Here is a 112,824-nt window from a genome sequence, read left to right on the forward strand (position 1 = left end):
CTCGTCGCGGCGCGTCCCGATGGCCGCACCGCACTGCTTGGCTATGCGCTGCTCGCCTTCCATCTCATCCTCGGGCTCGCCACCATCGCCGCTTATCCGCACAGCCGTAACGGCGAAGCCGCCGCCGCGCGCTGGATCGCCGAGCATGGCGAGCAAGTCGAACTCTTTCCCGGCGCGGTGACCTATCTCACCTTCCTCGACGGCGTCGCCGACCTGCCGCTCCAGGGCAGTGGCCAGCCCATGCTGATCGCGCTTACCGGCGGCCCGTGCGAAACCGCCATCGTCGACCAACCCGGCTACGGCCCCACCGCGCGCGTCATCGACCGCGCCGACCAGGGGCCGGCGACCTCGGCGGAACTGTGCCTGTTCGAATATGCGCCCGACTATTGGGAACGCCCCGACCAGCGTACGCGCTAGCCGGAAACGGCGAGTGGCCTAGCCCTTCGTGCCGACGTGCAGGAAGTCGGGCAGGGGCCCGTTCCAGTCATTATTATAGGTCGGCACCACGCTGTTCGAAGGCGAGAGCGATGCATCGTCCGCATCGTCATTTGCGTCGCGCTTGGCCTTGCCGCGCCCCTTGGGCTTCTCCGCGCGGGGCGCATCCTTCTCGGCCTTCTTGCGGCGCGACCGCTTGGGCGCATCATCTTCGACCTGCGCATCGTGCTGCTCAGGCTCCGGCTCAGGCTTGCGCTTCGGCTTCTTGTCGGCTTGAGCCTTGACCTTCGCCGCCGCAGCCGAACCGCCGACACGCTTGATCTTATGCTTGGTCAGCTTCTCGATCGTCTCGATCAATTCCTCGTCCGCCGGCGTCACTAGCGAGTAGGCCACGCCCGTCGCGCCCGCGCGCCCGGTGCGCCCGATGCGGTGGACATAATCGTCGGGATGGAAGGGGACGTCGAAATTGACGACCGTGGACACGCCCTTCACGTCGAGCCCGCGCGCCGCTACGTCGCTCGCCACCAGCACGTTGATCTCGCCATTCTTGAAACGGTCGAGTTCGGCGATGCGATTGGCCTGGTCCATGTCGCCTTGGATCTGGCCGACATTGAAGCCCGAGCGCTGCAAATCGGTCGCCAAGTCGCGCACGGTTGTCTTGCGATTGGAAAAGACGATGGCCGTTTCGGTTTGGGGTAGACGCAGGATCTCGCGCAGCGCCGCGCGCTTGTCGCGCGGCGTCACCGGCACGACGATCTGTTCAATATTCTTGTTGGTGGTCGCCGCGCGCGCCACCTCGACCGTCTTGGGATCGGTCAGGAAGCGATCGGCCAGCTTCTTGATCGGCGGTGGCATGGTCGCCGAAAACAGGAGCGTCTGACGCTCCTTGGGCAGCTTGAGGCAGATGCTCTCGATATCGGGTATGAACCCCATGTCGAGCATGCGGTCGGCCTCGTCGATGACGAGCAGGTCGCAGGCGGTCAGCAGGATCTTGCCGCGCTCGAAAAGGTCGAGCAGGCGGCCTGGCGTCGCGATCAGCACGTCGACGCCGCCGTCGAGCGCCTTGACCTGGTCGCCCATCTGCACCCCGCCGATGAGCAGCACCATCGAGAGATTGTGATACTTGCCGTATTTTTCGAAATTCTCGCTGACCTGCTGCGCCAGTTCGCGGGTCGGGCAGAGGATCAGGCTGCGCGGCATGCGCGCGCGGCTGCGTCCCTGCGCCAAAACATCGATCATGGGGAGAACGAAGCTCGCCGTCTTGCCCGTCCCGGTCTGCGCAATGCCGATGAGGTCCTTGCCCATAAGAGTGGGCGGGATCGCCTTGGCCTGGATCGGGGTCGGGTCGGTATAGCCGCTGTCCTCGACCGCGCGCAAAAGTTCGTCAGAAAGGCCGAGTTCGGCAAAACCCATGAAAATATCCGGAAAAAATCAAAGCAAGAAGCAGGCGAGAACCTGCCCGCGCGCCTTGCCCGCAAATAGGGCAAAGGTCAAGATTTGACCTCGGTTCAGTCGTTCTGGGAGGCGGTTTGCCCTGCGACGGGGCGCAACCGCTGGAACCGCTCGATCCGGCACGAGCCGCCCATCCGCGTGCGAATGACGTCGCGCCGCGCGCACAAACGCTCGTCGTCGGGCTGGACGTAGAAACCGCCGTAAAAATCGAGGCTCGGGCAGCGCGCATCCATCGTTACCCGCATGCGGCTGTTGTCCTCGAGCAGGAAATCGATGCTGCGCGGTCCGACGAGCCGGGCCCCGGCGATCCGTGCGCTATCGAAACAACGCGGCCCGCGCTCGACCGAAAATTGCAGCGGCTCCGACCTTTTGGGGCGGATCGGCACGCGAATAACCAGCTGGTTGCGGATGACCACGCGGCGCACCCGCGGCGCCGTTTCGGGCGCGCGGCGCAGCATTCGCTCGGGCTGGTCGGCGGTGCCGAGCAGCAGCGCTGCCATCGCGCTTAGGATCATTGGCTCGCTCTCATTGGCTCGTGCGATTGCCACTTGGCAATTGAACCGTAAATGAATTTTTGATTTTTCCCTGTGCATGGCGCTGCTTGCACCCTGTCGCAAGAGTCTCTAGATGGCACTCGCGACATTTACCCCAACGGCGGGCCGGGGGCGTTCAACCGTGGCTTGCCGAACAACACTTCCAGGAGATTTTGGAAATGGCGACTGAAGCGCCCAAGTCGGTTCTGCCGGTCATGTACAACGACCTCGAGCCGATTACCAAGGACAAGCATGGCAAGATGAAGGTCAAGACCTTCGACAAGATGCCGTTCGCTGCGAAGATGCACGCGGTTCCGGTGACCGTCGAGGAAATCCCGCTGCTCCAGCGCCATTTCCCGATCGTCTTCACCACCGGCGAGAACATGCTGCCGATCGCGCTGATGGGCCTCAACGAAGGCGCCAACGCCTTCTTCGACGACGAAGGCAATCTCGTCGACAACAAGGTATACCTGCCGGCCTACCTGCGCCGCTATCCCTTCATGCTCGCCCGCCTGCGCAAGGATTCGGAAGAGCTCTCGCTGTGCATCGACCCGACCTCGGGCGTGCTCGACGAGAAGGAAGGCGATGCCCTGTTCGACGGCGATGCGCCCTCGCAGCGCACCCAGGACATCCTCAAGTTCTGCGAGCAGTTCGAAACCTCGGCGCAGCGCACCGGCGCCTTCGTCGAAGAACTCAAGAAGCTCGACATCCTCATGGACGGCGAAGTGGCGATCCAGCCCGATGGCATGGACAAGCCCTATCTCTATCGCGGTTTCAAGATGATCGACGAAGCCAAGTTCCGTGAACTGAAGGGCGACCAGCTGCGCAAGATGAACCAGAACGGCATGCTGCCGATCGTCATCGCGCACCTCTTCTCGCTCGGCCAGATCCGCGACATCTTCGCGCGTCAGGTTCGCGCCGGCAAGGGCCCGGTGTCGGTCGAGGAACTCGAAGGCACCAAGGGTGACAAGCCTGCCAAGGGCAAGAAGGAAAAGGCGTAAGCCCGACCTCGCCGCGGCGGTGTGAAAGCCTCGCCGCGGTGCGCTGAAAAATGGCCCCGCTTCCCATGGGAGGCGGGGCCTTTTTCATTCGGCCGCCTGTCGCTCGCCTGATGGAAGCGCCGCCTCGATTCTGGCGGCAATGGCCGTGACCAGCCGCGTGATCCGTCCCATCCCGCTCCCCGGCACGCGCAGGGCCCTGCCGAGATAAAGCGACCGATCGATCTCCAGCTGCAGGACATGGACGCCGCGCGTCGGGGCGCCGTGACGCCGCGCGATCTCGCCGCCCGCATAAGGGTGGTTCAATCCCGCCTCGAGCCCCGCTGCTTCGATTGCCGCGACGGCCGCCGCGCCAACCCACGGCGCTGCACTGCTGCCATGCCGATCCCCAAGCACCAAGCGCGGCAACCCCCGTTTCCTGGGCGGCATCGAATGACAATCCAGCAGAATCGCCGCGCCCTGGCGCTCGACCGTCTCGTCGATCATCCGCTCGAGCGCTGCATGATAGGGCGTCCAGGCATCGGCGATGCGCTGCTCGAGGGCGGGCAGGGGGACAGGTTCCTTCCACAGTGACTTCCCCGCACCCTTGGCGATCACGATGCCGAGCCCATGCGCGGCCTTGCTACCTGGCGGCGCGGGGGGTGTGCCGGGATGAAGGGCGGCAACCCGCTCGTCGGGCGCCCGATTGGGGTCGAGCGCGGCGCGCGGTGTCCGCGCTACCACGGCGCCATGCCCCGCCTCGATGAGCGGCGCGACCAATCTGTCCACATAAGGGTCGGCCAGCGCCGCCAGCGCCCGCGCACCTCCATGCACCTGCCGCGCCAGAGCCGGAGGGCAATCGCGCCCTGAATGCGGCACCGACAGGAGCAGCGGACTGTTACTGCGGGGGGCGATCACGATCGGGGCGGGGAGGGCGGCGTCGGGCAGCATCGTGGCCCGGACGTACCACTTTGTGACAGTCGCGTCCTCATCATCCTTAACGACTGGAAAATTGTCCGCGACAGGCGCATAGGGAAAATATGTCGAGGATACTGCTAGCCGAAGACGATCAGTCGATGCGCGAATATCTGGCGCGCGCGCTCGAACGCGTCGGCTATGAGGTCGTCGCGGTCGATTGCGGCACCAAGGCGCTGCCGCTGCTCGAGGAGGGGAAGTACGACCTGCTCCTCACCGATATCGTCATGCCCGAAATGGACGGGATCGAACTGGCGCAAAAGGCGAGCGCGCTCGATCCCGCCATCCGCGTGATGTTCATCACGGGCTTTGCCGCCGTCGCGCTCCAGGCCGGTCGCACCGCGCCCGAGGCCAAGCTCCTGTCCAAGCCCTTCCATTTGAAGGACCTTGTCGCCGAGGTGGATCGGATGTTCCAGACCGAGGACCAGCACGGCCGCTTGTAAGGCTTTTTCGCGAAAGCGGAAAAAAGGGGTTGGCAAGGCGGCGATCCTTTCCTAAATGCCGCCTCCGTCATGGGCGTGTAGCTCAGTGGTAGAGCACTATGTTGACATCGTAGGGGTCGCAAGTTCAATCCTTGCCACGCCCACCATGACCTCCCGATCACGGGACAATCAAAAGGCGGCTCCGACCTCGCGTCGGGCCGCCTTTTTGCTTATCCGCCCCTGCTCATGGTCGGCAGCCGACCGATGGCGGGAATGTCGGATAAACGACTGATGTGGCTTTCAAGCACGCATTAATCGTTAATTAAATTTAATGGGTTGAACGCGGTCAACATTCCAGTCTATCGGGCATCGTACTCGGGGAGGGGGGGGGCTGCGTCCGTGGCCCGGCTTTTCCGGAAAATTTGTGGAAACGATCGTCGCTCCTGCACGTGCGGGGCGCGTGTTTGTGGAGTTGTATCTATGTCCCGTCAGGCCAATCGCCTTCGCTCGCTCAAATGGTCCGCATCGGTCGTCGCGCTGGCGGGTTCGGCCGCAGTGCTCCCGCAGCAGGCAGCTGCCGAAGACTATTGCTACGTGTACGCCGGGATCACAAATCACTACGACTGCGAAGACAATGGTGCTCCGAAGTCGACCGCCATCAACTTCAACGGGTCGGGCAGCTCCTCGCCGCTCATTCTCCACCTCATCTCGCCGTTCGAGATGTCGACGTCCATTCCCGGCAACTTGATCACGCTGACCCAGACCTCGGGCGCGGTAGAGGTCACGCAATATAGCGCCGGTTATGGCTTCGGCACGGGTGCAGGCACGTATACGGCGACCAGCGGTTCGGCGCTTACCGTGACCGCTTCGAACGGTATCGACATCAACATGCGCAACGTCAGTCTTTCTGGCTCCGCTTACGGGATGAACCTCTCCAATGGCGCGAGCGGTCAGATCGATGTGGAGATCGGATCGGTCAGCGGCAATGCGGGCGCCATCCGGATGCAGAATTCTGGACCTGGAGGGATCAACGCGGATATTTTCGGGAGTGTAAATTCGCTGTCGGGAACTGGTGTCTTTATCAACGATTATGGCACGGGTTCGGTCGTCATGACGATTGTCGGTCATGTGACGGGGGCGAACGGATCGGGCATTGAGGTGCGCGATTCCTCGACCGGCGACTTGCGTCTCGATCTCATCGGTGACGTGTTTGCGGGCGTCAATACCGGCATCTGGATGGTCCGCACGTCCTCGGGCCAAGGTAACGTGGTCGTCGACATCGCGGGCGATGTCACCGCTACCAATCTCTACGGCATCGTCGCCGCGGCCGCAGCAGCAGGCGCGACCGGCAACATCGACGTCGATGTCGTCGGCAACGTCACTGCGCGTCGCGTCGGCATCACCGGCGAGGCGAATGTCGGCAACGTTGACATTAATGTCACCGGCAACGTCTCGGTGACCGAGGATCTTGCGATCAACGCCAGCACCAACGATGGCGACATTTTCGTCGACGTGAACGGCAATCTGGAAGCGTTCTACAGCACGCTGCGGGCGACGGGCACCGGCGGCTATGTCGACGTCGAGGTCGACAATGTCACCGCGACCAACGGCGAGGCCGTTACCTTGTCGAGCAACGGTACCGGCCTGGAATTTGATTCGAGTGGGCTCGTCACCGGCGAGATCGGCATCGACGCCGGCAATCTCGGCGCGGGCAACCTCACGCTCACCGTCAACAACGTCACTGGCACGGCGGGTGACGCGATCGAAGCGACCAACGCGGGCGGCGACCTTCTGATCACGGCGGCTGGTACCGTCACGGGTGCGGTTCGCGGTATCGAAGCAGTCCAGAACGGCACCGGCGTCACCACCATCAACGTCGGCGACGTCACCGGTCAATCGAGCGGCGCGATCTACGTCCAGAGCGCTGGCGGCACCGTTTCGGTCACCTCGACCGGTCAGCTGACCGGCGCGGTCAACGGCATTCGCGTCGATCAGAATGGCACTGGCGACACGATCCTCGCGCTCAACAATGTCGCAGCGCAGAGCGGCGACGGCGTAGCTGTTTTCCAGAACGGCGCAGGCGCGGTCGATATCACGACCGACGGCCTCGTCACCGGCACCAACCGCGGCATTTACGTTGACGCCGCCCCTGCCGCGACCGACGTGACCGTGCTTGCCAATGCCGTCTCGAGCGGAAATTACGGCATCTATGTCGATCACGATGGCACCGGCGCGACGACGGTCACTGCCGATGGCAGCATTACCACGACGCTGGCTGGCACCTCGGACGGCATTTACGTCAACACCGCTGCGACCACGACGGGCGATGTCAACGTGACCGCCAACGGCAAGATCACCGTGGCCGGTGACGGCGACGGCATCGATGCGCAGCATTACGGCAGCGGCGATCTCATCATCACTACCGCTGAAATGGACGTGAACCGCACCGGCATCTTCGCCAACGTCTACAACGCCGGTGACATCTTCATCACCTCGAACGGCCTCATCGAGGCCGACATCATCGGTATTCACGTCAACAATTTCGGGACCGGTGACACCAACATCACCGTCAACGAAGCCATCAACGCGACTGGCACCGGCATCTACGTCGATAACGACGGCGGTGCGGTCAATATCCTCGCGACCGAGACGATCTCCGGCGGCTTCTATTCGGTTGGGCTCGACGGCGGCATCAAAATCGACCAGTCGGGCGATGGTGTGGTGGACATTGATGCGACCAGCATCGTCACCACCGCGGGTGCTGGCATCAGCATCGTGAATTCGGGCACTGGCGCGGTCGACATCGACCTCTCCGGTTCGATCGACGCGGTCGGCAACGGTGTCTATGTCTACAACTCAAATACGGCGCAGGGTGGCACCGACGTCACCGTCGCCGGCACGATCGACAGCACCAACGGCTGGGGCGTGTACGTCCGCTCGGTCTCGCCGAGCGACATCGACATCGACGTGCTTGGCACCATCACCGCAGCAAGCGGCGTCTACGCCTACAACAGCGTCGGCGATTCGTCGGTGACCACCTTCATCGACACGGCGGCCGTGGATGCAATCGGCAACGGCATCTACGCCATTCAGGGCTACAGCGGGAATATCGATATTCACGCGACGGGCGACGTGACGTCCAGCGGCGGCGCCGGCGTGACCGCCTGGGCGGCCTATCATGGCGCCGGCCAGGGCAATATCGACATCCAGGCCGACGGCGACGTTTCGACGTTCGGCAATGGCATCTGGGCGTCGGCCTTCGACGGCTACATCGACATCGACGCCAACGGGGCGGTCACGTCGACGAACGGCCTCGGCATCCAGGCCTACACCGCGAACGGTTCGGTCACGGTGGATGCCGATGGCGCGGTCAGCGGCACCGGGGGCATCAGCGCCTCGGCGGCGTCGGGCGGCAATGTGGTCGTCTTCGCCCGCGACACCGTCAGCGGCACCAACGGTGCCGGCATCGCGACCTACAACAACGGCCTTGGCATCGACATCGATGCAGCGACAGCCGTGTCGGGCACGACGGTGGGCATCTATGCCGACCAGGATGGTGCTGGCGGCATCGACATCGATGCGCTCGGCACCGTCTCGGGAGGAACCTACGGGATCCAGACCGACAATGCCGGTGTCGGGATCACCGACATCCTGACGACGCAGCTCGTCAACGGCGGCTTCATCGGTATCCAGGCCACCAGCTCGGGGGGCGGTGACATCCTCCTCAACACCGGGGCGGTCACGGGTGGCAGCGATGCGATCCAGCTGGTGAACAACAATGGCACGAGCGGCGATATCACGGCGACGATCAACGGCGCACTGTCCGGCGGCTACGATGCCGGTCTCTATGCCGAAAACCATGGTGGCGCGTCCACGATCCACGCGCGGTCGACCGTGAGCGGTCGCAACGGCATCGTCGGCTGGTCTGGTTCTTCGGCCGTCGGCGATATCCAGATCACGGCCGACGGCGCCGTGACGGCCACCGATTACGGTCTCGGCGGAGTTCACAACGGGTTGGGTGATATCGCCATTACCGCCCACGACCTCGTGAGCGCCACCAGTTACGGCATTGCGGCTTATCATTACGGCACGGGTGACATTCGTATCGCCACCGACGCGGTCGTGGCCACCACCTCCGCCACGGGCATCCAGGCCTCGTCCTATGGCCTTGGCGATATCACGATCATTGCCGGCGGCACGGTGACGGGGAACTCGGGCATCGACGCCGTCCAGGGCACTGCTGGTGGTGACATTACCATCACCGCGGGCGACGTGTTCGGCCTCAACTACACCGGCATCGCGGCCTACCATTTCCCGAGCACTGCCGGAGGTGACATCACGATCACGGCGACCGGCGACGTCGTCGGGGGCGGCACCACGGGTCGCGGGATCGTGGCGGCCGGCTGGGATGCCGGCACGTTCTTCGCCATCAACGGGTCGGTCGACGTGACCGCGCTCGGCACCGTCTACGGCGCCGAGTACGGGATGGTCGTGGGCGGCCTCGACGGCGTCACCGTCACGCTCGGCAGCGACGCCAATCTTGGCGCGTCGAGCGACGCGGCGTTCCTGTCCGCCGGCGGCGACACCACCGTCTACAACGACGGCACGGTCACCGGCTACATGACCTTCGGGGCTGGCAACGACACCTTCTATAATGGCTCGGCGCTGAGCGTGAACCTGCGCAACTTCGCGGACACTGACTTCAACGGCGTGCGCGACACCGAAGGCGTTGCCATCAACGACTTCGGCGCGGGCACCGACCTGTTCGTCAACGAAGCCGGCATGGTCGTGCGTCTCCTCACCGTCGAGGACATGGCTGGCTTCTCGGCCGGCACCGACGACGACACCGCGCCGACCACGATCGACGACACCGGCGCGCTCGCCAGCACCTCGGTCGCGGCGGCGGGCGTCGAACAGGCGCAGTTCCTGGGTCTCGAAACCTTCGAGAACGCCGGTGCCATCGTCATGGCCGACGCGCTGACGGGCGGCACGGGTCCGGTCGCGGGCGACATCATCGTCATCACCGGCAGCGACACCGCCGGCACCGATGGCGAGGGCGTCTACCTGTCGAACGGCGGCGAGCTCTACAGCGACGTCGACCTCGCCACGCTCGAAGCCGACATGCTGATGATCGACACCGCCGTCCTTGGCACCGGTGCCACGACCATCTTCCTCGACTTCGTCGGCGGTGCCAGCGCGGTTGCGCTCGATGCCGATGACGATGGCCTGTTCACCGACGGCGAAGGCCTGCTCCTCGTCAACGTGCTCGACATGGCGGGCTCGGACACGGGCGTGTTCGACCTTGCGGCACCGATCATCAGCGATGGCGTGCTCTACAGCCTGTTCGAGGGCTCGGACGGCTATTATCTGTCGAATATCGTCGGCGCGACCGACCTCGGCGTCTGCGGCGCTGGCACCGTCACCATCGACGGCACCGACAGCTACACCGATGTCCTTGGCTGCTCGTTCAACGAAGCGGTCACGGTCGAAGGCGATGCCACCGTCGAGCTTATCGAGCTGGCCGGCGGCAGCGACAGCGTCACCGTGGGCGGCAATGCCTCGGTCGGCATGATCAACACCTCGGGTGCGGGTCAGGACGACAGCGCCGATCTCGATGGTGCGGACATCGTCATCGTCGACACCACCGGCACGGTGGGCGCGATCACGACCGACCTCGGCGACGACGGCGTTTCGATCGCCAACGTCACCGGCCTGATCTCGGTCGACCTCGGGGCAGGCGACGACGTGCTCGTCTTCACCGGTGGCTTTACCGGCACCGAAGCGCTCGAGGGCGGTGAGGGCGACGACAGCCTCGCCCTCGTCGAGATCGAAGCGAGCGCCGATGGCGACCTGATCACCGGCTTCGAGACGGTCCAGATCAGCGATGAAAGCGTCATCGACATGGGAGGAACGCTGGCCGCGGAACTCTATGTCCTCACTGGCTCGACGCTGACCGCCATGACCGGCTTCGGCGTGGACGGCGACTTCTACCTCGACGCCGACTCGCTGCTCGATGCCAGCGCGGGCGCCTTCGTCACCGGCGATGCCTTCATCGACGGCACGGTCACCATGATCGACGGTGCGACCGACGGCCTCTTCGCCGTCGACGGCACGCTCAACGCAGGCGGGACCTCGGTGTTCGGCTTCGATATCGAGCTCGGCACGGCGAGCGCCGATCTCGTCACCGCCGATGCCTTCGTCGGCGGCGCGACCATCGAGCTCGATCTCATCGGCACCGCCACCAATGGCGAAGACGTGCTCCTCATCGACACCGACAGCGATTTGGCCACCGGCCAATTCGTGCTCGACGGCGGCGCCTTCCGCGTCGGTGCCTACGACTATGATCTCGAAGCGATCGAGGGCGACCTCTTCCTTGCCTCGCAGATCGTCGCGCAGGCCTCGCTCTATGAAGCGCTGCCGCACCTCATGGGCCTCCATGCCGAACTGCCCAGCTACGCCGAACGTCATGGCGGGCAGGCGCGCATGGGCGACACCGGCCTGTGGATGCGTGTCGACCAGCAGAACGACCATTTCGAACCGCGGGCTTCGCTGACGGGCTTCGCGCTCGACACCGCGCAGCTTGGCGGCGAGATCGGTTTCGACGCCGCGATGAGCGAAAACCTCGCCGTTTCGGTCTGGGGCGAGCTCGGCCGCACCAGCGGTGAAGTGTCGGCGGTCAGCGGGAACGGGGAAATCGACAGCAGCCACTTCGGCGTGGGCGCGGCGATGACCTTCGCCTCGGCCTCGGGGCTCTACCTCGATGTTCAGGGCCGCTATCGCAACGTCGATGTCGATGTCGACAGCGCCCTCCTCGGCGAGGTTGCCGACGATCTTGGCCGCGACCTGCTCGTCGGCTCGATCGAAGTCGGGCAGCGCATCGCACTGTCGGGCAACTGGTCGCTCGTCCCGCAAGCGCAGCTGACCTATGGCGGCCAGCAGCTCGGGACGATCGTCGGCCCGGATGGCGAAACTGTTGCCTTCACCGGTGACGAGCAGCGCCTCATCGGCCGCTTCGGTCTCGCCACTGAGCTGCGCCAGCCCGTCGCGGGCGGCGATGCGAGCATGTATCTCGCCGCCGACGTCATCCGCGACTTCAACACCGACCGGTCGATCTCGCTCGACGTGACCGACCTTGGCAGCGAGGCGGTGGGCACGATGGGCGAACTGTCGATCGGCGCCGCCTTCGCCTTCGGTGAAGGCCAGCGCTATCGCCTGTGGACGCAGGGTGGCCTGCGTACCGGCCTCGACGACAGCCATGCCGAACGCCTCGGCACCGGCCTGACCGTGGGCTTCGGCGCTCGCTTCTAAGCGAGGCTGCTTCGGTACGAAGAAAGGCCGTCCCACCTCAAGCGGGTGGGGCGGCCTTCTTCGTTTGAGGCCTCCGATTCAGTCAATCATTCCAAACCCTTGACGCCTGCTCGGATGTAACTATGTATCATGAACTAAGCGGCGAGGGGCCGCGTTAGGAGGGACATGGTCAGCAATAGCGACACCGCGCTCGACGGCGCGCGCGACATCATCCGCGCCGCGCTCGAGGACGAAACGAAGCGCCCCACCATCGCCGGCTTCTTCGATGAAGCCACCAATACCGTCAGCTACGTCGTCCACGACGCGGCGACGGGCCAAGCCGCCATCATCGATAGCGTCCTCGACTATGATGCCGCTTCGGGCCGCACCGCGACCCGCTCGGCCGGGCTGATCGAGGATTATGTCGATAAGAAAGGGCTCGAGACCCAGTGGGTCATGGAGACCCACGCCCATGCCGACCACATCTCCGCTGCGCCCTATCTACAGGGAAAGCTCGGCGGCCAGCTCGCCATCGGCAAGGACATCATTCGCGTGCAGGACGTGTTCGGCAAGATCTTCAACGCTGGTACCGACTTCGAACGCGACGGCTCGCAATTCGACCGTCTGTTCGTCGACGGCGACCGCTTCAAGATCGGCAATCTCGACGCCATCGCGCTCCACGTGCCGGGCCATACGCCCGCCGACATGGCCTATGTCATTGGCGATACCGCCTTTGTCGGCGACACGATCTTCATGCCCGACTTCGGCACCGCGCGGACCGATTTTCCGGGCGGCAGTGCGCATGAACTCTACCGCTCGATTCGCCGCCTCCTCGACCTTCCGCGCGAGACGCGCATCTTCCTGTGCCATGACTACAAAGCTCCCGGTCGCGACAATTATGCGTGGGAGACCACCGTCGGCCAGCAGCGCGACGAGAATGTCCATGTCCGTGACGGCGTTACCGAGGAGGAGTTCGTCGAGCTGCGCACCAGCCGCGACCGGAACCTTGCCATGCCCGAACTGATCATGCCCTCGGTCCAGGTCAACATCCGCGGCGGGCGCCTGCCCGAACCCGAGGACAATGGCGTCTCCTATATCAAGATCCCCATCAACACGCTCTGAAAAGGCCACTCATGACCATGCCAGGTTTCGAACATGCCCAGCCCCTCGAGGGGCTGATCGGCGGGCTTATGATCGGGCTTGCCGCGGCCATCATGCTGCTCGGTATCGGCCGGATCGCCGGTGTCAGCGGGCTCACCGCGCGCGCCACCGGCATCGCCGATAGCGGCCCGCCGCGCAGTCTCGCGCTGACCTTCATCGTCGCTCTCGTGCTGGGCGCAGTGATCGTCCAGCTCCTTACCGGCACGATCGAGGCGCGCTTTCCGCCCAAGGCGTGGATGCCGATTGCCGCCGGCCTGTTCGTGGGCTTTGGCACCCGCATAGGCTCGGGCTGCACCTCGGGCCACGGCGTGTGCGGCATGAGCCGCCTGTCGCAGCGCTCGATCAGCGCCACGCTGACCTTCATGGGCGCAGGGATTGCCACCGTCGCCATTCTCAACGCCATCGGAAAGGGCTGGTAATGCGCCAACATCTGCTCACCCTTCTCGCCGGCAGCCTGTTCGGCGGCGGCCTCGCCATCTCGGGCATGATGGACCCCGCGCGCGTGCGCGGCTTCCTCGACCTGTTCGGCAATTGGGATCCGACGCTCGCCTTCGTTATGGGCGGCGCGCTCGCCGTCATGGCGGTGGCATGGATCATTCAGAAAGGCATGACCCATCCCTTCGCCGATGCCGAGTGGCACCTGCCCGGGACAAAGAGGCTTGATGGAAAGCTGCTCGGCGGCAGCGCCCTGTTCGGCATCGGCTGGGGTCTCGGTGGACTCTGCCCCGGCCCGGCCATCGCTTCCTTGGGGGTCAATTTCGGTCAGGTCGCGGGCTTCGTCATCGCCATGCTTGTCGGCATGGTGGGCCACCGTCTCATCCTCGAGCGCAGCTAGCGCGCCAATGGACCTCCTCTACCTCTTCACCGGGCTCTTCTCGGGCGCGCTCGTCGGCTTCAGCCTCGGCCTGATCGGCGGCGGGGGGTCGATCCTCGCGGTGCCGCTGATGGTCTATCTCGTCGGCGTCTCCGAGCCGCATGTCGCGATCGGCACCAGCGCGCTCGCGGTCGCTGCCAATGCCGCATTGGGGCTCGGCGGGCACGCCCGCGCGGGCACGGTAAAGTGGAGGATCGGTCTGCTCTACGCCTGTGCCGGCATCATCGGCGCCTTCCTGGGCTCGACCGCAGGCAAGGCTTTCGACGGGCAGAAACTCCTGTTCCTGTTCGCCATCGTCATGATCCTCGTTGGCATACTGATGCTAAGGGGCTGCAAGGCGGTCGGCGATGCGCAAGCGCGCCTCCACCGCGGCAACGCCCCCAAGGTCGGTGCCTTCGGCCTCGGCACGGGCGCCTTCTCGGGCTTTTTCGGCATCGGCGGCGGCTTTCTCATCGTCCCGGGCCTTGTCGCCTCGACCCGCATGGCGATGCTCAACGCGGTCGGCACCAGCCTTGTCGCAGTGACTGCCTTCGGGCTCACGACCGCACTCAACTACGCCTGGAGCGGGCTCGTGGACTGGGGACTCGCCGCGATCTTCGTCGCCGGTGGCTTCCTCGGCAGCCTCGCAGGCACGCGCGCCGCCAAGGCACTGTCCAGCAAGGGACAGCTCACCACCGTCTTCGCCGGACTTATCTTCGTGGTTGCCGCCTACATGCTCTACCAGTCGGGCAGCGCGGTCTTCTGATCAGCCGGCCTTTTCGCCGACCAGACGCCCGATCTTCTTGATCAGCGCCTCCTCCTCATAGGGTTTCTGGAGGCGAGGCCGCTCCATCCATTCTTCAGGCATCGTCCAGTCGGCATAGCCCGAGGTGATGACGAAGGGGACATTGCGGCCATTCAGGATTTCCAGCACCGGAAAGCTCTTTTCGCCGCGGATATTGAGGTCGACGATCGCCGCGTCGATCTGCTCGCGTCCGGCAAGATCCAGCGCGGCGGGCATGTCATAGGCCGGACCCACGACGAAATAGCCGCTCTCGCGCAAGGCATCCTCGGTTTTCAGCGACATGACCGGGCTATCCTCCACCAGAAGGATGCGCGCGCCATTGGTCGCCTTGTCGTCACTCATTCGATTACCCCTGTCAGAACCGGGCACGGCCCATCGGGGGGCAGTGCCATTTGTCTCTTAATGTCGCAATGGAGCCGCTGGTTCCTTGTCATGCGGCGCATTTGATGCAGTGCGTCACGCTGGGATCATGCGCGAGGCGAGGGGGTGCGATCGCCTCCCCGCATATTACGCACCACCCCCAGTCGCCCTCGTCGAGCCGCTTCAAGGCCGCATCGATGCGGGCCCGCTCGGCGGCGCGGCGTTGTTCGAGCGCCCGCGCCATCGCCTGTACCTGCATCGCGTCCATCCGCGACAGCCGCCCGACGCTCTCTTGGTCGAGCACGACGGGCTTGCGGCCCTCCTCGTCGAGCCGATCCTCGGCGCGAAGCGCGTCGCGACGCTCGATCAGCGCGGCGCGCGCTTCCGCCTCGGTCATCGCCCTACATCGGCTTCCTGAACTTCAGCGTCATGCGATCGCTCTCGCCGATGGCGAGATAGCGGTCGCGATCCTCGTCGCCCAAGGTCAGCACCGGGGGCAGGGTCCACACGCCTTTTTCCCAATCGGCGGTGTCTTTGGGATTGGCATTGATTTCGCTCGCGCCGACATATTCGAAGCCTGCGGCCTGCGCCAGCGCGATCACGGTCGAGGTCTTCATATAGCCCGACCCGCCTTCGCGTTCGGCAGGCGCACTCTCGGGCAGGCGATGTTCGACCACGCCGAGCACGCCACCGGGTTTGAGCATCTCGTACATTTCTGCAAAGGCCGTTGCGCCGGTGATCGTGTCGCTCGTCATCCAATTGTGCACGTTGCGGAACGTCAGCACCTTGTCAGCCGATCCGGCGGGCACTCTCACCTGGCCCTCTTGCCACGGATAAGCGGCATAATTGACGCTTGCGGCATAGGTGGGATTGGCGTCGACGAAGCCGCGCACGCCACCCAAACCGCGCTCGCTCGCCACCGCATAATAGGTGCCGCCATTCGACAGGTAGGGCGCGAGGATCTGCGTATAGTATCCACCGCCCGGCCAGATTTCGACGACCGTGTCGGTCGGGCGCACCTCGAAGAAGCTCAGCGTCTCGACCGGGTGGCGATATTGATCGCGCGCCACGAAATTGTCGTCGCGAAGGCCCAAGCCGACGGCATCGCGAATGAGGTCGGCGAGCACCGCCTGCCCGATCGTCTGGCCAAGCCCGCCGCTGTTCGCGCAGGCGCCAAGCCCCATGGCGGCCAATCCCGCCGCTCCTGCAATCATCAAACGCATCATCGTCTCCCTGTTGCTGTCCGTCCTTCCTGACCCAATGAACGGGGCCTCGTCAAAGTTTCGTTTCGATCCCGTTCGGATCGGTGGCCTGCTTCATCCCGATCACTGTCTTTAAGTCGTTATCGAGGTGAAACAGCGCCCTCACCGCGCCGACAAGAGCCTGTCGCCTGTCATGTGTAAGGCAGAGGTGACGCAACGGCTTATGGGGAGACACCCAATGCGCGACCATGACCGCGAGAAGCGCTCACAGGACAGGCAGGACATGTGCGCCGACTGGCTCAAGGAGCCGATCGCTCCCGAACATTTTTGCCCGCGTCTCGCCTATCGCACCATCTTCATCTCCGACACCCATCTCGGCACGCCGGGCTGCAACGCCGACCTGCTCTACGATTTCCTGCGCTCGGTCGATTGCGACACGCTCTATCTCGTCGGCGACATCATCGATGGCTGGCGGTTGAAGAAGGGCTGGTACTGGCCGCCGCGTCATAATGATGTCGTGCGCACCGTCCTCAAACTCGCGCAAAAAGGCACCCGCGTGGTCTTCGTGCCGGGCAACCACGACGAACTGTTCCGCGACTATGTCGGCCTGTCGCTCGGCGGGATCGAGATCGTCGGCGAGGAGGTGCATCACACTGCCGACGGGCGCCGCCTGCTGGTTCTCCACGGCGACCAGTTCGACGGGGTAGTGGTCTATCACAAGTGGCTCGCGGTGCTGGGCGATCATGCCTATACGGCGCTGCTCAAGCTCAACCGCTGGGTCAATCTCGCCCGCAAGCTCTTCGGCAAGCCCTATTGGTCGCTTTCCGCCTATCTCAAGCTCAAGGTCAAGAATGCGGTCAGCTATATCGGCGAGTTCGAGCGGGTGGTCGCCGACGAGGCCGCGCGGCGCGGGGTCGACGGCGTCGTGTGCGGCCATATCCATCACGCAGAAATCCGCCGGATCGGCGACATCACCTATTACAACGACGGTGACTGGGTCGAAAGCTGCACCGCGCTGATCGAACATTTCGACGGCAGCATGCAGATCCTCAACTGGGCCGAGCGCAAGGCAGGACAGGCCGCCTCCGACACGGCGCGCGAGACAGGCCCTGCGAGCACCGTGCCTGCCGGAGCGCGGGCATGACCGTCCTCATCGTCACCGACGCCTGGCACCCGCAGGTCAATGGCGTCGTGCGCGCGCTGGAAAAAACGATTGAGCAATTGCGTGCCTCGGGCACCCATGTCGAGCTCGTCTCGCCCGATCAATATCGCACCATCCCTTGCCCGACCTATCCCGAAATCCGCCTCGCGATGGTGCGCTATGCCACGATCGCAGCGCGCCTCGACGCGCTCGGCGACAGGGTCACCCACGTCCATATCGCCACCGAGGGGCCGCTCGGCCAGAAGGTGCGCCGCTATTGTCGCCGCAAGGGGCTGGCCTTCACCACCAGCTTTCACACCCGTTTTCCCGACTATGTCGCAATGCGTAGCTGGTGCCCTGCCGACTGGGTTTGGCCGCTGGTGGCGCGCTTCCACGCGGCGGGGGCGCGCACGATGGTCGCGACCGACCGGCTTGGCAATGAGCTACGCACACGCGGCGTGAAGCGCCTTCATCGCTGGCCGCTCGGCGTCGACACCGATCTGTTCACGCCGGACCGCGCGCCGCATCCGCTGCTCGCGGACCTGCCGCGCCCCATTCGCCTCTATGTCGGCCGGGTCGCGATCGAGAAGAACGTCGAGGCGCTCCTGACCTTGCCGCAGCGCGGATCGACCGTGATCGTCGGCGGCGGCCCCGACCTCGACCAGCTTCGCGCGCGCTATCCGCATGCGCTTTTCCTCGGCCCCAGGTTCGGCGAGGAACTCGCCAGCCTCTACGTCGGCGCGGACGTCTTCGTTTTCCCCAGCCGAACCGACACCTTCGGCCTCGTCATGGTAGAAGCGCTCGCCTGCGGCACCCCGGTCGCCGCCTTTCCGGTGCAGGGGCCGCTCGACATCGTGGGTGCGAAGGGCAGGGGGATGCACGGCAGTCGTCGGCCGGTCGGCGCGCTGGGCGATCGCTTGGGCGCCGCCATTCAACATGCCTTGAAGGCGAATCGCGCGGATTGCGTGGCCGAGGCGCGCCACTATGGCTGGGATCGCTGTACGCAGGCCTTCAGGGCCGGGCTCGTGCCGTTACGCGGCGGCACTGTGGAAGCGCTGGCCGAGCATCGCACGCCGATCGACTTCCCGGCCGTGCCGGAGCGTCTCGCTGCCCGCACGGCGGCGAGTTTCTAGCGCCTAGAGGCAGGCCTCCAGATAGGGCTGGTCGAAGCCGAACTGCTTGGCCTTTTCCATCGTATAGGGACGAAGGCCCATCGAGCGATATTCGCCAATGATCTTACCGTCGGCGGTCTCGTCATGATATTCGAACTTGAACAGTTCCTGCGTGACGATGACCTCGCCTTCCATCCCGATCACCTCGGTGATGTTGGTGGTGCGACGCGAACCGTCGCGAAGGCGCTTCACCTGGACGATAAGGTCGACCGAGTCCGCGATCTGGCGCGAGATCGCTTCCTTCGGGATCTTGATGTCGCCCATCATGACCATGTTCTCCATACGGGCGAGACACTCGCGCGGGCTATTGCTGTGCAACGTCGCCATCGAGCCGTCGTGTCCCGTGTTCATCGCGGCCAGAAGGTCGAAACATTCCTGGCCACGAATTTCGCCCAGGATGATGCGGTCGGGACGCATACGCAGGGCGTTGATGACGAGGTCGCGAATGCTGATCGCGCCCTGGCCCTCGAGGTTGGCGGGACGCGTTTCCAGCGGCAGCCAGTGCGGCTGCTGGAGGCGAAGTTCGGCGGCGTCTTCGATGGTGATGACGCGCTCGCCCGGGTCGATCATCTTCGACAGGGCGTTGAGCATCGTCGTCTTGCCCGAACCCGTACCGCCCGAGATGACGATGTTCATGCGGCTCGCGCCGGCGATCTTGAGACAGGTCGCCATCTTTTCCGACATCGAGCCGAAGCCGCGCATCATGTCGACGGTGATCGGCTTGTCCGAGAACTTACGAATGGAGAGCGCGGTGCCCTTCAGCGACAAAGGCGGGATGATTACGTTGACACGCGAACCATCCTTCAAGCGGGCGTCGGCCAGCGGCGTGGTCTGGTCGACGCGGCGGCCGACCTGGTTCACGATGCGCTGCGCGATCTGGAAAAGGTGCTCCTCGTCGCGGAACTGGATCTTGGCCAGTTCGAGCTTGCCCTTGCGTTCGATGAAGGTCTGGTCGGGGCCGTTGACCATGATATCGGACACGGCCGGGTCGGCGAGCAGTTCTTCGAGAGGGCCGAGGCCGAGCAGTTCGTCGACCAGCACCTTTTCCAGCGCGAACTGTTCGCGGCGGTTTAGCGTGATCTTCAGCTCGCCCAGCACCTCGGAGATGATCGGGCGGAATTCTTCCGCAAGCTCGTCCTTGCCGAGCGTGGCAGCGGCTTCGGGGTCGACACGTTCGAGGAGGCGCGGCAGCACCTGTTCCTTGATCTTGTGGACGCTGGCTTCAAAGCCTTCGCTGGACGCTTCTTCCTTGTGATCCGAATTCATGCGGTCGTTAAGCTTGTCCATCGCGGACAGGCTCGCGGCACCGCCGCCACTGGGGGCGACAGGGGTCTCGTCGAGGCCGTTGTCCTCGACCTCGTTCTCTTCGCTCGACGACGGCGCGGGGCCACCCTTCATCGGACGCGCTACCCCGAAGCTCGGGCGCGCACCGCTGACATTTCCTCGCTTACCGAACGCATTCATCGCGCTTTTCCCCATGGATTCGTGTCTGGTCGGTAATGGTGAATAGGATGCAAACTTTTAGAAAAGCCTAATGCCGGTTACATCGCGCTTTAACGCTTCGGCCTAATCAGAGCTGAAGGATCGGGAGCAAACAGCGCCTCCACCTCGCCCGGCGCGACGTCGGCCTTCTGCGCAAAGATGCATAGCTGGCCGCCGCGCCCGCTGTTGAAACGGCCCCAGAAATTCTGCTCGAATGCTGCAACGGTGCGCAACCTTCCGTCCATGCCGGGAGCCGCCTCGAAGGGGGCGCATCGCCCGCCGACCGAGAGCAGGAGATAGGGGGAATCGGATGCCAGCGGCTCGGGTGCCCCGCCGTCGAGAAAGGTGAGCCCTTCGCGCAGGAAGTCGGGCGCCTCGACCCGCGCGCCGGTTGCCGCCCGCCAGCGCGCCACCTCGGCCTCGACCGCATGATAGCGGCGATGCTCGCTTAGTGCGACGAGTGCCGGAAGCGCGATACAGGCGAAGACAAAGGTCGGCCACAGCGGACGTGTGGCGCGACCCAGCGCCGCCAGCATCGCCCCACCCGACAAGGCGGCCAGTGCCAGCGCGGGCAGCATCATGCGCGGCTTGGGATCGATCGCCAGAACGTAGGTGAGGAAGAGGATATGACCGAGCGTGAGGAGGACGAGCCGGGTGAGGGTCCTGCGCTGCTCGGGCGTGCCGATCCAGCGGATCGCGATCCACCCCGTCACCATCAGCAGCAGCAGAAAGCCGGTCCACGGATGGATCAGCAGGTTGAGCGGCCCGTCGATCAGGGGATGCAGCGCGACCGGCCCCTCGTGCCGCCAGCTTTCGATCAGCGCACGATTGAAGAAGGGCAGGGCGCCGTCGCCCAGCACCATGTCGGTCTCGGTCGAAGCAATGCCGCCATGCCCGGTGGATAGCAACCGCCGATAGAGCGGATCGCCCGTAGCCAGCGCAAAGCCGATGAATTCGACGAGGAAGGGGAGCGCCAGACCGCTTAAGGTGCCCACCGCCGGGGCAATGTGCCGCCGCATCAGTGGCGTCAGCGTGAACAGCGCTCCCAACGCAATCACGAGGAACAGGCCCGTCTCGCGTGTCTGTAGCGCGAGCCCCAGCGCCAGTCCTGCGCGCCACCAGCGCCGCTGGAGCAACCACAGGGCGCCAAGGCTGATCAGCAGAAGTTCGATCGGCTCGACCGCCGGGACAAGCAGCCGCGCCGACATGACGGGCGCAATCACCAACAGCGACGCGCCGACCAACCCGGCGGGGGCGCCGAACAGCCGGTCGCCGATCCGCCGCAGCACGAGCACGGCGCCAAGGCTCGCGGCTAGCGGCACGATCCCCGCAACCCAGCGGTTTTCGCCCAAGAGCGCGAACAGCGCCGCCATCGGCGCCACCAAAGGCCAGCGCGCCTCCCAATGGTCGGTCGGCAGGCACGGCCCTTGCGCGACCCAGCAGCGCGCCGCTTCGACATATTGGTAATCGTCGGCCCCGCGCCCGACATAGCCGGCGGGATTGATGACCAGCAGCACCCCAAGCAGCGCCAACAGCGCCGCATCGGCCCGCCATCCCGTTGCCCAGCGCTTGCTCAAGCCCTCGTCCCCCTTCGCCGCCGAGCCTAGCGGGCAGGGGGGCAAAAGCAATCGGGCCGCGGTTCCGTCGCTGGAACCGCGGCCCGAATAATTGAGCGCATCGAAGAAAGGGCCTTAACCCTCGATCTTCTCCGCCAGCACGGTAAGGCCCTTGTCGCCGACTTCGGCGAACCCGCCCGACACGGTGACGCGCTCGGGCGCACCATTGCCGCTGTGGATTTCGAGGCTACCGTTCTTGAGCGTCGTCATGAAGGGCGCATGGCCCTCCATCACCCCGAAATCGCCCTCGACGCCGGGGACGACGACCATCTGGACGTCGCCCGAGCGTACGAGCTTTTCCGGCGTGACGAGTTCGAAGTGAAGTGCCATCGCCTTAGGCTTCCTCGGCCATCTTCTCGGCCTTGGCGACCGCTTCGTCGATGCCGCCGACCATGTAGAAGGCGCTTTCCGGCAGGTGATCATATTCGCCGTTCACCACCGCCTTGAACGACTTGATGGTGTCGTCAAGCTGGACGAACTTGCCCGGGATGCCGGTGAAGACTTCGGCGACGTGGAACGGCTGCGAGAGGAAGCGCTGGATCTTGCGGGCGCGCGCCACGGTCAGCTTATCTTCTTCCGACAGTTCGTCCATGCCGAGAATGGCGATGATGTCCTGGAGCGACTTGTACTTCTGGAGGATTTCCTGAACGGCGCGGGCCGTTTCGTAATGCTCCTGGCCGACGACGCGCGGCTCGAGAACGCGGCTCGAGCTGTCGAGCGGGTCGACGGCCGGATAGATACCGAGTTCCGAGATGGCGCGCGACAGCGTGGTGGTCGCATCCAAGTGCGCGAACGAGGTGGCGGGGGCAGGGTCGGTAAGGTCATCCGCGGGAACGTAGATGGCCTGGACCGAGGTGATCGAGCCTTTGTTGGTCGAGGTGATGCGTTCCTGCAGCGCGCCCATGTCGGTCGACAGGGTCGGCTGATAGCCCACCGCCGACGGAATACGGCCGAGCAGCGCCGACACTTCCGAACCCGCCTGCGTGAAGCGGAAGATGTTGTCGACGAAGAAGAGCACGTCCTGGCCTTCTTCATCGCGGAAATATTCGGCCTGGGTGAGGCCCGAGAGCGCCACGCGGGCACGGGCGCCCGGCGGTTCGTTCATCTGGCCGAAGACGAGGGCGACCTTCGAGCCTTCGCTCGTCGGGTTGCCGTCGGCATCCTTGGCGATGACGCCGGCGTCGAGGAACTCGTGATAGAGATCGTTGCCTTCACGGGTGCGTTCACCGACGCCCGCGAAGACCGACACGCCGCCGTGGCCCTTGGCGATGTTGTTGATCAGTTCCTGGATGAGCACGGTCTTGCCGACGCCCGCGCCGCCGAACAGGCCGATCTTGCCGCCCTTGGCGTAGGGGGCGAGAAGGTCGATGACCTTGATGCCGGTGACGAGGATCGCGGCTTCGGTCGACTGGTCGACGAAGGCCGGCGCTTCGGCGTGGATCGGCGCGAACTTGTCGCTGCCGATGGGACCGCGCTCGTCGATCGGCTCGCCAGTGACGTTCATGATGCGGCCGAGGGTCTTCGGGCCCACGGGCACTTCGATCATCGAACCGGTCGAGGTGACGGGCTGGCCGCGGGTCAGGCCCTCGGTGGCGTCCATCGCGATCGTGCGGACGATATTCTCGCCGAGGTGCTGGGCGACCTCGAGGACGAGGCGCTGGCCGTTATTGTCGGTTTCGAGCGCGCCGAGGATCGGCGGCAGCTCGCCGTCGAACTCGACGTCGACGACGGCGCCGATGACCTGCGCAATGCGCCCGGCCTTGGTGTTGGTTGCGGTTTTCGCGGCGGTAGCCATGGTCACTTTTCCTCGGCTGTTAGAGCGCTTCGGCGCCCGAGATGATTTCGACAAGTTCGGTGGTGATCGCCGCCTGGCGTTGGCGGTTGTACTGGATCGACAGGCGATTGATCATGTCGCCTGCGTTGCGCGTCGCATTGTCCATCGCGGTCATCTGCGAGCCGTAGAAACCGGCCTGGTTTTCCAGCATCGCGCGATAGATTTGGATCGCGACATTCTTGGGCAGGAGATCGGCGAGGATCGCTTCCTCGTCGGGTTCATATTCGACCGCCGCCGATGCGCCCTCGCTTGCATCGCCCGCGTCCGCCGGCTTGACCGGGATGAGCTGATCGACCTGCGGCACCTGGCTCAGCGTCGATTCGAACTCGGCATAGGCAAGGTGCGCGACATCGAAGCGGCCCGAATTGAACCGGTCGATGATGTCGTCGGCGATCGCCTGCGCGGTGTCGTAGCTCGGGTTCTTTTCCTGCGTCGTGTCATGCTCGCCGATGATGGCGTCGCCGAACACGCGCTTGATGAGCGGCTTCGACTTGCGGCCGACGAGGTAGAAGTAGACGGTCTTGCCCGCCGCCTGCAGTTCCTCGGCCTTCTGGCGCGCGGCCTTGGTGATGTTGGTGTTGAACGCACCCGCGAGGCCACGGTCGCCCGACGCCACGATGATGAGGTGCGTCTCGTCCTTGCCCGTGCCGGCGATCAGCTTGGGGCTCTGCGGCCCCACGGTGATGCGGCTCGCGAGCGAAGAGACCACGTCCGACAGGCGCGTCGCATAAGGGCGACCCGCCTCGGCATTGGCCTGCGCACGGCGCAGCTTGGCCGCCGCGACCATCTTCATCGCCTTGGTGATCTTCTGGGTCGACTTGACCGAGTTGATCCGGCCCTTGAGTGCCTTGAGTGATGCCACTGGTGCTTCTCTCTCTGCCCGTCACCCCTCCGATCGGAGAGGTGACGCTTGGGTGATCTCTTAGGCGAACTGCTTGGAGAAGTCGGAGAGCGCGGCGCTCAGCTTCTCGGCGGTATCGTCTTCGAGCTTCTTCGTTTCGCGGATGGTGACGAGCACGTCATTGTGATCCGAACGCATGTAGCTGAGCATCGCCGCTTCATAGCGGGTCACGTCCTCGACCTTGACGTCATCGATGAAGCCCTTGGTGCCGGCAAAGATGCTGGCGACCTGTTCTTCGACCGGCATCGGCGAGAATTGCGGCTGCTTGAGGAGCTCGGTGAGGCGAGCGCCACGCGCCAGAAGCTTCTGGGTCGAGGCGTCGAGGTCCGAACCGAACTGCGCGAAGGCAGCCATTTCGCGATACTGCGCCAGTTCCAGCTTGATGGAGCCGGCGACCTTCTTCATCGCCTTGGTCTGCGCGGCGCCACCGACGCGGCTGACCGACAGGCCGACGTTAATCGCGGGGCGGATGCCCTGATAGAAGAGGTCGGTCTCGAGGAAGATCTGCCCATCGGTGATGGAGATCACGTTGGTCGGAATGTAGGCCGACACGTCGCCCGCCTGCGTTTCGATGATCGGCAGCGCGGTCAGCGAGCCGGCGCCATTGTCTTCGTTCATCTTCGCCGCGCGCTCGAGGAGGCGCGAGTGGAGATAGAAAACGTCGCCCGGATAGGCTTCGCGGCCCGGCGGGCGGCGGAGAAGGAGCGACATCTGGCGGTAGGCGACGGCCTGCTTCGACAGATCGTCGTAGCAGATGACGGCGTGCATGCCGTTGTCGCGGAAATATTCGCCCATCGCGCAGCCGGTATAGGGCGCGAGGAACTGCAGCGGGGCCGGCTCCGAAGCGGTCGCGGCGACGACGATCGAATATTCCATCGCGCCATTTTCTTCGAGCGCACGGACGATCTGCGCGACGGTCGAGCGCTTCTGGCCGACGGCGACATAGACGCAGTAGAGCTTGTTGCTCTCGTCATCGCCCGCATTGGCACCCTTCTGGTTGATGAAGGTGTCGAGCGCGACGGCCGACTTGCCGGTCTGGCGGTCGCCGATGATCAGTTCGCGCTGGCCGCGGCCGACGGGAACGAGCGCGTCGATGGCCTTGAGGCCGGTCTGCACCGGCTCGTGGACCGACTTCCTCGGGATGATGCCCGGCGCCTTGACTTCGACGCGGCTGCGCTTCTCGGCAACGATCGGGCCCTTGCCGTCGATCGGGTTGCCGAGCGCGTCGACGACGCGGCCGAGCAGGCCCTTGCCGACGGGCACGTCGACGATGGTGCCGGTGCGCTTGACGGTCGAGCCTTCGCGGACGCCCTGGTCCGAACCGAAGATGACGACGCCAACATTGTCATGTTCGAGGTTGAGGGCCATGCCCTGCACGCCGCCTTCGAACTCGACCATTTCACCGGCCTGGACCTTGTCGAGGCCGTGGACGCGGGCGATGCCGTCGCCGACCGACAGGACGCTGCCGGTTTCGGTGACTTGCGCCTCGGCGTCGAAATTCTCGATCTCGTCGCGGATCACACGGGAAATTTCAGCGGCACGGATATCCATGTTCAGCCTTTCATCGAGCCTTATTGGGCGGCACCCGCCATCTTGGTGGCGAGCGAGTTCAATTTGGTTTGGACGGAAGCGTCGATCAGCTCGGAGCCGAGCTGGATGCGAACGCCGCCGAGGAGAGCGGGGTCGACCGCGGTGTCGAGCGAAACGGTGCGGCCGGCACGCGCCGACAGCTTCGTTTCGAGCGTCTTGATCTGCGCGTCGGTCAGCGGGCGCGCGCTAGTCACGGTGGCACGGGCCTGGCCCTTGTGCGCGGCCATGAGCGCGTCGAAGACGCGGATCGCGTCACCAAGCTGCGACAGACGACCATTGGCCGCGAGCACGCCGAGGAAATTCTTGGACAGCGGATCGAGCTTCAGTTCATCCGCGATCTTGCCCATCGCGCGGGTGGTGGCCTCGCGGCTGACGGCGGGCGATTCGATCATCGCGCCAAGTTCGGGGGCCTGCTCCAATGCACCACGCACGCGCGCAAGGCTCGCCTCGACGGTGTCGAGGACCGACTTCTCGCGGGCGAGTTCGAACAATGCAGTCGCGTAGCGTCCTGCCAAGCTGGCCTTCATGCCGCTGCCAATATCCACCTGGGGTAAGCTCCGGGTTAGCGATCGTGATGCCATGCAAAAGGAGGCAGGCGGGCGATTCCCCTAAGGGAAAAATCCGCTGCCCCCGCATGGGTTGGCGCGCCCCTAGCAAGGGGTGGCCGAGGATGCAAGGCGGTGGCCCATGCTTTCACGACGAGGCGCGCAAAATTGCGGCTCCCATCGATCATCGCGCGGGGCTAGCCTGCGTCCATGCACCCATCCGAATCGATCCGCCTCGTCGCCGGCAGCTGCCGGTTCGGTCATTTCACGGCCGGGCTCGACGGCGATGCGCTGATCGGCCTGTCGCTCGGCGATGGCGGGCATCGCTGCGAGACATGGCGGCGCGGGGCAGGGGTGCCGAGGGTCGACGACCCCGCCGCTGCCAGCATCGCCGCCGCGCTCGATAGGCCCGGCACGCCAAGCCCGTTATCCCTCGCGCCAGCGGGCACGCCTTTCCAGCGGGCGGTGTGGGCGCAGCTCCAGCGCATCCCGCTGGGCGAGACGCGCAGCTATGCCGACATCGCCGCCGCGCTCGGCCAGCCCGGCGCGACCCGCGCCGTCGGCACCGCCAATGGCGCCAATCCCATCGCCATCTTCATCCCGTGCCATCGCGTGGTGCGCGCCGATGGCGGGCTCGGCGGCTACGCCTACGGCCTCGCAGTAAAGGAAGCGCTGCTCGCAGCCGAAGGGGCGCTCGTCGCGCCAGCGCAACAGACCCTCGCCTTTGGTCCGTAATATTGGGTCGTTTTTAACCCTTCGTCGCGTTACAGCTTGGTGATGGCCACCCTCGCGCCCGATCCGATCCGCCTCGAGCCATCGCCCGACAAGGGCGACAGCCTCGCTGCCGCGCGTTTCATCGATCGGATGCTGTGCAATGTCTGGCGTCAGGGCATGAGTCCGCGCCCGAGCCTGGCGCCCGGCGCGCTGATCGACCATGCGACCAAGGCGGAAGGGCAGCGCCCTGCGCCCGGCGACTGGGAGGAGCGGCTTGCCATCCTCACCCGCAGCCTTGCAGGCGAAGCGCAATTGTCGCCGCTGGGCCGCGCCATCGCCTTCGGCCAGATCGTGCGCAAGCTGCGCTGTCGTATCCGCGCCGAACAGCAATGGCAGCGCGATCCCGCCATCCTCAAGCGCCCGGTGCGTCGCCCGCTCGTCATCGTCGGCCAGATGCGTTCGGGCACGACGCGGCTGCACCGTCTGCTCGCGCGCGATCCCGCCTTCATCCATACCCGCGCCTACGAGACCATGATCCCGGTGCCGACCGGCGGCCGGATCGAGACGCGCCCGCTCACCGTCACCGCCAACCTCCTGTTCCTACGCGCGCTCAACCCGCTGCTCGCCGCGGTCCACCCAACCGGCCCCTTCCAGGCCGAAGAGGAGTTCGGATTCCACGCGATGAGCTTGTTCGGCGCCCAGTTCGAAGGGCAGTGGCAGGTGCCCAAATTCGCGCGGCATTGCGAGAATTGCGACCGCGCCCCGGTCTATGACGAGTTTCGCAAGACGCTCCAGACCATCGCTACCGTTCGGGACGAGCCCGAGGACAAGCCCTGGGTGTTGAAAGCGCCGCAATTCACGCAGGACCTGGATACGCTCCACGCCGAATTTCCCGACGCGCGCTTTCTCTTCCTCCACCGCGACCTCGCGCAGGTGGTCGGCTCATCTGCCAGCCTCGCTTTCCAGCAGGCCCGCGTCCAGTCACGCCACGTCGACCCCCATGCCATCGGCGCCGAATGGCTGCGCAAGACCAAACTCCGCCACGACCGCGTCGAGGATTTCCGCGCCCGCAACCCCTGGGTCGATGCGCTCGACGTCAGGTTCGAGGACGTCAGCCGCGACTGGCGCGGCCAGATGCACCGTATCTACGCCTTCCTCGGACGCGACCTCGACCCGAAAGTCGAGGCCGCGATGCAGGCCTTCCTCGGCAAGAGCAAGGCGCACCACAAGCACCGTTACGCGCTCGGGGATTTCGGCCTCACCGAAGCGCAGGTCCGCGCCGAATTCGCCTAGCGCGCCCAGCCGTCATCGGCAGGCGATAGCGTCTTTAAAAACGCCGCCGCGCTCTCCCGATACTCTTCCTTGCGCTCATCCCCCATCCGGTCCCAGGTCGCGAAGATCCGCCCGATGCGGTGATTGCCCTCGAGCTTGTCGCGATTGCGATCCATGAAGTCCCAGTAGAGCGCGTTGAAGGGGCAGGCGTCCTCGCCCGTCTTCTTCTTCACGTCGTAGCGGCACTGCCCGCAATAATCGGACATCTTGTTGATGTAATTGCCGCTCGCCGCATAGGGCTTGGAGGCCATGTCGCCGCCATCGGCATAGAGCGCCATGCCGACCACATTGGGCTGTTCGACCCATTCATAGGCATCGGCATAGACGACGAGGAACCAGTCCTGCACGTCGCGCGGACGCACCCCCGCGATCAGCGCAAAATTGCCGAGGATCATCAGCCGCTGGATATGATGCGCATAGGCATGCTCGCGCGTCGTGCGCACCGCTTCGGCCAGGCAATGCATGTCGGTCTCGCCGGTCCAGTAGAAGTCCGGCAGGTGGCGCCGATTGCCGAAGAAATTCTCCGCGCCATAATCGCGATCCTCCCACCAGTAGATGCCGCGGATATATTCGCGCCAGCCGATGATCTGGCGGATGAAGCCCTCCACCGCCTCGATCGGGGCATAACCGTCGCGATAGGCCTGTTCCGCCCGCTGGCACACCTCGAGCGGGTCGAGCAGCCCGCAGTTGATGCTGGTCGACAGGAGCGCATGGTTCATGAAGTCCTCGCCCGTCAGCATCGCATCCTGCGTCGCGCCGAAACAGGGCAGGCGATGGGCGATGAAGTCGTCCAGTGCCTCCTCCGCCTGCGCCGCCGTCACCGGCCAGCCGAAGCTATCCAGCGTGCCGAAATGCTCGCCGAACCGCTCGGCGACGAGATCGATGACACCTTGCGTAATCTCGTCCGGCGCGAAGGTCGGGCGCTCCGGGAAGTGCGTATCGGGATCGGCGCTGTCGCGGTTCTCCGCATCGAAGTTCCAGCGCCCCACGACCGGCTCCTCGCCGTCCATCAAGAGCCCTGTCTTCGCCCGCATCTCGCGATAGAAATGCTCCATCCTGAGGCCCTTGCGCCCTTGTGCCCAGGCGCAGAATTCGGCGATCGAGCAGATGAAGCGCGTGTCGGGCAAAATGGTGACGGGAAGGCCGAAGCGATGCTCCCAACCCGCGATCGCGTCCATCACCCGCCGCTCGCCCGCCTCGACGATGCGAATGGCGTCGACATCGTGCCGCGCGCTCGCCCGCTCGACCTCTCCGGTAAAACTGCCCGAATTGCCCTCGTCGTCGAGCTTCACATAGTCGACCTCATACCCCTTCTCCTCGAGCTCGGCGGCGAAATGCCGCATCGCCGAGAAGAGCAGCGCGATCTTCTGGGGGTGGTGCTTCACGTAGGTCGCCTCGTCCCAAACCTCCATCATCAGCACGATGCAGGAAGCGGGATCCTCGTCGGGCAGGCTGGCGAGATCATGGCTGAGCTGGTCGCCGAGCACGGGTACGAGGGTCCTGGACATGCGCGCCCAACGTGCCGCCGACCCGCGAGGTTCATCGACCATCGCGGCTCCCCGTTCGACCAACGACCAACGACCCCCTTCACAAGCGCGCTTTCCTCCCCTCTTATCGCGCCAATCGAAGTTCCCCGGGGAGGATCCTATGCGTTTGTTATTCGCCAGCTGCGCGCTCGCCGCGCTGACCAGCCCGCTTGCCGTCACCGCCGCCGCCGCGCAGGACAGCTATCGCTTGCCGCCCGCCGAGGTCGCCGACATCGTCATGCGCGCCCCGCCGCCCACTGTGTCGGTCTCGCCCGACGGCGACCAGCTGCTGTTGCTCCACCGCGAAAGCTATCCTCCTGTTTCCGAACTGGCCAAGCCAATGGAGCGCCTCGCGGGGATCAAGCTCGATCCCGCGATCAACGACAATTACAATCCGCGCGCCTATGTCGGCATGACGCTGCGCGATATCGCGACCGGCGAGGAGCGCGTCGTCGCGCTACCCGACAATGCCGACATCGCCGACGTGAACTGGTCCCCCGACGGCAATCACGTCGTCTTCACCCACACCCGCGCCGACGGCATGGCACTGATGCTGCTCGACACGCGCTCGGGCACCGCCCGTACGCTGCTCGAAAGCGGCATCAACCCGATCTTCCAGGAACCCAGCTTCCTGCCTGACGGCCGCGTCCTCGCGCTCATCTCGCCGCCGGCGCGCGGTCCCATGCCGCAACCCTCGCTCAGCCCCGAAGGCCCCGCCATCCAGGACGCCGCCGGGGGCGAGGAAGCGCAGACCCGCACCTGGCAGAACCTTCTCGAAAATCCCGATGACGAAGCGCGTTTCGAATGGCTCGCTACCAGCATGCCGGTCGCCTTCCCGCTCGATGGCGGCGCGCCGGTCGCGCTCGGCTCGCCGCGCATCTACCAATCGGTCGCCCCGTCGCCCGATGGCCAATATCTGCTGATGGAATGGAACGAGAGACCGTTCAGCTACCAGGTACCTTATTGGTCCTTCCCTCTGGTCAGCGCGGTCACCACCATCACCGGCGAGCCGGTCGCCGAGATCGCGCGCCAGCCACTTGCCGACAATCTGCCCGTCCAAGGTGTTGTCACCGGGCGCCGCAATATCGGCTGGCACCCGACCAAGGCCTCAAGCCTCCTCTGGGTCGAAGCGCAGGACGGCGGCGACCCGCGGGTCGAGGCCGACGTGCGCGATACCTTGTTCGGCCTCGCCGCCCCATTCACGGCCGCGCCCCGCCGGATCGCCGACTTCGAGGACCGCTTCAGCGGCACCTATGGCATCGAGGGCAGCGACGACCTCATCGCCTACGATTACGACCGCGACACGCGCGAATTGCGCACCGCGATCGTCGACGTCGACGGTGCGGAAGGATCGCGCGTCATTCAGCTGAGGAACTCCAGCGATGCCTATGCCGATATCGGCAGCCCCGTCACCGTCACCCTGCCGAGCGGCAAGACGGTCGCGCGCAGCGACGGCGAGGCGATCCTCCTGTCGGGTAGCGGCGCCACGCCCGAAGGCCTGCGTCCCTTTATCAGCCGCCTCGACCTCGACACGCTCGAGGTCGAAGAGCTGTGGCGCAACAGCGGCGAATATCTCGAACAGGTCGTCGACGTCCTCGACGATGGCGGCACCCGCTTCGTCACGCGCTACGAAAGCCCGACCAACCCCGGCAATTATCGCCTTCACGCGGGCGACGAGGTGAGCTGGCTCACCGCTTTCGAGGATCCTCACCCCGAGCTCACCGGCATCAGCCGCGAGGTCGTCACCTACAAGCGCGCGGATGGCACCGATCTCACCGCCACCCTCTACCTGCCGCCCGACTATGAGGAAGGCGAGCGCCTGCCGCTCGTCGTCTGGGCCTATCCATGGGAATATTCGGACGCCTCGATCGCGGGCCAGAACCGCGATTCACCCTATCGTTTCGCCCGCGTCGGCGGCTATTCGCAGCTCTTCTTCCTCACCCAAGGCTATGCCGTTCTCGACAATGCGGCGATGCCGGTGATCGGGGCGGACCCGGAGACGGTCAACGACAGCTTCATCGAGCAGATCGTGTCTTCGGCGCAGGCCGCGGTCGATTTCGCCGATGAGCGCGGCGTCGCCGACCCCGACCGCGTCGGGGTGGGTGGGCACAGCTATGGCGCCTTCATGACCGCGCATCTTCTGGCCCAATCGGACATCTTCAAGGCCGGCGTGGCGCGTTCGGGTGCCTATAATCGCACGCTTACGCCCTTCGGTTTCCAGGCCGAACGCCGTGTCTTCTGGGATGCGCCCGAGACCTATTACATGCTCTCGCCCTTCATGGCCGCCAACAAGATCGACGAGCCGCTGCTCCTCATCCACGGCGAAAAGGACAGCAATCCCGGCACCTATCCGCAACAGTCCGAGCGCATGTTCGCGGCCATTCGCGGGACCGGCGGCACTGCGCGCCTCGTCATGCTCCCGCATGAGGACCACGGCTATCGCGGTCGCGAAAACGTGCTTCACACGCTGGCCGAGATGATCGACTGGTTCGACGCCCATGTGAAGAACGCACCGGCACAGGCCGCCGGCAGCCAATAGGCTCTGCCACTGTCGCGATGCGTAGGGCGGCTCCGCAAGGGGCCGCCCTCGTCGTATCAGACGAAGCTATAGGGATCGACGTCGACCGCGACCCGCACCTTGGCGGGCCAGTCGACCGTGGCGAGCCAGTCGCGGATCGCCGCCTGCACGTCCACCCGCCGCTCGGCATGGACCAGCAGACGTTGGCGGTGCCGCCCGCGCAGCATGGCGAGCGGGGCAGGGGCGGGGCCGTACACCGCAACCCCTTCCATCTCGGGCCGCGCGCGCCCGAGTTGCTGGGCGATGAGTTTGGCGGCTTCCTCGTCCTCGCTACTGACGATGATGGCCGCCAGCCTGCCGAAAGGCGGCATGGCAGCAGCGCGCCGTGCCTCGGTCTCGGCGGCGATGAAGGCGGGGGCATCGCCCGACACCAGCGCTTCCATCACCGGATGGTCGGGCTCGTGGGTCTGGATGAACACCCGCCCTGGCTTGTCGCCGCGCCCCGCGCGCCCCGCGACCTGACTGACCTGCTGGAAGGTTCGCTCGGCGGCGCGCAGGTCGCCTCCTTGCAGCCCGAGGTCGGCATCGACAACGCCGACCAGCGTGAGGTTGGGGAAGTGATAGCCTTTGGTGACGAGCTGCGTGCCGACGACAATGTCGATCTCGCCCGCCTCCATCGCCCGCACGAATTCGGCAGCGCGCGCGGGCGACCAGATGGTGTCCGATGTCACCACCGCCGTCCGCGCCTCGGGGAAGAGCGCGCCGACCTCGTCGGCGATGCGCTCGACGCCGGGGCCGCAGGCGACGAGGCAATCCTCCTCGCCGCACTCTGGACAGGCGGCGGGCGGCGGCATGACATGGCCGCAATGATGACACGCCAGCCGCGCCATGAGCCGATGCTCGACCATCCACGCGGTGCAATTGGGGCATTGGAAGCGATGCCCGCAGTTCCGGCACAGGGTAAGCGGCGCAAAACCGCGGCGGTTGAGGAAGAGCAGGCTCTGCTCGCCCGCCGCCAGATTGGCCTCCAACTCGCGCACCAGCGTCGGGGCGAGCCACTTGCCGCGTAGCGGCGGGTCCTGCGTCAGGTCGATGGCGGTCAGCTCGGGGAGCTGCGCCTCGGCATGGCGTTCTTCGAGCCGCACCTCGTCGTAGCGCCCGATCTCGACCATATGCCGCGTCTCGATCGCGGGGGTCGCGCTGGCGAGGATGACGGGGAATTGCTCGAACTGCCCGCGCATTACCGCGACATCGCGGGCATGATATTGCACGCCTTCTTCCTGCTTGAAGCTGGTCTCATGCGCCTCGTCGACGATGACGAGCTTGAGGTCGCGATAGGGGAGGAACAGGCTGGACCGTGCGCCGACGACGACTTTCGCCGTGCCCTCCGCGATCCCGCGCCAGGCCCGCCGTCGCTCCGAGCCGCGAAGGTCCGAGTGCCAGGCGATGGGCGCGCAGCCGAACCGCCGCTCAAACCGCTGGAGGAACGGCTCGGTCAGCGCGATTTCGGGCAGAAGGACGAGGACCTGTCCGCCCTGCCGCAGCGCTTCTGCCAGCGCTTCGAAATAGACTTCGGTCTTGCCCGAGCCAGTGATGCCGTCGAGCAGGATGGGCGCAAAGCCACCGCCGATCGCATCCCGTAGCGTGGCCGCCGCCTCCGCCTGCTCGGGGCGAAGATCGACAGAAGAGAAATCGGGGTCGGGCTGGGGGAAGGGCGCATCGGCATCGACCTCGACGGCCTCCAGCGCGCCGGCTTTCACCAACCCTCGGACCACCCCGTCTGACACCCCTGCCTTGGCGGCGAGTTCGCGCACGCTGCCTTGCCGCCCTTCCAGTTCGCGCAGTGCCTTTTCGCGGGTCGCGGTGAGGCGAGGGGGGGCGAGGCCGGTGAGGCGATATTCGACCATCTGCCGCGGGCTGGCGAAGGCCGCGCTTGGCAGCATCATCCTGAGCACGCTGGCGAGCGGGGAGCAGTAATAGGTGGCGGTCCACTCGGCCAAGCGGCGCAGCTCGGCGGAGAGCGGCGGCACGTCGATCGCGCCGATCAGCGGGCGGAGCCGATTGTCGCCGACTTCCTCGGTCGGCAGACGTTCGGGCTCCCACACCACGCCGGTCAGTTGGCGCGGGCCCAGCGGCACGGTGACGAGCGTGCCGGGCGGTGCTTCAACGCCCTCCGGCAGCCGATAGTCGAGCGGCCCCAAAGCGGCGTTCAGCGTGACGACGCGAACGCGCTCCATGGACTAGTCCTTGGCTTCGCGCTTCTTCTTGGCGCTGTCGAAATCGAGCACCGCGCTCTCCTCGCCCTCTGGCTGGAGGAGGCCGAGGCGACGGGCGACTTCCTGATAGGCCTCGGCAATTTCGCCGAGGTCCTGGCGGAAGCGGTCCTTGTCCAATTTGCGGTTGGACGCGATGTCCCACAGGCGGCAGCTGTCAGGGCTGATCTCGTCGGCGAGGATGATACGGCTGTAATCGTTTTCCCAGATCCGGCCGAACTCCAATTTGAAGTCGACGAGGCGGATGCCGATGCCGGCGAACAGGCCGCACATGTAATCGTTCACGCGGATCGCCATGTCGGCGATGTCGTTCATCTCTTCCTGGCTGGCCCAGCCGAAGCAGGCGATATGCTCCTCGGTCACCATGGGATCGCCGAGCTTGTCGTCCTTGTAATAATATTCGATCACGGTGCGCGGCAGCTGGGTGCCTTCCTCGATCCCGAGGCGCTTGGTCATGGAGCCTGCCGCGACGTTGCGGACGACGACCTCGATGGGGACGATCTCGACCTGGCGGACGAGCTGTTCGCGCATGTTCAGGCGGCGGATGAAGTGGGTCGGCACGCCGATGGTGTGGAGCGAAGTGAAGATCTTCTCCGAGATGCGGTTGTTGAGCACGCCCTTGCCCGCGATCTGGCCTTTTTTCTCGGCGTTGAAGGCGGTGGCGTCATCTTTGAAATATTGGATGATCGTGCCCGGTTCGGGACCCTCGTAGAGGATCTTCGCCTTGCCTTCGTAGATCTGCCTGCGCCGTGCCATGTCGTCCCCGCATCCGGTGATTGAGACCGCGCTATAGGCGAGGGGGGCAGGCGGTTCAATCGCGGCGTTGGTCGAAGCGCGGTTGGCGCGGGCGAGGCGACGGGTTAGGGCAGGGCAAAGCTGGTTTTTACGGGGATTTTGCGATGAAGAAAGTGGTGGTGATCCTGTTGGTCGCGGCGTTGGTGGTGGGGGGCTGGTGGTATGGCTCGCCGCTGCTCACCTTGAAGGACATGCGCGATGCGGCGTTGGCGGGGGATGCGGCGGCGTTGAGCGGCCATGTCGATTATGAGGCGATGCGGGTCGATGTGCGTAGCGAAGTGCGCGAGGCGGCGACCGAGCGGCTGGAAGGCAGCGGCATTCCCGGCGGGATCGCGGGGCTGGGCGGGGCGCTCGCCGAGCGGCGGGCGGGGGCGCTGGTGGACCAGCTGGTGCGGCCCGAAACGGTCGCGGCGATGTTCGCGGCGGACGAGATGAGCGAGGGGCAGGCGCGCGCCATGGTGCCCGACCTGTCGGAGGAAGAGCTGGTGGTGACGCGGCACGGCTTTGATCGCTTTACCGCGGGCATGCCCGCGCAGCCGATCCATGCGGAATTCCGCCGCGACGGGCTGGGGTGGAAACTGGCGGGGATCGAGCGGGTCGAATAGGTCACTTTGCGGCGTCCCCCTGGGGCACGCTGTAGGACAAATCCCCCTCTGCAGGTTGAGAAAGTTGACGGTGGGTCGGGGGGTCGATCTGGCGGGCGCAATCGTTGTCCGCGTCGGCCTCCAAGGGCTCGGCATAGAGGCGCTCGACCTCGTCGACGGCGCGGCCATCGAAGAGTGCGTTTTCGGCGCCGACGAGCAGCGAGGGGGGCGGGCGCAGGCCGAGCAGGATGCGCGCGCAGGCGGTGCGATCGTCGATGGCGATATATTCGGTATAATCGGCCCAGAAAGGGAGGATGTTGCGCCAGTGATGCGCCTCGTCCTGTGGCCGGTCGTCGGCGGCGCGGGCGCGGGCATCGAGGCGGGCCAGCACGGTGGCGGCGAGGCGGTTGTCATGGTGGTGGCGGTGCACCTCGCCATTGTCGGGATCGCGAAAATAGGTGGCGGTGACGCCGAGGACGGCGCGTTCGTAGAGCGCATCGGCGAGCGGGGCCCGCGCCAGTTCGAGCGCCGCCTCCCACCCCGCCGCGAACAGCGGGTCGCGGTTGCGATGGTTATAGGCGGCGGTCGGCGACACGCCCGCTGCCCGCGCCGCCGCCGAAACGACGGCCCCTTCGGCCAAGCGATCGAGGAAAAAGGCGCGGCGAATCGGCGTGAACCCGCGCTGGGCGCGGCGGGAGGGTGCGGGGAGGGTGTCGGTCATTCGAGAACATAGACCGGAATGGGTGCTGTAGGACAGAGCGCGGCGCCGAGCGCTAGGAGAGCTGAGCGCAGCGAGCGACCTAGCGTCGAGAGACGCCGCGCCACGGCCAGCGGGGCGGCGCAGCCGAACCCGACTGACGAGGCTTCAGGCCGCCCTGAAGCCCACCGGCGCCTAACATAGATTAAACCAGTAGCTTTTCATTAACTATAACCGCGTTAAGTTCTCCCTGCCGAATCGCTGACACAGGAGCGGGCCGATGACGTTTGTCGAGGCTGGCGAGGGCTATCATCATCTATTCACCGGTTGGGTCGAGCCGCGCGGCGATGCCTTCGTGTTCGTGTGCGCGGCGACGGGCGCGATCATCGACCTCGAGGATTTCGAGCCGCAGGACGAACTGCTCGGCTGCTGGACGGTGCTCGACCGGCTGGAGCACGGGCGCTGGAGCATGATCGGCGGCCTCCACCCCGCCCCACCCGAAATGATCGCGAAGGCGGAGGCGCTGATGCGCGAGCGGCGAGTGCGGTTGAAGATGGTGGCGTAACGGAGAGGCGCCGAGCGCCAGGAGAGCGGACCGAAGCAAGCGACCTAGCGTCGAGGCAAGCCCAAAGCCCGTCCGGGGGACGGGCGACGGCTTTGCCCGCGCCACGGACGGCCTGCGCGCCCTAGCGCGACAGGATCGATGGGGTCAGGCCGCCCTTATCCCTTTTGCAACATCAGTACGACGTGACCAGATTGTAAAATCGCATCCGTTATGTAACGGAAAAGTTGCTCGGTGTGCGTTCAGGGGGAAGTTCATGCGTTTGGCTCACGCTCGTATCAAAAACTTTAGAGCAATCTCGGACATCAGTGTGGACTTTAGTGACCATACAGTATTCGTCGGAGCGAACGGGGTCGGAAAATCCTCAATTCTAAAGGCTGTTGGGAAATTTTTCGATAAATCGCCGCAAATATCTATAGAAGACTTCCATGAACGAAAGACCGACCAACCGATAGAGATTGTTCTGACTTTCGAGGATCTTTCCCCTGAGGAAGCAGAAGAATTCGGCTCGAGGGTTCACAGTGGTCGTCTTGTGGTTTCGAGAATTTTTGAAGCTGGCTCGAGGGATAATGGGCGATATTACGGTCAATCACTCCAGCATCCAGAATTAGCCGCTATTCGAGCAATCGATAATGGCACCCGACGGCGGAGCGCCTTCAATGCTCTATGCGAGCAAGCTGGACTAGAAGGCCTTGAGCGTGCAGCCAACGCGCAAGAATTGGAGCATAATGCTTCGGCTTGGGAAGCAGCAAATCCCGACCAATGCGAGTTGGTTCGGGATGACGGACAGTTTCTTGGTTTTACAAATGTCGCACGAGGCGCTCTGAATAAGTACCTGTCGTTTGTTTTTGTCCCGGCTGTGCGTGACGGTGTAAAAGATGCCACTGACAATAAGGGGTCAGTGATCGGGCAGCTAATCGAGCTAGTAGTGAAATCCGTCGTAGAAAAGCGGAAAGATATTCGTGATTGGCAGCAGAGGGCGTCAGAGGAATATAAAAATCTGGTGAGCCCCGAAAACCTGGGCGAGCTCGGAACACTCTCGGGTGAGCTTAGTCAGACACTAGGCATATTCTACGGTGATTCAAAGGTGGACCTGAACTGGAAGGACCCAGAGGACTTCCAAGTCGCACTCCCTCTTGCCGATGTTCTTCTTACTGAGGGGGGGTACACCGGGCCGCTATCCAACAAGGGGCACGGTCTGCAACGGGCTTTCATTTTCACACTTCTGCAGCACCTAGCCAAGGCTCTTTCTGCTCGAACGGAAGATGACTCCGAAGAGGACGCCGCGCCGGTTGGGCCGCACAATGTCATTTTGGCAATCGAAGAGCCCGAACTCTATCAACATCCGATAAAGCAGCGGCATGTCGCAAATGTGCTACGCAGCATTAGCGAGGGTCAAATTGAGGGAGTCATGTCGCGGACTCAAGTAATGGTCTGCTCTCATTCGCCTCATTTCGTATCAACCGAGCATTTCGACGAGGTGCGGCTCACCCGTCGATGCGAAGTCGAAGACGAAGGCGCGTCTTGCGAGGTGAAACGTTTAACCTACGGTATCGTGAATGCAGCGCTAGATGGCGCATATGCAGTTGAAGAAGGCGGCCACGATGACGCGTCTTTAAAAGCGCGTTTGCACGTTATAAACGAGGGGGTCAGCGAAGGCTTCTTTTGTGAGGCTGCGGTAGTTGTCGAAGGGGCAGGTGATCGCGCCGCACTTCTGGCTGTTGCAAAGGCGAAGAAGGTCGACCTTACGGCGATGGGAGTAGCCATTCTCCCTGTCGGTGGAAAAGGAAACATCGACAAAGCAGTCGCAATATTTTCAAGGTTCGGAATCCCAACTTATGCTGTTTTTGATTCCGACGGAGACAAAAACACGGACGACCAGCATCTAGAACAAAATAGAGCAATACAATATCTTAGTGGCGAAGAAAATCCCGTCGACGTTAGAACGTTCGTATCAGACAATTTTGCTTCTTTTGAAACGAACCTCAATAAGGTTCTAAAAAGTGAGCTGGGTCAATCATATGACGACCAAGCCGAACTGCTAGGCTTGTCGATGGGAATGAAGCCAAGCCGAGCTGTAAAAAATCCGGTAGTGTTATCTCAGATTGTTCGTAACTGTATCGATCAAGGCGGCAACTGTGAAACGGTTGGCGAAATTGTAGATCGGATCGTTGAGTTACGGTCGAAAGCAGCGACTTAGTTTCGGTATTGGGTGTCAGTTATCCTCCAGCCCCAAAACCCCATCGACACCCATAGGGCACCCAACCTAAGCTCGCTTTCATGACCACCGAATCCGTCCCCGACCAAATCATCGACGAGCCTTTCAGCTCCGCGCTGAGCGAACGCTATCTCGTCTACGCGCTCTCCACCATCACGGCGCGCTCGCTGCCCGATGTGCGCGACGGGTTGAAGCCCGTGCACCGCCGCCTCTTGTGGGCGATGCGCAAGCTGAAGCTCGATCCCGCGGGCGCCTACAAGAAGTCGGCGCGCGTGGTGGGCGATGTCATCGGTAAATATCACCCGCATGGCGATGCGTCGGTCTATGACGCGATGGTGCGATTGGCGCAGGACTTTTCGCTGCGCTATCCGCTGGTCGAGGGGCAGGGGAATTTCGGCAATATCGACGGGGATAATGCCGCTGCCTATCGCTATACCGAGGCCAAGCTGACCCGGACCGCGATGCGGCTCATGGCGGGGATCGACGAGGGCACGGTGCCGTTTCGCGCCACCTATAATGGCGAGGAGGACGAGCCCGAGGTGTTCCCGGGGCTGTTCCCCAATTTGCTCGCCAATGGCGCGGCGGGGATCGCGGTGGGGATGGCGACGAGCATCCCGCCGCACAATGTGGGCGAGCTGTGCGATGCGGCGGTGCATCTCATCGGGACGCGCGATGCGCGCGACGAGACCTTGATGAAATATGTCAAGGGGCCGGACTTTCCCACCGGCGGCGTGCTGGTCGATGACGAACAGGTGGTCCTCAAGGCCTATGTGACGGGCAGGGGCAGTTTCCGCATTCGCGCGAAGATCGGCCGCGAGGACATGAAGGGCGGGGCCTGGCAGCTGGTCGTGACCGAAATCCCTTATGGGGTGGCGAAGGGCAAGCTGATCGAGCAGATCGCGGGGCTGATCGGGGACAAGAAGCTGCCGATCCTCGCCGATGTGCGCGACGAGAGCGCGGAGGATATTCGCATTGTCTTGGAGCCGAGGAGCCGGACGGTGGATGCGGCGCTGCTCGAGGAGAGTTTGTACAAGCTGTCCGATCTGGAGAGCCGGTTTTCGCTTAATTTGAACGTGCTCGAGCATGGGCGGACGCCAGGGGTGATGAGCCTGCGCGAGGCGCTCTTGTCGTGGATCGACTTTCAATATGACGTGATGCGCAATCGGGCGCAGTGGCGGATCGGGAAGATCGAAGACCGGCTGGAGCTGGTGCGCGGCTATCTCATCGCCTTCCTCAACCTTGACAGGGTGATCGAGATCATTCGCACCGAGGACGAGCCCAAAGCGGTGATGATGGCTGAGTTCAGCCTGACCGACCGGCAGGCGGAGGCGATCCTCAACATGCGGCTCAGGAGCTTGCGCAAGCTCGAGGAGATGGAGCTGAAGGGCGAGGAGGCGAACCTCTTGGCCGAGAAGGGCGAATTGGAGGCGCTGCTGGGCGATGAGGGGTTGCAGCAGGCCAAGCTCAAGGACGAGCTTCGGGCGCTGAAGAAGGAATATAAGGACGATCCGCGCAGGACGGCGGTCGAGCCGGCGGCCGTAGCGGCGGATGTCGACTGGACGCAGATGATCGACAAGGAGCCGGTCACGGTGATCCTGTCGAAGAAGGGTTGGCTGCGGGCGATGAAGGGGCATGTCGACCTGGCCACCGTGCCCGAGATGAAGTTTCGCGAAGGCGACGAGGCGGCGTTTCATTTCCATGCGCAGACGACCGATCGCATCCTCGTGGTGGCGGAGAATGGGCGAATCTTCACCGTGGGGGCGGACAAGCTGCCCGGCGGCAGGGGATTTGGCGAGCCGCTGCGGTTGATGATCGACCTCGAAGGCGAGGTGGAGATCGTGACCGCGATGGCGCTGGATCCCAAGGCGCGGTACCTGGTGGCGGCGTCGGACGGGCGCGGTTTCGTGGCGCTGGGCGAGAATCTGAGCGCCGAGACGCGCAAGGGCAAGCAGCTGGTGAACCTTAGGAAAGGGGCCAAGGTGAAGCTGGTCAAGCCGGTACCCGAGGGCGGTGATGCCATCGCGGTGGTGGGCGAGAACAGGAAGCTCTTGGTCTTCGCCATCGAGGAATTGCCCGAACTGGGGCGCGGGGCGGGGGTGCAGTTGCAGCGCTATCGCGACGGCGGGCTTTCCGATGCGATCGGTTTCCGGCTCGAGGAGGGTCTGAGCTGGGCGATGGGCGGGGGCGCGCGCAATCGCACCGAATCCGACATGACCCCGTGGAAGGTGGCGCGGGGCGCGGCCGGACGCATGGCGCCGCAGGGCTTTCCGCAGTCGAACAGCTTCGTCCCGCCGGTGAAAAAGGACGAGGGCGAGGGGTGATCGCCTGAGGGAAGGGCCCTAATTGATCCGTTTCGGGACGGATCGGGGAAGGTTCACAAATGGCTGAATACTCCGCGTTAACCCTTCTCGTTTAAGCGGGGTCGCCATGCAGGCCATGATGCCCCTCCAACTGGCGCCTTCGTCGCCGCGCCGCGCGATGCCCGCGGCCGACAGCGAATTGCTGCGCGCGCTGCCCATCGCGGCGGCAGTCGTCAGCCTGGACGGCGAGGGCGAGATGGCGCTCGATGCGTGGAACGCGCGCTTCATCGAGACGATTACCGGGGGGCAGAAGCACCTCGATGCGCGCCCGATCATCCGGGCGGCGGCGGCAGGACCGCTCGGTACCTTCATCAAGACGTATCTCAACGATCCGGCCAATGCGCCGAGCGAGACCGAGCGGCAGGACGGCTCGGGCGTCCATATGCGCTATTTCCGATTGAAGCTGGCGCCGCTGGCGGCGAGCGAGGGGGCGCGCTCGCGCTGCCTCCTCAGCCTCGTCGAGGAGACGCAGCAACGGCGCGCACAAGAGCATCTCAAGACGCAGATGTTGCAATGCTCGCTCACCGGCCTGCCCAACCGGCTCGCCTTTACCGATGCGATCGAGGCGGTGGCGGGCGACGAGGCGCGGGCCGAGGGCTATGCGATCCTGCTGGTCGACCTCTTGCGCTTTTCGCGAATCAACCAGTCGATGGGCTCGGTGGTGGGCGATGAGCTACTGATCAGCGTGGCGAGCCGCCTCGTCGGGGGCTTGCGCGACGGCGACATGCTGGCGCGGGTGGGCGGCAATGAATTCGGCATCCTCTATTCGGTCAAGGGCGGGGCGAGCGATGCGCTCGCCGCCGCCCAGCGCATCGCGCGGCTGATCGAGGAACCCTTCACTTTGTCGGACCTCGATATTCGCGTCGACGGCGCGATCGGGATCGCGCTCCTGCATCACGGCGAGGACGGCGAAGAGCTGTTCCGCAACGCGCAATTCGCGATCAAGCAGGCCAAGGCGGCGGGCACGCCGACCATCTACGAGCCCGAGCAAGCGGTGGCGGCGCGGCGGCGTTTCTCGATCGAGACCGAATTGCGCCGCGCGCTGGAACGCGACGAATTGGACCTGGCCTATCAGCCGCTGATCGAGCTGAAGACGGGCCGCGTCACCGGCTTCGAGGCGCTGGCGCGCTGGACCCATGAGGATCGCGGCGAGATCGGACCGGCCGAATTCATCCCGGTGGCCGAGGAAAGCGGGCTGATCCTCGAACTCGGGCGCTGGGCGATGGACAAGGCGGCGCGCACGCTGGCGAGTTGGGACAATGCCGAGGGGCAGGCGCTGCCGATCAACCTGTCGGTCAACCTGTCGGCGATTCAGGTGGCGCGCGACAATGTCTCCGAGATGGTCGGATCGACGCTGAAGACGCATCAGATCGGCGGCGAGCGGCTGACCATCGAACTGACCGAAAGCGCGATCGTCCAGGATCCGGGCCGCGCGACGCGCGTGTTCGAGCAGATCAAGAGCCTCGATGCCAATCTGGCGATGGACGATTTCGGCACCGGCTATTCGAGCCTCGCCTATCTCCAGCGGCTGCCGATCGACCTGCTCAAGATCGACCAGCGCTTCATCAAGGGCATGTTGTCCGATGACGACAGTATCGCCATCGTTCGCGCCATCCTCGGCCTTGCCGATGCGCTCGGCATGAAGACGACCGCCGAGGGGATCGAGAGCGGCGATCTGGCCGAGACGCTGACCGGATTGGGTTGTGTCCACGGCCAGGGCTTCCATTTCTCCAAGGCGGTCGACGCCAAGCGCGCGCTGGCCTATTGGCGGGCGCGCGAGGAAAAGGCGCTGCGCGAGGGCAAGATCGACGCCAGCCCCGTCATGCGGGTGCGCCATGGCTGAGCGCGATCCCGATTTCTCGCGCGCGGTGCGCATCGACCTGTCCCAGCGCGGCGTGCTGACCGACTGCGACGGCGGCAGGGTCGCCGTGATCGTGCGCGACCTGTCGAAGGACGGCTGCAAGCTCGACACCGACGGATCGCTCGAAATGGGCGAAGCCGTCAGCCTGCAGGTCGGCAAGGGCCCCGCGATCCCGGCGGTCGTGGCATGGACGCGCGACCTCGAGGTCGGCTTGCAATTCAGCGCCGCCTCCGCCATCGGCTGAGGCACGGTCGTTTCGGCGGCGAAAAAAATTGATCCAGTTTAGTTTACGAGTTGCGTCATGAGAGAGAATTTGGCACTTTCCTCGAATAGTGCTCGGGGGAATGAAGACATGCGGCGCAAGCCCGGTGAGATCAAGCGCGCCAAGCGCATCGAGGTAAACCACGAAGGCATCCTCGTCGCCAGCGACGGCGTCGAGAGCAAGGTCACGGTGATCGACCTGTCGGCCGAGGGCTGCCGGTTGAAGACCGATGGTTCGGCGATGATCGGCGAGGAAGTGCGGCTACGCGTCGGGCGCTCGGGCGATTATCCCGCGCAGGTGCGCTGGGCGCTGGGCGAAGAAGCGGGCTTGCGCTTCACGGGTCCCGCCGAACCGCCCGCCTAAGGCGCGGCAAAAAGGCTTTTCTTCATCGCTAAAATCGCGCAGCCTTCCGGCACCAACCGGGGGCTGTCTTGTTTCGACCGAGATTTCGCAGGCTGCGCGCGCGCGAATGGCGCTCGATCCGCCATTGGGGGATCGAGCTGGCGGTGGTCGTCGTCGGCGTGCTGCTGGCGCTATGGGCGGCGGAGTGGGCCGAGGGGCGGCGCGAACGGGCGGCCTTCGCCGCGCTAAGGGAGGCGATCGATGACGAGGCGCGAGGCAATCTCGTCGATCTCGTCAAGCGCCATGGCCAATCGCAATGCTTGATCGCCAAGATCGACGATATTCGTGGGCGGCTGCTCGATCGTGACACGACCTGGGCGGGGATCGAGGGGGATGCGACCTTTTCCTCTATCGCGGAAGCGCAGCGGGTGCCGAGCTTCATGAGCACCTTCGGCGTCGAGATCGAGCGCAGCGCCTTCGATGCGGCGCTTGAGGGCGGCATCGCGCGCTACCTCTCGGCGCAGGAGATGGAAGATCATCGCCAGCTTTATACGTGGTTCGGCCAATATCAGGAGCATTTCGAGGCCACCGAGGCGGGCAAGAGGGTGTTGGCGGGGCTGACCACCGACCTGCCGCTCGACGATACGATGCGCGTGGAGGCCCTGCGCGCGCTCAAGGACATCGACACGGGGGTGATGGTGATCGCGCGCTATGAGGATGTGGCGGACAAGATGCTCGAGCTGGGCATTGGCAATGTCGACTGGGTGACGCAGGCGCTGGATCCCGAGGAGCTGAGGCGGGACCTGGTGCGCTCGGGAACGGTGCGGCCCTGCTTCAAGCTGCCGCCAAATCCGTTGTTGGAAGGGGAGGCGCAATGATGCGGCTGCGACGGCTTCGTCCGCGCGAGATGCGCTCGATCCGGCATTGGGCGATCGAGCTGGCGGTGGTCGTGGTCGGCGTGTTGCTGGCGCTAGGGGCGGCGGAGTGGGCCGAGGGGCGGCGTGAGGCGGCGCGGCAGGCCGAGGCGCTGGAGGAGGTCGATGCGGCGATCGATAACGCGCTGTTGTTTCATGCCCATTATCAGGCGACCAAACCTTGCATCCTCGCCGAACGCGATCGCATTCTCGAGCAGCTTCGCGCGCCAGGAACGGCATGGCAGGGGATCGCTGCGTCGAATAGCCGGCAGGGGCTGAGCTCGCAACTGGCGTTCGACTATCCGTTCCTGCCGATGACCGCCCAATTCCGGATTGATGCGTGGGACCGGGCGCGCGCGGTGGGGGCGTTCGAGACGATGGATCGAGACAGAGCCGACCAATATGCCCTGGCCGAATATTCGCTCGACATTGCATCGCGGCAGGCCGACATTCTTGCCCAGACGCTCGCGACCTTTGCGCCCTTGTCGGTGGATCGCACCCTGACCGCGGACCAGCGGCTGGCGATGGAACAGGCGCTGGCGCAAGCCGACCTGTCGCTGGAATTCGTCGAGGTCCTCGGCATCAGCCTGCGGCAGGCGTTGCGCGAGATCGACTGGGTGATGGGCGAGAACCTTCGTCGCGCCAACGAACGGGCGATCGAGACCCGTAGGGGGCAGTTCGGCGCGTGCATCGTCGATGTCGACCCCTTCCCGCCATCCGAGAAGACACTCGGTCGATGATCCGGTTGCGCCGCCCGAGGCCACTGCGCCCGCGCTAGCTGGCGATCACTGTCGCCGGGTCGAATGGCGCGGGGGTCAGGCCTCGCTGTCGGCGCGCGCGCAAGCGAGATGGCGGTCGACGATGGTGTCGAAACGCGCATCGTCGGCGAAGTCGTTGTCGATCCATTCGTTTTCGATCGCGCGAAGCGTGCGGGCGACGAGGGGGCCGGGTTCGAGCCCCATGCGGATGAGGTCGCCGCCCTTCACCGGTAATTGGGGCACGTCCCAGCGCTCGACATAGCGGACGGCGTCGGCGCGGCTCTTGCCCGAGGGGCTTTCCCACCAGGGGGTGAGGGCGAGGCGGTCGATGGCGTAGAGCGGGCCGAGACGATAGGCGAGTTCGCGCGCGCTGCCCTTGGCGGGGATGGCGGCCGAGGAGAGGCGGTCGCGCTGTTCCTTGGAAAGCTTCAGGCGGCTGGCGACATCGCGGGCGACGTCGGGTTCGCGCGGCAGCAGCGCGGCGAGGCGACGGATGGGGCGGCACTTGCGGCCCGCTTCGGCCTCGAAGAGTTGGAGCTGTTTCAAGCGCTCGACACCGGCGGCGGTGATCTCGGGGAGGACGGGGGCGAAGATGCCGTGCGCTTCCATCACCTCGACGGTGGGGTGCGGATCGGGCAGCGCGAGGAGCTTCAAGAGCTCGTCGGCGATGCGTTCGCGCGAGAGGGACTTCAAGGTGTTGGCCTGTTCGGCGCAGGCGGCGAGGCCCGCCGCATCGGGCGCGCCGTCGGAGAAGCGGGCGTGGAAGCGGAAGAAGCGCAGGATTCGCAGGTGATCCTCGGCGATGCGTTCCAAGGGGTCGCCGATGAAGGCGACGCGGCGCGCCTCAAGGTCGGCAAGGCCGCCGTGATAGTCGAACAGCTCGCCCGTGGTCGGATCGGCATAGAGCGCGTTGATGGTGAAGTCGCGGCGGCGTGAATCCTCTTCCCAATCGGTGGTGAAGGCGACCTCGGCGCGGCGGCCGTCGGTGTCGACGTCGGCGCGCAGCGTGGTGACCTCGACGACGGTGCCCTGGCTGACGGCGGTGATGGTGCCGTGATCGATGCCGGTGGGGATCGCCTTGATGCCGGCGTCCTCGAGATAGCCGATGACGCGCGGCGGTTCGTAAATGGTGGCGACGTCGAGATCGGAGACGGGGGCGCCGAGCAGGTGATCGCGCACCGCGCCGCCGACGAAGCGCACCGCGCCCTCGTCGGCCTTCAGCGCGGCGAGCAGTTCGGGCACGCCGGGACGGGCGAGGAAGGGGGCGGGGTCGAAGGTATTGGTCGTCATGATGAGAGGCGGCGCGTCAAGTTGACGATCATCGCCGCGGTGGCTCCCCAGATGTCATAGTCCTGATAGTCAATGCGCCAGTAACGCCTTTTGCGCCCGCGCCAAGTTAATTCTTCCTCGCGCTGGCGGGCGGGGTCGAGGAGGAGGTCCATCGGCACTTCGAACAGCTCGTCGACCTCGGCGGGGTTGGGGGCGAGCGGGAGGTCCGGGGGCAGGATGCCGACCAGCGGGGTGACGACATAGCCGGTGCCGGTGACATATTGTTCGAAGCGGCCGACGAGGCGGACGTCGGCGGGGGCGAGGGCGATTTCCTCCTGCGCCTCGCGCAGCGCGGCGGCCTCGGCGTCCTCGCCCGGATCGAGGCGTCCGCCGGGAAAGCTGACCTGTCCGGCATGGGTGCGCATGGCGGCGTTGCGGCGGGTCAGCAGGATGCCGGGGGCATGGGGGCGGTCGACGACGGGGACGAGGACGGCGGCAGGGCGCGCGTCGGGCCATTCGTGCGGATCGAGGTCGGCCTCCAGCAGGCTGCCGGGATCGGGGCGGGCGAGAGCGGCGACGAGGCGGTCGTGAAGGTTCATGCAAAGGCGAAGAAGGCGCCATCCGACCACAGGCCGGGCGGGTCGGCGTCTTCCGCCAGCGCGAGGTCGGCGAGTTCGTAATAGACGGGGCGAGCGAGTTCGGCCTCGAGACCCCTGTCGAGCGGGCCGCGGACGTGGAGGCGGGGGCTGGGGCCTTGGGGGGTGTCGACCATGCGGATCGGATGGTCGGGACCGGCGATGAGATGATCGCCGGTGTCGAGGCGGAAGGCGAGGCGGCGGTCGCGGCCGGCGCCTTCGCTCTTGACCTCGAGCGCGCGGAAGGGGGTGCGCTCGACGAGGATCGAGAGTTTTTCCACGGGGGTGACGAGGACGTGGCTGCCGTCGGGTTCGCGGCGCAGGACGGTGGAGAAGAGGCGGACCATGGCAGGGCGCGTGATGGGGCTGCCCTGGTGCAGCCAACGGCCGTCGGCGGTGATGACCATCTCGCTGTCGCCGCAATGGTCGGGGTTCCATTGCTCGACCGGGGGCGAGCCGCCCGACGCCTCGATACTGGCAGCGAGCGCCGACAGGCTGGAGTTTGTAAAGTCGGCGGGCGGGCGGGTGTCGGGCATGGCCGCGATGTAGGCATGAGGGCGGCGCTTGCCTAGGGCAGGCGGGGCGGCTAGCGCAGGCGGTGATGACCCGCACCGCTCTCGTCACCGGCGCGCGCCACCGCATCGGCGCCGCCATCGCCGCGCATTTGCGCGGGCGCGGCTGGCGCGTATTCGCGCATGTGCGGCGCGAGGACGATGCGGTGCCGGACGGGTGCGAGCGCGTGGTCGGCGATCTTGCCAAGGCGGACGCAGGCGAGCGCTTGTTCGCGCAGGTCGAGGGGCCGTGCGACCTCCTCGTCAACAATGCCTCGGCCTTCGAGCATGACGATCTTCACGCGCCCGATGCGGCGATGTTCGAGCGGTTGATGGCGGTCAATGCGCGTGCGCCGCTCTTGCTGACCAGCGCTTTCGCGGCGCGGCAGGGGAGCGGGGGCGACCGGCAGATCGTCAACATCCTCGATGCCAAGCTGGCCGCGCCCAACCCCGATCATGCGAGCTATACCTTGTCGAAGGCGGCACTCATGGGGCTGACGCAGATGGCGGCGCGCGCGCTGGGGACCAGCGGCATCAGAGTGAACGGGATCGCCCCGGCGCTGATGCTGCCCTCGGGCGCGCAGGACAAAGGCGATTTTGCCGCGGTGCACGACCTCAATCCGCTGGGGCGCGGGGTCGAACCCGCGCACCTATTGGGCGCGCTCGATGCGCTGACCGACAATCCGGTGGTCACCGGACAAATCATGTGGCTCGACGCGGGGCAGCGCTTTTTGGCGCTGCCGCGCGACGTGGCTTTCCTGGGAGACGAGAATTGAGTGATGTCATCGAGGGGCTGGCGGTCCATGCCCCCAAGAGCCTGCGGCTGTTTCTCGATTCGCTCGAGGTGATGGCCGATATCGGCTTTCACGATTTCGAGGTCGGGACGCCGCAGCGGCTGTTCGTCTCGGTCGAGGTGTGGGTGGCGATCGACCGCCTGCCGCGCGAGGACGAGGAGGTCCATGCGTGGAATTACGACCGGCTGCGGACCACCGTGGTCGAGCTGGCGGCGGCGCGGCGCTACAACCTCCAGGAAATTTTCGTGCAGGCGATTTTCGACCGCATTGCATCCATGGCCGGGGTCGATGCGTTGAGAGTGCGTTCGGTCAAACCCGATATCTATCCGGACGCTGAAGGAGTTGGCGTGGAAGTGTCGAGTTTCGGTGGAACGTGGCCTGAGTGAGACGACTCGATGCCACTGCCGTGTCGGCTGAGGAACAATATCCTTGCCGGGCCGGTAGGGGGGCGATAGAGAAGCGCGCTGTTGTCGATGATACTTTAGTACACGACAGCGCCGAATCAGAGGGTCAGGCGTCAGTCGTCGGCCCGGTCCGTGGCCTCCCCCGTCACGGATGAACCGAGGAGACGAGCGACTTAATGTCCTACGCAAGCAGACGAGAAATGGGCTCGGGCAATAAGACGGGGACGATCGTTATCGTCGCCCTGATCCACGTTGCCCTGGGCTATGCGCTGGTCAGCGGGCTGGCCTTGCGCGTCGTTGAAAAGACGGTGGAGGATCTCAAGACCTTCGACGTCGAGAACGAACCGCCGCCCCCGCCCGAAGAGCCGCCGCCCCCGCCGCCGGAGCAGCCCCAGGTGCAGACTCCGCCGCCGGTCGTGGCCCCGCCGCCGATCGTGCGCACCAATCCGCAGCCGCCGCCCGTGACCACGGTGCGCGTGGCGCCCCCGCCGCAGGTGACGACGGTCGCCCCGGTGACCCCGCCGACCCCGCCGACGCCGCCGGCCCCGCCGCCGCCGCGCATCGAGCCGGCGTCCGCGCGTGGTGACGTTCGCACGCTCTTCTCGGCGGATGACTATCCGAGCCGCGCGCTGCGCAACGAGGAAGAGGGTTCGGCCCGGGCCCGCCTGACGATCGGTACCAACGGCCGTGTCGAGGGTTGCCAGATCGTCCAGTCGACCGGCTCCTCGAGCCTCGACGATGCGACCTGCAAGGTGCTCACGCGCCGCGCCCGCTTCACGCCGGCGACCGACAGCACTGGGGCCAAGGTCGTGGACACCTACACCACACCGACCATCCAGTGGCGGATCCAGACGCGCTAACGCTCAGTTTAAACGACTTTATCATAGGAACATCGACCCATGACCATTGAACTTCTTATGGCCGCTGCGGCGGGCGAAAACCCCTACGGCCTCCAGGCCGCCCTCAAGGAAGGCGGCCCGATCGCCATCGGCACCTTCGCGGTGCTGGTGATCATGTCGGTGGGGACCTTCTACATCCTCTTCACCAAGTTCATGCAGCAGCAGAAGATCATCAAGCAGGGCAATGCCGTGCGTGCGGCCTTCTGGAATGCGGGCAGCCTCAAGGGCGGCGCCGACAAGCTCGACCCGAAGAGCGCCTATCGCGCCATCGTCGAGGACGCCCTCGTCGCGCAGGAACAGCATGGCAAGCTGACCGACCCGGTCGACCAGCATGAGTGGATGCACGGTTCGCTCGAGCGGTCGAAGACCTCGATCGGTAACCGTCTCGGCGAAGGCCTCGCCTTCCTCGCGACCGTCGGTTCGACCGCGCCGTTCGTCGGCCTGTTCGGTACCGTCGTCGGCATCTATCGCGCTCTCGTGAAGATCGGCGCCTCGGGCCAGGCCGACATCTCGACCGTTGCCGGTCCCGTCGGTGAAGCGCTCATCATGACCGCCGTCGGCCTGATCGTCGCGGTTCCCGCGGTGCTCGCCTACAACTGGCTGATCCGTCGCAACAAGGGCATCATGGAAGATCTTTCGGCCTTCACGACCGACGTCCATGGCTATCTCATGAGCGGCGGCAAGGTGAAGCCGGTCATGGCCACCGGCACCACCGCCGCGACCAAGCCGGCCCCCTCGGCCCCGCCGAAGCCGGGTGTCCAGGCTGGTGGCGCGCCGGTCAAGCCGACCGTCCGCAGCTAAGCTGCCCGTGGAGCCGGGGCGCGGCCTTCGCGTCCGCCCCGGCCTCCCGCCTCGCTTTCCGCCGCGCCATCGCGGCGTGACAGGGGCGAGGCCGCATTGACGAAGTAGAAGGATAAACGCCCATGGGCATGAATGTTGGGATGGAGCAGTCGGACGAAGACATTCCGATGTCCGACATCAACACGACGCCGCTCGTCGACGTCATGTTGGTTCTCCTCATCATCTTCCTCATCACCGTCCCGGTGGTGCTCGAGACCGTCCCGGTGCAGCTGCCCGAGGTCCAGTACGAGCCCAACGAGACCAAGCCGACCAACGTCAACCTGTCGGTCAAGGGCGGTCCCGGTGGCACCTGCGAGGTCTATTGGGACGTGACGCCGGTCAGCAGCGAGGAACTGCTCGATCGCGCGGTGACGCGTCTCGAAGAAGCGATCGATGCCGCTGGCGGCGTCGACAACATCACCGACGAGACGATGCCCGAAGCGCATATCCGCGGTGACGTCGATACGCCCTACAAGTGCATCGGCGGCGCGATTTTCACCATGCAGCGCGCCGGTTTCGCGCGGGTCGGCTTCATCTCCGAACCGCCTCCCGGTACCGCCGTCCGCCGCCTCTAGAATAAGGAGCCAATCGCCATGGCAATGTCCTCCACGGGTGCCGACGACGATTCCCCGATGATGGACATCAACACGACGCCGCTTATCGACGTCATGCTGGTGCTCCTCATCATGTTCATCATCACCATCCCGGTGCAGACGCACGCGGTGAAGCTCGACCTGCCGCAGGATGACGGCAGCTCGAACCCGCCGCCGGTCGACCCGATCAAGAACAAGATCGTCGTCACCGAAGCGGGTGAAGTGCTGTGGAACGGCAGCCCGGTCAACCTGGTCCAGCTGCGCCAGTTCCTCGACATCTCGCAGCAGCTGCCGGTGACCCCGGAACTGCATCTCCAGCCCGAGCCCAATGCGCGCTACGTGCTGGTCGACGAAGTGCTCGCCGTCACCAAGCGGGCCAATGTCGAGAAAATGGGTTTCGTGGGTAACGAAGCCTATGTGAGCGAGTTCTAGGCGAACCCGCCTCACGGCAAGACAGCGAAGGGGCGGCCTGCGGGTCGCCCCTTTTCTTTTGGCTTGCGTCAGTGAGGGTATAACGTATCATTGATAGTGATTTGGAGTCTCGGTGTCGAACTGGGGGCGGGTTTCCGTTCCTGGACCTCGGGTCGAGGGTTCGGACAGCGCCTCGAGACAGCGGTTCGATGCTGCGGCTCGATGTAGCGGCTCAAGGCGGCAGTTCGGGGCAACGGCTCGAGCCGAGGGCTTTTGGCTCCGAGGCTGCGTTCTGGATTGCGGTCTTTGGACTGCGGTGTGCGGTGAGGTGACGAGAAGGAGAGGCGTGATGGCGATGGGAAACATGAAGGAACGGGATGCCGGCGTGATGGTCGAGATGAACACGACCCCGCTGATCGACGTGATGCTGGTGCTGCTCATCATGTTCATCATCACCATTCCCGTACAGGGGCATGCCGTGAAGCTCGACCTGCCGGGCGATCCGCCCGTCGATACGCGGTTGGAGCCGCTGGTGAACAAGCTCGTCGTGACTGCCGATGATCGGCTGTTGTGGAATGGCGAGGCCGTGGAGCGGGGCGAGTTGCGGACGCTGTTCGACCTCAGCCTCGCGCTCCCGAGCGAACCCGAACTCCACCTCCAGCCCGAGGCGGAGGCGCGCTATGCGCTGGTCGACGAGGTGCTCGCCGACGCGGGGCGTGCCGGGGTGACCAGGCTCGGCTTCGTCGGTAATGAAGGCCATGCGAACAGTTTTTGACGGGAAGGGGCGAGGATGAGTGATCCGAAGGGGGAGACGCTTCACGGCCATTGCCTGTGCGGCGCGGTGACGATCGAGGCGCGGCCGAACAATGAGCATCTCGACGCCTGTCACTGCGACATGTGCCGCCGCTGGGGCGGGATCGCCTATGTCGGCGTGAATTGCGCCGCCGACACGCGGTTCGGCGGCGAGGAACATCTTCGCCGTTACCGCTCGTCCGACTGGGCCGAGCGGGGTTTCTGCGGGCAGTGCGGCAGCCACCTCTTCTATCGCTTCCTGCCAACTGGCAGCTACGGCATGCCTGCCGGGTTGTTCGACGAGATCGGCGGGCGGGTGCTGGCCGAGGAAATCTTCATCGACGAAAAGCCCGATTATTATGCCTTTGCCGGGGAGCGGCCACGCAAGACGGGCGCGCAGGCCATCGCCGAGGCCAAGGCGGCGGGGTTCGACCTTCCCTGACCCTCAACCGAAGGTGAAGGCGTAGGCGGCGACGGGGGCGTCGAGGAAGCGGATTTCGAGCGTGCGCCGGGCGGCGCCGCCGTCCTGGCGGACGAGCTGGTAGAGGCGTTCCTCGGTGATGGTGCCATAGCCCTGCGCATCCACGTCCACGCCGGCATCATCGCCCGGCGCCTTGCCATCGAGCAGGAGGCGGAAGCGGCGGGGCTGGCCATCGTCGCTGCCGAGGACGAGGTTGAGGTCGCGCGCGGCGAAGTTGATGACGAGGCCGGCATCCGCGGCGGCGGTGACGGCGCGGCGCTTTTCGACCGTCCAGGCGCCGCCGAACGCCCATTGGTCGGGGTCCAATGAGCCGGGGAAGCGGTAGCGGCGGCGGCCGTCGCGCTCGAACGCCGGATTGGCGTTATTGTCCATGCGCTTCCAGCCGAGATAGGTTTCGGGGGTGCGTTTCGCGGCGACGGCCTGCATTTCCTGCGCGGCGAAGTCGGGACCATCGGCGCGCGCCCCGAGATCGGCCTTGCCGGTTTCGGCCAGCAGCATGCGAATGGCGGCTTCGGTCTTGTCGTAATTGCCTTCGCCGAAATGATGGTAGCGGATGCGGCCCTCGGCATCGACGAGATAATGGGCGGGCCAGTAGCGATTGTCGAAGGCCTTCCAGATCGACCAGTCGTTGTCGAGCGCGACCGGGTAGGTGATGCGCGCGTCGGCGACGGCGCGCTCGACATTGGCGCGCTTGCGCTCGAAGGCGAATTCGGGGGTATGGACGCCGATGACGACGAGGCCGTCATCGGCATAGCGTTCGTACCAGGAGCGGACGTAGGGCACGGCGCGGATGCAGTTGATGCAGCTGTAGGTCCAAAAATCGACAAGGACGACCTTGCCCTCGAGGTCGGCGGCGGTGAGCGGTTCGCTGTTGATCCAGCCGGTCGGGCCGGGAAGGCCGGGGAAGGCGCCTTCGTCGGGAAGCGGGCCGGTGAGGTCGGTGGTGAGCTCGGGCGCGTCCATGCCGAGCAGGCGTGCGAGGCGGTTCTCGAGGCTGAAGGTCTGGGCCGAGGAGAGGTTGGCGAGAAGGCGGGTGTCGAGGCCGAGCGCGATGGCGCCGACGCCGAGCAGGATGAGGAGGCCGAGCGCCTTCCTGACCGCTTCGCCCGCGCCGAGCCCGCGCTTCATGGCGGCGAAGACGCGCCCGCCGACGAGGAGCGCGAGCGCGAGGCTGGTGGCGGCGCCTGCGGCATAAGCGAAGAGGAGGAGCGCGGTCTGGCCGCTGGCGCCCGACAAGGCGGCACCGGTGAGGATGAGGCCGAGGATGGGGCCCGCACAGGGCGCCCACAGGAGGCCGGTGGCGACGCCCAGCGCGAGGCTGGAGAGAAGCGTGCCGCGGCCTTCGTGGTGCTGGCTGAGCCGTTCGCCGAGGCGCACCAGCGGTCGAGTGACGGGGGCGGCGAGGCGGGGGACGAGGAGCATCAGCGCGAACAGGCTCATGACGCCAAGCGCGATCCAGCGACCCGCGCTGTTGGCAGCACCCGCCCATTCGCCCGCAAAGGCGGTCAGTGTGGCTACGAGGGCGAAAGTGGCGGCCATGCCGAGGAGCATGGGCAGGCCGTTCGACAGGAAGGGCTTGTCGGCGCGCGCGAAGACGAAGGGGAGGACGGGCAGGATGCAGGGGCTGAGGATGGTCAGCACGCCGCCCAGATAGGCGAGGAGGAGGATGAGCATCAGGCGGGTTTGAACCGGAGCGCGAGGCCGTTGATGCAATGACGCTTGCCCAAAGGCGGCGGGCCGTCGTCGAAGACATGGCCGAGATGGCCGCCGCAGCGCGCGCAATGTTCCTCGGTGCGGATCATGCCGAGCGAGGTGTCGCGGGTGTAGCCGATGCGGCCCGTGGCGATGGGTTTGGTGAAGGCGGGCCAGCCGGTGCCGCTCTCATATTTCGCCGCCGAGGAGAAGAGGGGCTGGGCGCAGCCGGCGCACTGGTAGGTGCCGGCGCGCTTTTCTTCGTTGAGGGGGCTGGAAAAGCGCGGCTCGGTGCCCGCCTCGCGCAGGATGCGATAGCGGCTCGGGCCGAGCTGGCGGCGCCACTCTGCGTCGGATTTGGTCACGGGGAAGGCCGAGCGGTCGATGCGCGGGCCGCCTTGTGCGAGCGCATAAGCCGCACCCGCACAGCCGATCGCGGCAGTACCGAGCAGCGCGCGGCGGGTGATGATGCGATCGGTCATGGGCGGCGGTCTCCTCTGGTCCTTCCCCCTTTCAATCGCACGAAAGCCATGAAAGGTTACAGATGGGCATAAGACAGGGGTGATCCCATGGACTTCTACAAGCTCGTCAAATCGCTCGACGATCTCGTGTTCGAGATCCTGTCGTGGCTGTATTTCTATCCCCGCACGCTCCTGCGCACGTTGTTCAGGCCCTTCGCACTGATGCGCGACACCGAGGCGCAGATGGAGGAGGATGACGAGCCTGCCTTTGGCGATCGCATCGGGCCGCCCTTGTTCCTCGCGCTGACGCTGGGGCTCATCCACGTCGTGGAGATGGGGATGGGGATCGAGGCGGCGGAGGATTTCCACAACGAGGCGATCCGCGAACTGATGAGCGATGATCGCAATCTGCTGGCGCTGCGCATCATCCTGTTCGGCGGGCTACCGCTGTTGGCGGCCGCGCGGCAGTTGAAGGCGCAGGATCGCACGCTGTCGAAGTCGATGCTGAAAGCGCCCTTTTACGCGCAATGCTATGCGGCGGCCGGCTATGCGGTGCTGTTCAACGCGGCCTATTTCAGCGGCCACGCCTTCATGGATACGCATCAGGAAATGGCGGCGGGGCTACTGTTCGGGGGCCTGCTGGTGGCGGCGGTGTGGATCGGCTGGGTCGAGGCGCGCTGGTTCCACCGGGTACTGGGGGTGGGGCGCTGGAAGGCTTTTCGCCATGCGCTCGTACTGCTGGTGCAGTGGTTCGCGCTGTTCGTGCTGCTGACGCTGCCCTTCTAAAACGACAAGGGCGACCGCATCGCGCGGCCGCCCCTCCATGTTTCAAGGTCGCTGGCCTCGCCCGATCAGTGGGCGCCGCCGCTGGTGCCCGAGGCGTCTGGGCGACGGGCCATGCGCGTCTCGACCTCGGGCGAGAGGTCGAGGTCGAGCTTGTAGCTGGCGAACATGGCATCGACGCGGGGCATGCGGTGCAGCGCAGTGTCGAAGTCGCCGAGCGCTTCGCCCGAGCGACCGAGCATCGACAGAGCGAGGGCGCGGCCGTAGAGCGAATAGGCCGCTTCATGCTCCTCGTCGAACAGCTCCATCGCGGCTTCGTAATCGGCGATGGCGCCGTCGTAATCGTGCTGGCGCAACCGGAGCAGCGCACGCGATTCCAGCGTACTTCCCGTGCGGCCTAGCTCTACCGCCTTGTCGCATTCGCTGACAGCGCGATCGAGCGCGAGGCCCGACACCGCCTTGTCCCAGCACAATAGGTCATAGTCGTGAGCGTCGCGTGCCTCGGCGACGAGGCGGTCGAACAGTTCGGCCGCGCGGGCCTTGTCGCCGGTGCGATGGAGCGCGAGCGCCGCCTGATGCCGGAAGCGGTCGATGAGGACGTCGTCGCGTTCCTCGCCGGGGGCCAGCTCGCGCGTGTCTAGCCATTCGGCATGGTCGAGCAAGGGGTCGATCTCGTCGGGCGTGACGTTCCACGCCGCGTAGATGATGTTACCGGTGTCGCGATTGAGGCGCTCGGCCTCGTCTCGGGTCGAGATGACCTCGTCATAATCCAGCTTGTCGGTGGTGGTGTACCAATGGGTGGTGACGACCACCTTGTCCTCCATGTGCTCGACTTCCCGTTCATAGACGCGTCCGTTGAGCTCGTAGCGCGCCTCGCCGACCATCACGCGCACGATGTCGGGATTCTCCTCGGGTAGGAGGATGGTGACCTCCTGGAGCTCATATTGCGGGTGTCTCATTCTGAAGGGAGCATCGCGATTGAAGTCACCTTGGCTCGCCGTGCGCGGCTCGGCTTGCCAGAACGAGGGGTTCTTGGCCGCTTCGAGCCAAAGTTCGGACAGGGCGGGACGCTCGGTCTGGATGTCGAAGCGTATCGCGAGCGTGCCGGCCTCTTCGTCGAATTGACGTCCGCCGAGCACGGCGGTGCCACCGGCGGCGGTGAAGACGTGATCTGCCTCGAAGCCTTCGGCGACCTTTTTCTCGAACTCGTCGCGACTGCGTTCCCAGTTGCGCTCGATAGTAGTGGCGAGCGAGCCGTGGAAGATGACGTCCATCTCGATGTCGGCCGGGGCGAGGAGTCCATCGCGATAATCGATGGTCATGGAGACATGTTCGGTCGGCACCTGTGCGGGCGGCTGGACGACGCGGATGAGCTCGGCATTTTCGATGAGCGGGAGGGCATAGTCGACGCCCGGGACCTGGAGGTGCGCGAGGCGCAGGTCGCCGGTGCGGGTGCCGTCGAGCCAATAATGCTTGCCATCGATCTCGGCGCGCAGAAGGACATGGTTGAAGTGGGCGAGCATGGGCAGGCCTTCGCCGATGGAATCATCGCCGCCCGCATTGACGAGCATCGGCACTGAGGAAACGCCGAGCCGGTTGAGCATCGCCCAGAGGAGGACGGTGTTGCCCTTACAGTCGCCATAGCGGCGCTTCCAGGTGGTCTCGGCATCCACGGGGACGAAGCCGCCGACGCCCAGCGCCATGTTGACGTAGCGCACCCGGTCCTCGACCAGCGCGAGCGCCATTTCGGCGCGGCGCACGGGATCGTCGGTGGCCGCGGCGATGGCGTCGACTTCGGCCTCGAGGCGCGAGCCGGGCTCGATCACAGCGGTGTCGATGAAATGCTGGCGCAGGCTGTCGGCAACCCCGGCCCAGTCTTCGAAATCGCTGACTTCGACGAGGCGGTGGGTGGTATAGCGGTTGCTCGCCCATTCGGGCGGGGTCAGGTCGTCGAGCTCGCCATAGGACCATTCGAAGACGGTGGTATCGCCGTCGCGGCGGCGGTCGTAATCGGGGCTGTGCGGCCAAGCCTTGATCGCGACATCGCGGTCGGCGGGGACGGTCAGGCGCAGGTGGCGGCGACCGTGGACGCCGGCGTCGCGGAAGCCGTAGAGGTCGCTGGCATGACCGCCATGGACGTCGTGGCGCGAGACGATCGAGATCTCATATTCGATGGTGTCACCGACTTCGACGCCTTCGGGTTGGAGCAGCGCGGTGAGACGGCCGTTCAAGGTGGCCTTCTCCAGTTCGCGTTCGCGGCGCATCAGGGTGAAGTCCTGTCCGTCCTCGAGGAGATCGACGGTGGTGCCGTCGGCGCGGGTTTGAATGACCTTGTGGACGAGCAGTTCCTCGGTCTCGGGATCCCATTCCATGGTCAGCGTGGCCGCCGACAGGCCGTCCGAATTGCCGATGCGGAAGGCGCGGCGCAGGTAGCGGTGACGATAATCGTCGAAATAGCGCACCTGTTCGTCGTCGAGGAGCAGCTGGACGCTGTCGGGCTGATTCTGGTCGACCGGCTCGGCGACATCGCGGGCGACGACCCAGTCGGGCGCGACCTCGAATTGGGGCGCCTCCCTGGCAGCACTGGCGGGCGCATGGATGGCAGGCACGATGGCAAGGGCCGCGGTGGCCGTCAGGTAACGCATGAACTTCATATCCCCCCAAGGATCTCGTTTGTTTACAAGGATCAGCTTAGCGGGGTCGGGCTTAAAAAGCCGTAGCGCCGATGTCACAGACGCGTATATTTTCGACGAACGGTCGAAGGGGCCCGAACTTCAGCCCCGAGCCGCGGCGATCAGGCCGCGACGGTGTCGAACTGGAGCTTGGCGAGGCGGGCGTAGAGGCCGCCCCTAGCGATCAGGCTGTCGTGGGTGCCTTCTTCGACGATGGCCCCTTCGTCCATGACGAGGATGCGGTCCGCGGCGCGCACGGTGGCGAGGCGGTGGGCGATGACGATGGTGGTGCGGGTACCCATCAGCGCATCGAGCGCGGCCTGGACGCGTGCTTCGCTCTCGGCGTCAAGCGCGCTGGTGGCCTCGTCGAGGAGGAGCAGCGGGGCGTCCTTGCGAAGGAGCGCGCGGGCGATGGCGAGGCGCTGGCGCTGGCCGCCCGAGAGGCGCGCGCCGCCTTCGCCGAGATAGGTGTCGAGGCCGTCCGGCAGGGCGCGGAGGAAATCCTCGGCATGAGCGGCGCGGGCGGCTTCCCATATGTCCTCGTCGGACGCGTCCCAGCGGCCGTAGCGCAGATTGTCGCGCGCGCTGGCCGCGAAGATCATCACTTCCTGCGGGACCATGGCGATGCGGCTGCGCATTGCCTCGGGATCGAGGGTGGAAATGTCGGCGCCGTCGAACAGGACGCGGCCGGCATCGGGGTCGTAGAAGCGCTGGGCTAGCTGGAAGATGGTGGTCTTGCCCGCGCCCGAGGGGCCGACCAGCGCGACCAGTTCGTCGGGCGCGATGTCGATCGAAATGGCGTCGAGCGCGGCGGTCTCGGGACGAGTGGGGTAGCGGAAAGTGACGTCCTCGAAGGTGAGGCGGCCGCGCGCGGGTTCGGGCAGCGGGGCGGGATTTACGGGCGCGGTGATGACGGGTTCGACCTGCATGAGGTCGTTGAGGCGTTCGCTGGCCCCGGCGGCGCGCAGGAGCTGACCATAGACTTCGGAGAGGGCACCGAAGGCCCCGGCGAGAAGGCCGCCGTAGAGGACGAAGGCGGCGATGGTGCCGCCGGTCATGGTGCCCGCGCGCACGTCGAGCGCGCCCTGCCAGATGATCCAGATGATCGCGGCGAAGAACATGGTGATCGAGATGCCGGTGAGCAGCGCGCGCAGGAGGATGCGGCGGCGCGCGACCGAGAAAACGCTTTCGGTCGCATCGGCGAAGCGAGCGGTCTCGCGCGCCTGCTGGCCGAAGGCGAGGACGATCTTCATGGCGCCGAACACTTCGGAGGAGACGGTGCCGACGTCGGCGAGCCGGTCTTGGCTGGTCTTGGAGATGGCGCGCACGCGGCGACCGAGGATCATGATGGGCACGAGGATGACCGGGATGACGAGGAGGAGCATGCCGGCGAGTTTGGGCGAGAGCACGAGGATGATGCCCGCGCAGGCGATTCCCATGACGAGGTTGCGCAGCGCGACCGAGATGGTGACGCCGACGGTCTGTTCGATGATCGCGGTATCGACGGTGATGCGGCTGGTGATCTCGGCGGGGCGGTTTTCCTCGAAGAAGCTGGGCGACAGGCGCATGAGGTTCCTGTGCACCGCGAGGCGGATGTCGGCGACGACACGCTCGCCCAGCCAGCTGACGAAGTAGAAGCGCACCGCGGTGGCGAGCGCCATGACCACGACGAGGATGAGGAGGTACTGGAACCAGCGCGCGATATCGCCCTCGGAAGAAAAGCCGCGGTCGATGATCAGCTTGAAGGCATAGGGGATGCCCGCAGTGGCACCCGCCGACAGCAGGAGCGCCAGCGCGGCGGCGCCGATCTGCAAGGGATAGCGGGTGGCGGTATTCCACACCATGCGCAGGTTGGAGATCGGTTTCTTGGGGGGCGGGTCGGCTTTCATCTCGGGCCCAGCGCCTAGCAGCGAGGGGCGAGGCTTCCAAGAGGCGGCGCGCGATTTTTGCGCCGCACAATTTAAGCCTTCACATCGGCACAAAGCGCGCTAGGCTGCGTTTCGAACCCAGACCCAATTTCAGGAAACTCAATGCTTTACGACGCCTATGAGGTGCAGCGCACGCTGATGGCCGGAGCCAGCAAACTGGCCGGGCTCGGGGCCGGTTGGCTCAGCAATCCCAGCAATCCCTTCGGTTATGGCTCGATGGGGCCGGTGATGGCGGCGGGGCTGGACGTCTTCGCCCATGCCGCAGCGCCACGCGGCAAGCCCGAATTCGGGCTGCACGAGGCGCTGGTCGAGGGCAAGGCGGTGAGCGTCGATGAAGATGTGCTGGTGCGCAAGCCGTTCGGTAATTTGCTGCACTTCCACAAAAAGGGTGTCGAGGGGCAGGAGCCGCTGATGATCGTCGCGCCCATGTCGGGCCATTATGCGACGCTGCTGCGCGGCACGGTCGAGCGGATGCTGCCGGGGCATGAGGTGTATATCACCGACTGGGCCGATGCGAAGCTGGTGCCGCTGTCCGACGGACATTTCGACCTCGACAGCTATATCGATTATCTGATCGATTTTTGCGCCGCGATCCTCGAGGAGACAGGCAAGCGGCCGCATCTCTTGGCGGTGTGCCAGCCCTCGGTGCCGGCCTATGCGGCGACCGCGATCATGAACCGCGACGACCATCCGGCGCGCCCGAAATCGCTGACGATGATGGGTGGGCCGATCGACACGCGGCAGAGCCCCGGCGCGGTCAACACACTGGCGACCCAGCGCCCGCATGCCTGGTTCCAGCAGAATGCGATCGCGACCGTGCCCTATCTCTATCCGGGCGCGGGGCGGAAGGTCTATCCGGGCTTCCTCCAGCTGGCAGGGTTCATGACGATGAACCTTGGCGATCACCTCACCAGCCACTGGGAGATGTTCAAGCATCTCGTCGTGGGGGACGAGGAAAGCGCCGACAAGACACGCGAATTCTACGAGGAATATCGCTCCGTCGCCGACATGACGGCGGAATTCTATCTCCAGACGGTCGATGTCGTGTTCCAGCGCCACCTGCTGCCCGAGGGCGAGTTCACCCATAAGGGCGAGGTGGTGGACCTGGGCGCGATCCATGACACGGCGCTGCTGGCGATCGAGGGCGAGCGCGACGATATTTCGGGCATCGGCCAGACCAAGGCGGCGCTTACCCTCGCGACCGGGCTCGATGAGGCGAAGAAGCAATATCTTCTTGCCAAGGACGTCGGCCATTACGGCATCTTCAACGGCGGCAAGTGGCGCGAGCGCATCGCGCCGGTGGTCGAGGAATTCATCTCCGCCAACGCCTGAGCGGATAGCGGCGACTTGTCGGAAAAGGCGATCGGTGCTTAGCTGCGAGGGGTAGCTTTGGGGGAATATAGATGTTGCGTATGTTGATCGGAGCGGCCGCCTTGGTCGCTGCTTCCACGCCTGCCGCGGCGCAGGTTCACCAGCCGTCGACCCGTTGGCAGGTCGATTTCGGGCAGACCGGCTGCATCGCCTTGCGCAAGTTCGGCGAGGGGGCGGGGAGTTTTCACCTCGTGGTGAAGCCCAATCTCATCGGCGATCGGTTCGAACTGGCGCTGGTCGAGGATGGTTGGCGCGGGGACACGCAGTCGCGCAGCGGCAAGGTCTGGTTCGACGGTGTCGAGCAGGAAATGCCCGCCCTGCGCTATGCCGATCGCGAGAATGACCGCGTCGTGACGAGCTGGTTCGCCGATGATCTTTCCGACCTCTCGGGGGTCGAGCGGCTCGACGTGCAGTTCGCCGGGCAGCGGCAGGGCCTGGCGCTGACGCAGACGGAGAATGTGGTCGAGGCGCTGGAGAATTGCCGGGTCGAACTTGGCAATTATTACAATTTTCGCGAGGGCGCGCTGAAGGAGGGCCCCAAGGGGGGCAGCAATATCCTCCATGCGCGCAATTATCCGAAATATCTGATGCTCGACGAGGAAGAGGCGATCGTTCGCGCGATGCTGCTTCTCGACGAGGAAGGCGCGGTGGTCGACTGCTCGCTCTTGAGTTTCGCGGGCGATGCGATTTTCCTCGCGCAGAGCTGCGGGATCATCCGCGAGACGGCGCAGTTCGAGCCCGCCATCGGACAGGATGGCAAGCCGGCCCGCTCGGTGCATGTCACGTCCAAAATCCATTGGCATATCGTGGGCAAGCGCAACGATGCGCTGGTCGAGGAATTCGAGCTGCGCGATGCAGCGCTGTTCGGCCGCGACGACAGCGACGAGGCAGTGACGACGAACCTCTGATCGACCTGAAAAGAAAAAGGGCCGCCCCCATCGGGAGCGGCCCTTTTTTCATGCGGATCGCGGTCAGCGGCGGGACAGCGCCTCGCGGAGCTGCGGGCCGAGCGTCTCGGGCTGCGTCAGGACGAAACCGTGGTGGCCGTCGACCATGACGAGCTCGGCATCGGGATAAGCAGCGGTGAGCGCCGCGACATGGTCGGGGCCGAACATGGTGTCGCCGGTCGACGAGATGATGGTGACATCTGCCTCGACCGCATCGGCGTGACGCGCGACCTCGACCCCGTCCAGCTGCCACAACATGATCTTGAGGACCGCCGAGGGCATGGCCTGGACCTCGCGGTAGTAGAAGCCGTCATAGTCGGGATCGAGCGGGTTGGACGGCACGCCGTCGTCCCAGCTGGTGATGATGGCGTTCTTTTCTCCCTCGTCCTCGGGCAGCGTCATGACGACATCATACATGTCCTGCGCGCCGCCGGGGGAGATGGGATCGATCGCGGTCGAGCCGAACAGGAGGATGTGACCGATCCGCGTTGGCGCCCGCGCGGCCATTTCCTGCGCCACGAAGGAGCCAAGCGAATGGCCCGCGACCGCGCTATGCTCGATGCCGAGATGATCGAGCAGGAGCAGCGCGTCCTCGGCATAATTGCTGATCGTGTAGCAGCAATCGGGCTTGGCGCTGGCGCCGTGGCCGCGCTGGTCGGGAACGATCAGCCGGTGGTCGGTGACATAGGGCAGGAGCGGGGTGAAGGCTCGGCTGGAATGAGTGTAGCCGTGGAGCCAGAGCAGCGGCGGCCCATCGGGATTCCCGGCCTCGACATAAGCGATGCGCTGGCCGTTGGGCAGGGTGGCGACCTGCTTGCGTGCGGCCCAGCCGGCCTGGTCGACCCGCGCCGGTGCATCGGTGGGAAGAGCGATGGCGGGAGGAGCAGCGATGGCCGGGGCGATGGTGGCCGGGTCCTCGGCCCCCGCCGCGATGGCGGCGGGGGAGAGGGGGGCGGCGACCGCGCTGTCGGACAGCGTCGCGCCAAGGGTGGTGAGACTGGCGGCGAGCGCGGCGAGGAAGGGGAGGAGGCGCTGGTTCATCAGGCGACCTTCCGGAAAGTGAGCAGCTTGCCCACTTCGTTGGACGCGCCGTCGTAGAAGCCCACTTCGCCCTCGAAGGTCTCGGGATTGTGGAAGGTCCCGAAGATCATGTCGAACAGCGGGATGTCGCCATAGTTGCGGCCATGGACGCCGCGCTCGTGATGCGCCGAATGGCTTTCGGGGCGAGTGACGATATAGCCGAGCCAGCGCGGAGTCTTGAGATTGGAGTGCTGGAACATGCCGCAGAAGGTCGCCGCGACCGCGATCCAGAAGCCCGCTTCGCCCGACACCCCGAAGCCGCCGACCAAGGCAAGGCTGCCGACCAGCGCCCAGCCGAGCATGTCGAGAGGGTGGAAGATGAAAGCCGACCAGATATCGATGCGCTCGGCGCTATGGTGCATCTGGTGGAAGAAGCGCCACAGCGTGTCGTTCGAATGCATGGTGCGGTGCCAGGCGTAGATGAAGGCCTGGAGGACGAGGAAGCCACCGAGGATCTGGGCCCAGAAGGGCAGCGTGGAGGCGTCGAGCAGGCTGTGCTCGCCGATCCAGGCATCCCACATGAGGGGCGAATAGGTGGCGACGGCGAAATAGAGCGCGGTGAAGGCGAGGCCCTTCAGTCGCCAGCCCTTCATCGCCGGGAAGGCCCGGCCGCGGCCGAGCGAGAGAATTTCGAGGATCGCGAAGGCGGCGAACAGGCCGTAGGCGATCAGGTGGTAGTTGCTGAACATCATGCTTGCCCTTTTGAATTTCTTCGATGGGCTATCTTCCAGTAAAACCCCACTCTCGCTCTAGCAGGTCCGTAGTGCATTTTTAACATAGGCTGTCATTTTCCCGATATTCCCCTAGGATCGCGGCCGGGTGCAACGTGAGGATGGACGCGATGGCCGATCGACTGGTCGAGAAAACTGGACCTGCGGTAAAGTTGGCGGAAAAGCAGGCTTCCAAGGGCGAGCGCACGCGCAGCCGGATCATGGACATCGCCTATGAATCGATCGTCCAGAAAGGTTTCGCCGCGACCTCGATCGAGGAACTGGTCGAGGCGGCGGGGATCACAAAGTCGGGATTCTTCTATCATTTCAAGGACAAGAACGACCTCGCGCGGCACCTGTTCGACCGCTTCCTCAGCGAGGACGAGGAGATCGTCGCGACCCTCGAGGAACGTGCGCGGGGGCTGGCCGACGACCCGCTGCAGAGCTTCCTCATCTTCCTCAACCTCTATGCGCAATTGATGGACGAGATGGAGGAATTTCATCCCGGCTGCATGGTCGCCTCGGTGGCCTATCAGGAGCAATTGTTCGACAGCGCGCTGAAGGAAATGAACGTCGAATATCTGCTGCGCATGCGTGAACGGTTCGAGCGCTGGCTGGGCGAGATCAGGCAGCGCCACGAACCGCGTGGCAGCGTCGAGGCGGCGGATCTCGCCGACATGCTGACGGGCACCGTCGAGGGCGCGATCATCTTGTCACGCAGCCTGCGCGACGATCGGCTGATGGGGCGGCAGATGCGGCTCTACCGCGAGCATATCAAGCTGCTGTTCGGCGCCTAAGCCCTGCTATTCGGGCTTGGTCGGCCAGCTCGAGCCGATGGCGGCAGCTTCGTCGGCGAAGAGATGTTTGAGGCCGTCCATCACCACGCGCGGGGCGGCGGTATAATGGTCCTCGCCCTCGTAGAATTTGGTGCGCAGGGTGAGGCCTTCATAGTCGCGGATCGCGAGACGGTTGCCGAACTCCGCCGTGCCGGAGACGATGCCGGCGACCGCGAGGAACCATTCATCGGCCTCTTCGCTGCCCACGCCCATGTAGATGTTGGCCGGAAGCGGCTGGCCCGTGGCGGCGAATTCTTCCTCCATTTCGAGCACCGCGCCGCCATTGGCGGCGATGAACGGGCTGCCGAGGATATAGTCGTCGAAGCTGCCGGGGCGGGCGAGCATGGCATAGGCGCCGAACATGCCGCCGGCCGAATGGCCCTGAAAGAGGTGACGATCGGCGCAGCGCAATTCGGCGCACAGCGCGGGGCGGGCCTGGTCGACGAGAAAGTCGAGATATTTGTCCGCGAGCTGGGGCATTTCGGGCAAGGGCGCGATGCTGGCCCAGACTTTGCCGTTGAGGCCGTCGGGCAGGAAGGTGCCGCCGACGGGGGGCGAGAAATCCATATAGCGGCGCTGCACTCCCGCGATGCCCTCCTCCTCGGCGCTGCCGACGCCGATGATGATGACCTCGGGCATGTGATTGCCCGACACGAGGATGTCGACAATGCCGGTGACCATGCTGGTCATGATCGCATTGTCCATGACCCAGAGGACGGGATAGGCCTTGTCGGGCTGCGCGGCATAGCTGGCGGGCAGGACGATCTGCACGGTGTGCTGGTAGGGCATGCCCTCGGCCTGCATGAGGCGCGGTTCGACGCGCTGCATGGCCGAGCGGGCGTCGGGGATGAGCGCGAGCTGGGGATTGGCGGTGGCTACTGCGGGGGCGGCGGTCGCCACGGCGAGGAGCGCGGCGGCGGACAAGGCAAAACGCATCGGGAAAATGTCTTTCTTCACAGGCAAAATTAGACCGTCCATTGGTGGTTTAGGGCGGCAATACAGTCAATCATGCTTCGACGAACGGTTGGCAAGGCCCCAGAAGGCGGCGAGGCCGGCGATCGCCGCAGTGATCGCCATGATGATCGAGGCGCGGTGGAAACCCTCGAACAGCGCCGGGCCGGTCAAGGACAGGACGCCCCCCAGCAAGGCGACGGCGACGAGGTTCCCGGTGCGGCTGACGGCGTTGTTGAGACCCGAGGCGGTGCCGGTGAACTTGTCGGCCACCGCGGTCATGACGGTCGAGGTCAGCGGCGCGACGGTGATCGCCATGCCGAGGCTGATGACGAGGAGACTGGGAAGGACGGTGGTCCAATAGTCGGTGCCCTCGTCGATGCGCAGGCCCAGCAGGAAGCCCGCGGCAACGACCAGCGGACCGAGCGTGAGCGGGAAGCGCGCGCCGATGCGCTCGGCAAGACCGCCCATCAGCGGGCTGCCCAATCCGATGAGAAGCGGGAAGGGCATGATGGCGAGACCGGCCTGTGTCGGGCTGTAGCCCGCGCTGTCGATGAGGAGATAGGGCAGGAGGAGGAGCATGCCGCCGAGCGCTGCATAGAGGAGGAATGTCAGCAGGTTGAGCGCGACGACGGCGCGCGCGCCGAACAGGCGAAGCGGCATCATGGCCGTGTCGCCGACGCGATGTTCGATCGCGAGAAAGAGGCCGAGGACGGCAAGGCCCGCAGTGCCGGAGAGAATGACGGTGCGGTCGAACATGCCGTCCAACGACCAGCTGGTCAGCGCGAAGGCGATCAGGCCGAGGCCGAGGGTCGCGGTGAGCGCGCCCTTGTAATCGGTGCGGCCGCGGGCGTCGGGGACGACTTCCTCGACCTTGGCGAGGGCGATGGCGATCGCCGCGAGGGCGATGGGCAGCGGGACCCAGAATATGAGGCGCCAGCCGAGATTGTCGACGATCGCGCCGCCGCCCAGCGGGGCGAGCGCGCCCGCAATGGCCCCGGCGGCGGCCCAGATGCCGACGGCGCGCCCGCGCGCCTCGCCCGAATAGGCGCCGTTGAGAAGCGACAAGCTGTTGGGGAGGAGCAGCGCGGCGCCGATGCCCTGAACGGCGCGTCCGGCGGTGATGGTGGCGAACAAGGGGAAGAGTGCGCTGAGGAGGCCGCCAGCAAAGAAGAGCGCGACCCCGATGACGAGGAGGCGGCGACGGCCGTGGTGATCGCCGAGCGTGCCGCCGAGCAGCAGGAGCGCGGCAACCGGAAGGTTGAAGGCGTTGACCATCCATTGCAGCTGCGCGGGACTGGCGCCGAGGTCGGCGCGAATGGCCGGCAGCGCGACGTTGATGAGCGAGCCGTTGACGAAGGCGAGGCTGGAGGCGAGCACCGCCATGACGAGCGTCCAGCGCGGACAGGACTGTTGGCCGCCCGCGTCGGCAGAGGCGCCCGGGCGGCATTCGCTGGGCGCTTGCGTGCTCAGGAGGGCGCCTTGCGGTCGGTGCCGAACAGCCTCGACAGCGCGCGGCGGGCTGCGAAGATCAGCCACAAGGTTGCGGCGACGAGCAGCACGGCAATGATGAGCGCGGCGACGGGGTTGAGGATGGAGAGCGCGAGGAGGCCGCCGGTGGCGACATCCTCGGCGGTGGAGGCGACGACATTGCTGACGGGTTCGGGGCTCATGTTGATGGCGGCGCGGGCGCTGGCCTTGCCCGCATGGGCGGCAAAGGCGGCGCCGCCGCCCAAGAGGAAGGCGGCGACCTGGAAGGCGGGATCGCCGGCATCGACGATGGCGAGGCTGAGGAGCGCGCCGCCCAGAGGGCGCAGGAGCGAGTGGATCGAGTCCCAAGCGCTGTCGACCCAGGCGATCTTGTCGGCGAAGAATTCGGCGAAGGTGCCGCCCGCGGCGATGGCGAGCACCCAATTGTCGGCAAGCACCTGCAGTCCCTCGAGATGGTCGGGCAGAGGTACCCAGCCGAACTTCATCCCCAGTCCGGTGATGAAGGTGACGAGATAGAGCCGCCAGCCCGCGAGCAGGCTGGTCGAGGCGGCGAGCGCGATCAGTTCGGGGGCATCCATGAAGGGATGAACGGCACAGGGGGCGCGGGGGTTGCGTACGGTGGCGGGGCAGGCACCCCTCGACCAACGGCTGGCAGGCTTCGACTGGCGGCATGGTGTCGCCACGCGCTCTCGATTACCCGTGTAATCGTGAGGGTAGGGAATCGACCGACAAGGAGAGCGGTGATGTTGAAGGCGATGATGATCGGCGTGGCGCTGGGCGCGCTGTCGATGCCGGGCGTGGCGCAGGCGCATGAGCGTTGTGTCAGCAATTGGGGTGGCGAGCATAAGGCGAATGCCGTTTACGGATCGGGCGTGGAGGCGAGCGAGCTTCGTCGGCTCGAACGTTTTTCCAGCATCGAGGCGGGCGGGATCTTCGAATTGGAGATCGTCGCGGGCCAGCCGCAGCGTGTCGAGGTCAGTGCCGACGACAATCTCCTGTCGCGGATCGAGACGCGGGTGGTGGGCGACCGGCTGGTGCTAGACCTGGCCGATCGGACCCAGAGCTGTGGCCCGATCAGGGTACGGATCGCGGTGGAGCATCTCGAAGGGCTCGACCTGTCGGGCGCGGCCGAGGCCAGCGCCAGCGGGATAAGCGGGCGCGATTTCGAGCTCGAGATGAGCGGGGCGAGCGAGCTCGACTTCGACGGCGCGGTCGGGCGGCTGGAGGCCGACATGTCGGGCGCGGCGGAACTGCGGGCACGCGGCAGCGCGGCCCAGCTCGAGCTGGAGAATAGCGGCGCGAGCAAGGTGACGCTGCTCGGATTTTCGAGCGATGAGGTGGAGCTTCGCGCCAGCGGCGCTGCGCATGTCGACCTCGGCGGGCTGCGCCCGACGCGGGTCGAGGCGCGCGTTTCGGGTGCTTCCGACGTCAATCTCGGTCGCCCGCGCGAGGCGGCGATGTCGGCGAGCGGCGTCTCGAGCATCAGCTATTCGGGCAACCCGCGCATCACGCGGCGCTCGACCTCGGGTCAGGCCTCGATCGGCCAGCGCTAGAGGCGACTTGCCAAAGCGGGCGCGCGGGGGCAGCATCTCTCTCGACAAACGGGGAGAAATTCACATGAAAAGCTGTCTTTTCGCGCTCGCGGCGAGCCTGGTCGCGGCATCGCCTGCCGCCGCCGACACGATCCTTGCGGGCAATCTTATCGCCGATGCGGGCGAGGGGGCGATGGGCCCCGCGACGATCATCGTCCATGACGGGCGCATCGTCTCGGTGACGCCGGGGCTGGATGGCGAACGGCACGGCGAGGTCATCGACTGGTCGGACAAGACGGTGATGCCCGGGCTCATCGATATGCACACGCATCTGTCCTACGAGCCGTCGGGCGATTATTGGCAGCAGGCGACCGTGCCCGACGAGTGGCGCACGATCATCGGGGTGAAGAATGCGCGGCTGACGCTGGCGGCGGGCTTCACCACGGTGCGCAATGTCGGGTCGGGCGAGCATGACGTGCATGCGCTGCGCGATGCGACCGCGGCGGGCCTGGTCGCGGGGCCGCGCATCGTCTCGGGCGGGCCGAGCATGGCGATCATCGGCGGCCATGCCGACGTCAACGGTTTCCTGCCCGAAGTGAACGCGCTGCTCGACAAGGGCTATACCTGTACCGGCGCGGTCGAATGTGCCGCCAAGGTGCGGCTCAAGAGCCAGAATGGCGCCGACCTCATCAAGATCACCGCGACGGGCGGGGTCTTGTCGCAGCAGGGACGCGGGCTCGAAGCGCACTTCACCAGCGAGGAAATGACCTCGATCGTCGAGACGGCCGATATCCTCGGCCTGAAGGTGGCGGCGCATGCGCATGGCGCGCGCGGCATCGAGAGCGCGGCGCGCGCGGGGGTCTCGACGATCGAGCATGGCACCTATCTCGACCGCGAGGCGGCGCGGGCGATGCGCGAGAATGGCACCGCGCTGGTCCCGACGCTGATGGCCTTCAAGGGCATCGAGGAAGGGCTGGCGGCCAACATGTACACACCGATCGTCGTGCCCAAGGTGCGCCAGACGCTGGAAGTCGTCGGCGACAATGTGCGCATGGCGCTGGCCGAGGATGTGGCGGTCGTCTTCGGCACCGACAGCGGGGTCTTTCCGCATGGCCGCAATGGCGAGGAATTCGCGATGCTGGTCGAGGCGGGGATGACCCCGCGCGATGCGCTGGTGTCGGCGACGAGCCGGGCGGCGGAGTGGCTCGGGATGGAAGGCGAGATCGGGCGCATCGCGCCGGGGATGAGCGCCGACATGATCGCCTTCGACGGCGACCCCTATGCCGACGTCACCGTGCTCGAGGAAGTGGACGCGGTGATTGAACGCGGGCGCCTCCATGAGGGGAATGCCGCCGACTAGGGGGCCACGCGACCAACGGGCGGCAGCGTTCGACCAACGGCATGGACGGCTCCTCCTCTATTGATTACACCTGTAGTCAACAAGAGGGAGAGCCACGATGTTGGTCAATGTGTTGAAGGCTGGCCTTGCCAGCGCCGCTTTGTTCGCGGGCACCGCGATGATGTTCAACCCCGCGCCCGCGAGCGCGCAGGACGGTTGGACGCGTGTCCAGAGCGTCGTTTATGGCGGCGGCCGGATGGTGACTGGCTCGGGTAATGTGGTCAGTGACGACCGCGCCGTGTCGCGCGCCGTCCGTCGCATCGTCATCGAGGATGCGAGCGACCTGACGCTGCGCCAGGGAGCGCCCGAACTGGTCGTGCAGACCGACGACAATATCATCGACATGATCCATAGCGACGTGGAGGGCGAGACGCTGACCATCCGCAGCCGCGGCAGCTATCGCACGAAGAGCGGGGTGAAGGCGTTTCTGACGCTGCCCGATCTCGACAAGGCCGAAGTGCACGGGTCGGGTAATATCCGCATCATCGACTGGCAGGGTGAGCGGCTGACGCTGCAGGTGAACGGGTCGGGCGATATCGACCTCAAGGGTCGGGTCGCTACGGTCGAGGCCAATGTCCATGGCTCGGGCGATGTGGACCTGCGCCAGGCGCGTATCGGGCGGGTCGATGCCGAGGTGGCGGGATCGGGCGATATCCGCACCGGCGCCCCGCGCCAGGTGAGCGCGGTCGTGCATGGCTCGGGCGACATCCATATCGATGGCAATCCCGAGCGCCTCCATACGCGGGTGCACGGGACGGGCGAGATCCACGGCGCCCATTGACGAGGTTGGTGCGTGCTGCCCGGCCTGTCGCGGGACGGGGTGTGCGACCGACGTGGAGAGAGAGGGGGAGCGGCCGAGCGAGGGTCGCTCCCCCTTTTTTGTTATCTCGTCGCCCCAGCGGAGGCTGGGGCCCACGTCTCTGCGAATCTTCTCGATGGCATGGATCCCAGCCTTCGCTGGGATGACGAATGAGGATCACGGCGGCTGCGGGGTCGGGGCGGCCCGACCCCGTCAGACGGTTTCGCTTCGCAACCCGCTGGCCGCTTGACGCATCTCTCGACAGAAGCACGGCGACGCTTCGCGTCGGCGCGCTTCTGCTAGGTACTTACAAGACTTCGAACAGCCCCGCCGCGCCCATGCCGCCGCCCACGCACATGGTGACGACGACATATTTGGCGCCGCGGCGCTTGCCTTCGATGAGGGCGTGGCCGGTGCAGCGCGCGCCGGTCATGCCATAAGGGTGGCCAATCGAGATCGAGCCGCCGTTGACGTTGAGGATATCGTTATCGATGCCGAGCTTGTCGCGGCAGTAGAGTACCTGCACCGCGAAGGCCTCGTTCAGCTCCCACAGGCCGATCTCGTCCATCTTGACGCCGGTCTGCTGGAGCAGCTTGGGGATGGCGTAGACGGGACCGATACCCATTTCATCGGGCTCGGTGCCCGCGACCGCCATGCCGACATAACGGCCGAGCGGGGTGAGGCCGCGCTTGGCGGCTTCGCCCGCTTCCATGACGATGCAGGCCGAGGAGCCGTCGGACAGCTGCGAGGCGTTGCCCGCGGTGATGTGGGTGCCCGGGCCAAGCACCGGCTGGAGCTGCTGGAGGCCTTCCAGCGTGGTGCCGGGGCGGTTGCCCTCGTCCTTCTCGACAGTGATTTCCTGCGTCGAAATCTTGCCCGTTTCCTTGTCCTTCACGCCCATGGTGACGGTGACGGGGACGATTTCGTCGTCGAACTTGCCGGCGTCCTGCGCCGCGGCGGTGCGCTGCTGCGACTGGAGGGCATATTCGTCCATCGCATCGCGCGAAATGCCGTAGCGCTGGGCGACCGTCTCGGCGGTCTGGAGCATGGGCATGTAGGTCGCGGGGTGCATCTTGACGAGCTCGGGGTCCATGGCGACGCGCATCTCGGGCGTCTGGACCATCGAGACGCTGTCCTGCCCGCCCGCGGCGACGATCTGCATGTTGTCGGTGATGACCTGCTTGGCCGCCGTCGCGATCGACATGAGGCCCGAGGAGCATTGGCGATCGATGGTCATGCCCGAGACGGAGACGGGGCAGCCGGCGCGAAGGGCGACCTGGCGGCCGATATTGCCGAACTGGGTGCCCTGCGTGAGGACCGCGCCCCAGACGACATCGTCGATCTCGCCGGCCTCGATCTTGGCGCGTTCGATGGCGGGGGCGAGGCTGTAGCTACCCAGCGTGGCACCGTGGGTCATGTTGAACGCGCCCTTGTAGGCGCGGCCGATGGGGGTACGGGCGGTCGAGACGATGACGGCATCGCGGGACATGAAATTCTCTCCTAGGTGACGATGAGGCCGAGCCAGTCGGCGATAAGGGCGGGCTTGTCTTCGCCGTCCACTTCGACGGTGACATTGTAATGCATGAGGAGCTGGCCGGGGGCCTTTTCGGTCATGTCCGATAGAACGAACCGGCCGCGCACTTTTTTCCCTGCAGCGACGGGTTTCAAAAAGCGGACTTTGTCGAGACCGTAATTGACCGCCATTTTCGTGGTGGCGGGGACGAGCATGACGTCGGCGCCCATGCGGCTGAGGAGCGACAGGCTCAAAAAGCCGTGGGCGATGGTGCCGCCGAAGGGGGTCTGCGCCGCGAGTTCGGGATCGGTGTGGATGAACTGCCGATCCTCGGTCGCCTCGGCGAAGTCGGTGATGCGCTGTTGCGGCACCTCGATCCAGTCGGACGTGCCGATCTCGGTGCCGATGGCGGCACGGATGTCTTCGATGGATGCGACGGGCATGGGCTCTCCTTGGGAGGGAGGGCTACCTTAACGTAAACGTCAAGGCAAGTGGGTTTCGGGGTGAAACGGTCACTGATGCGGGCAGGTCACGGCGCGGCGCAAAAAGGCGGTTGAGAGGCGGATAACCATCCTTCTTCGTTGCACCCCTCGACGGGCATGGCACAGCTGGCGGCTCGTACCGCATTCCAGATTTTCCGGGGGGAAATGACCAACATGTTCGATTGTCGCCTTCGCGGGGCGGGCCTTGCCGCTGCCGCCGCCGTCACCCTGTCGCTGCTGACGAGCGCGCCCGCGATGGCGCAGGACGCCGCAGAGGCCAGCCAGTCCGAGATGACGGTCGAGGAATTCATTGCCTCGATGCCGCAGGACAGGCGCAGCCATTGGGAGACGATCGAGGCGGGCTTCGACCCCTCCAGCGGCACCATTTCGGTCGGCGGGGCCCATTCGACGATGGACCTTGGAGAGGATTATGCTTTCTATCCCGCGCAGAATGCGCGCGACCTCCTCGAATTCTGGGGTAACGACCCGTCGCAGTTGACCGACGTGCTCGGCCTGATCATGCCCGCGAACAAGCATCCGCTCGATGCGGGGTGGAGCGCGGTCGTCACCTATGAGGAGAGCGGCCATGTCGCCGACGACGATGCCGCCGATATCGATTATGACGAGCTGCTCGAAGAGTTGCAGGAAGGGCAGCGACTGGCCTCGGAGCAAGCGCGCGAGCATGGCTATCCGGGCGGCGACTTGCTCGGTTGGGCGCAGGCGCCGAGCTACGACAGCGAGGCCAAGACGCTGGTCTGGGCCAAGCGGCTCCAGTTCGACGACACCGAAGGCGAGCAACTCAACTATGACGTGCGCCTGCTCGGACGCACCGGGGTGCTCAGCATCAACATGCTCGACGGCATGGAAGCGCTGCCCGAGGTGCAGACTGCCGCGCTCCAGCTGTCGCAGCGCATCGCTTTCGAGGATGGCGCGCGCTATGCCGACTTTAATCCCGAGACCGACGCCAAGGCCGAATATGGCATCGGTGGCCTGATCCTCGGCGGCGCGGCGGTGGCGGCAGCCAAGAAGACGGGCCTCCTCGCTTTCCTCTTCCTGTTTCTCAAGAAAGGCTGGATCGTGATCGTCATTGCGCTTGCTGCCCTTGGGCGCAAGGTGAAGGGCACGTTCGGCAAGGGCGAGGACGTCGACGCGGGCTGGGACGAGGATGCCGCTTACGTCGATCCCGAGAGCGAGGCCATGGTCGAGGCCGAGGACCTGCCCGCGAGCAAGCCCGAAGACGCGGACGTCGCTCGCTAGCGCTTAGCCCTCGTCGCCGCCCGTGGCGCTGGCGCCCGGGCCTTCGCTGGTGCCTTCGCTTTTCGCGGCGCGTTTCACGCTGGTCGCGGGGAGGGGCTTGGGCGCGGGCGTTTCCTCATGCTCGTCGACGAGGCGGAAGCCGTTTTCGGGATAGGGCATGATCATCGTGCCGTCGGGCGCCGAGGTGAAGGTGGTCTGGGTCGGATAGGCGAATTCGATGCCATGTTCGGCGAACAGCCGGGTGATGGCGATGAGGACGAGGCTCTTCACGCCGACCAGCTCTTCATAATCCTCGGTGTAGTGATCGTAGATGAAGAGGAAGTCGATCGAGCTATCGCCAAAGCCGGTGCAGATGGTGCGCACGGGCTCGATATGATCGTAATCGGCGATGGTGCTTTCGACGAGCGCCTTCATGCGCGCGAGCATGTCGGGCGAGGTCTGGTAGATGACGCCGAAGGGAATCTCGACGCGGCGGCGCTCGGCGAGCGCGATATTGTGGACTTCCTGCTCCAAGAGCTGGGTGTTGCCCATGACGATGAGCTCGCCCGACGGGGCACGCAGGCGGGTGGTCTTGAGACCGATCTTTTCGACCGTGCCGAAGGTGGTGCCGTAGCTGATCGTGTCGCCGCGGCGGAACGGGCGGTCGAAGACGATCGAGAGCGCGGCGAAGAGATCGGAGAAGATGCCCTGCGCGGCGAGGCCGATGGCGATGCCGCCGATGCCGAGACCCGCGACCAGCGTGGTGACGTCGACGCCCAGATTGTCGAGGATGACGATGATCGCGATGGCGAACACCGCGACGTTGACCAGCACGCGGATGATGTTGAGCGCGTTGCCGAGCGTGCTGTCGGGATCGTCCTCCTCGGTCGCGGCCTTGGACTTGATGACGCCGAGAATGAGCTCGCGCGCCCAGATGGCGGCCTGGATGGCGGCGACAACGGTGAAGATGACCTCGATGAAGCGTTCGATATTGCGCGGGATCTCGGTGTGGCTGACGACGATGAAGAAGCTGGCAACCAGCATGAAGGTGAGCGTGGTCTTGGCGAGCACGCCCGCGATGATGCCCTTCCAGCTGGTGCGGTCCTTGGTCGACTTGCGATAGCGCCGCCCGATCGAGCGCAGGATGAGGAGGATGCCCGCCATCCCGAGCGCGACGAGCGTGCCGATGAGCAGGTCTTCCCAATGCGTGCCGAGCCAATCGATGGTGCCGAGCACGGGCTGTTCGAGCGTGTCGACGGTGTCGGCGAGGACCGCCTCGTCATCGGCGATGAGGTCGGCGGCGCGCTCGAGGCTGTTCTGGGAGGATTGGGTCATAGCGCCCCTGTGTGGCGGCGATGGCGGCGACTTTCAACCGTCAGCGGCCGGCGAGGCGGCGGGCGAGACGGCGACGCCAGGAGGGCGGCGGGCCCTGATGGTCGAGAAAGGCGAGGAGAAAGGTTTCCTCGCGGCTCATGCGGCGACGGGTACGGCGCGGGCGGCGTACCCCGCGGAACGGGTCCTCGGGGCGTTCCTTGACGGCATCGAGGATGGCGGGGTGGATATAGGAAGAGCGGGTCACCGCCGGGGTGTTGCCAAGCGCGGCGGCGACCGGTTCGACGATGCGTTTCAAGGTGGGCGGCTCTTCCTCGGCGAGCGCGGCGGTCACTTCCTCGACCGCCATCGCGCTGGCGCCCCAGGTGCGAAAATGCTTGGCCGAGATGTCGGCGCGGGAGACGCGCTTCAGGAAATCGTTGACGTCGTTGCTGTCGATCTGGCGCGGCGCCCCGTCCTCGCCGACATATTGAAACAGGTGCTGGCCCGGCAGTTCGTGGCATTCGCCGACGATGCGGACCAGCGCGGGGTCGGTGATGGTGATGGCGCGCTCGACGCCATGCTTGGCGCGGTAGGATAGTTTGAGGCGGGTCTTCAGCTTCTCGACATGGCCGGTGGTGAGCGTGGTCGCGCCATAGCTCTTGTTGGTGCGGGCATATTGGCGATTGCCGATACGCAGGTGATTTTCATCGAGCAGGCGGACGATGGCGGCAATCACCGTCTCGCGGGTCAAGGTGCGGCGCCTGAGCGCCTTTTCGACCTTGCGGCGGATGCGTGGCAGACGGCGGCCGAAATCGGCCAGCGCAGCGAATTTCTCGGCCTCGGCGAGGGCGCGAAAGTCGTCATGATAGCGATATTGCTTGCGGCCCTTTTCATCCATGCCGGTGGCCTGGATGTGGCCATTCTCGTCGCGGCAGTACCAGACGTCGCGATAGGCGGGCGGGACGGCGAGCGCGTTCAGCCGGGCGACGGTGCGCTCGTTCTTGAGCTTTTCGCCGCCGGGGCGGTGATAGCTCCACCCCTTGCCGCGGCGCACGCGCGTATAGCCGGGTTCCTCGTCGCTCGAATGCCGCAGTTGGCGCACGCTTCGTCCTTCACTAACGGAAACGACAAGCGCGCCGCGGCGTTCGCGGTTCCACAGACCAAAAGGAGTGAGGCAATGAAGGACCTGTCGGGCAAGAAGATATTGATCATGGCGACCGAGGGGTTCGAGGAGCTCGAACTGACGGGGCCGCGCGACCTGCTGGGCGAGGCGGGGGCCGAAATCACCATCGCCTCGGTCGACCGCAATCCGTTTCGCGGACGGGTCAAGGACGAGCCGACCATCTGGGTCCAGCCGGACAAGTTGATCGGCGAGGCCGACGCGGCGGACTATGACGCGCTGGTACTGCCCGGCGGGGTCATCAACCCCGATCAGCTGCGCACCAACGAGGAGGCAATCGCGCTGATCAAGGCGTTCGACGAGGCGCAAAAGCCGCTCGCCGCCATCTGTCATGGGCCGTGGTTGCTGGTCGAGGCCGACGTGGTGAAGGGGCGGAAGGTGACCAGTTGGCCCTCGATCCGCACCGATCTGAAGAATGCCGGCGGTGAGGTGGTGGACAAGGAGGCCTGCACCGACGGGCATCTGATCACGAGCCGCAATCCCGATGACGTTCCCGCGTTCTGCGAGGCGATCGCGGCGGCGGTCGCTGGATGAGGCTGGAGGGCGCATGGCGGGCGCCGACCAACGAGCCTGCGTGAAATTTTATCGCGGCGGCGCAACGATAAGAGACTCTTCACCTTTGCCGCGTTAGGGCGTGGCCATGGTTAATCCTTATCGCCTTCATCGTGCCATCGACCTTGCCGTCTCGCTGATCTTTTCGGCCTGTCTCGGCTATTGCGCATGGCGCTTGCATCCCGCGCTGGGAGGGCCGCTGCCCGTGCTGGAGACGCACCAGGCGGTGCTAGTCGCGATGCTGGCCGGGTTCGGCTTCGCGTTCGGCTCGATGCGCTTGAGCGGCGGGCCCGACAATGCCCGCTACGAACAGGAACTGGTCGCGCCCTTCGGGCTTGCGCATACGCCGTCGCCGCTGGCCCCGTTGGCGGGGATGCAGCAGCGGCAGGACATGACGCAGGATGCGGACCGGACGGCGCAGGCCGCCGCTTATGGTCCGACCGTGTCGCCGCTGGTGCAGAAGAAGAAGCCGGTGCTGTCGAACGAGGCTGCCAACTCGATCCTCGATACGATCAACGAGCTCAAGCGCGCCTGATCGCGCCCGCCGCTTCCCCGCACCACGTCACGTGCGCCGCTCGCCCGAGGAGGACCGGCGCGTCGATGCGCGGTGAGGGAAGGGCAAGGCCTCAGGCCTCGTCGAGGGTGAGCGCCTCGATTTCGATCCCGATCGACCCGTCCTCGCCGTGGATCGGCGGGCAGGCGAGCGCGATATCGGCGACGAGATGGCCGCCGATCTCGAATTCGGCGTCTTCGAGCCCGTCGGTAAGCGCGGCGGCGGTCTCGGCCGCATGAGGCGGCGGCAGGCGCAGCGAGATCATGTGGCGTTCGCCGCTATAGGTAAGCGAATGCCAATCGACCGATCGGAATTCCCTTAGCAAAATCCTATCGCGCGGCAGGCCGGTGCGATTGATGACGGCGCGCAGCAGGCTGGTCGCCGCGCTCGACAGAGGCGGGCGCATCATTGCACCTGCTCCAGGAAGGTGCGGACTCGCGCGATGGTGCGCGGTCGCGGTTCGCGCCCTCTGCGCAGGTCGAAAACGAAACGCGGGTCCCCCACCGCGTCGCGACCGAACCTGGCCGCGGCCACATTGCTCGTCCTCAAATATTGTTCAACGTCTCGAAGTAGATGCACGGTGACTTACCCCACTCTCTCGCGACTCGGCACGTCGGAGTTGTCCCAATCCGTTTCCTACTTGTCTAGGATAAATCTTAGCGGTATGAAGCACAGACCATGAACGATCCGCGCGCCAGGCTGGAGGAGCTGTGTCGAACCCAACGGGTGGACTATGCCACCCTGTCGCGGCTGATCGGGCGCAACCCGGCCTATATCCAGCAATATATCCGGCGCGGGACCCCGCGGACCCTGGCCGAGCGCGACCGGGTCGCCATCGCCGACTATTTCGATATCGACGAGACCGAGCTGGGCGCACCGGCGCGTGCGCAGGTCGGACCGGGGGCGTTGCTGCGGGTAGCGCGGCTGCCGATCCGCGCCGCTGCGGGATCGGGCGCGATCAACGAGGAGCGGAGCAGCGGGGCGAGCTTCGGCTTCGACCGTCACTGGCTGCGCCAGCTCACCGGCGCGCGGCCCGAGGAGCTGGCGGTGATCCAGGTCGAGGGCGATTCGATGGCGCCGACGCTGGCAGCGGGGGACGAGATCCTCGTCGATCGGTCCGATGGCGCGGCGCGGCTGCGCGACGGCATCTATGTCCTGAGGAAGGACGATGCGCTGATGGTCAAGCGGCTCGCGCTTCACCCGATGGGGCGCAGCGTGACGATCCAGTCGGACAATCCCGCCTATATCGATCATCCCGGCTGTTCGCTCGGCGAGATCGACCTCGTGGGGCGCGTGCTGTGGACGGCGCGGCGGCTTGGCTGAACAGCGCGAGAGATCGCGCGTTAACCTTGTTCCTTGGCCGGAACGTTCACCCTTTTCCGCGATAAGGCGGGCCATGGTTCCGATGTTCATCGCCGACCGCGACACGCTCGCGGATGCCACGCTCCTGCTCGATCACTTCGGTCCCCGCGCCGGGGAAGAGGCGCGCAACCGTGCCGATGCGGCACGGGCCAGCGACAATGTGCTGCGCTTCTGCCACTGGCGCCAGATCGAGCGGCTGCTCGGTCACCTGGAAGCCCGCGATGTGGAGGGCAGCATCCACTGATACTTGCGCCGGTCGGTGCCGCCTGCGCGGTGGCCGGACCGGGGCTGTAACGAAAAGGCTGGCAGGCGGCCTTTTTCGCGGTTAGGCTCGCGCACATGACAGCGATTGCGGGTCGCGGCGTAGTGGCATTCCTGATGTGCGGGACGTGCCTGGCGCCCGCCTGGGCACAGGACGCCGTGCCCGAGCGCACCGACGCGCCTGTCGTCGCCGCCTCGCAGCCCGAACCGACGGTGACGAGCGAGCCGCCCGAGGGCGCCGGTACGGTCGATGTCGATGCGCCGCTCGACCCATTGCCGGGGCTCGACCTTGCCTGGCCCGAGGTGACGGGCGCCGAGGAGGATCCCGAATTCGCCCCGCTCGCCGATCTCCTCGACGGTGAGGAGGAGGAGCTGGAAGAGGCGCAGATCATCGATGGCGACCTGCGCGATTATGCATGGGAGCTGGTCGGCCTGCCCGAGACCGAGGCGGGGGCGATCGAGGGCGATTTCGATGCGCTCTCGGCGCTCGAGGCCGGCGGGGGTGAGGCCGACAATGCGGCGCAGATCGATCGCCGCGCGCAGGTCGACCTGCTGTTGCTCGAGCAGATCCTCGACAGCCGGGGTTATTATGCCGCGGCAATCGAGCTGGATTATGTGCCGCAGGGCGAGAAATTGCTGGTCCGCTTCATGGTCGATCCGGGCGAGCAGTTCATCTTCACCGATGTACGGCTGCCGGGGCTGGAGACGACGCAGGCCGACGAGGGCAAGCTGCGCGCGGCCTATGGCGTGGCCGAGGGCGACCCGGTGCTGGCCGCCGAGGTCCTCGAAGGGACCGCCGAACTGACCACCGCGCTGGGCGAGAATGGCTATGCGCAGGCCGAATTGGGCGAGCGGCAGGTCATTCTCGATTATGACAGCGCGACCGCGACGCTGATTCAGCCGGTGACGCCCGGCCCGATCGCGGTGTTCGGCGACATCATCGTCGAGGGCGAGCCGCCCTTCCCGCCGCGCCATGTCGGGCGGCTGGCGCGCTTCGAGCCGGGCGAGATCTACGACCAGAGCGAGGTTGTCGATCTTCGCCGCGCGCTCATTGCGACCGGGCTCGTCTCAAGCGTGGTGATCGACACCGAACCGCGCGAGGGTGGCGAGGTGGTCGACACGGTGGTGCGCCTCCAGCCCGCCAAGATGCGCACCATCGCGGGCGAGGTCGGCTATGGCACGGGCGAGGGCTTCCGGCTCGAGGGGCAGTGGCAGCATCGCAATTTCTGGAACCCCGAGGGGGCGCTGACGCTCGACGGGGTGATCGGGACGCAGGAGCAATTGGCGGCGGTGACGCTGGTGCGCTCCAACTGGCTGCGCCGGGATCAGCGCCTGTCGATGCAGGCGCTTGCCAACACCATTCGCCGCGATGCCTATGAGGCCGATATCGCGCAGGTCTCGGCGCGGATCGAACGCATCTCCGATTTCCTGTGGCAGAAGGAATTCACCTGGGGCGCGGGCGTGGAGCTCATCGCCTCGAGCGAGCTCGACCGCGACGAGGAATTGCAATTGGAGCGGCGCCGCGCCTTCTATATCGGCGCGCTGCCGCTGGTCGCCGAGATCGACCAGTCGAACGACCTGCTCGACCCCACGACGGGATGGACGCTGCAGGGGTTCGTGAGCCCCGAGATCAACCTCAACAATGAGGGCGACACTTATGTGCGCTCGAGCGTGCAGGGCACCTATTACAAGCCGTTCGGCGAGAAGGTGGTCGCGGCGGCCAAGGTCAAGGTCGGCACCATCTACGGGACCAGCCGCGACGAGGTCGCGCCGTCGCGGCGCTGGTATGCGGGCGGCGGCGGCTCGGTGCGCGGATACGGTTTCCAGATGCTGGGGCCGCGCGATGCGTTCGGCGATCCGGTCGGCGGTCGGAGCTTGAGCGAATTCGCGCTGGAGGCGCGGGTGCGGGTCTACGGGCCGTTTGCGGTGGTGCCGTTCTTCGATGGCGGGCGCGTGGGTGAGGGCACCTGGCCCGGCACCAGCGACTGGCAGTTCGGCACCGGCGTGGGCGTGCGTTATCACAGCAATTTCGGGCCGATCCGGCTCGACGTGGGCGTGCCGCTCAATCGCCGCGAGGGCGATGGCTGGGTGGCGATCGTGGTCGGGCTGGGGCAGGCCTTCTGATGGCGGCAGTCGAGGAAGGGGGCGCGACAAAGCGCAGCCTGCCCAAGCGCGCGGCGCGGCGGCTCGGCAAGGAATTGCTGACGCTTTTCCTGATCCTTGTCGGGCTGGCGGCGCTCGGGCTGCTCGTGCTCGACAGCAGTATCGGTCACCGGTTCATCGCCGATCGTATTGCCGCGATGGAGCGCGAGGACTGCCTCGACATTCGCATCGGGCGGATCGAGGGGTCGATCTACGACAATATGGTGCTGCGCAACGTGGAATTGCGCGATCCCGAGGGCGGGTTCCTGACCATCAGCCGCGCCGAGGTCGACTGGTCGCCGCTCGCCTGGCTCTACAATGATTTGCATATCGACCGGCTCGTCGCCGACCAGGTGACGCTGGCGCGCTTGCCCGCGCTATGCCCGGTCGAGCGCGATCCCGACGATCCCATCCTGCCCGGCTTCGACATCCACATCGGGCGGCTCGAGGTCGAGCGGCTGGTGGTCGAGGAAGCCGTCAGCGGCACCGCGCGCGAGGGCAGCCTGTCGGGCGCCATCACGATCCGTTCGGGCCGCGCGCTGGCCAAGCTGCAGGCGGCGCTGGAGGGGGGCGACCGTCTGTCGCTCGATCTCGATGCCGAGCCCGATGCCGACCGCTTCGACCTCGAACTGGCGGCCGAGGCGCCCGCCGACGGGCTTCTGCCCGCGCTGGTGGGGATCGAGGAGCCGATCGCGCTGCGCGTGTCGGGTGACGGGACGTGGCAGAGCTGGACGGGCAAGGCGATGGGCCGGGTCGGCGAATTGCGCGCGATCGACCTCGACGTGGCGCTGGCCGACGGGGTCTATTCGATCGACGGGCGGGTCGATCCGTCGGGACTGGTCGAGGGCACGATGGCCGCGCTGGTCGAGGGCGGGGTCGCGGTCGATGCCGATTTCACCTTCGAGGACGGGCTGGTCGACGGCTCGGCGATGCTGACGAGCGATGCGCTGCGAATGGTGGCCGAAGGGGGCGTGCACCTCAATGACAGCCGCTTCGTCGGGCTCGACGTCGGGGTCGATGTGCGGCGCCCCGACGCTTTGTTCGACGGGCTCGGCGGCGAGCGGCTGCGGCTGGTCGGCAGCCTGGATGGCGCTTTCTCCTCCTTCGCTTACGATTATCGCCTGACCAGCCCCGAGCTGGTGGTCGATGCGGTGACGCTCTACGAATTGTCGGCCGATGGCAGCGGGCGCTGGTCGCGGCCGCCGCGGAGGGTGCCGCTGACCGCCAGCGCGTCGCGCGTCGTCGGCATGGGGGTCGAGGTCGAACAGATCCTCAGGAACTTCCAGCTCGAGACCGTGCTGGTGGTGAGCGACAGCAATTTGCGCAGCGAGAATTTGCGCTTCCGTTCGGACAAGACGCGCGGGACGGGCGAGCTTGTCGTCGACTTCGATACGGGGGCGATCGACTTCGCCTTGAATGCCTCCCTCGATCAATATCTCATCCCGGGGCTCGGGCTGGTCGATGTGGAGACGCAATTGTCGCTGCGGCCGGGCAGCGGCGGGCTCCAACTCGACGGGCGCGCGACGGCGCGGGTGACCCGGCTCGACAATAGTTTCTTTGCCAGCTTGCTGGGCGGCAATCCGGTGATCGAGACACGGCTGGCGCGGGGCAATGACGGGGTCATCCGCTTTGCCGACACGGTGCTGACCTCGCCGCTCCTCGACCTGCGCGGCTCGGGGATGCGGCGCGCCGACGGCACCTTTTATTTCGAAGGCGCGGGCACACATGAAGGCTATGGGCCGCTGCGTGTCACGGTCGACGGGCAGATCAGCCGCCCCAATGTCGAACTGTTCCTCGAAAGCCCCAATGCGGCGCTTGGCCTCAAGGACGTCACACTCAACCTCGATCCGAGCGCGGCGGGCTTCGATTATCGCGCCGAGGGGATGAGCCGCTTCGGGCCGTTCACGAGCAAAGGCGAGATCCTGCTGCCGCCGACGGGCAACGCGGGGCAGGCGAGCATCCGGGTCGACGACTTGAGCGTCGCGGGATCCTCGGGCTCGGGCGAGCTGGCGATCGTGCCGGGTGGCTTTGCCGGCGACCTGACCCTGTCGGGCGGCGAGATCGAGGGGGTGCTGCGCTTCTCGGTGCCGCCGGGCACCCCAGCGGGCGTCTCGGCGCAGCGGATCGCCATGGACCTCGCCTTCGACAATGCCGCCTTCCCCGGACCGCCCGCGATCGCGGCGCGCTCGGGCACGCTGGACGGCGTGATCCTGCTGACCGAGGCGGGGATCAGTTCGGACTTCGATTTCGCGCTGCAGCGCGCCACCATCGCCGGGCTCGATTTCGAGACGGTGAGCGGCAACGGGCGGCTCGAGAATGGCAAGGGGACGATCGAGGCGTCTCTGGTCGGGCGCGGGCGCTCGGACTTCAGCTTCGACCTCGTCGCCGATGTCGACATGGAAGTGGTGCAGGACCCCGGCCAGTCGATCGTGCTGAGGGGCTCGGGCAGCCTCGATGGGCGCCGCCTCGCGCTGGTCAGCCCGGCGCGGTTCGAGATGGTCGATGGCCAGTGGGTGCTGGGCGATGTGGACCTGCGCTACGGGCGCGGCCGGGCGCGGGTATCGGGGCTGACCGACGGCGGGCCGATCGACATCGCGCTGTCGGGGCTGCCCCTGCGGCTCGCCGACCTGTTCGCACCCGATCTCGGCCTGTCGGGCACGCTGTCGGGCACGGCCTCCTACGATCCGCGCACGCGGCAGGGCGAGGCGAGCATGCAGGTGCGCAATTTGAGCCGCGCCGGGCTGCTTCTCGCCTCACGGCCCATCGACATGGCGATCAACGCCAAGGTGCAGGGCGACGTCGCGGGGGCGCGCATCGTCATGGAAAATGACGGCGAAAACATCGGGCGCGCGCAGGTGCGCTTCTCGCCGCTGCCCGAGGGCAATATCGCGACCGCGCTGATGCGCGCGCCGATGTTCGCGCAATTCCGCTTCGACGGGCCGGCGGGGACGCTGTGGCGCCTGTCCAACGTCGAACTGTTCGACCTGACGGGGCCGATGGCGGTAGCGCTCGATGCGCGCGGTTCGCTCCTGCGCCCGCGTATCTCGGGGACGCTCAAGCTCGACGGCGCCAAACTCGAGAGCCCGGTGACGGGGACCGAAATCGACAATCTCGACGTGACCGGGCGCTTCCGCGGTTCGCGCCTCATCATCGAACAGATGAGCGGCACGACCGACGATGGCGGGCGCCTGACGGGCTCGGGCGATTTCGTCTTCCTGCCGGGCGGCATCGGCATCGACCTCGGCCTTCGTGCCGACAAGGCGCAATTGCTCAACCGCGACGATATTTCGGCGAGCGTGACCGGCCCGCTGCGTATCCGCTCGCAGAGCGGCAATGGCGGCACGATCTCGGGCGACCTCACGCTCGTCGAGGGGCGCTATCAGCTCGGCATGGCGGGCCGGGTGGCGGCGGTGCCTTCGCTAGAGGTGATCGAACGCGGGACCGATCCCGACGAGCTGATCGAGATCGAGCGGATCGCGCCTTGGAACCTCGATGTCGCGGTGACGGGCGGGCCGCTGTTCGTGAAGGGGCTGGGGCTCGACAGCCGCTGGACCACCGACGTGCAGATCGGTGGCAGCGTGCTCGAGCCGCGCATTCGCGGCACCGCCGACCTCCAGTCGGGCGAGTACAGCTTTGCCGGGCGGCGCTTCCGCGTCGAGCGCGGCGATATCGATTTCACCGGCAATTCGCCGCCCAACCCGACGCTCGACATCCTCGCGGTCGCCGATGGCGTGGGGGTGGATGCAGAGGTGCGGGTGACGGGCAATGCGCTCAATCCCAATATCCAGTTCGCCAGCGCCGGCATTGCCGACCAGGACGAGATCCTGTCGCGGCTCTTGTTCGGCACGTCGGCGGCGAACCTGTCGGCGGCCGAGCTGGTCCAGCTGGGCGCGGCGGTGGCGAGCCTGCAGGGCGGCGGCGGTGGATTGGATCCGATAAACGCGGTGCGCTCGGCCATCGGGCTCGACCGGCTGCGCATCCTGCCCGCCGACGTGACGACGGGCCAATCGACCGCGATCGGCGCGGGCAAATATATCACCCGCCGCCTCTATGTGGAGGTGATCACCGACGGGCAGGGCTATACCGCGACGCAGGCCGAGTTCCAGGTGACGCGCTGGCTGGCGATCCTCGCGACGGTCAATTCGGTCGGGCGCGCGGGTGTGAACGCGCGCTTCAGCAAGGATTATTGAGCCGCGCGGCGCGCGCTCAATATTTCATATAGCCTTCGAGTTCCTCGCGCAGCGCCTCGACGCTGGGAGCGTTCCAATGCGCGGCCCACGGGCTGTCGCCGGTATCGCGGCGGGCGCGTTCGTCGTGGCGCTTGAGATAGTCGGGACGGTCCCAGCCCGAGACCAGCTGGGGCTTGCTCTCGGCCAGCTTGGTGACGTTGAAGGGCTGTTCGAAATGCAGGCCCGCCTGCGGGCCTCGCGACCAGCTGACATGGGCGAAGATGGTCCCCGCGCCGCCGAGGTCGAGGAGCAGGCCGACGCCGGGCGGGAGGCTGATGCGTCCTTCGATCAGCGCGCCCGTCTCGGAGATGTTGCGCAGGCGCACGGGATGGGTGTCATGGTCGTAGTGGACATGGCCCGACCAGATGAGCGGGTGGCGGCGCGCGGTGCGCGGCTGGCGCGCGGTCTCGGCATCCTCGCCATCGGCCTCGGTGAACACCGAGGGGGCGCGGGCCATGCCGTCGAGATTGGCGGTCGGGAAGCTCTTGCGAATGGTGTCGAGCAGTAGGCCGTCGCGGATCACCGCGTCGCAGCCGATCTGCGTTTCCTCGGCGAATTGCATGCCGATGCGGCCGTCCTTGATCCAGCGCACCGCCGCCTCAATCTCGCCCCCGTCGCCGAGGTCGAGGAGAATCGGTTCGAGATGCTCGGGGATATAGTCGGTCGCGATCATCGCGCCGCCGCCCGACAGGTTGACGAGGTCGACGACGCGGCGTGTGCCATCGACGGTAGTCACCATCGCCTGTTCGGCCTTCAGCCGGTGGCGCTCGTCCTCGCGCATGTTCTTCCAGCGAGTCTCGTGGCGAGGGATGGAGATGGAAAGGAGGTCGTCCTCGCGGGCATGGCGCGCCTCGGGGTCCTTTTCGCGCAGGAGCGGGCCCTCGGGGCCTTTCTCGGCGGGGCCGAGCCGAAGGCGGTCGCGAAAATGCTTTATCGGAGGTTCCTCTGCCATCCTGGCAGCGGTTAATCGAAATTAGTTACGGACCCCTTATGACCGCTGGTTAACGATGTCCGTTTAATCACGCGAAAACGGGGGCCGCCGATGGCGACCCCCGTGTCGGGATTGCAGCGACGAGATGTGGCTCAGCTGCTGTAATACATGTCGAATTCGACCGCGCTCGGCGTGGTTTCCCAGCGCAGCACCTCGTCCCACTTGATGTCCATGTAGGCGTCGATCTGGTCGTCGGTGAAGACATCGCCCTTGGTGAGGAAGGCGCGGTCCTGGTCGAGGCTGACGAGCGCTTCGCGAAGCGAGCCGCAGACGGTCGGTACATCGACCAGTTCGGCGGGCGGCAGGTCGTAGAGGTTCTTGTCCATCGCCTCGCCCGGGTGGATGCGATTCTCGATGCCGTCGAGGCCCGCCATCATCAGCGCGGCATAAGCGAGATAGGGGTTGGCCATGGCATCGGGGAAGCGGAATTCGACGCGCTTCGACTTCTCGCCGGTCCCGTAGGGGATGCGGCACGAGGCCGAGCGGTTGCGCGAGGAATAAGCGAGCAGCACCGGCGCTTCGAAGCCCGGCACGAGGCGCTTGTAGCTGTTCGTGGTCGGGTTGGTGAAAGCGTTCAGGGCGCGGGCGTGCTTGATGACGCCGCCGATGAAGAAGAGCGCGGTTTCCGACAGGCCGGCATAGCCGTCGCCCGCGAACAGCGGCTTGCCGTCCTTCCAGATCGACATGTGGACGTGCATGCCCGAGCCATTGTCCTTGGCGATGGGCTTGGGCATGAAAGTGGCCGACTTGCCATAGGCATTGGCGACCATGTGCACGACATATTTGTAGATCTGCATGCGGTCGGCGGTCTCGACGAGATGGCCGTAGGTGAGGCCGAGCTCGTGCTGGGCCGGGGCGACCTCATGGTGATGCTTGTCGCAGGGCAGGCCCATCTCGAGCATGGTCGAGACCATTTCCGAGCGGATGTCCGAGGCGCTGTCGACCGGCGCGACGGGGAAATAGCCGCCCTTCTCGCGCGGGCGATGGCCGAGGTTGCCCTGTTCATATTCGGTGGCGCTGTTCGAGGGCAGTTCGACATCGTCGAGCTGGTAGCCGTTGCCGGCATAGCCGTCATGGAAGCGCACGTCGTCGAACATGAAGAATTCGGCTTCGGGGCCGACGTAGAGCGTGTCGCCGATGCCGGTCGACTTGAGGTAGTTTTCGGCGCGCGTCGCGGTCGAGCGCGGGTCGCGGGCATAGAGCTCGCCCGAGCCGGGATCGACGATGTTGCAGAAGATGACGAGCGTCGAGGTGGCCATGAAGGGATCGACGTAGACCGCATCGAAGTCGGGCTTCAGGATCATGTCGCTCTCGTTGATCGCCTTCCAGCCCTGGATCGAGCTGCCGTCGAACATGAAGCCGTCCTCGAGCTGGTCCTCGTCCAAGGCCGAGGCGACCATCGAGAGGTGCTGCCACTTGCCCTTGGGGTCGGTGAAGCGCAGCTCCACATAATCGATTTCTTCGTCCTCGATGCGGGCGAGGATGTCCTTGGCGCTGCTCATGGCTGTGGCTCTCCGTTAGATGCACAAAAGGGCGAGTCGTACCCGCCCGGTCATGGGGGCTATGATCGTGCAGCCGGACATGTTCCGACAAGCGCGATCAGCCGTGCGGTGAACAATTCAACAGGAGAGGCGCGATGGCCGAGACGGCGCCTAATAGGCGCGGCGCTGGGCACCGTGGAGCATGCGCAGCAGCATGGCGACGGGGCGGGGGACGCCGACCTTGCCGTCGAGCCACAAGCTGACGCTGGAGCGCGAAACGCCGATGGCGTTGGCGAGGTCGGACTGGGTGCGATAACCCAGCGCGCGCATGATGCGGCGCAGTTCCTCGGGCGCCATGGAGGCAAGGCGGGGGTCGCGCTGCGTCGTGCTCATGGCGCGGGCCTAAAGCGCATCAGCGTCGCGGTCGCCGGTGCGGATGCGGACCGCCTGTTCGATGGTGGAGACGAAGATCTTGCCATCGCCGATGCGGCCCGTGCGCGCGGCATTTTCGATCGCCTCGACGACACGGTCCAATTGATCGTCGGTGACGACGACCTCGACCTTCAATTTGGGCAGGAAGTCGACGACATATTCGGCGCCGCGATAGAGCTCGGTATGGCCCTTCTGGCGACCGAAGCCCTTTACCTCGGTAACGGTGAGCCCCGACACGCCGACGTCGGAGAGGGCATCCTTCACGTCATCGAGCTTGAAGGGTTTGATGATGGTCTCGATCTTCTTCATGTCCCGCTTTTTCTCTCAAATGGCGCGTTTCCGCAAGGAGAACCCGCCGCTGGATGACGAGGGTGGCGAGGAGCGCCACGGGGGTGAGGACGACATAGACGGTCGCGAGGAAGGCCAGCGGCAGGGCGAGCCGCTCGATCAAGCCCATGCGGCCCCAGTCGCGCCACAGCATGGCGGCGATGCCGACCTGCACCACCGCCATGTCATAGGCGAAGGCGTAGGGCAGGACGACGAAGGTCGCGGTGGCGAGCGCGAAGACCTGGCGGTGGAGCGGAAGCTTGAGGATCGGCAGGATGAGAATGAAGGCCGCGATGGCGACCGCGACCTGCGCGGCCCAGGCGAGCGGGGTGCCGCGCAGCATCACGAAGGTCGAGGGCATGTTGGAGAAATAGGGCTGGGCGGTGTCGGTGAGGAGGATGCGCATCTGCATCCCCGTGCCTTGTGTCAGGAAATCGCGGGTGAGGCCGAAGGCGAGTTCGGCGGCGATCAGCAGGGCGAGCGCGACCGCGATGGCGGTGGCGATCATGCGCCAGCGACGCTGTACCAGCATGGCGAGCGCGAGGAAGATGCCGAGATGGGGCTTGATGGTGGCGATCCCCGCCGCGACGCCCGAGCCCGCGAAGGCGAACATCCACAAGGCGGCGGTGTAGAGGCCATATTGGCCGTTGGGGATCGACAGCATCGGCGGGAAGAGGAACAGCCAGCCCCAGTGGAAGGGGATGAAGCGGCGTGCGGCGAGGACGAAGAGAAGCGCGCCGCCGACATGCCAGAGCGCGAGCGCGACGCCATAGGGGAGGAAGGACAGGGGCGCGCCGAGGAGATAGACGGTGGGCGGATAGCTGCTGTTCTGGCCCGCGGTGATGCCGAAGTCGGCAAGCAGCGCCTGATAGGCGATAACGTCGTAGATGGGCTCGCCCGCCATGGCGAGTCGCCCGCCGAGATAGAGGTTGGAGAAATCGCGTCCGAACCAGGTGCCGCCATTCGGCAGCATCAGCCCCTCGCGCGTGACCCAGTCACCGAGGATGAACCAGATCTTGGGGTAGGCGGCGACCAGCAGGAGGACGAGCCACAGGGCGAGGCTCGGCGGCGCATTGCCGCGCTGCGGGTCGAAGCGGTCTGCCCCCATGGCCCTGTCCCCCCTAAAGCGTGTCAGCCATGATAGGGGGGCTGGTGCAGGCCCTTGGGGCTCTCGGTGAAGATTTCGATGCCGTCCTCGGTGATGCCGATCGAATGTTCGAACTGCGCCGACAGGCTGCGGTCGCGGGTGACCGCGGTCCAGCCGTCGCCGAGGATCTTCACGTCGGCGCGGCCGATGTTGATCATCGGTTCGACCGTGAAGAACATGCCGGGGCGAAGCTCGGGACCGGTGCCTGCGCGGCCCGCATGGACGACTTCGGGGCTGTCATGGAACAGCCGCCCGAGGCCATGGCCGCAAAAGTCGCGCACGACGCCATAGCGATGCTTTTCGGCATGGCTCTGGATGGCGTGGCTGATGTCGCCGAGGCGATTGCCGGGGCGTGCCTGCTCGAGCCCGAGCATGAGGCATTCGTAGGTGACCTCGACCAGCTTTTTCGCCTTCACATTGGGTTCGCCGACGAAATACATGCGGCTGGTATCGCCGTGCCAGCCATCGAGGATGGGGGTCACGTCGATGTTGACGATATCGCCGTCCTTCAGGACCTTGTCGCCCGGAATGCCGTGGCACACGACATGGTTGATCGAGGTGCAGCAGCTCTTGGTATAGCCGCGATAGCCCAAGGTGGCGGGGACGCCGCCGCCCGCCAGCGTCATGTCGAAAACGATGCGGTCGATTTCCTCGGTGGTGATGCCGGGCACGACATGGTCGGTGAGGGCATCGAGGATCGAGGCGGCGAGCTGGCCCGCCTTGCGCATGCCGGCAAAGCCCGCTTCGCCATGCAGCTTGATGACGCCCGACTTGGGCTCGACGCGGTCTTCGGGACCCACCTTGATATATTCGGTCATGAGGCGCGATATAGGCGCTAATGACGCGAAAGGCGAGGGGAGCGAAGAGCGGTATGGGCGAGGAAGTGAAACGGGCCGGGCATTGCGCCTGCGGGGCGGTGCGCATCGAGGTCGCGGGCGAACCGCTCATCACCCATGCCTGCCACTGCACCTATTGCCAGCGCGAGAGCGGGTCGGCCTTCGGGCTGAACTGCCTCTATGAAGCGGATCGGGTGGCGATCGAGGGGCCGGTGGAGCGCGTCGTCACGCCGAGCGAGAGCGGGGAGGATCAGTGGATCCTGCGCTGCGAGCGCTGTCATGTCGCGGTGTCGGGCCATTACCGGCATTTGCGCGAGAAGATGCATTTCGTGCGCGCCGGCGTGCTCGGCGATCGTCCGGGGCTGGGGCCCGACGTGCATATTCATACCAGCGCGAAGATGGGCTGGCTCACCCTCGATCCAGAGGTGCCCGCGTTCGAGGATTTCTACGACGCGCGGACCTTCTGGACCGAGGCGCAGATGGCGCGCTGGAAGGCGGCGGCGAAGGGCTAGTCCGAACAGCCGAAGCGGCAGGCGCCGGACTTGAGGTGATCGAGTGCCCACCCGACGGGATTGGACACGTCCGCCGGAATGCGGACATCGGGGGCGATGCCTTTGCCATCGATGCCCCATTCGGGGAGGCGGTTCGATCGGCTCGTAGCCCAGGCGACGGCGTAGCGATCCGATGGAAGATAGCTGACGGCCATGTTCGACAAATCGAGCGCCCCGGCACTGTCCCGCTGTCCATAGAGCGTGACCTTGCGCGACTGCATCGCATCTAGGATCAACTGTTCGGCCGACGAGGCGCTATTGTCGATCAGGATCGCGACCTGCTGCGGATTGCGCAAGACATGATCGCGCGTCCGGATCCAGAAGTCGTGCTTGTAATCGAAGCGCATCCACTCGCCGTCGTTCGCCTCGAGCTTGTCGGCAACGCCGTCGTAATAGGCCGCTGAATCATCGTCGCCTTCTTCGCGCGCTTCCTCGGCTTGCGCGCGACGGGCCTCGACATGGACCTCGCTGTCACGAAATTCGATCAATGGTTCGATCATGGGTTGCGTGTAGAGATAGTCGATCAATGGCGAATAGGTCGCATCGCCCCCGCCCCCATTGTTGCGCACGTCGATAATCATATAGGTTCGCTCGGCCAGCAGGTCCGCATTGTCCGTCACCAAGGATTTGACCGTCTCGATATGCCGTGGCGACATGCTCGGCGCGCGGACCAGCACGGCGTCCTCGCCGAACGGCTCGATAGCCCACTCGGCGCCGAGAGGTTGTCCTTCAGCACCGGCGGGATAGTCGCGGGTGAAGCGCCCGCCGTCATCGAGCCTGAGAGCATTTCCTTCCAGAAACGCCTCATAGGCTTCCGGGCTGAAATCGCGATTGCGAAGATCAAGATTGTAGGTCCCAGCGGACGTCTCGGTGAACACGCCCATCACCGCGCCGGGACGACGCCAGATTTTGGGGCGGGCATCGATGATGCGTGCCTCGTAGACGCCCGCGTGGTCGGCATGGCGAAGGATGACGAGATCATAGTTCGAGCCGAGGGACCAAAGGCCCTCGATCGGCGCTCGATCCGCGCCCAATGCGTCGATGACGGCGCGCGCGGCATCCGTATCGAGGGCGTCGCGCATCAACGGGGCAGGCCGAAGATCAGTCGTCAGCTCCTTGCCGGGAATGTTATCGGACAGGAGGTCGAGTTGGAGATGGCCGTCGTCGAACCAATCGACGTAAGTGCGCATCCGGTCGTAGAGCTGTCCCGCGGTGAGGTCGTCGCTGTTGGCGAGCATCGACGACTTGATCACCTCGTACTCGGCGCGATTGTCGTCCGTCACTTTCGTGGGGAAACCGGCATAACCTTCCTCGACGATCCGAACGAGCTGGACGAGGTCGGCAGCGTTGTGCTCGGCGTTAGCTTCGTGGTGAGGGGCGGCCGCAAGCGCTGCGGTGCCACTCAAGGCGCTGGACGCAGCGAGCGCGATGGCGATCAAACGGATCATGGATTTCCCCCCATTGCTTCGACGGCGAACGTAGCTCTGGCGTCGAGAGGGATGGCCAGCGTGCTTTCGATCAACCGTATGGACGCTTGGACCAACGGCGGCGTTGTGCGCGGGGGCCGGGGCGCATAGGGTGCGCGCCATGAGCCGTACCTATACCGCCGCGCTCGTCATCATCGGCGACGAGATCCTTTCAGGCCGCACGCAGGACAAGAATGTCGCGCAGATCGCGCAGTGGCTCAACGTGCAGGGCATCCGCCTCAGCGAGGTGCGGGTGGTGGCCGATGTCGAGGACGCGATCATCGAGGCGGTGAACGCGCTTCGGCAGCGCAACGACTATCTGTTCACCACCGGCGGGATCGGGCCGACGCATGACGATATCACGGTCGATGCGATCGCGGCGGCGCTGGGCGTGCCCGTCGTCGTCCATCCGGAGGCCGAGCGGATGCTGCGCAATTATTATGCCTCGATCGAGAAGGAAGCGACGCCGGCGCGGATGAGCATGGCGCGGGTGCCGCAGGGCGCGGGCCTCATCGACAATCCGGTATCGGGAGCGCCCGGTATCATGATCGAGAATATCTACATCATGGCGGGCATCCCGCACATCACCGCGGGGATGTTGGAAGGGTTGACCGGGACGCTGGAAGGCGGGCGGCCGCTGGTCAGCGTGACGGTCGGGGCCTTTTCGCCCGAGAGCGAGGTCGCGGACCTGCTTCGCGCGGTGGTCAAGGCGCATCCGGACGTGGCGCTCGGCAGCTATCCCTTCTTCAAGGAAGGGCGCTACGGGTCGAATTTCGTGATGCGGGCGGAGGGCGAAGAGGCCGCCGCGGCCTGTGCCGAGGATCTTGCCGGACGGCTGCGCGCGGCTGGGTACGATCCGACGGTCGGCGGGCTTTAGACTTCACGTCATCCCAGCGAAGGCTGGGAGCCATGCCGTCTCGAATAGTCGCCTGGACATGGGCCCCAGCCTTCGCTGTGGCGACGGTTATGTCTCACATTTGGTCGCCCAGTCGGCATAGGGCGTATTCCGCGCCATCTTGCGATTATAGTCGGGCGCGCCGTCGTCCCACCACGGCGGGCCGCGTTCTCCCAAGGCATGCTTGGCGGCATCGACGCGCTGGCGTGCCGCCTCGCGCGCGGCATCGTCGCCCGCGCGCATGGCCCGGCCCTTTGCGGCACGCGCGGCCATGAGCTCGCGCACCAGCGCGTCGCGCTCCTCGGGCGGCAGGGCGGGGTCGCTCATTCGCCACAGGCGGCCGCGCACGAGGAAATAGCGCTGATCGGGGGTGATCGGATATTTCATGCCGGTTGTGGAACCATCGACCTGCCTTTATCGCTCCACTGCCAATGATCGACGCAATCGCGCCCTTCCTCCTCGCCGCCGGCGACAATCGCATCGTCATTTCCGTCGCGCTGATCGGGCTCGCCGGGATCGGCGCGCAATGGGTGGCGTGGCGCACCGGGCTGCCCGCCATCGCGCTGATGCTGGTGGCAGGGATCATCCTCGGGCCCGTGACGGGGATCGTTCGGCCCAACGAGGACTTCGGCGAGCTGCTCGAGCCTGCCGTCGCGCTGGCGGTCGCGATCATCCTGTTCGAAGGCGGATTGCAGCTGCGCTTCGGCGAATTGAAGAAGACGGGCGGCGCGGTGCCGCGACTGGTGCTGATCGGGGTGCCTGTCGGCTGGGCGCTGGGCGCCATCGCGCTGCACGAGGTGGCGGGGCTGACGCTGGGCGTAGCGGTGCTGTTCGCGGGCATTCTGGTGGTCACCGGCCCGACCGTGATCATCCCGCTTTTGCGGCAGACCAACCTTGCCCAGCGGCCCCGCGCGATCCTCAAGTGGGAAGGGATCGTCAACGATCCCATCGGCGCGCTGGCCGCCGTGGTGACCTATGAATTCCTGCTCCAGCAGCAGCAAGGGACCAGCTTTTACGACAATATCATCGGGATCACCATCGCCAGCATCATGGCGGGCGGCGTGGGTTATGGCGCGGCCAAGGCGGTGGCATTCACCTTCCCGCGCGGCATGGTGCCCGAGTTCCTGAAAGCGCCGATCCTGTTCGTGACGGTGATCGGCACTTTCGTCTTCTCCAACTATGTACAGCAGGAAACCGGGCTGCTCGCGGTGACGGTGATGGGGATCGTGCTGGCGAATACCCATCTGTCGAGCGCGCGCACCTATCTGCCGTTCAAGGAGAATATTACGATCATCCTCGTCTCGGGCGTGTTCGTGACGCTGTCGGCGAGCCTCGACTGGGCGATGATCCAGCAATTCCAGTGGCGCTGGCTGGCCTTCCTTCTCGTTCTCTTGTTCCTGGTGCGGCCGTTGACCGTGCTGATCAGCCTCGCCTTCTCCAAGGTGCCGTGGAAGGAGCGCCTCTTCGTCGCCTGGATCGCGCCGCGCGGCATCGTGCTGGTGGCGATCTCGGGCCTGTTCGCGCTGCGCCTCGACGAGCTAGGCTATTCGGGCGGCATGCTGCTCATCACCTTGAGCTTTGCAGTGGTGGCGGCGACCATCCTCGCGCATGGCTTCACCGCCGCGCCGCTCGCCAAGATGCTGGGGTTGAACGGGCCCGAGAGCAATGGCGTGCTGATCGTGGGGACGACGCCCTTCTCGCTCCAGCTTGCCAAGACGCTGCGCGACCTCAAGGTGCCGGTGGTGATCGCCGACACGAGCTGGCAGCGGCTGGGCGCGGCGCGGACCGAGAAACTGCCCACCTTCCATGGCGAGATCCTCGCCGAGGCGACCGAGGAGGATCTGGATTTCAACCAGTTCCAGGTCCTCGTCGCAACGACCGGCAACGAGGCCTATAATGCGCTCGTCTGTTCCGAATTCGCGCCCGAGATCGGGTCGGACAATGTCTATCAGCTGGGCGATGCATCGGGCGATGACCCACATGCGCTGCCCACGAGCCTGCGCGGTCGTGCGCTGTTCGATGCGGGTCATGGCGTCGAGGATGTCGCCGACCATGTCGCGCGCGGCTGGCAGCTGATGCCGATCAGATTAACGATCACTTTCGACACCAACCTCATGCGCAGCCACTTGCCCGAAGAACATCTGCCGGTGTTCGTGCTGCGCGAGGACGGTCGGCTGCGTTTCTATACCCACGCCTCGCGCCCCGACGGGCGGCCGGGCGACACCATCGTGGCCTATGTCCCGCCCGGCACGCCGCATCCCATGGAATCGGTCTTGCCGAACCGGGAGCATGACGAGGAGGGCGACGCGGCCGAAGAGAAGCGCGACGGCGCGCCCAACGCGCTGCCCGACCCGGGCGATGAGCAGGAGGAACGCAAGTGACGACCCCCCGCCACCCTTATTGGCTCGCGCTGCTCGGGCTTGCCGCGCTGGCAGGCTGCCGCGAGCCGGCACCCGCAGGTCCCGAGCCCGAGGCGAACACCGAGGTGCCGCCGCTGCGCTCGATCATCCGAGAGGATATCGAGGAGCAGGTGCCGGTCGATGATGAGGTGGAAGTACCGATGGAGTTGACCGTCGGCTTTGCGAACCGCGATGGGCTGGATGCGGCGAGCGAGGAGGCGATCCTTGCTTTCCTCGGCAAGGAACGGCTGGGAAGCGAGGAGGCGATCACGCTGTTCGGCCATTCGGACTCGATCGGTTCGGACGAGGCCAACGAACGCGCCAGTCGCGAACGCGCGCAGGTCGTCGCCGACTATCTGGAAGCACAGGGCGTGGCGGCGGACCGGATCACCATCGTCGCGCTGGGCGAGCATAATCCGATCGCGCCCAATCTCACGCTGGACGGCGAGCCCGACGAGGAGGGGCAGGCGCGCAATCGCCGTGTCGAGATCGTGATGGGCACGCCCGCCGAGATCATCGAGCGGCGCGCGCTGGAGGCGCAGGAGGATGCGGTCGAGGCCGAGGCACAGGCTGCCGGGCGCGCGACCGAGCCCGCCAGCTGAGCCGCGATATACAAAAACGAGGCGTGTCGGATCGAACACGATCCAGATCAATCGTACTTTTTTAACTCAAAATTTGACGTCAAATCGCCAATTTCTGCTCTCTTCGAGCGGGCCACGCGGCACCTTTCTTGGCCGTCGCGGGTACGTTGGCGCTGGAGCGCCACTCCGGCTTAAATCCATCATAATCATCCTCAGTTGCACCTACGCGGGCGCGCAGGCAGGCACATGCTCGGCTTGACGCGCGTGGGGGGCGCCAGGCCGTCGTCTTCCCGCGCGCCTGTATAGATTTGGCGGTCCGGACCCGGATCGCCCTCGCAAGGAAGATGACATGACCGCGATCACCACCAGCAGCCCCAAGCTCCGTTGGCTTTCGGGCGCCTCGCTCGCCGTGCTGGGCGTCACTGTCCCGGCGCAGGCGCAGACCGTCACGGTCGATGCGGGCGACCAGCATGTGGTGACCGGCACCGACGTTCTCGACATCATCGAGATCGGCAATATCTGCGACGATCCGGCGCTCGGCGATTATTGCGGCACGTCGGTCAATGCCACCACGGCAAGCGATGTCTTCACGGTGAGCGCGGTCCTCACCGGCACCGCCGACGGGCAGGTCCGCCAGGAAGGCAGCGCCATCGGCACCCCCGGTTCGGTCACCGGGTCGGGCGGCGAGGGGGCGGTCACCCTCACCATGTCGAATGCGGGGTCGGCGGGCGTGCTGGTACGCGCGCACGTCTTCGACGGGGCCACGGGCACGGCAAGCGCGGCGCAGGACGTTCGCGCGCGTGCCGAAGTTGCCCTGGGGACGGGGCAGGGCGTCGTCTCGCAGGAGGCCGATGGCGATCGGGCGAACCTGTTCCTCGACAATGACGGCTTTCTCACCGTGCTGATCGATGCCGACGCAGCCAATAGTTCGACCCAGCCGGTCGATGCGACGGCGTCCGCGCTCTTGGCTAGCGGCAATGCGATCCGCCAGGAATATGATCATAATGACGGCCAGGCCGGCCGGCTCGTCATCGACAATGCCGCCTCGGGGGTGATGACGGTGTCGCTCGATGCCGATGCCGGATTGGTCGGACAGGGAACGGCGCGGGCCGTGGCGCGCGCCGACGATGCGCTGATCGAGCAGGTCATGGAAGTGCCGGGCACGGGCTTGCAGACGAATGCGATCGTCAACCTTGGCGATATCGACCTCTATGTTTCGGCGGATGCGGCGGGCTTCAATGCGGTCGCCAACGCCTCGAACGAGACCGCGATCCTCCAGTCGGGCGCGGACAATTTGATCCAGAATGGGGGCGTCATCGACATGGCGGTGCGCGCCGATGCCGATGTGCCGAGCTTTTCGAGCGCGGTCGCCGAGGCGGTCGCGCTGCCCGGCACGGGCATCCTCCAGCTGGGCCCCGACAACCAGATTTCCAACGCCGCGAGCGCGAGCATCCTGTGGGCGGTGAATGCCGCTGCCGGTGCCGGCAACGCCACCCCGCTCAACAGCGCCGAGGCCAGTGTCGGCAGCTCGACCGGTCTCGGCTGGGGCATCCGCCAGATGCAATATGGCGTCGGCACGACGGCCGATCTGCAATTCATCAATGCCGGACGCGTCGACATGGGCGTGGATGCGGCCGTGGTCGGTGGCGTCAATGCCAGCGTCGGCGGGGCGCTTGGCGACCCGCTCTGGGCGGTGGCGCAGACGGGCGAAGCCGACGTCAACAATGCGCTGTTCGACAATGACGGCACGATGACGGTCGATTATTGGGCGCGCGCCGCATCGGCGTCGGGTTCGGCGTCGGTCGACGGCGGCATGGTCGCCCAGCGCTTCTATAATGGCGATAGCGCCGCAGCGCTGATCGACAATGCGGGCACGATGCTGATGTTCGCGCGCGCCAGCATGGGGATGGCGACGGGCAGCGGCGCAGCGCTCGTCCACGCGGTCGGCCTCCAGCAGGAAAGCTTCGGCCTCAACGCCGAATTGCGCGCTGCCGTGGCTCTGTTCCGACCGCTATGGCGTGACGCTGTTCGGGTCGGTCGCCTATCAGGTCGCCGAGCAGGATGGCGATGTCGAGGCGCCGAACTACGACGCCAATCGCTGGCAGGCGATGCTGGGCGCCGAACTCGCGCTGTCGCCGTCGAGCTTTGCGGGCCTGTCGGTCTCGCTGGTCGGCAATGATCATGCGTTCGAGGACTTGGGCGGTACCGATGTGGATGCCAGCGGCACCGTGCTCGGCGCCTATCTGGGCACCGACAAGGGCGCCGGCCTCTATGCCAAGGTGCTGGGCAGCTATGGCTGGTACGACATGGACGCGGACCGCGACATCGCGATCAACGGCTTTGGCGGGACCGCCATCGGGTCGAGCGATCTGACGCAATGGACGTTGGGCGCGCATCTCGGCTACCGGGCGATGCTCGGCGAGCGCGCGGCGGTCACGCCCTATGTCCATCTCGACCATGTCGCGACCCGGATGGACGGGTTCAGCGAAACGGGGGTCGCGGGCGCGAGCCTGACGCTCGCCGATATGGACGAAAGCCGGACCTATACGACGGTCGGTGGCCGCCTTGCGGGCGATATCGGCGGTGTGGTCGCCGAGCTCGATCTCGGCTGGCGGCGCCTGCATGGCGACGATCGCACCGGCTTTAGCGCCTATCTGTGCGATCAGTCGCAATGCCCGTTCGACGTCGTCTCGAGCGCCGAGGAGCGTGACAGCGCGCTGCTCGGGCTGGCGCTTGGCACGAAGGTCGGCCGCGCCGATGTGCAGGTCGCGTACCAAGGGCTGTTCGACGGGGCGCGCACGAGCCACGCGGGCAATGTGCGCCTGCGCCTGCCGCTCGGCAGTGCACCGGCGCCGGTCATCGCGCCGCCGCCGCCGCCCCCCGCGCCGCCGGCCCGCCACCTGCGCCCGCGACGGTGACCTGTCCCGACGGCACGGCGATCCTGGCGGGCGAGGATTGCCCGCCGCCGCCCCCGCCGCCGCCGCCGCCCGCGCCAGAACCCGAGCGCGGCTAGGGCAGGGGCCCGAGGGCACTCATGAACGAAAGGCCGGTCCCGATGGGGCCGGCCCTTTTTCGCGACACGACATGAGGCGATGGGCGCGCGCCAGCCGCGAACCGCAGCCGAAGCAGACGCAAACCGTCAGATTTTCAGGAAAATGGAGCGGGTGAAGGGAATCGAACCCTCGTCTTAAGCTTGGGAAGCTCCTGCTCTACCATTGAGCTACACCCGCATCACGTTGGAAACGCTTGTTATTTTCGGCGGTCTACATTAGGCGTTTTAATGTCGACCGGTTAGCCGAAGCTTACGACCGAGGACGCCTTTGGCGGAAATGCTATCGTTTGGTCAACAGCTTCCGGCGTCACCGCCGAAAATTCGTCTCTGAATCCTCCGGTAGTGCCCAAGGAACGGCCAGCATCCGGTCGAAGTCGACTGCGCAAGGGCTTCTGGTTCATGGAAAGGACGCAATTTCTCGGAACCATCAAGCCGTTCTCGCTTTTGCCCTATTCCACCTGCTATGGACTTTGTGCGGTAGCGTTATTGCCGCCACGAGGAGAATTTTGTGCCTGAAACCACGCTTGAGACCGTCCTGAACATCCTGAAGGACGAGGCCAATGACGTCCTGACCGAGTGGATCGAAGTCGCCGAGGACGATGGCGCCAAACGCGCTGACCTTTTCTCGGAGAAGGAAGAGCGTGACCAGGCCGCCTCGCTGCTGCGGGCGTTCCGCACGGGCGTGAAGGACGGATATCGCGATGGCGACTTCGATCTCGAGGACGACCATTGGGCGGACCTTCGCGGCATCCTTGCGGAAATCACGCATGAACGCGTCGAGCGCGGTGTTCTTCCGGGCGAGATGGCGACCTTCGTCCTGTCGCTGAAACCGCCGGTGATCGAGCGCCTGAAGGCTCGACTTGCGGATAACCCCGACCGTTTGATCGACGAGGTGCTGCTAGTCTCGAAGGCGATCGATGCCTTTGCCATCCATTCGGCCGAAGTCTTCATCCGCGAGCGTGAGGAAGTGATCGAGCGCCAGCGCGAGGAAATGATCGAACTGTCCACGCCGGTGGTTGAATTGTGGGACAAGGTGCTCACGCTACCGCTGATCGGGACACTCGACAGCCTTCGCGCTCAAGAAGTGATGGAAAACCTCCTCGAGGCGATCGTCCAATATCAGGCGGAGGTCGTCATCGTCGACATCACCGGAGTACGCACGGTCGACACGCAGGTCGCGCAGCATCTGTTGCGGACGGCCGCGGCGGTGCGCCTGATGGGTGCGCGATGCATCATTTCGGGCATCAGCCCCAAGATCGCGCAAACCATGGTGCAACTCGGCGTGGATGTTGGCGAGGTGCAGACCCGCTCCTCGATCCGCAGCGCGCTGACCGACGCGCTTACGTCGGTCGGCGTCGCCATCATGCCGCTGTCCAATCTCGAGGGTAAAGCGGCGCGATGAGGGCAGCGTCCATCTATGAGGTGGAAGGCGTCCTGCTCGTCTCGATCCGCGATGACATCGCGGACACGGACATCCTCGAGCTGCAGGACGAACTCTCCGAGCGTATCTCGCAGCATGACGTCGAGGCCGTGGTCATCGATATCGGCGAACTCGAGATCGTTGATACCTTCGTTGGCCGCGTGCTCGGGCAATTGACCTCGGTCGCGCAATTGCTCGACGCCGAGACCTATGTCGTGGGGATGCGTCCGGCGGTGGCCATGACGCTGGTGCAGCTCGGCATGTACCTGCCCGACAACCGCACCGCGCTCAATCTCAGCCATGCCATGCGGAAAATGAGACAAAGCGATCAGAAGTGATCCTGCGCGATGGTCGAAAGGTGGCCTCCGTGCGTTTGGACGGTGACCGCGCAGTCGCGCGAGCCAGAAAGAAGGTTTCCGACATTATGCAGGACATGGGGGCGCGCCCTTCGATGCAGACCCGTTTCGTGACGGCGGTCAGCGAGATTGCGCGCAATGCCGTCGTGCATGGGGGTGGCGGCATGCTCGACGTTTTTCGTTTCGCGGGCGACCGGATGATCGGGGTCGCCGTGACCGACATGGGACCGGGGATCGAGGACCTGGACGAGGCGTTCACCGACGGGTTCACGACCCTGTCCGGTAGCATGGGGCGGGGCCTTGGTGGCGCTCGCCGGCTGGCCCGTCAGATCGAGGTGGACAGCATTCTAGGCAAGGGGACGACCGTGCGCCTCGTCGGGCAGACCCAGCTGCGTCCGTGATCCATTGGCTCAATATCCGTGAACTGAGCAGTGTTGCCGAAGCCCGTCGGCGGGCGCGGCGCGCGGCCAGTCGCATCGGCTTCAACTCGGTGAAGACCGAACATGTCGCCATCGTCGCGACCGAAATGGCGCAGAATATCCTGCGTCATGGTGGCGGCGGACGGTTTCTCGTGGACTGGTTCGGACCGCCGGGCGGACAGCGCCTTGTCCTCGTCGGCGTCGACGAGGGGCCGGGGATCGCGAAGCTGGAACTCATGCTGCGCGATGGGCGAACCACGAAGAATTCGCCGGGTACGGGACTGGGCGCCATGCTGCGATTGTCGGACCGGCTCGACATCGACACGGGGCGAGGCAAGGGCACGCTGGTGACCGCCGAATTCCTGCCGCGACAGGCGAAGGGGACGATGCGCGGTCATTATGCGGCGCTCCGGCTGTCCTATCCCGGCGCACGCAAATGCGGTGACAGCGTCGCGATATGCGATATCGGATCGGTGCGGACCTTCATGGTCTGCGACGGCCTCGGGCATGGCCCCGAAGCCGCGGCGGCTGCAGAGGCGGCGCGGGAGACCTTCGTCGACGTTGCGCCCGAGGCAGGGTTGCAGGACATCCTCGACGAAATGGGTGAGGCGATGCGGGGCACGCGGGGCGGGGTCGCCAGCCTGGTTCGAGTCGACAGCGAGAACAGGAGGCTGGATTATGCCGGTATCGGCAATATCTCGACGCTGGTGCGCAGGGGCGGCGACTTTCGTCGCCTCGCCGTGCGCGATGGCCTGCTCGGAAGCGGTCGCTCCAAGGCGCATGTCGAGAGCCATGACGTCGACGAGGATACGATCGTCATCATGCATTCGGACGGGATCAATACTCTGCGCGATCTCGCGACTCGCACGTCGCTCCTCCACCGTAGTGCCCCGCTCATCGCCTCGCGGCTGTTGAGCGACAATTTGCGCGGCCGCGACGATGCCAGTGTCCTCGTTGCGCGCATGAAAGAGGGGCGTGCCCTGTGAAGCACGACATCATCAAGGTCCGGATCGAGGAAGAGGCGGATATCATGCGGGTCCGGCAGGTCGCTGATCAGATCTGCCGTTCGCTACATCTCGAGCGGTTCGCGCGCACGCGGTGCGTCACTGCCTGTCTCGAGATTGCCCGCAACATCCTTCAATATGCCCAACAGGGAACGGCGACCTTTCGATATGAGGAGAGTGGCGGGCGCTCTTACCTAGCGGTACGCTTTGTTGACCAGGGGCCAGGGTTCGAAATCAAGCAGAGCACGGCCAAGGGGCGCGCTTTTTATCGGGCGAAAGCTGCAGACAATAGTGATAGTGGCGGTCTCGGTCTTGGGTTGAGCGGCGCACAACGCCTCTCGGACCAATTCGAGATCGAGAGCGGGTCCGAGGGAACGTCCGTCTACCTTGCCTTCGAAGCCGTCGTCGCGAGCGCGGACGCCACGGACACGATAAAGAGGATCGCCGACGATATCACGCGGCTCAACAGTGCCGATCCTGTCGTTGAGCTTTCACGCCAGAACCGTGAACTCGCGGAGGCACTGGCCGAGCGCGAACTGCTGATCGCCGAGGTGCATCACCGGACGGGAAACAATCTGGCGCTGGTGAGCTCGATCATCCAGATGGCGAGCCGCAAGGCGAAAACCGATGAAGCCCGCGACCTGCTGGCGGAAACCGAAAACCGCATTCACTCGATCGTACGGGTCCACCAGGATCTCCAGCATGCGCAGAGCCAGAACGAGATTGCGGCCCTGCCGTTTCTCGAGGCAATCGCGACGAACAGCATCAATGCGTTCAGCCATGTCGGGAAGGACATCAATGTCTCTGTCGATGGTGACGCTCAGATCCTTCCGAGCGACCTCATGGCCGACCTTGGCCTCCTGGTGGGTGAATTGATTACCAATTCAGTCAAACATGCTTTTCCAAATCGTGACCACGGTACGGTCTGTGTGCGCCTGCAGCAGACGGACGAGGGCGAGGAAAGCTATCGGCTGGTGGTCGAAGATGACGGGGTCGGGTTGCCGGACGGCGAGCGGCCGGAGCGTAGTTCCTCCCTGGGTTGGCGCCTCATTCGGTCGATCGCTTCGCGCCACGAAGCGACCCTGTCGGTGGAAGGCGCGTCGGGCCTGCAGGTGGAGCTACGATTTTCGCTTTAGTGTGATCCCAGTCGGCAACTGCGGTGGCCCCGCCGAACCTATGCTGCAGTCTGTCTTGCAACGACCTTCATAAGCTCGCGCCACTTCCTCGTGAATTTTCCTGACTTTCTCGGAGTCGGCAGCTTCAGCCATCGCACGCGCATGTTTGGCCCGGCGCAAATAATAGTTGTACTCTGATTCTCGCACGATTTGTCCCGTTGGCTTAAAGGTGCTTCGCACTTTCTGTCAGCCGTCACTAAGGGAAGCGACAACATTTGTTTGGACTTTGGCGGTGTGCTCGAAGGAACTCCGCATCGAATGACCTGTTGTTTTTCATATATGGCCCCACGTAACGCTTCTCAAAGAAACAGCGGATCAGTCATGCCCACGGCCTCCTACGAGGCGGAGGCACCTTTGCATCATCTAGCGCGAAGGTTGCACAATTTCTCGGGACACGCTGTTCGTGACGACTTGGTGAACACCATTGTATCGGAGCGGGCATTCGAAGTTGACCAACCAGCCTGGAGCGACCGCGAGTATCTTGATCATCTTATCGTGATCGAGACGGGTTGGGCCTATAGCTTCAACCTGTTTCCCGATGGGCGCCGTCATATCAGTGAATTCTATGGACCCGGGGCTATTTGCAATTGGTCGCGTTTCTCGGATTTCGTCGAGCGCGATAATCTTCTTTTTAAATCCGGGGCGCAAATTCGGATGCTGGATCGAGACGCGCTGAGTCAGTTGTTCGAAGAGCGACCGGCAATAGCCACGCTCCTCAAAAGACATGAAGTGGCCCGAGCCATGCGTGCCTCTCAACGGGTCAGAGCCCTGATTACAGGAGACGCGCTCGACCGAATTAGAGTGATCCTTCTCGATCTGGTGGACGAGCTCGGCACGATCGCCAATAGCCCGGAATGGATGCCGTTGCCCTTCACTCTTTCGGAATTGTCGGATGTCGCTGGTATAACTCCAGTCCATCTCTCGCGCATGTTGAAAAAGATGACTGAGATGGGAGAAATCGAACGTAGCGACGGCCGGTTCAGACTGGAAAATGTTTCAACAATGGAGGCAGGAGTCGGATACAGGCGCTTTTTCGGAACTGCCAAAGTCCTGTCGCATGAACTGAATTAATCCAGTCTCCAGTAGAAATCACGTGCTGCCCCCATACGCGTGATGGTCGCAACCGTCTCACCATCTCGACAGATGTGCGAGCGCGCATCCTGTTCTGCGACCTTCGCGCAAAGGTTGAGAGCCGCATTCAAATCCCTGACGCCGTGCCCTCTGGTGATTGCCTGATTTTCATCGACTAAACGGACCCAGTATCCAAACATACGGTGACTCCTCGTTGCGCCATCCGAACATCACGATTTTCGCGCTCTCACAATCACATATGTTGTCGCGCCAAGTGCATCTCTCTGGTTTTGAAAGGTGGGGATCGTCGCGTGAGGAGTTGAATAATGGCTTTCAAAGAATGGAGTCGGGTCGAGGAGGAGCGACTGCTTTGTCTGACGGACGACCGGCTTCCGGCGAAAGTGATTGCCGCTGTCCTCGATCGAAGCGAGCAAGAGGTTCGGCGCAAGCGAGTGTCGCTGATCGCCTTCGGAGGAGATAATATGCGCGAAGCCTGATGGAGGCGATTAGCCGATCACTAGACTGTCACTCACCCGACATTCGCGTTAAGAGTGGTCTGAGTGCCTGGCTGAAGGCGAAACCCAAGGGGAGATAATGTCCAAGCTTGAATTCCCCATTATCGCCGTCGGCGCCTCAGCGGGTGGGATCGAGGCATTGAAGAGCCTCGTCGAGTGCCTGCCGGAAGATACGCAAGCCGCCTTCGTCATTCTGCAACATCTTTCGCCAGAATATGAAAGCCAGTTGACGTCAATTCTCGATCGGGCCGGCAACTTGCCCTGTATCGAGGCCGATCACGATATGCCGATCGAGCGTGGAAATATCTACGTCCTGCCGCCCGACCAATATCTGCGCATTGCCGACCACGGCCTTTTCAGCGAGGCACCCGATGCCCCGCGCGGCCAGCGAATGCCGATCGATTTCTTCATGCGGTCTTTGGCCGATGCCGTCGGCCCGCTAGCGGCGGGGGTGGTGCTGTCCGGCACTGGTAGCGACGGGACGCTGGGTCTGCGCGCGATCAAGGGCGCAGGCGGACTGACTTTCGCACAAAGCCCAGAAACGGCGTTGTATGACGGGATGCCGAAAGCGGCGATTGCCAATGACGATGCCGATCGCGTCCTGACGATCGCAGAGATCGCCCATGAACTCAGAGACTTTTCCGAACGGTCCTCCGAGGCGCGAGAGGCGGAGGGAGAAGAGAGCAAACAGCGCACGCTGGCGCCTGTCATCTCGCTCATCAGGGCTCGGATCGGTCACGACTTTTCGGCGTACAAAACCGGTACGATCGGGCGAAGGGTGCAGCGGCGAATGAACCTCCTCCGAATTGGAAAGATGAAGGAGTATATCGCGTATCTTCGAGACAATGATGACGAATTGCGGCATCTCTTCGATGATCTGCTCATCAACGTGACCTCCTTTTTCCGCGACGCCGAAATCTGGGAGGAGGTTGGCGACAAGATTGTCGCTCCCCTGCTCGAGAATAGCGACCAGGAGCATCCCGTAAGGGTCTGGGTGCCTGCCTGCGCAACAGGTGAGGAAGCCTATACCGTCGCGATGCTATTCGACGAATATTGCCGCAAGACCGATCGCACATTCTTCTGGCAGATCTTCGCGACCGATCTCGATGAGGATGCGGTGGCGACCGGCCGCGCTGGCCTCTATCCGCAGAGCATCGCCGGAGATGTCAGCGAAGAGCGGCTCAAACGATATTTCCAACAGGAAAATGATGGGCTTCGAATCCGCAAGGATCTAAGGGAACGGGTTGTTTTTGCTCAGCAGAATCTGCTCGTCGATCCGCCCTTTTCGAAGCTCGACATGATCAGCTGCCGCAATCTGCTGATCTACCTCGACAGTGAGCATCAGCGTCGGCTGATGGATACGTTCCGTTTCGCCATTCGCGAGGGCGGTTTCCTCGTGCTGGGAACGTCCGAAAGCGCGGGCGCGCGCGCGCGACATTTCGAGGTCGTATCGAAATCGGCGCATATCTACAAGCGCAAGCCTGGGCTCGCTACGCCGAATTTTGCGAAACGTCATGAGATCGCCAACGACCTGACGGCGTTGCGCCCCCCAATTCAGCGCCAGCAACTTAGGAAGAAGGATCTAGGCGAGCGAGTACGGCAAGCGCTTCTCGACCGTTACGCTCCAGCTGGTGCGGTCGTCGATCGTAACGGCGTCATCGCCTACTATACCGGGCCGATCCGACGTTTCACCGAGCTGCCCGAGGGGGAGCCGACCAGCAATCTGTTCAATATGCTGCCGGCCACGCTGCGCAGTTGCATGCGTGAGATCATCGAAGAGCTCCGTAACGGCGAGCGTCGCCTTGCCGGGAGGACGACGAAGGTCCGCAAAACCGACATGGACGAGAGCGTTTGCATCGAGGGGATGGTGCTTCGCGGCGGCGAAGAGGAGGAACCGCAATATCTGCTAACCTTCCAAACGGTCGATCACGTCGAGCATCCGGTTCACAACGCGAGAGAAGACGAGAGCGCCGATATCCGGATGCTCGAAAATGAACTGGCGATCCTTCGCGAAGATCTACAGACAACCGTCGAGGAACTCGAAACTTCGAACGAAGAACTGAAAGCTTCGCACGAGGAAGCGGTCGCGGCGAATGAGGAACTGCAGTCCGCCAACGAAGAGCTTGAAACGAGCCGCGAGGAACTGCAATCGCTCAATGAAGAACTGATCACCGTCAATCACCAGCTCGAGGACAAGATTGGCGAGGTCGAAAGCACCACCGACGATCTACAGAACCTCCTGACGTCCGCCCGGCTGCCGGTATTGTTTCTTGACCCCAAATTTCGAATTTCGAACTTTACGCCATCGATCCATTCGGTGGTCGAGCTGCGCGATGCCGACATCAATCGTCCCATCAGCGAGCTAGCAATGAAGGTCGAGGACGAAACGCTGCTTGAGGATGCCGAGGCGGTGCTCAGCGATCTCGTGCCGATCGAGAAGGAAATCATCTCAAACGAAGGCAAGACTTTTCTTCGTCGGATCCAGCCTTATCGCACGTCGGATCAACGAATTGGCGGGGTGGTACTCACTTTCACGGATATTTCCGACCAAGCGGAGACGGCGCGCCGCCTGAGCCAACGTGAGAAGCAGTCGGCTATCCTTGCCGATTTGGCCAGCGACGCGCTCAATCAGGCCGATGTGACCGATTATCTGAATTCTTCGTGCCAGAAACTGGCAGAGGGGATGGAGTGCCAGTTCGCAAAAGTTCTTCGTCTCGCGCCCGATGGCGGGGAATTCGAGCTGGTCGCCGGGACGGGGTGGAAAGCTGGGCAGATCGGAACCGCGAAAATTCCCGCCGATAGGCATAGCCAGGCAGGCTTCACCTTGATGGAGCAGGAACCCGTTTTGGTTCGCGATGTCGAAAGCGAACAGCGCTTTGGACCACCCGAATTCCTGAAAGAGCATAAGGTACGTTCCGGCATCAGCACGCTTCTTCGCGTCGATGGACGTCTGTGGGGCATCCTCAGTGTGCACAGCAAGGACCCTGACGAGTTTGACACCGATGACGTGGCGATCGTCGCCGGTGCCGCGGACATCGTCGCACTCGCGCTCGACCAGATCGGACGCGAGCAACGTCTGACAAAGGAACGGCTCAGCCTCTCGCTGGCCATGCGCGCTGCGGACCTTGGTATGTGGACCTTCGACCCCGAAGCCAAACAGGCGACGATGGACGACCGGGTCGCCGAAATGTTCGGCCTGCCGTCGGGTCGGCCCATCGAGATGGACGACATCGTCGCCCTGATCCACGGAGAGGATCTCGACGATGTGATGCACTCTTTGCAAAATTGCATTGATTACGGGTCGCCCTATGTCGCCGAGTTTCGCATTTCTCGAAAGGACGGTCGAACGCTCTGGTTGTCAGGCCGTGGCGAGCGGATCCTTCGCGACGGGAAGCGGCTGCTGCTCGGGGTGAATTCCGACATCACGCAGCGCAAGGATCAGGAAGAGCAAAGCCGCTTTGTGATGCGCGAGCTCGATCATCGCGTGAAGAACCTGCTCGCCATCATTCTCTCGATCGCTCAAATCACCGGGAAATCGGCCAAGGACCTCGACAGCTTCATCGAAAGCTTCAATGCTCGGCTCAATGCCATTTCGCGCACCCACGGCCTGCTTGCTCAGCAGAAGTGGAGCGGAACAAGTTTGCGCCGTTTAGTCGAGGAAGAAGTGATCGGCCAGAGCGAAGAGCATCAGGTGGTCGTCGACGGGCCCACCGTGTCGATTACACCCACCGCCGCGCAATCCCTGAGCATGCTTTTCCACGAACTCACCACCAACGCGCTCAAATATGGGGCGCTGTCGAAGGAGACCGGAACGGTTGCCGTAAAGTGGCGTCTCAGGGGCGAGAACGAAAACATGCTCCATCTGACTTGGGAGGAGAGGGGTGGCCCACTTGTGGAGCCGCCCGAGGCCACCGGCTTCGGTACCAAGGTGATCAAGCGGGTCGTTGGATCGCAGCTCAAGGCCGAAACCGATCTTCGGTGGGAGCCCGAAGGCGTCGCGCTGGATCTTCGCGTCGAGATCGACCGGATCCGGCCGAACAACGTCGACAAGTCTCTCAATCGCCGTATCGACCTCATGCAGATTTCACGCGGAGACGTGCGTAACAAACGCGTCATGGTCGTTGATGACGAATGGCTCATCGCCGAGCGACATTCGCAGGCCCTCGTCGGTGCGGGCGTGAATGTGGTCGGGCCCTTCACAGACTTGGAGGAGGCCATGGCGATGCCGATCGAAGATCTCGATGGAGCGGTGCTGGATTTCTCCCTCGGGGACGGGGTGACGATCGAACCACTCGCGGAACGGCTCAGCGGCGAACGGATTCCGATCGTCCTTGTGACAGGTTATAGCGAGAGCGTGTCGCTGCCGGCCCGAAGCGATCATTGGATTGTCGTACCCAAGCCTGCCAGCGATCAGGCAATCGTGGATCATCTCGCGCTGGCGCTGAAGCGCTCGGAGGATTGAGGATGCGCCGACAGGATCTCATCGCGATCGGAGGGAGTGCTGGCGCCATACCGGCGCTGGTAGAATTGCTAGAGAATTTCGCGCCCGACACTGGTGCGAGCCTCTTTGTCGTCATTCACCGCGCGGCGGAATCCCAGCATCTCAAGTCGATCGTCGAAAGGGCCAGCGCGGTCGAAGTGTGTGAGCCGGAAGAGGGCGATCCCATTCGTCCCAATTGTGTCTATCTTGCCCGACCCGACTGTCACATGCTCATCGGGCAGGAACATATCCACCTTCGAAGGGGGCCGCGCGAAAACAATTTCCGCCCGGCTATAGATCCGTTGTTTCGGAGCCTCGCCGTATTCGGATCAACGCGGAGCGCCGGCGTCATCCTTTCCGGCTATCTCGATGATGGCGCAGCAGGTTGCCGGGCGATTGCCAGCACCGGCGGCGAGATATTCGTGCAGGATCCCGCTGAGGCACTCTCGGGGCAAATGCCGCGAGCGGCGATCAGTGCGGTAGGTGAGCCGGAAGCGGTGACCGGAGCGGCAGATCTTGGTCGCCTGTTGTCCGATTGGGCAGGGCGCGAGGCTGCGCCGCCGGTGAAGGCCAGCGAAGCCGTCAAATTGGAAATGTTGATCGCCGGACTGGAGAAGGCCAG

General features: G+C 65.1%; 100 protein-coding genes and 2 tRNA genes (2 of these 102 only partly in view). 59 read left to right on the top strand and 43 right to left on the bottom strand.

From position 1 onward, the window contains the following. Window positions 1-417 carry the final stretch of a glycosyltransferase family 39 protein gene (locus NUW51_RS01250; protein ID WP_265561998.1) on the top strand. The gene continues 1,083 nt to the left of window position 1, outside the view, so only the last 417 of its 1,500 coding nucleotides appear in the window; its start codon lies off the left edge, out of view; the stop codon is at window positions 415-417. 18 nt (window positions 418-435) lie between these two features. Here the strand turns inward: NUW51_RS01250 and NUW51_RS01255 are convergent, their stop codons facing one another. Both NUW51_RS01255 and NUW51_RS01260 read right to left on the bottom strand, forming a co-directional pair. Beyond that, window positions 436-1,848 (bottom strand): DEAD/DEAH box helicase, encoded by a 1,413-nt coding sequence (locus NUW51_RS01255; RefSeq protein ID WP_265562000.1) that lies wholly within the window; start codon window positions 1,846-1,848, stop codon window positions 436-438. A gap of 95 nt (window positions 1,849-1,943) precedes the next feature. Continuing rightward, complete coding sequence (locus tag NUW51_RS01260; protein ID WP_265562002.1) at window positions 1,944-2,402, bottom strand: hypothetical protein; 459 nt, start codon at window positions 2,400-2,402, stop codon at window positions 1,944-1,946. A 197-nt stretch (window positions 2,403-2,599) separates the two neighbouring features. Here NUW51_RS01260 and NUW51_RS01265 point away from each other — a divergent pair, with 197 nt between their 5' ends. Further along, window positions 2,600-3,421: a SapC family protein gene (locus NUW51_RS01265; RefSeq protein WP_265562004.1), complete on the top strand. Its 822-nt coding sequence runs from the start codon at window positions 2,600-2,602 to the stop codon at window positions 3,419-3,421. An 84-nt stretch (window positions 3,422-3,505) separates the two neighbouring features. Here NUW51_RS01265 and NUW51_RS01270 read toward each other — a convergent pair whose 3' ends face one another. Next, on the bottom strand, window positions 3,506-4,348 hold the full coding sequence (locus NUW51_RS01270) for an N-formylglutamate amidohydrolase (protein WP_265562007.1): 843 nt from the start codon (window positions 4,346-4,348) through the stop codon (window positions 3,506-3,508). 89 nt (window positions 4,349-4,437) lie between these two features. On the opposite strand from NUW51_RS01270, the gene cpdR reads away from it, so the two are divergent. The 7 genes from cpdR to NUW51_RS01305 all read left to right on the top strand — a co-directional run bounded on the left by cpdR (window position 4,438) and on the right by NUW51_RS01305 (window position 14,861). Next, a complete protein-coding gene (gene cpdR / locus NUW51_RS01275; protein ID WP_265562008.1) occupies window positions 4,438-4,815 on the top strand; it encodes a cell cycle two-component system response regulator CpdR in 378 nt (125 codons plus the stop codon). A gap of 71 nt (window positions 4,816-4,886) precedes the next feature. Further along, window positions 4,887-4,961, top strand: a tRNA-Val gene (locus tag NUW51_RS01280). A 313-nt stretch (window positions 4,962-5,274) separates the two neighbouring features. Then, the gene (locus tag NUW51_RS01285) at window positions 5,275-12,102 is read left to right on the top strand and encodes a hypothetical protein (RefSeq protein WP_265562010.1); all 6,828 of its coding nucleotides are present in this window, start codon (window positions 5,275-5,277) and stop codon (window positions 12,100-12,102) included. A 165-nt stretch (window positions 12,103-12,267) separates the two neighbouring features. Next, the gene (locus tag NUW51_RS01290) at window positions 12,268-13,203 is read left to right on the top strand and encodes an MBL fold metallo-hydrolase (RefSeq protein ID WP_265562012.1); all 936 of its coding nucleotides are present in this window, start codon (window positions 12,268-12,270) and stop codon (window positions 13,201-13,203) included. Window positions 13,204-13,214: 11 nt separating this feature from the next. After that, complete coding sequence (locus NUW51_RS01295; RefSeq protein WP_265562014.1) at window positions 13,215-13,661, top strand: YeeE/YedE family protein; 447 nt, start codon at window positions 13,215-13,217, stop codon at window positions 13,659-13,661. After that, entirely contained in the window at window positions 13,661-14,077 is a 417-nt protein-coding gene (locus tag NUW51_RS01300; protein ID WP_265562016.1) for a DUF6691 family protein, read from the top strand. Before NUW51_RS01295 ends, NUW51_RS01300 begins: the two co-directional genes overlap by 1 nt. A gap of 7 nt (window positions 14,078-14,084) precedes the next feature. Next, entirely contained in the window at window positions 14,085-14,861 is a 777-nt protein-coding gene (locus tag NUW51_RS01305) for a sulfite exporter TauE/SafE family protein (protein WP_265562018.1), read from the top strand. On the opposite strand, the gene NUW51_RS01310 is transcribed toward NUW51_RS01305, so the two are convergent. From NUW51_RS01310 to NUW51_RS01320, 3 genes are all read right to left on the bottom strand, one after another. Beyond that, entirely contained in the window at window positions 14,862-15,242 is a 381-nt protein-coding gene (locus NUW51_RS01310; RefSeq protein WP_265562020.1) for a response regulator, read from the bottom strand. It abuts the gene before it with no gap. 88 nt (window positions 15,243-15,330) lie between these two features. Next, on the bottom strand, window positions 15,331-15,657 hold the full coding sequence (locus NUW51_RS01315) for a TraR/DksA family transcriptional regulator (protein WP_265562022.1): 327 nt from the start codon (window positions 15,655-15,657) through the stop codon (window positions 15,331-15,333). A gap of 4 nt (window positions 15,658-15,661) precedes the next feature. Next, window positions 15,662-16,486 carry a class I SAM-dependent methyltransferase gene (locus tag NUW51_RS01320; protein WP_322597069.1) on the bottom strand — a complete coding sequence of 275 codons (825 nt, stop codon included), beginning with the start codon at window positions 16,484-16,486 and terminating at the stop codon, window positions 15,662-15,664. A gap of 214 nt (window positions 16,487-16,700) precedes the next feature. Between NUW51_RS01320 and NUW51_RS01325 the strand changes: the two genes are divergently transcribed. Beyond that, window positions 16,701-17,606 carry a UDP-2,3-diacylglucosamine diphosphatase gene (locus tag NUW51_RS01325; protein WP_407696303.1) on the top strand — a complete coding sequence of 302 codons (906 nt, stop codon included), beginning with the start codon at window positions 16,701-16,703 and terminating at the stop codon, window positions 17,604-17,606. Next, complete coding sequence (locus tag NUW51_RS01330) at window positions 17,603-18,736, top strand: glycosyltransferase family 4 protein (protein WP_265562024.1); 1,134 nt, start codon at window positions 17,603-17,605, stop codon at window positions 18,734-18,736. The genes NUW51_RS01325 and NUW51_RS01330 overlap by 4 nt, the downstream gene beginning before the upstream one ends. A 3-nt stretch (window positions 18,737-18,739) precedes the next feature. Here the strand turns inward: NUW51_RS01330 and NUW51_RS01335 are convergent, their stop codons facing one another. The 7 genes from NUW51_RS01335 to NUW51_RS01365 form a co-directional block, all read right to left on the bottom strand. After that, complete coding sequence (locus NUW51_RS01335; RefSeq protein WP_265562025.1) at window positions 18,740-20,239, bottom strand: CpaF family protein; 1,500 nt, start codon at window positions 20,237-20,239, stop codon at window positions 18,740-18,742. Window positions 20,240-20,328: 89 nt separating this feature from the next. Further along, window positions 20,329-21,834, bottom strand: coding sequence for a glycosyltransferase family 39 protein (locus tag NUW51_RS01340; RefSeq protein WP_265562027.1), 1,506 nt, complete (start codon window positions 21,832-21,834; stop codon window positions 20,329-20,331). A 114-nt stretch (window positions 21,835-21,948) separates the two neighbouring features. Further along, window positions 21,949-22,203: an ATP synthase F1 subunit epsilon gene (locus NUW51_RS01345; protein WP_265562029.1), complete on the bottom strand. Its 255-nt coding sequence runs from the start codon at window positions 22,201-22,203 to the stop codon at window positions 21,949-21,951. A gap of 4 nt (window positions 22,204-22,207) precedes the next feature. Continuing rightward, window positions 22,208-23,668: a F0F1 ATP synthase subunit beta gene (atpD, locus tag NUW51_RS01350; protein ID WP_265562030.1), complete on the bottom strand. Its 1,461-nt coding sequence runs from the start codon at window positions 23,666-23,668 to the stop codon at window positions 22,208-22,210. Between the two features lie 19 nt (window positions 23,669-23,687). After that, entirely contained in the window at window positions 23,688-24,569 is an 882-nt protein-coding gene (locus NUW51_RS01355) for a F0F1 ATP synthase subunit gamma (RefSeq protein WP_265562032.1), read from the bottom strand. Between the two features lie 60 nt (window positions 24,570-24,629). Further along, the gene (gene atpA / locus NUW51_RS01360; RefSeq protein WP_265562034.1) at window positions 24,630-26,159 is read right to left on the bottom strand and encodes a F0F1 ATP synthase subunit alpha; all 1,530 of its coding nucleotides are present in this window, start codon (window positions 26,157-26,159) and stop codon (window positions 24,630-24,632) included. Window positions 26,160-26,179: 20 nt separating this feature from the next. Further along, window positions 26,180-26,725 (bottom strand): F0F1 ATP synthase subunit delta, encoded by a 546-nt coding sequence (locus NUW51_RS01365; protein WP_265562037.1) that lies wholly within the window; start codon window positions 26,723-26,725, stop codon window positions 26,180-26,182. Between the two features lie 228 nt (window positions 26,726-26,953). Between NUW51_RS01365 and NUW51_RS01370 the strand changes: the two genes are divergently transcribed. Next, the gene (locus tag NUW51_RS01370) at window positions 26,954-27,478 is read left to right on the top strand and encodes a methylated-DNA--[protein]-cysteine S-methyltransferase (protein ID WP_407696306.1); all 525 of its coding nucleotides are present in this window, start codon (window positions 26,954-26,956) and stop codon (window positions 27,476-27,478) included. Between the two features lie 42 nt (window positions 27,479-27,520). Then, the gene (locus tag NUW51_RS01375; RefSeq protein ID WP_265562039.1) at window positions 27,521-28,750 is read left to right on the top strand and encodes a sulfotransferase family protein; all 1,230 of its coding nucleotides are present in this window, start codon (window positions 27,521-27,523) and stop codon (window positions 28,748-28,750) included. Here the strand turns inward: NUW51_RS01375 and NUW51_RS01380 are convergent. Further along, entirely contained in the window at window positions 28,747-30,297 is a 1,551-nt protein-coding gene (locus NUW51_RS01380) for a cryptochrome/photolyase family protein (protein WP_265562041.1), read from the bottom strand. The genes NUW51_RS01375 and NUW51_RS01380 overlap by 4 nt on opposite strands. 139 nt (window positions 30,298-30,436) lie before the next feature. Here NUW51_RS01380 and NUW51_RS01385 point away from each other — a divergent pair, with 139 nt between their 5' ends. Next, entirely contained in the window at window positions 30,437-32,854 is a 2,418-nt protein-coding gene (locus NUW51_RS01385; RefSeq protein ID WP_265562042.1) for a prolyl oligopeptidase family serine peptidase, read from the top strand. Between the two features lie 56 nt (window positions 32,855-32,910). Here NUW51_RS01385 and NUW51_RS01390 read toward each other — a convergent pair whose 3' ends face one another. Together NUW51_RS01390 and purC are read right to left on the bottom strand one after the other, a co-directional pair. Next, the gene (locus NUW51_RS01390) at window positions 32,911-35,070 is read right to left on the bottom strand and encodes a primosomal protein N' (protein ID WP_265562044.1); all 2,160 of its coding nucleotides are present in this window, start codon (window positions 35,068-35,070) and stop codon (window positions 32,911-32,913) included. Window positions 35,071-35,073: 3 nt separating this feature from the next. Then, a complete protein-coding gene (gene purC / locus NUW51_RS01395; protein WP_265562046.1) occupies window positions 35,074-35,862 on the bottom strand; it encodes a phosphoribosylaminoimidazolesuccinocarboxamide synthase in 789 nt (262 codons plus the stop codon). Window positions 35,863-36,005: 143 nt separating this feature from the next. Here purC and NUW51_RS01400 point away from each other — a divergent pair, with 143 nt between their 5' ends. Then, the gene (locus tag NUW51_RS01400; protein WP_265562047.1) at window positions 36,006-36,506 is read left to right on the top strand and encodes a DUF2939 domain-containing protein; all 501 of its coding nucleotides are present in this window, start codon (window positions 36,006-36,008) and stop codon (window positions 36,504-36,506) included. A 1-nt stretch (window position 36,507) separates the two neighbouring features. On the opposite strand, the gene NUW51_RS01405 is transcribed toward NUW51_RS01400, so the two are convergent. Then, window positions 36,508-37,206, bottom strand: a complete 699-nt coding sequence (locus NUW51_RS01405) for a hypothetical protein (RefSeq protein ID WP_265562049.1) — start codon at window positions 37,204-37,206, stop codon at window positions 36,508-36,510. Between the two features lie 256 nt (window positions 37,207-37,462). Between NUW51_RS01405 and NUW51_RS01410 the strand changes: the two genes are divergently transcribed. The 8 genes from NUW51_RS01410 to NUW51_RS01445 all read left to right on the top strand — a co-directional run bounded on the left by NUW51_RS01410 (window position 37,463) and on the right by NUW51_RS01445 (window position 46,441). Beyond that, window positions 37,463-37,747: a hypothetical protein gene (locus tag NUW51_RS01410; RefSeq protein ID WP_265562050.1), complete on the top strand. Its 285-nt coding sequence runs from the start codon at window positions 37,463-37,465 to the stop codon at window positions 37,745-37,747. Between the two features lie 253 nt (window positions 37,748-38,000). After that, a complete protein-coding gene (locus NUW51_RS01415; RefSeq protein ID WP_265562051.1) occupies window positions 38,001-39,944 on the top strand; it encodes an ATP-dependent nuclease in 1,944 nt (647 codons plus the stop codon). An 80-nt stretch (window positions 39,945-40,024) separates the two neighbouring features. After that, complete coding sequence (parC, locus tag NUW51_RS01420; RefSeq protein WP_265562053.1) at window positions 40,025-42,283, top strand: DNA topoisomerase IV subunit A; 2,259 nt, start codon at window positions 40,025-40,027, stop codon at window positions 42,281-42,283. 106 nt (window positions 42,284-42,389) lie between these two features. After that, entirely contained in the window at window positions 42,390-44,165 is a 1,776-nt protein-coding gene (locus NUW51_RS01425; RefSeq protein ID WP_265562055.1) for a putative bifunctional diguanylate cyclase/phosphodiesterase, read from the top strand. Further along, window positions 44,158-44,427 carry a PilZ domain-containing protein gene (locus NUW51_RS01430; protein WP_265562057.1) on the top strand — a complete coding sequence of 90 codons (270 nt, stop codon included), beginning with the start codon at window positions 44,158-44,160 and terminating at the stop codon, window positions 44,425-44,427. The genes NUW51_RS01425 and NUW51_RS01430 overlap by 8 nt, the downstream gene beginning before the upstream one ends. Window positions 44,428-44,535: 108 nt before the next feature. Then, on the top strand, window positions 44,536-44,808 hold the full coding sequence (locus NUW51_RS01435) for a PilZ domain-containing protein (RefSeq protein ID WP_265562059.1): 273 nt from the start codon (window positions 44,536-44,538) through the stop codon (window positions 44,806-44,808). Window positions 44,809-44,876: 68 nt separating this feature from the next. Continuing rightward, window positions 44,877-45,665: a hypothetical protein gene (locus tag NUW51_RS01440; RefSeq protein WP_265562061.1), complete on the top strand. Its 789-nt coding sequence runs from the start codon at window positions 44,877-44,879 to the stop codon at window positions 45,663-45,665. Beyond that, a complete protein-coding gene (locus tag NUW51_RS01445) occupies window positions 45,662-46,441 on the top strand; it encodes a hypothetical protein (protein ID WP_265562063.1) in 780 nt (259 codons plus the stop codon). The genes NUW51_RS01440 and NUW51_RS01445 overlap by 4 nt, the downstream gene beginning before the upstream one ends. 75 nt (window positions 46,442-46,516) lie before the next feature. Here NUW51_RS01445 and NUW51_RS01450 read toward each other — a convergent pair whose 3' ends face one another. Genes NUW51_RS01450 through NUW51_RS01460 form a run of 3 tightly spaced genes read right to left on the bottom strand, consistent with a single transcriptional unit; the run spans window position 46,517 to window position 48,899 of the window. Then, window positions 46,517-47,749, bottom strand: coding sequence for a CCA tRNA nucleotidyltransferase (locus NUW51_RS01450; protein ID WP_265562065.1), 1,233 nt, complete (start codon window positions 47,747-47,749; stop codon window positions 46,517-46,519). Then, the gene (locus NUW51_RS01455; protein ID WP_265562067.1) at window positions 47,746-48,327 is read right to left on the bottom strand and encodes a CoA pyrophosphatase; all 582 of its coding nucleotides are present in this window, start codon (window positions 48,325-48,327) and stop codon (window positions 47,746-47,748) included. Before NUW51_RS01455 ends, NUW51_RS01450 begins: the two co-directional genes overlap by 4 nt. Next, window positions 48,324-48,899: a DUF1285 domain-containing protein gene (locus NUW51_RS01460; protein WP_265562069.1), complete on the bottom strand. Its 576-nt coding sequence runs from the start codon at window positions 48,897-48,899 to the stop codon at window positions 48,324-48,326. The genes NUW51_RS01455 and NUW51_RS01460 overlap by 4 nt, the downstream gene beginning before the upstream one ends. A gap of 65 nt (window positions 48,900-48,964) precedes the next feature. On the opposite strand from NUW51_RS01460, the gene NUW51_RS01465 reads away from it, so the two are divergent. From NUW51_RS01465 to NUW51_RS01500, 8 genes are all read left to right on the top strand, one after another. Beyond that, window positions 48,965-49,690 carry an SDR family oxidoreductase gene (locus NUW51_RS01465; protein WP_265562071.1) on the top strand — a complete coding sequence of 242 codons (726 nt, stop codon included), beginning with the start codon at window positions 48,965-48,967 and terminating at the stop codon, window positions 49,688-49,690. Further along, window positions 49,687-50,094, top strand: a complete 408-nt coding sequence (locus NUW51_RS01470; protein ID WP_265562072.1) for a dihydroneopterin aldolase — start codon at window positions 49,687-49,689, stop codon at window positions 50,092-50,094. Before NUW51_RS01465 ends, NUW51_RS01470 begins: the two co-directional genes overlap by 4 nt. 218 nt (window positions 50,095-50,312) lie before the next feature. Further along, window positions 50,313-50,972, top strand: coding sequence for an energy transducer TonB (locus NUW51_RS01475; protein ID WP_322597070.1), 660 nt, complete (start codon window positions 50,313-50,315; stop codon window positions 50,970-50,972). 39 nt (window positions 50,973-51,011) lie between these two features. Next, window positions 51,012-51,812 (top strand): MotA/TolQ/ExbB proton channel family protein, encoded by an 801-nt coding sequence (locus tag NUW51_RS01480; protein ID WP_265562076.1) that lies wholly within the window; start codon window positions 51,012-51,014, stop codon window positions 51,810-51,812. Between the two features lie 122 nt (window positions 51,813-51,934). After that, entirely contained in the window at window positions 51,935-52,426 is a 492-nt protein-coding gene (locus NUW51_RS01485) for an ExbD/TolR family protein (RefSeq protein ID WP_265562078.1), read from the top strand. 18 nt (window positions 52,427-52,444) lie between these two features. Next, window positions 52,445-52,876, top strand: coding sequence for an ExbD/TolR family protein (locus NUW51_RS01490; protein WP_265562080.1), 432 nt, complete (start codon window positions 52,445-52,447; stop codon window positions 52,874-52,876). A 328-nt stretch (window positions 52,877-53,204) separates the two neighbouring features. Then, window positions 53,205-53,630 carry an ExbD/TolR family protein gene (locus NUW51_RS01495; protein WP_265562082.1) on the top strand — a complete coding sequence of 142 codons (426 nt, stop codon included), beginning with the start codon at window positions 53,205-53,207 and terminating at the stop codon, window positions 53,628-53,630. Between the two features lie 15 nt (window positions 53,631-53,645). Beyond that, window positions 53,646-54,089, top strand: coding sequence for a GFA family protein (locus tag NUW51_RS01500; protein WP_265562084.1), 444 nt, complete (start codon window positions 53,646-53,648; stop codon window positions 54,087-54,089). 3 nt (window positions 54,090-54,092) lie between these two features. Here NUW51_RS01500 and NUW51_RS01505 read toward each other — a convergent pair whose 3' ends face one another. Beyond that, window positions 54,093-55,802 (bottom strand): cytochrome c biogenesis protein DipZ, encoded by a 1,710-nt coding sequence (locus tag NUW51_RS01505; RefSeq protein WP_265562087.1) that lies wholly within the window; start codon window positions 55,800-55,802, stop codon window positions 54,093-54,095. Further along, complete coding sequence (gene msrB / locus NUW51_RS01510; RefSeq protein WP_265562088.1) at window positions 55,802-56,302, bottom strand: peptide-methionine (R)-S-oxide reductase MsrB; 501 nt, start codon at window positions 56,300-56,302, stop codon at window positions 55,802-55,804. The genes NUW51_RS01505 and msrB overlap by 1 nt, the downstream gene beginning before the upstream one ends. Window positions 56,303-56,389: 87 nt before the next feature. Between msrB and NUW51_RS01515 the strand changes: the two genes are divergently transcribed. Next, a complete protein-coding gene (locus NUW51_RS01515; protein WP_265562090.1) occupies window positions 56,390-57,067 on the top strand; it encodes a hypothetical protein in 678 nt (225 codons plus the stop codon). A 65-nt stretch (window positions 57,068-57,132) separates the two neighbouring features. Here the strand turns inward: NUW51_RS01515 and NUW51_RS01520 are convergent, their stop codons facing one another. Both NUW51_RS01520 and NUW51_RS01525 read right to left on the bottom strand, forming a co-directional pair. Next, window positions 57,133-59,709, bottom strand: coding sequence for a DUF3857 domain-containing protein (locus NUW51_RS01520; protein WP_265562093.1), 2,577 nt, complete (start codon window positions 59,707-59,709; stop codon window positions 57,133-57,135). Window positions 59,710-59,858: 149 nt separating this feature from the next. After that, entirely contained in the window at window positions 59,859-61,625 is a 1,767-nt protein-coding gene (locus NUW51_RS01525) for an ABC transporter transmembrane domain-containing protein (protein ID WP_265562095.1), read from the bottom strand. A gap of 141 nt (window positions 61,626-61,766) precedes the next feature. Between NUW51_RS01525 and NUW51_RS01530 the strand changes: the two genes are divergently transcribed. Further along, complete coding sequence (locus NUW51_RS01530) at window positions 61,767-62,996, top strand: polyhydroxyalkanoate depolymerase (RefSeq protein WP_265562097.1); 1,230 nt, start codon at window positions 61,767-61,769, stop codon at window positions 62,994-62,996. 71 nt (window positions 62,997-63,067) lie between these two features. After that, window positions 63,068-63,943 (top strand): energy transducer TonB, encoded by an 876-nt coding sequence (locus NUW51_RS01535; RefSeq protein WP_265562098.1) that lies wholly within the window; start codon window positions 63,068-63,070, stop codon window positions 63,941-63,943. 63 nt (window positions 63,944-64,006) lie between these two features. On the opposite strand, the gene NUW51_RS01540 is transcribed toward NUW51_RS01535, so the two are convergent. Both NUW51_RS01540 and NUW51_RS01545 read right to left on the bottom strand, forming a co-directional pair. Next, on the bottom strand, window positions 64,007-65,023 hold the full coding sequence (locus NUW51_RS01540; protein ID WP_265562100.1) for an alpha/beta fold hydrolase: 1,017 nt from the start codon (window positions 65,021-65,023) through the stop codon (window positions 64,007-64,009). After that, window positions 65,023-65,754: a sterol desaturase family protein gene (locus NUW51_RS01545; RefSeq protein ID WP_265562102.1), complete on the bottom strand. Its 732-nt coding sequence runs from the start codon at window positions 65,752-65,754 to the stop codon at window positions 65,023-65,025. The genes NUW51_RS01540 and NUW51_RS01545 overlap by 1 nt, the downstream gene beginning before the upstream one ends. A gap of 149 nt (window positions 65,755-65,903) precedes the next feature. Here NUW51_RS01545 and NUW51_RS01550 point away from each other — a divergent pair, with 149 nt between their 5' ends. Continuing rightward, window positions 65,904-66,569, top strand: a complete 666-nt coding sequence (locus NUW51_RS01550; protein WP_265562104.1) for a TetR/AcrR family transcriptional regulator — start codon at window positions 65,904-65,906, stop codon at window positions 66,567-66,569. A gap of 6 nt (window positions 66,570-66,575) precedes the next feature. Here NUW51_RS01550 and NUW51_RS01555 read toward each other — a convergent pair whose 3' ends face one another. The 3 genes from NUW51_RS01555 to NUW51_RS01565 form a co-directional block, all read right to left on the bottom strand. Continuing rightward, entirely contained in the window at window positions 66,576-67,544 is a 969-nt protein-coding gene (locus NUW51_RS01555; protein WP_265562106.1) for an alpha/beta hydrolase, read from the bottom strand. Between the two features lie 66 nt (window positions 67,545-67,610). Next, the gene (locus NUW51_RS01560) at window positions 67,611-68,945 is read right to left on the bottom strand and encodes an MFS transporter (RefSeq protein ID WP_265562108.1); all 1,335 of its coding nucleotides are present in this window, start codon (window positions 68,943-68,945) and stop codon (window positions 67,611-67,613) included. 83 nt (window positions 68,946-69,028) lie between these two features. Beyond that, complete coding sequence (locus tag NUW51_RS01565; protein ID WP_322597071.1) at window positions 69,029-69,733, bottom strand: DUF4126 domain-containing protein; 705 nt, start codon at window positions 69,731-69,733, stop codon at window positions 69,029-69,031. A 60-nt stretch (window positions 69,734-69,793) separates the two neighbouring features. Between NUW51_RS01565 and NUW51_RS01570 the strand changes: the two genes are divergently transcribed. From NUW51_RS01570 to NUW51_RS01580, 3 genes are all read left to right on the top strand, one after another. Then, entirely contained in the window at window positions 69,794-70,603 is an 810-nt protein-coding gene (locus NUW51_RS01570) for a head GIN domain-containing protein (RefSeq protein ID WP_265562110.1), read from the top strand. Window positions 70,604-70,667: 64 nt separating this feature from the next. Further along, entirely contained in the window at window positions 70,668-71,942 is a 1,275-nt protein-coding gene (locus NUW51_RS01575) for a metal-dependent hydrolase family protein (RefSeq protein WP_265562112.1), read from the top strand. Window positions 71,943-72,039: 97 nt separating this feature from the next. Further along, the gene (locus tag NUW51_RS01580; RefSeq protein ID WP_265562114.1) at window positions 72,040-72,762 is read left to right on the top strand and encodes a head GIN domain-containing protein; all 723 of its coding nucleotides are present in this window, start codon (window positions 72,040-72,042) and stop codon (window positions 72,760-72,762) included. A 325-nt stretch (window positions 72,763-73,087) separates the two neighbouring features. Here NUW51_RS01580 and NUW51_RS01585 read toward each other — a convergent pair whose 3' ends face one another. Together NUW51_RS01585 and NUW51_RS01590 are read right to left on the bottom strand one after the other, a co-directional pair. Continuing rightward, the gene (locus NUW51_RS01585) at window positions 73,088-74,269 is read right to left on the bottom strand and encodes an acetyl-CoA C-acyltransferase (RefSeq protein WP_265562117.1); all 1,182 of its coding nucleotides are present in this window, start codon (window positions 74,267-74,269) and stop codon (window positions 73,088-73,090) included. Between the two features lie 11 nt (window positions 74,270-74,280). Further along, complete coding sequence (locus NUW51_RS01590) at window positions 74,281-74,736, bottom strand: MaoC family dehydratase (RefSeq protein WP_265562119.1); 456 nt, start codon at window positions 74,734-74,736, stop codon at window positions 74,281-74,283. Between the two features lie 204 nt (window positions 74,737-74,940). Here NUW51_RS01590 and NUW51_RS01595 point away from each other — a divergent pair, with 204 nt between their 5' ends. Further along, window positions 74,941-76,032, top strand: a complete 1,092-nt coding sequence (locus NUW51_RS01595; RefSeq protein ID WP_265562121.1) for a DUF2167 domain-containing protein — start codon at window positions 74,941-74,943, stop codon at window positions 76,030-76,032. Between the two features lie 3 nt (window positions 76,033-76,035). On the opposite strand, the gene NUW51_RS01600 is transcribed toward NUW51_RS01595, so the two are convergent. Together NUW51_RS01600 and NUW51_RS01605 are read right to left on the bottom strand one after the other, a co-directional pair. Then, window positions 76,036-77,346, bottom strand: coding sequence for a mechanosensitive ion channel family protein (locus tag NUW51_RS01600; RefSeq protein WP_265562123.1), 1,311 nt, complete (start codon window positions 77,344-77,346; stop codon window positions 76,036-76,038). Between the two features lie 40 nt (window positions 77,347-77,386). Beyond that, window positions 77,387-78,427 (bottom strand): DNA topoisomerase IB, encoded by a 1,041-nt coding sequence (locus NUW51_RS01605; RefSeq protein WP_265562125.1) that lies wholly within the window; start codon window positions 78,425-78,427, stop codon window positions 77,387-77,389. 75 nt (window positions 78,428-78,502) lie between these two features. Between NUW51_RS01605 and NUW51_RS01610 the strand changes: the two genes are divergently transcribed. Both NUW51_RS01610 and NUW51_RS01615 read left to right on the top strand, forming a co-directional pair. Then, the gene (locus NUW51_RS01610; protein WP_265562127.1) at window positions 78,503-79,039 is read left to right on the top strand and encodes a DJ-1/PfpI/YhbO family deglycase/protease; all 537 of its coding nucleotides are present in this window, start codon (window positions 78,503-78,505) and stop codon (window positions 79,037-79,039) included. A 106-nt stretch (window positions 79,040-79,145) separates the two neighbouring features. Beyond that, entirely contained in the window at window positions 79,146-79,592 is a 447-nt protein-coding gene (locus tag NUW51_RS01615) for a hypothetical protein (RefSeq protein ID WP_265562129.1), read from the top strand. Between the two features lie 91 nt (window positions 79,593-79,683). On the opposite strand, the gene NUW51_RS01620 is transcribed toward NUW51_RS01615, so the two are convergent. Next, window positions 79,684-80,019 carry a hypothetical protein gene (locus NUW51_RS01620; RefSeq protein WP_265562131.1) on the bottom strand — a complete coding sequence of 112 codons (336 nt, stop codon included), beginning with the start codon at window positions 80,017-80,019 and terminating at the stop codon, window positions 79,684-79,686. Window positions 80,020-80,288: 269 nt separating this feature from the next. Here NUW51_RS01620 and NUW51_RS01625 point away from each other — a divergent pair, with 269 nt between their 5' ends. From NUW51_RS01625 to NUW51_RS01640, 4 genes are all read left to right on the top strand, one after another. Next, window positions 80,289-80,933 (top strand): S24 family peptidase, encoded by a 645-nt coding sequence (locus NUW51_RS01625; RefSeq protein ID WP_265562132.1) that lies wholly within the window; start codon window positions 80,289-80,291, stop codon window positions 80,931-80,933. Window positions 80,934-81,006: 73 nt separating this feature from the next. Next, on the top strand, window positions 81,007-81,216 hold the full coding sequence (locus tag NUW51_RS01630) for a hypothetical protein (protein WP_265562134.1): 210 nt from the start codon (window positions 81,007-81,009) through the stop codon (window positions 81,214-81,216). A gap of 95 nt (window positions 81,217-81,311) precedes the next feature. Then, window positions 81,312-83,357, top strand: coding sequence for an autotransporter assembly complex protein TamA (locus NUW51_RS01635; RefSeq protein WP_265562137.1), 2,046 nt, complete (start codon window positions 81,312-81,314; stop codon window positions 83,355-83,357). Next, on the top strand, window positions 83,357-87,565 hold the full coding sequence (locus NUW51_RS01640; RefSeq protein WP_265562139.1) for a translocation/assembly module TamB domain-containing protein: 4,209 nt from the start codon (window positions 83,357-83,359) through the stop codon (window positions 87,563-87,565). The genes NUW51_RS01635 and NUW51_RS01640 overlap by 1 nt, the downstream gene beginning before the upstream one ends. A gap of 16 nt (window positions 87,566-87,581) precedes the next feature. Here NUW51_RS01640 and NUW51_RS01645 read toward each other — a convergent pair whose 3' ends face one another. The 6 genes from NUW51_RS01645 to map form a co-directional block, all read right to left on the bottom strand. After that, complete coding sequence (locus NUW51_RS01645) at window positions 87,582-88,556, bottom strand: hypothetical protein (RefSeq protein WP_265562141.1); 975 nt, start codon at window positions 88,554-88,556, stop codon at window positions 87,582-87,584. Between the two features lie 131 nt (window positions 88,557-88,687). Further along, a complete protein-coding gene (glnA, locus tag NUW51_RS01650) occupies window positions 88,688-90,097 on the bottom strand; it encodes a type I glutamate--ammonia ligase (protein WP_265562144.1) in 1,410 nt (469 codons plus the stop codon). Between the two features lie 150 nt (window positions 90,098-90,247). Further along, window positions 90,248-90,469 (bottom strand): helix-turn-helix domain-containing protein, encoded by a 222-nt coding sequence (locus NUW51_RS01655; RefSeq protein WP_265562146.1) that lies wholly within the window; start codon window positions 90,467-90,469, stop codon window positions 90,248-90,250. A gap of 9 nt (window positions 90,470-90,478) precedes the next feature. After that, a complete protein-coding gene (locus tag NUW51_RS01660) occupies window positions 90,479-90,817 on the bottom strand; it encodes a P-II family nitrogen regulator (protein WP_265562148.1) in 339 nt (112 codons plus the stop codon). Next, on the bottom strand, window positions 90,774-91,943 hold the full coding sequence (locus tag NUW51_RS01665; protein WP_265562150.1) for a glycosyltransferase family 87 protein: 1,170 nt from the start codon (window positions 91,941-91,943) through the stop codon (window positions 90,774-90,776). Before NUW51_RS01665 ends, NUW51_RS01660 begins: the two co-directional genes overlap by 44 nt. Before the next feature lie 23 nt (window positions 91,944-91,966). Beyond that, entirely contained in the window at window positions 91,967-92,800 is an 834-nt protein-coding gene (gene map, locus NUW51_RS01670) for a type I methionyl aminopeptidase (RefSeq protein ID WP_265562152.1), read from the bottom strand. A gap of 65 nt (window positions 92,801-92,865) precedes the next feature. On the opposite strand from map, the gene NUW51_RS01675 reads away from it, so the two are divergent. Then, window positions 92,866-93,330 carry a GFA family protein gene (locus tag NUW51_RS01675; protein ID WP_265562153.1) on the top strand — a complete coding sequence of 155 codons (465 nt, stop codon included), beginning with the start codon at window positions 92,866-92,868 and terminating at the stop codon, window positions 93,328-93,330. On the opposite strand, the gene NUW51_RS01680 is transcribed toward NUW51_RS01675, so the two are convergent. Then, window positions 93,327-94,817 (bottom strand): S41 family peptidase, encoded by a 1,491-nt coding sequence (locus NUW51_RS01680; RefSeq protein WP_265562155.1) that lies wholly within the window; start codon window positions 94,815-94,817, stop codon window positions 93,327-93,329. The two genes, NUW51_RS01675 and NUW51_RS01680, sit on opposite strands and share 4 nt — an antisense overlap. A 139-nt stretch (window positions 94,818-94,956) precedes the next feature. Between NUW51_RS01680 and NUW51_RS01685 the strand changes: the two genes are divergently transcribed. Continuing rightward, window positions 94,957-95,712, top strand: coding sequence for a competence/damage-inducible protein A (locus NUW51_RS01685; RefSeq protein WP_265562157.1), 756 nt, complete (start codon window positions 94,957-94,959; stop codon window positions 95,710-95,712). A gap of 87 nt (window positions 95,713-95,799) precedes the next feature. Here the strand turns inward: NUW51_RS01685 and NUW51_RS01690 are convergent, their stop codons facing one another. Next, window positions 95,800-96,117, bottom strand: coding sequence for a hypothetical protein (locus NUW51_RS01690; RefSeq protein WP_265562159.1), 318 nt, complete (start codon window positions 96,115-96,117; stop codon window positions 95,800-95,802). 44 nt (window positions 96,118-96,161) lie between these two features. On the opposite strand from NUW51_RS01690, the gene NUW51_RS01695 reads away from it, so the two are divergent. The 3 genes from NUW51_RS01695 (at window position 96,162) to NUW51_RS01705 (ending at window position 101,628) form a co-directional block, all read left to right on the top strand. Beyond that, window positions 96,162-98,111: a cation:proton antiporter gene (locus NUW51_RS01695; protein WP_265562161.1), complete on the top strand. Its 1,950-nt coding sequence runs from the start codon at window positions 96,162-96,164 to the stop codon at window positions 98,109-98,111. Next, complete coding sequence (locus tag NUW51_RS01700; RefSeq protein ID WP_265562163.1) at window positions 98,108-98,731, top strand: OmpA family protein; 624 nt, start codon at window positions 98,108-98,110, stop codon at window positions 98,729-98,731. Before NUW51_RS01695 ends, NUW51_RS01700 begins: the two co-directional genes overlap by 4 nt. A 1,997-nt stretch (window positions 98,732-100,728) precedes the next feature. After that, window positions 100,729-101,628, top strand: coding sequence for an autotransporter outer membrane beta-barrel domain-containing protein (locus NUW51_RS01705; RefSeq protein ID WP_265562165.1), 900 nt, complete (start codon window positions 100,729-100,731; stop codon window positions 101,626-101,628). A gap of 238 nt (window positions 101,629-101,866) precedes the next feature. Here the strand turns inward: NUW51_RS01705 and NUW51_RS01710 are convergent. Then, a tRNA-Gly gene (locus tag NUW51_RS01710) sits at window positions 101,867-101,940 on the bottom strand. Window positions 101,941-102,270: 330 nt separating this feature from the next. Between NUW51_RS01710 and NUW51_RS01715 the strand changes: the two genes are divergently transcribed. The 9 genes from NUW51_RS01715 to NUW51_RS01755 all read left to right on the top strand — a co-directional run. Beyond that, on the top strand, window positions 102,271-103,164 hold the full coding sequence (locus NUW51_RS01715) for an STAS domain-containing protein (RefSeq protein WP_265562167.1): 894 nt from the start codon (window positions 102,271-102,273) through the stop codon (window positions 103,162-103,164). After that, window positions 103,161-103,520 (top strand): STAS domain-containing protein, encoded by a 360-nt coding sequence (locus NUW51_RS01720; RefSeq protein ID WP_265562169.1) that lies wholly within the window; start codon window positions 103,161-103,163, stop codon window positions 103,518-103,520. Before NUW51_RS01715 ends, NUW51_RS01720 begins: the two co-directional genes overlap by 4 nt. After that, window positions 103,517-103,939 (top strand): ATP-binding protein, encoded by a 423-nt coding sequence (locus NUW51_RS01725; RefSeq protein ID WP_265562171.1) that lies wholly within the window; start codon window positions 103,517-103,519, stop codon window positions 103,937-103,939. Before NUW51_RS01720 ends, NUW51_RS01725 begins: the two co-directional genes overlap by 4 nt. Next, window positions 103,936-104,943, top strand: coding sequence for a SpoIIE family protein phosphatase (locus NUW51_RS01730; protein WP_265562173.1), 1,008 nt, complete (start codon window positions 103,936-103,938; stop codon window positions 104,941-104,943). The genes NUW51_RS01725 and NUW51_RS01730 overlap by 4 nt, the downstream gene beginning before the upstream one ends. Further along, complete coding sequence (locus tag NUW51_RS01735) at window positions 104,940-106,097, top strand: sensor histidine kinase (protein ID WP_265562175.1); 1,158 nt, start codon at window positions 104,940-104,942, stop codon at window positions 106,095-106,097. The genes NUW51_RS01730 and NUW51_RS01735 overlap by 4 nt, the downstream gene beginning before the upstream one ends. Window positions 106,098-106,457: 360 nt before the next feature. Further along, complete coding sequence (locus NUW51_RS01740; protein ID WP_265562177.1) at window positions 106,458-107,207, top strand: Crp/Fnr family transcriptional regulator; 750 nt, start codon at window positions 106,458-106,460, stop codon at window positions 107,205-107,207. A gap of 326 nt (window positions 107,208-107,533) precedes the next feature. Then, complete coding sequence (locus NUW51_RS01745; protein ID WP_265562179.1) at window positions 107,534-107,704, top strand: hypothetical protein; 171 nt, start codon at window positions 107,534-107,536, stop codon at window positions 107,702-107,704. 97 nt (window positions 107,705-107,801) lie between these two features. Further along, window positions 107,802-112,184 (top strand): chemotaxis protein CheB, encoded by a 4,383-nt coding sequence (locus tag NUW51_RS01750; RefSeq protein ID WP_265562181.1) that lies wholly within the window; start codon window positions 107,802-107,804, stop codon window positions 112,182-112,184. Between the two features lie 2 nt (window positions 112,185-112,186). Beyond that, window positions 112,187-112,824: the 5' portion of a chemotaxis protein CheB gene (locus NUW51_RS01755; protein ID WP_265562183.1), read on the top strand. It continues 325 nt past the right edge of the window; the window shows 638 of its 963 coding nt (coding positions 1-638); it begins with the start codon at window positions 112,187-112,189; its stop codon lies beyond the right edge, outside the window.

Source organism: Sphingomicrobium arenosum, from assembly GCF_026157085.1.
GTDB classification, from domain to species: domain Bacteria; phylum Pseudomonadota; class Alphaproteobacteria; order Sphingomonadales; family Sphingomonadaceae; genus Sphingomicrobium; species Sphingomicrobium arenosum.

What these genes read in the sequence shown, in the direction of transcription:
- NUW51_RS01375 (WP_265562039.1), top strand. Translation starts at nt 27,521, where the DNA reads ATGGCCACCCTCGCGCCCGATCCGATCCGCCTCGAGCCATCGCCCGAC.
- NUW51_RS01540 (WP_265562100.1), bottom strand. Translation starts at nt 65,023, where the DNA reads ATGAACCAGCGCCTCCTCCCCTTCCTCGCCGCGCTCGCCGCCAGTCTC.
- NUW51_RS01520 (WP_265562093.1), bottom strand. Translation starts at nt 59,709, where the DNA reads ATGCGTTACCTGACGGCCACCGCGGCCCTTGCCATCGTGCCTGCCATC.
- NUW51_RS01585 (WP_265562117.1), bottom strand. Translation starts at nt 74,269, where the DNA reads ATGTCCCGCGATGCCGTCATCGTCTCGACCGCCCGTACCCCCATCGGC.
- NUW51_RS01450 (WP_265562065.1), bottom strand. Translation starts at nt 47,749, where the DNA reads ATGACGACCAATACCTTCGACCCCGCCCCCTTCCTCGCCCGTCCCGGC.
- NUW51_RS01405 (WP_265562049.1), bottom strand. Translation starts at nt 37,206, where the DNA reads ATGACCGACACCCTCCCCGCACCCTCCCGCCGCGCCCAGCGCGGGTTC.
- NUW51_RS01345 (WP_265562029.1), bottom strand. Translation starts at nt 22,203, where the DNA reads ATGGCACTTCACTTCGAACTCGTCACGCCGGAAAAGCTCGTACGCTCG.
- msrB (WP_265562088.1), bottom strand. Translation starts at nt 56,302, where the DNA reads ATGACCGATCGCATCATCACCCGCCGCGCGCTGCTCGGTACTGCCGCG.
- NUW51_RS01475 (WP_322597070.1), top strand. Translation starts at nt 50,313, where the DNA reads ATGGGCTCGGGCAATAAGACGGGGACGATCGTTATCGTCGCCCTGATC.
- NUW51_RS01335 (WP_265562025.1), bottom strand. Translation starts at nt 20,239, where the DNA reads ATGAATGCGTTCGGTAAGCGAGGAAATGTCAGCGGTGCGCGCCCGAGC.
- NUW51_RS01615 (WP_265562129.1), top strand. Translation starts at nt 79,146, where the DNA reads ATGGTTAATCCTTATCGCCTTCATCGTGCCATCGACCTTGCCGTCTCG.
- atpA (WP_265562034.1), bottom strand. Translation starts at nt 26,159, where the DNA reads ATGGATATCCGTGCCGCTGAAATTTCCCGTGTGATCCGCGACGAGATC.
- NUW51_RS01655 (WP_265562146.1), bottom strand. Translation starts at nt 90,469, where the DNA reads ATGAGCACGACGCAGCGCGACCCCCGCCTTGCCTCCATGGCGCCCGAG.
- NUW51_RS01425 (WP_265562055.1), top strand. Translation starts at nt 42,390, where the DNA reads ATGCAGGCCATGATGCCCCTCCAACTGGCGCCTTCGTCGCCGCGCCGC.
- NUW51_RS01580 (WP_265562114.1), top strand. Translation starts at nt 72,040, where the DNA reads ATGTTGGTCAATGTGTTGAAGGCTGGCCTTGCCAGCGCCGCTTTGTTC.
- glnA (WP_265562144.1), bottom strand. Translation starts at nt 90,097, where the DNA reads ATGAGCAGCGCCAAGGACATCCTCGCCCGCATCGAGGACGAAGAAATC.
- NUW51_RS01310 (WP_265562020.1), bottom strand. Translation starts at nt 15,242, where the DNA reads ATGAGTGACGACAAGGCGACCAATGGCGCGCGCATCCTTCTGGTGGAG.
- NUW51_RS01695 (WP_265562161.1), top strand. Translation starts at nt 96,162, where the DNA reads ATGATCGACGCAATCGCGCCCTTCCTCCTCGCCGCCGGCGACAATCGC.
- NUW51_RS01410 (WP_265562050.1), top strand. Translation starts at nt 37,463, where the DNA reads ATGACGTTTGTCGAGGCTGGCGAGGGCTATCATCATCTATTCACCGGT.
- NUW51_RS01485 (WP_265562078.1), top strand. Translation starts at nt 51,935, where the DNA reads ATGGGCATGAATGTTGGGATGGAGCAGTCGGACGAAGACATTCCGATG.
- NUW51_RS01320 (WP_322597069.1), bottom strand. Translation starts at nt 16,486, where the DNA reads ATGATGCGTTTGATGATTGCAGGAGCGGCGGGATTGGCCGCCATGGGG.
- NUW51_RS01685 (WP_265562157.1), top strand. Translation starts at nt 94,957, where the DNA reads ATGAGCCGTACCTATACCGCCGCGCTCGTCATCATCGGCGACGAGATC.
- NUW51_RS01295 (WP_265562014.1), top strand. Translation starts at nt 13,215, where the DNA reads ATGACCATGCCAGGTTTCGAACATGCCCAGCCCCTCGAGGGGCTGATC.
- NUW51_RS01495 (WP_265562082.1), top strand. Translation starts at nt 53,205, where the DNA reads ATGGCGATGGGAAACATGAAGGAACGGGATGCCGGCGTGATGGTCGAG.
- NUW51_RS01720 (WP_265562169.1), top strand. Translation starts at nt 103,161, where the DNA reads ATGAGGGCAGCGTCCATCTATGAGGTGGAAGGCGTCCTGCTCGTCTCG.
- atpD (WP_265562030.1), bottom strand. Translation starts at nt 23,668, where the DNA reads ATGGCTACCGCCGCGAAAACCGCAACCAACACCAAGGCCGGGCGCATT.
- NUW51_RS01635 (WP_265562137.1), top strand. Translation starts at nt 81,312, where the DNA reads ATGACAGCGATTGCGGGTCGCGGCGTAGTGGCATTCCTGATGTGCGGG.
- map (WP_265562152.1), bottom strand. Translation starts at nt 92,800, where the DNA reads ATGACCGAATATATCAAGGTGGGTCCCGAAGACCGCGTCGAGCCCAAG.
- NUW51_RS01290 (WP_265562012.1), top strand. Translation starts at nt 12,268, where the DNA reads ATGGTCAGCAATAGCGACACCGCGCTCGACGGCGCGCGCGACATCATC.
- NUW51_RS01365 (WP_265562037.1), bottom strand. Translation starts at nt 26,725, where the DNA reads ATGAAGGCCAGCTTGGCAGGACGCTACGCGACTGCATTGTTCGAACTC.
- NUW51_RS01560 (WP_265562108.1), bottom strand. Translation starts at nt 68,945, where the DNA reads ATGGCGGTGCTCGCCTCCAGCCTCGCCTTCGTCAACGGCTCGCTCATC.
- NUW51_RS01270 (WP_265562007.1), bottom strand. Translation starts at nt 4,348, where the DNA reads ATGCTGCCCGACGCCGCCCTCCCCGCCCCGATCGTGATCGCCCCCCGC.
- NUW51_RS01480 (WP_265562076.1), top strand. Translation starts at nt 51,012, where the DNA reads ATGACCATTGAACTTCTTATGGCCGCTGCGGCGGGCGAAAACCCCTAC.
- NUW51_RS01400 (WP_265562047.1), top strand. Translation starts at nt 36,006, where the DNA reads ATGAAGAAAGTGGTGGTGATCCTGTTGGTCGCGGCGTTGGTGGTGGGG.
- NUW51_RS01390 (WP_265562044.1), bottom strand. Translation starts at nt 35,070, where the DNA reads ATGGAGCGCGTTCGCGTCGTCACGCTGAACGCCGCTTTGGGGCCGCTC.
- NUW51_RS01300 (WP_265562016.1), top strand. Translation starts at nt 13,661, where the DNA reads ATGCGCCAACATCTGCTCACCCTTCTCGCCGGCAGCCTGTTCGGCGGC.
- NUW51_RS01500 (WP_265562084.1), top strand. Translation starts at nt 53,646, where the DNA reads ATGAGTGATCCGAAGGGGGAGACGCTTCACGGCCATTGCCTGTGCGGC.
- NUW51_RS01255 (WP_265562000.1), bottom strand. Translation starts at nt 1,848, where the DNA reads ATGGGTTTTGCCGAACTCGGCCTTTCTGACGAACTTTTGCGCGCGGTC.
- NUW51_RS01590 (WP_265562119.1), bottom strand. Translation starts at nt 74,736, where the DNA reads ATGCCCGTCGCATCCATCGAAGACATCCGTGCCGCCATCGGCACCGAG.
- NUW51_RS01305 (WP_265562018.1), top strand. Translation starts at nt 14,085, where the DNA reads ATGGACCTCCTCTACCTCTTCACCGGGCTCTTCTCGGGCGCGCTCGTC.
- NUW51_RS01680 (WP_265562155.1), bottom strand. Translation starts at nt 94,817, where the DNA reads ATGATCCGTTTGATCGCCATCGCGCTCGCTGCGTCCAGCGCCTTGAGT.
- NUW51_RS01455 (WP_265562067.1), bottom strand. Translation starts at nt 48,327, where the DNA reads ATGAACCTTCACGACCGCCTCGTCGCCGCTCTCGCCCGCCCCGATCCC.
- NUW51_RS01265 (WP_265562004.1), top strand. Translation starts at nt 2,600, where the DNA reads ATGGCGACTGAAGCGCCCAAGTCGGTTCTGCCGGTCATGTACAACGAC.
- NUW51_RS01595 (WP_265562121.1), top strand. Translation starts at nt 74,941, where the DNA reads ATGACCAACATGTTCGATTGTCGCCTTCGCGGGGCGGGCCTTGCCGCT.
- parC (WP_265562053.1), top strand. Translation starts at nt 40,025, where the DNA reads ATGACCACCGAATCCGTCCCCGACCAAATCATCGACGAGCCTTTCAGC.
- NUW51_RS01505 (WP_265562087.1), bottom strand. Translation starts at nt 55,802, where the DNA reads ATGCTCATCCTCCTCCTCGCCTATCTGGGCGGCGTGCTGACCATCCTC.
- NUW51_RS01575 (WP_265562112.1), top strand. Translation starts at nt 70,668, where the DNA reads ATGAAAAGCTGTCTTTTCGCGCTCGCGGCGAGCCTGGTCGCGGCATCG.
- NUW51_RS01645 (WP_265562141.1), bottom strand. Translation starts at nt 88,556, where the DNA reads ATGGCAGAGGAACCTCCGATAAAGCATTTTCGCGACCGCCTTCGGCTC.
- NUW51_RS01600 (WP_265562123.1), bottom strand. Translation starts at nt 77,346, where the DNA reads ATGACCCAATCCTCCCAGAACAGCCTCGAGCGCGCCGCCGACCTCATC.
- NUW51_RS01370 (WP_407696306.1), top strand. Translation starts at nt 26,954, where the DNA reads ATGCACCCATCCGAATCGATCCGCCTCGTCGCCGGCAGCTGCCGGTTC.
- NUW51_RS01385 (WP_265562042.1), top strand. Translation starts at nt 30,437, where the DNA reads ATGCGTTTGTTATTCGCCAGCTGCGCGCTCGCCGCGCTGACCAGCCCG.
- NUW51_RS01535 (WP_265562098.1), top strand. Translation starts at nt 63,068, where the DNA reads ATGTTGCGTATGTTGATCGGAGCGGCCGCCTTGGTCGCTGCTTCCACG.
- NUW51_RS01525 (WP_265562095.1), bottom strand. Translation starts at nt 61,625, where the DNA reads ATGAAAGCCGACCCGCCCCCCAAGAAACCGATCTCCAACCTGCGCATG.
- NUW51_RS01640 (WP_265562139.1), top strand. Translation starts at nt 83,357, where the DNA reads ATGGCGGCAGTCGAGGAAGGGGGCGCGACAAAGCGCAGCCTGCCCAAG.
- NUW51_RS01445 (WP_265562063.1), top strand. Translation starts at nt 45,662, where the DNA reads ATGATGCGGCTGCGACGGCTTCGTCCGCGCGAGATGCGCTCGATCCGG.
- NUW51_RS01750 (WP_265562181.1), top strand. Translation starts at nt 107,802, where the DNA reads ATGTCCAAGCTTGAATTCCCCATTATCGCCGTCGGCGCCTCAGCGGGT.
- NUW51_RS01550 (WP_265562104.1), top strand. Translation starts at nt 65,904, where the DNA reads ATGGCCGATCGACTGGTCGAGAAAACTGGACCTGCGGTAAAGTTGGCG.
- NUW51_RS01545 (WP_265562102.1), bottom strand. Translation starts at nt 65,754, where the DNA reads ATGATGTTCAGCAACTACCACCTGATCGCCTACGGCCTGTTCGCCGCC.
- NUW51_RS01515 (WP_265562090.1), top strand. Translation starts at nt 56,390, where the DNA reads ATGGACTTCTACAAGCTCGTCAAATCGCTCGACGATCTCGTGTTCGAG.
- NUW51_RS01380 (WP_265562041.1), bottom strand. Translation starts at nt 30,297, where the DNA reads ATGTCCAGGACCCTCGTACCCGTGCTCGGCGACCAGCTCAGCCATGAT.
- NUW51_RS01630 (WP_265562134.1), top strand. Translation starts at nt 81,007, where the DNA reads ATGGTTCCGATGTTCATCGCCGACCGCGACACGCTCGCGGATGCCACG.
- NUW51_RS01665 (WP_265562150.1), bottom strand. Translation starts at nt 91,943, where the DNA reads ATGGGGGCAGACCGCTTCGACCCGCAGCGCGGCAATGCGCCGCCGAGC.
- NUW51_RS01315 (WP_265562022.1), bottom strand. Translation starts at nt 15,657, where the DNA reads ATGACCGAGGCGGAAGCGCGCGCCGCGCTGATCGAGCGTCGCGACGCG.
- NUW51_RS01285 (WP_265562010.1), top strand. Translation starts at nt 5,275, where the DNA reads ATGTCCCGTCAGGCCAATCGCCTTCGCTCGCTCAAATGGTCCGCATCG.
- NUW51_RS01260 (WP_265562002.1), bottom strand. Translation starts at nt 2,402, where the DNA reads ATGATCCTAAGCGCGATGGCAGCGCTGCTGCTCGGCACCGCCGACCAG.
- NUW51_RS01430 (WP_265562057.1), top strand. Translation starts at nt 44,158, where the DNA reads ATGGCTGAGCGCGATCCCGATTTCTCGCGCGCGGTGCGCATCGACCTG.
- NUW51_RS01465 (WP_265562071.1), top strand. Translation starts at nt 48,965, where the DNA reads ATGACCCGCACCGCTCTCGTCACCGGCGCGCGCCACCGCATCGGCGCC.
- NUW51_RS01555 (WP_265562106.1), bottom strand. Translation starts at nt 67,544, where the DNA reads ATGCGTTTTGCCTTGTCCGCCGCCGCGCTCCTCGCCGTGGCGACCGCC.
- NUW51_RS01570 (WP_265562110.1), top strand. Translation starts at nt 69,794, where the DNA reads ATGTTGAAGGCGATGATGATCGGCGTGGCGCTGGGCGCGCTGTCGATG.
- NUW51_RS01740 (WP_265562177.1), top strand. Translation starts at nt 106,458, where the DNA reads ATGCCCACGGCCTCCTACGAGGCGGAGGCACCTTTGCATCATCTAGCG.
- purC (WP_265562046.1), bottom strand. Translation starts at nt 35,862, where the DNA reads ATGGCACGGCGCAGGCAGATCTACGAAGGCAAGGCGAAGATCCTCTAC.
- NUW51_RS01625 (WP_265562132.1), top strand. Translation starts at nt 80,289, where the DNA reads ATGAACGATCCGCGCGCCAGGCTGGAGGAGCTGTGTCGAACCCAACGG.
- NUW51_RS01330 (WP_265562024.1), top strand. Translation starts at nt 17,603, where the DNA reads ATGACCGTCCTCATCGTCACCGACGCCTGGCACCCGCAGGTCAATGGC.
- cpdR (WP_265562008.1), top strand. Translation starts at nt 4,438, where the DNA reads ATGTCGAGGATACTGCTAGCCGAAGACGATCAGTCGATGCGCGAATAT.
- NUW51_RS01325 (WP_407696303.1), top strand. Translation starts at nt 16,701, where the DNA reads ATGCGCGACCATGACCGCGAGAAGCGCTCACAGGACAGGCAGGACATG.
- NUW51_RS01745 (WP_265562179.1), top strand. Translation starts at nt 107,534, where the DNA reads ATGGCTTTCAAAGAATGGAGTCGGGTCGAGGAGGAGCGACTGCTTTGT.
- NUW51_RS01610 (WP_265562127.1), top strand. Translation starts at nt 78,503, where the DNA reads ATGAAGGACCTGTCGGGCAAGAAGATATTGATCATGGCGACCGAGGGG.
- NUW51_RS01660 (WP_265562148.1), bottom strand. Translation starts at nt 90,817, where the DNA reads ATGAAGAAGATCGAGACCATCATCAAACCCTTCAAGCTCGATGACGTG.
- NUW51_RS01530 (WP_265562097.1), top strand. Translation starts at nt 61,767, where the DNA reads ATGCTTTACGACGCCTATGAGGTGCAGCGCACGCTGATGGCCGGAGCC.
- NUW51_RS01415 (WP_265562051.1), top strand. Translation starts at nt 38,001, where the DNA reads ATGCGTTTGGCTCACGCTCGTATCAAAAACTTTAGAGCAATCTCGGAC.
- NUW51_RS01690 (WP_265562159.1), bottom strand. Translation starts at nt 96,117, where the DNA reads ATGAAATATCCGATCACCCCCGATCAGCGCTATTTCCTCGTGCGCGGC.
- NUW51_RS01435 (WP_265562059.1), top strand. Translation starts at nt 44,536, where the DNA reads ATGCGGCGCAAGCCCGGTGAGATCAAGCGCGCCAAGCGCATCGAGGTA.
- NUW51_RS01620 (WP_265562131.1), bottom strand. Translation starts at nt 80,019, where the DNA reads ATGATGCGCCCGCCTCTGTCGAGCGCGGCGACCAGCCTGCTGCGCGCC.
- NUW51_RS01490 (WP_265562080.1), top strand. Translation starts at nt 52,445, where the DNA reads ATGGCAATGTCCTCCACGGGTGCCGACGACGATTCCCCGATGATGGAC.
- NUW51_RS01460 (WP_265562069.1), bottom strand. Translation starts at nt 48,899, where the DNA reads ATGCCCGACACCCGCCCGCCCGCCGACTTTACAAACTCCAGCCTGTCG.